This window comes from Vibrio sp. 10N.247.310.23 (assembly GCF_041467155.1).
Classification (GTDB): Bacteria; Pseudomonadota; Gammaproteobacteria; order Enterobacterales; family Vibrionaceae; genus Vibrio; species Vibrio crassostreae_C.
Genome location: NZ_JBFSTZ010000015.1, coordinates 1 through 115,343 on the forward strand (window position 1 = coordinate 1; position 115,343 = coordinate 115,343).

Sequence of the window (115,343 nt, forward strand, 5' to 3'; positions counted from 1 at the left end):
GTGCGGTACAGACTAGGTTTTGAAGCCCCAAAACAGAAAAAGCCACTCTTCAGTGGCTTTTTAATTACATAGGCTGTTACGCCCTATAAGCGAGAATTACGCCTGTGGACGCATTGCCGGGAACAAGATCACGTCACGGATTGTGTGCGTGTTTGTAAATAGCATTGCTAGACGGTCGATACCGATACCTTGACCCGCTGTTGGCGGTAGGCCGTGCTCTAGTGCAGTAATGTAGTCTGCATCGTAGTACATCGCTTCGTCATCACCCGCGTCTTTCGCGTTAACTTGCGCTTTGAAACGCTCGTCTTGGTCTTGTGCATCGTTAAGCTCAGAGAAACCATTCGCAACTTCACGGCCACCGATGAAGAACTCAAAACGGTCTGTGAAGAACGGGTTGTCATCGCTACGACGAGCTAGAGGAGAGATGTCCGCTGGGTAGCCAGTGATGAACGTTGGTTGAATTAGCTGAGGCTCAGCCGTTTCACCAAAGATCTCTTCTAGAAGCTGACCACATGTCCAGAACGTTTCTACGTCTACGTGTACAGATTTTGCGATAGCAACCATCTTTTCACGGTCTTGTAGGTCTGCTTCTGTTAGCGCTTGAATCTCAGCGTGCTCAGGGTTGTAGTGTTTGATTGCATCGAACATGCTCATGCGAGCGTAAGTGCCACCGAACTCAACCGTTTCGTCACCGTAAGGCATAGAAGTAGAACCAAGAACGTCCATTGCTGCCGTGCTTAGCATCTCTTCTGTCAGATCCATAAGGTCTTTGTAGTCAGAGTACGCTTGGTAGAATTCCATCATTGTGAATTCTGGGTTGTGACGTGGAGATAGACCTTCGTTACGGAAGTTACGGTTGATCTCGAATACACGGTCAAAACCACCCACCACTAGACGCTTAAGGTAAAGCTCTGGTGCAACACGTAGGTACATGTCGATGTCTAGTGCATTGTGATGAGTGATGAACGGACGTGCAGTTGCGCCACCCGGGATCACGTGCATCATTGGCGTTTCAACTTCTAGGTAGCCTTTCGCGCTCATGAAGTTACGGATTGAAGATACAAGCTTAGAACGCACGATGAATGCATTACGAGAATCTTCGTTCACGATTAGGTCAACGTAACGCTGACGGTAACGCATCTCTTGGTCAGTTAGACCGTGGAACTTCTCTGGTAGAGGACGAAGTGCTTTAGTCAGCAATTCAAACTCTTCCATGTTCACGTAAAGGTCGCCTTTACCTGATTTGTGAAGCGCACCTTTAACACCGATGATGTCACCGATATCTAGGCCTTGGTACTTCTCTTTCAGTACTTTTTGAACGTCTTTCGCTGCGTATGCTTGGATACGACCAGAAGTTTCTTGAATCGCAAGGAATGGACCACGCTTCGCCATAACACGACCAGCGATCGCAACGATGTGGTTAAGCTCTTCTAGCTCTTCCTTAGTCTTCTCACCGAATTCCGCTTGAAGATCGCCAGCTAGGTGCTCACGACGGAAGTCATTTGGGTGACCGTTAGCTTTGCAGTTTTGGCGGATGTGATCCAGCTTGCTGCGGCGCTCAGCGATTAGTTTGTTCTCTTCAGGTGAAGAAGCTTCTTGTGCGTTTTCGTTTTGAACAGCATCAGTCATTAGAGATGTACCCTGCTTTTAAAATTTGGACCGCTATATTTTTGCAAATATAGGCATTTTTACCAATATTATTGGTAAAGCTTAATAGTTGATAAAGCTTACAGACCTGATTTCAGGCTAGCTTCAATAAACTTGTCTAAGTCACCGTCAAGAACCGCTTGAGTATTACGGTTTTCGATGCCGGTGCGTAAATCTTTGATACGAGAATCATCCAGCACGTAAGAGCGGATTTGACTGCCCCAACCGATGTCTGATTTCGTCTCTTCGCTCGCTTGTTTTTCAGCATTTTGTTTTTGAATCTCAAGTTCAAAAAGCTTAGCACGTAGCTGCTTCATCGCTTGATCTTTGTTCTTATGCTGCGAACGGTCATTCTGACACTGAACCACAGTGTTAGTCGGAACGTGAGTAATACGTACCGCTGATTCCGTGGTGTTTACGTGCTGACCACCAGCGCCAGAGGCACGGTATACGTCAATACGTAGGTCAGAAGGATTAATGTCGATCGTAATGTTGTCATCAATCTCAGGATAGATAAACGCAGATGCAAATGAAGTATGACGACGACCACTTGAATCAAATGGTGACTTACGAACTAGACGGTGAACACCAGTCTCTGTGCGTAACCAACCGTAAGCATACTCACCAGAAATACGTACCGTTGCGCCTTTAAGGCCAGCAACATCGCCATCCGACACTTCGATAACTTCAGTCTTGAAGCCTTTCGAATCTGCCCAACGTAAGTACATGCGCAACATCATTGAAGTCCAGTCTTGAGCTTCTGTACCGCCCGAACCTGACTGTAAATCGATGTAGCAATCTGATGCATCGTGATCACCAGAGAACATACGACGGAATTCCAGCTTCTCTAGCTTAGCTTCAAGCTCGGCCAGTTCTGGTTCAATTTCATCGAACGTTTCTTGATCTTCTTCTTCAACCGCAAGCTCTAATAGGCCATCAACATCCTCAACACCTTGGTCAAGTTGGTCGATCGTTTCTACTACCGCTTCCAATGCAGAACGTTCTTTACCTAGCGCTTGAGCACGCTCAGGTTCGTTCCATACATCCGGTTGTTCTAATTCTGCGTTTACTTCTTCTAGACGCTCTTTCTTAGCGTCATAGTCAAAGATACCCCCTCAGGATATTTGTGCGCTCAGACACATCCTGCAGACGGTTTTTTATAGGATTGATTTCAAACATTTTAGCTCATCATTTATGAGTAGAATTTAACCGAAGAATTGTACTCAAAAGTGTGACGGAGATACAGAATTTTTTAGAGTGGTGAACCAAGATTCAACAACTTAATGGGATATAAAATTGACAGGCATAAAAAACACGTAAATTTTGTAAGGGCAGGAAGGAAAACAAGCCCTGTTTTTGAACAGAGCTTGTTGAATTTGGCACTATATGATGAGCATTATTGAGCCCAAAATCACTATTTGGCTTCGATATGATCAATCATCAGCTGCAACGATTGGTTGCCGCGAAATTCGTTGATATCGAGCTTAAATGCAAGATGAACGGTTTTTACTGATGCATCAGGCCAGCGACGTAGGTCGACGTTAAAGGCAATACCGTCAATCATCACATTGGTTGGGTGGCCTTTGTAGAGCGGCTCAAGCATCAGCTTAAGGTGCTTTTCACCCACCAGCTTTTGGTGCAGCACTTTAAACTCACCATCGAAGATTGGCTCAGGGAAAGCTTGTCCCCACGGGCCACCTGAACGCAGCGTTTCAGCGGTGTGCATCGAGAACTCTTCTGGTAACAGCTCACCATCAGACAAGATAATGCCCTTCAGTGCTGTTTCTCCAAGTTCATTCTTCACCACATCATTGAACAGCTTGCTGAAGCGTTCAAAGTCCTTTTCCATGATGGTTAAACCAGCCGCCATTGCGTGGCCACCAAATTTAAGAATCAAGCCAGGGTTTTGAGTATCAATTCGGTCCAATGCATCACGCATGTGCAGACCAGGAATTGAACGACATGAACCTTTGATACTGCCTTCGCCGCCATCTGCAAACGCAATCACTGGGCGGTGGTATTTGTCTTTGATACGCGAAGCCAAAATACCAATCACACCTTGGTGCCAATCACGTTGGAATAGTGCCAAGCCAGAAGGTAGGTCGTCTTTACCAAATTCAAGGCGCTCACAAAAAGCCATCGCTTCTTGCTTCATACCCTCTTCGATCTCTTTACGTGTTTGGTTCAAGCCATCTAACTCACTCGCCATTCGACGAGCCGCATGGATGTTGTTACTCATTAGCAGCTCAACACCAAAAGACATGTCGTCTAATCGACCAGCTGCATTGATACGAGGACCAAGAGCAAAGCCAAAGTCAGACGCCACCAAACGCTTAGCGTCTCGCTTAGCAATTTCGATCAAGGCTTGAATGCCCGGACGAGCTTTACCCGCACGAATACGTTGCAAACCTTGATGAACTAAAATTCGGTTGTTTTCATCGAGTGGAACCACGTCGGCAACCGTACCCAGCGCCACAAGGTCAATCAGTTCCATCAACTTAGGTTCTGTCATGCCGCGCTCTGCAAACCAACCCAATTTACGCATGTGAACACACAATGCCATCATCAGGTAAAAAGCGACACCAACCCCCGCTAGGGCTTTCGAAGGAAAAGCACAACTTTCAAGGTTTGGGTTAACCATAGCATCGACCATTGGCAGTTCATTGCCCGGCAAGTGATGATCGGTAACCAGAACCTCTAGCCCTTTCTCTTTAGCAAAGCGAACACCTTCAATTGAAGATACACCGTTGTCGACCGTCATGATCACTTCAGCACCAAGCTCGATTGCCTGTTCAACAACCTCAGGGCTCAAGCCATAACCATCTTCAAAACGGTTTGGTACCAGATAGTCGACGTTAGAGCTGCCGAGCATACGTAACGCTAAAACAGACAGCGCCGAGCTGGTCGCGCCATCGGCATCAAAGTCACCAACAATGATGATGCGTTTTTGCTGCTGAATAGCTTTGAACAACAGCTCAACCGCAGCATCAATGCCGCCCAGTTTTTGATAAGAGTGCAAGCCTTTCGCTGCTGTCTCTAGTTGGTCGGCACTGTCGATTCCACGACTCACATAAATGCGCTTTAACAAGTCAGGTAAGTGAGCAGGTAAGACTGAAATGTCGACCTCAGGACGGCGTTGGATCTCTATCATATAAAAATGGGCCCGATATCAATCAGGCCACTCCTTAAATCAAAAACATGGGGGATAAATTGGCAATACAGAAAACGAGATTATTGCTCTAAACGTTGAAGAAGTTGTGCTGGCGGTAAGTAACCACTCACCAACTCACCACTTGCTAGCACGATAGCCGGTGTGCCATTGATGCCAAGCTCACGACCTAATTGGTACTGTTTAGAAATGATCTGCTTTTGCTCTGCTAGATCTTTACCAGACGCTGGCATTTGACGATTTACTTTAGCGTCATGCATCGCTGTTTTTGGATCATCTGAAGCCCAGATTGCTGCCATTTGATCGGCAACTTGCCCTGTCGCACCTTGGCGTGGGTAAGCCATGTAACGAACGGTAATACCCAGATCGTTGTAGCCCTGCATTTGGCTGTGCAGACGAACACAGTAGCCACACGTAATGTCAGTAAATACCGTCACAACATACTTTTCGTTATCGGCTTTGTATTCAATAACCGTATCCGACATCGCCGCGACTTTTTCAGCATTCAGCGGAGCTTGACGCTCAGCCAAAACATCACTGAACTTTCCGTTTTCATCCAAAGAGTAAAGAGTGCCGGCTAGAAAGTGATCGCCCTCTGGAGAAGAAAAGATAATGCCGCTGTTGGTTTGAACTTCTAAAAGACCATCGATATCCGAAGGCACAATCTTATCGACCTTAATACCGATTTTTTCAAAACGCTTAGTTAACGCAGCTGTATCAATAGCTTGAGCTGGAGCAGCTTCTACGGCTGTTGATGTTGTTTCTACTTTCGCTTCTGATGCATTACATGCAGTAATCATAAGAGGAAGCGCTAGTAGAGGAAGACGGCGTAATACGCTCATTAAGTTCACCTTAAAAATAAATGGATTTAAGCACGTGGGTGATGCTGCGCGTGAATTTGCTTCAGCCTTTCAGTCGCCACGTGAGTATAAATTTGGGTTGTCGATAAGTCACTATGCCCAAGTAACATCTGTACGACCCTGAGATCTGCGCCATAGTTCAGTAAATGCGTCGCAAAAGCGTGTCTCAATACGTGTGGTGACAACAGCTCTGTATCGATCCCAGCGACGACCGAGTAGTGCTTAATACGATACCAGAACGTCTGACGGGTCATTTGCTTGGCGCGTTTACTCGGAAAAACCACATCAGAACTGTTTTCGCCAAGTAGATGTGGACGACCTTGTTCAATAAAAGTCTCTATCCAATCCACCGCATTTTCGCCCATTGGTACTAAGCGCTCTTTGCCACCCTTACCAATAACACGCACCACGCCCTGTCTTAGGCTGATGTTTTCCATCGTCAAGCTAACCAGTTCTGTCACACGCAAACCGGTTGCATAGAGTAACTCAAGCATCGCCTTATCGCGAAGCTCAATCGGATCGTTCGGATCTGGCGCATCGAGCAAAGCATCAACCTGCTCTTCGCTCAAATCTTTCGGCAAGCGTTGCGGCAGCTTCGGGCTGATCAACAAGGCACTTGGATCATCGCCTCTGATTTTCTCGCGGTGCAAATATTGGAACAAGCGACGAATCGCCGACAACATACGGGCACGAGAGGTCTGCTTAAAATCGGCGTCGGCTAACCAGCCTTGATAATCCTGTAAACCTGAAAGGCTAATGAAGTCGAGGCGGTAATTGTTCTTTTCCATCCACGCTAATAACTTGGACAAATCGGTACGGTACGAGACAAGCGTATTCTCCGATAATCCTCGCTCCATCCACATAGCATCTAAAAACTGCTCAACGAGACCGTGGTCTGCGCTCTGCCCTTGAGGCGACTGCATAGTGTTACTCACAATATTGGAAACTGTTTTGAGAGTATGCCAGAGCAAATATGAATGCCATAAAAATTACGACTTGAGCGGATAATCGCTGCAATCGAAGTCGATTTATGGTTAGAATTCGCCATCTGAAATTAAAATCGAACGTTTGCTATGAAAATTGGATTATTTTACGGCTCAACCACCTGCTACACAGAAATGGCAGCAGAGAAAATTCGCGGCATTATTGGTGAAGACCTAGTTGATATCCATAACGTGAAAGAAAGCCCTCTTTCATTGATGGCGGACTACGACCTTTTATTGCTGGGCATCTCGACTTGGGACTTCGGTGAAATCCAAGAAGATTGGAATGAACTGTGGGAAGACATCGCAACCACGCCTATGAAAGGCAAGGTTGTGGCTCTGTTTGGTTTGGGTGACCAAGAAGGCTACGGCGAATGGTTCCTAGATGCGATGGGTCTATTGCATGATGAACTGAAAACCGCGGGTGCAGAGTTTGTTGGCTTCTGGCCAAACGATGACAGCTACGAGTTCGAAGCGTCTAAAGCGTTAACCGAAGACAAATCTCAATTCGTTGGTTTGGCGCTTGATGAAGATTCACAATACGAGCTAAGCGACGACCGTATCGCAAGCTGGGTTGAGCAAGTACTGGTTGAGTACAGCGAAAAGCTATAACCAAACAGAAGTACTCCCGGCTAAGTAGCTAACCAAGTAACTAGCTGGATATAAAAAGACCACAGAATACAAAAAGGCCTCATTACTGCGAAGTAATGAGGCCTTTTCTATTTCATCTCGAAGGACAATCTAATCTCAACGGAAGATTAAACAGTCTCTTCAGCCATCTCTTGTTCTGTTGACTTGCCAACAAAGAACATACAGATGATTGCAGCCGTTGTTGGAAGCAACCAACCCATACCGATCTCAAACAGTGGCAGCATCTTAAGTGCAGACACGTCTACACCCGCTACTTTAGCGCCATCAATAAGAGCAAACAGCAGTGACACTAATACCACTACGCGGTAAGCCGCTTTTGGATTAGGGAAACGGCTACGTAAGAATGTCAGAGCAACCAACGCGATAGCGACTGGGTACAGTGCAAACAGTACTGGAACAGACAGAGAAATCAGTTGAGAAAGACCAACGTTCGCAACGGTTGCACAAGCTACACCATTGATGATTACCCAAGTCTTGTAAGACAGAGGCGTTAGCGAGCTGAAGTAATCAGAACATGCTGACACAAGGCCAATCGCCGTAGTTAGACATGCTAATAGTACGATCACAGAAAGCACTAGCTGACCAGAAGGACCAAACAACGATTGAACGTATAGGCTTAAAATAGCACCGCCATTGTCTGCACCAGCTGCGACTGTTGCACTTGTTGCGCCTAGGAAAAATAGAGAGATGTAAACAAACGCCAGACCCGCTGCGGCAATACAACCCGCGCTAATTAGGTACTTAGTCGTCGCTGCACGGTCAGTAATGCCCTTGCTACGAATCGCATCAACAATCAGCATACCAAACATCAAAGAAGCAAAAGTATCCATGGTGTTGTAGCCTTCAAGGAAACCTTTGGTTAGTGGTTGAGTGATGTACTCACCGTGAGCCGCAAGAATATCGCCTTGAGGGTTAACGAATACAGCAATCGCCAGCACAACCAAACCAACGAACAGTGCAGGTGTTAGCACCTTACCAATGACGTCAATAAGCTTACCTTGCGACCATGAGAAGAACATCGCTACTGCAAAAAATGCAATCGAAAAGAGAGTTAGGTGAGCTTGAGAGGCATCGATGAAGAACGGTTTCACCGCCATCTCATAGGCAACAAGGCCAGTACGCGGTGCAGCAAATGCAGGACCGATAATGATAAAGATCAGTACAGCCATGATGGTTGCTGCTTTCTTAGGAAGATCTTTAGTTAAGTGACCCCAAGAGCCACCAGCCACTGCGACCGCGACGATAGTGATTAACGGCAGACCAACGGCAGTCAGCAGAAAACCAGACATCGCTGGAAGGAAGTGATCACCGGCTAATTGGCCAGCTAGAGGTGGGAAGATGATGTTACCCGCACCCAAGAAAAACGCAAAAAGCATAAAGCCCAATGCCATTATATCTGTTAGTTTTAGACTCTGTTTCACAGATAATCCTTAATTATATTTATGAATTTATGTTGTGCTTACATGAATGTTACAGCTCAAAGCTGCCAATCAATCTATAAAATAGTCGCGCATAATGACGAAACAACTGGCTAGCTGCAAGTCACCACACAAAAACACCATATAAATTTGCATATGAGAACAAAAAGCAGTGGATTCCACTAGCTATAGAAAAATAGCCACAATTATAAACTAACCATAATGCACAACAATATTCTTCCAAGCAGAACATTGATTCATACAAGCGGTTAACATTAGAGCTAATCACTTAAAATATCTCGATACTCAGAACATTAATGAAAGACAAAACAGTGCAAACTAAAAGCTTTAATTTTAAGCAATTCTCAATTTACGGCGGGAAAAGCGGTATGCCAGTCAGTACCGATGGCGTATTACTTGGCGCTTGGGTAAGCCTGCCACAAAGATCATGTGTACTCGATATTGGAACCGGGACAGGTCTGCTGGCTTTGATGGCTGCGCAGCGTTTTGAAGATGCTTCAATCTCTGCGATAGATATTGATCAACACGCTATTGATGCTGCCACTGTCAATATTGAGCAGTCGCCTTGGCAAAATCGTATCTCCCTTGATCACGGCAGCGTGTTAACAACCGACTTTCCACAAAGGTTTGATGCGATCATCTGTAACCCGCCCTACTTCAACTCTGGAGAACAGGCGCAGCAAAGCCAAAGAGCCACCGCCAGGCACACCGACAGCTTGGATCATTTAGCGCTTGCCCAGCGTTGTTTCGAGATAACAACCGACGCCGCGACTGCCAGTTTCATCCTACCGACGCCTGAGGGGGAAGGTTTTATCAAGCTTGCCGAGCAATGTGGTTGGTATCTAGCAAAACACCTTGATGTAAAAACAACAGATAAAAAGCCAGCTAGCCGAATTTTATTCGAGTTATCTAAAGATCCTGCTTGCGAGCAAGATTTGCAGCGCGAATCGCTTACAATTCACCATCAAGGTGGTTATAGCGAAGCATTTATTGCGCTCACTAAAGATTTTTATCTCAAGATGTAGCAAATACCATGTGATCCTAATCACTAATGCTTCTATAATGTCCGACTACTCTTTTTTATCGTCTGCTTTTTGAGGCAGAAACATTTATTGCTTGTGGAGAAACAACAGTGATCAGAACCTTTGCAGAACTCGATCTAAACCAAGAGCTGCTTAAAGCAATTGACGAAATGGGCTACGAACGTCCAACACAGATACAAGCTGAAGCAATCCCACAAGCGTTAGATGGAAGAGACGTTTTGGCTTCTGCGCCAACAGGTACTGGTAAAACAGCATCATTTGTATTGCCAGCACTGCAATACCTACTGGATTTCCCACGTAAGAAATCTGGCCCTGCACGTATGCTTATCCTGACGCCAACGCGTGAGCTAGCAATGCAGATCACCGAACAAGCACGTGAGCTTGCTAAATACACCAGCCTAAATATCTTCACGATCACGGGCGGTGTGATGTACCAAGAGCACGCAGATATCTTAAGTACCACTCAAGATATCGTAGTAGCAACACCTGGCCGTTTGATGGAATACATTGAAGGCGAGCGTTTTGACTGTCGTGCGATTGAATGGCTGGTTCTAGATGAAGCCGACCGCATGCTAGACATGGGCTTTGGTCCTGTTGTTGACCGTCTGTCTGCAGAGTGTCGCTGGCGTAAACAAACTTTACTGTTCTCAGCAACGCTAGAAGGTAAAGGCATTGAAGGCTTCACTGAAGATCTACTGAAAAACCCAGCGGAGATCGATGCGAAATCATCACTTCGTGAGCGTAAGAAGATCACTCAGTGGTACCACCGTGCAGACACAGCAGAGCACAAGCTGAACATCCTAAAGCACGTCATCACAGAGCAAGCTGAGCGCAGCATCGTATTCTTGAAGACGCGTGATCGTCTAGGTGATCTACGAGCTCAACTTGAAAGCGCGCAAATTCCATGTGCGTGGATCCAAGGTGAAATGCCTCAAGATCGTCGTAACAACGCGATTGCTCGTTTCCGTGACGGCTCTGTAAACGTACTACTAGCGACTGACGTTGCTGCTCGTGGTATCGACCTTCCAGACGTAAGCCACGTAATCAACTACGACATGCCACGTACTGCTGACGTATACCTACACCGTATTGGCCGTACTGCTCGTGCTGGTAAAAAAGGTAACGCGGTTTCTATCATTGAAGCGCACGATCAACTAATGATTGAGCGTGTGGCTCGTTACACAGACGAACCAATCAAAGAACGCTTTATTGAAGGCATGCGCCCTACGCATAAGAAAGCGGCCGTGACTAAGAAGAAGAAGCCGAAGAAAGAAGATAAGAAAGCGGTAGAGAAACAAAAAATCGCGAAGAAGAAAAAAATCGCGAAGAAAAAGAAAGCAGCAAAGAAGAAGTAATCTACCAGCTTCAACGATTCAATAAAAAAGCCCCATGCAGTTCGCTGCATGGGGCTTTTCTCTATCTGGCCTGTCTCGGTCTCTAATATTAACTACAGGCTAAAACCGAGAGCTACTCGTTAGCCAAGGACTACTAGTTTTGCTCTTCGCGCTTAAAGACAAGCTCTTTCGCGTTCGACTCTTCTTCAACGAAGTAGTAGCCCGCCGTATCAAACTGGGTCAGCGCCTCAACCGAGTCGATCTTGTTCTCGATGATGTAGCGAGCCATCATGCCACGCGCTTTCTTCGCGTAGAAACTGATCACCTTGTACTGACCGTTCTTGCAGTCTTTGAATACAGGGGTAATCACTTGGCCATCCAAGTTCTTCGGCTTCACGGCTTTAAAGTATTCGTTCGACGCTAGATTGATCAACACATTGTCGCCTTGAGCATTCAACGCTTCATTGAGCTTGTCTGTGATGATGTTGCCCCAGAACTGGTACAAGTTAGTACCACGAGCATTGGCTAAGCGTGTACCCATCTCTAGGCGGTATGGCTGCATCAAATCCAACGGCTTAAGCAAGCCATATAACCCAGAAAGCATGCGCAGGTGGTCTTGTGCGTAGTCAAAATCTTCATCCGATAGCGTTTCAGCGTCTAGGCCAGTGTATACATCGCCTTTAAAGGCTAGGATTGCTTGGCGTGCGTTGTCTTGGGTAAAGGTCTCGCTCCACTGCTCAAAGCGCGCTACGTTCAACCCTGCGATTTTATCGCTGACTTTCATCAGTGCAGAAATATCTACTGGCGTCAGTTTGCGGCACTCTTCAATCAGCTCAGCAGAGTGTTCAACAAACTCAGGCTGACTAAAGCGTTCCGTCGCTAATGGTGATTCGTAATCAAGTGTTTTGGCTGGAGAAACGACAACTAACATAACTTTACCCTAATCGGTTATCTAACTGGATGCTGCTAGAGTATAGAAAAAACATCAACTTGTCTTTATGACTGTTCCTATTACTTCGATAGGGAGAATGAGCTTCGATAGACAGAATGAGACAAATGACAGGCAAACAAAAAGGCTAAGGTCGAAACCTTAGCCTTTCTAATCACTTTAGGATGAGCCGTTTATCGCTCCAACAAGATTACTTCTTGTTGTTGTCCCAAATACCGTCTTCCAGCTGAGACTTAAGCTCTGGGAAGTCATTCGAATCGAATGTTGGTACTTTACCCGCGTCTAGTTGGCGGTTGTAGTCTTTCGCTAGCTTAATCACGATACCTGATAGCAGGATAATCGCCACCAAGTTAACAATCGCCATTAGGCCCATCGATACGTCAGCCAGTGCCCATACCGTTGGTAACGTCGCTAGAGAACCGAACATAACCATACCCAGAACAACGATACGGAACAGCACTAGGCCCTTCTTGTTGTTGTGCTCAAGGAAGATAAGGTTCGTTTCAGCGTACGAGTAGTTTGCAATGATTGAAGTGAAAGCGAAGAAGAAAATCGCTACCGCTACAAAAATGCCGCCCCATTCGCCCACTTGTGCTGTTAGTGCACGTTGCGTTAGTTCGATACCCGTTACTTCACCGTGTGGTACATACTCACCAGACATCAGGATGATTGCGACTGTTGCTGAACAGATAACAATGGTATCCATGAACACGCCTAGCATTTGCACGTAACCTTGTGATGCTGGGTGCGGTGGGTAAGGCGTAGCAGAAGCTGCTGCGTTTGGCGCAGAACCCATACCCGCTTCGTTCGAGAACAAACCACGTTTGATGCCGTTAATCATCGCTTGTGCGATTGCGTAACCTAGGCCACCCGCTGCTGCTTCTTGCAGACCGAATGCACTCTTGAAGATAAGAGCCAGTACTTCAGGTACTTTCTCGATGTTCGCGAACATCACGTACATAGCGATCGCTAGGTAAGCCAATGCCATGATTGGAACGATGATTTCTGCTGTGCGTGCAATCTTACGGATACCACCGAAGATAACGAACGCAGAGATGATTACGATACCAACACCAACGTAGCTACGCTCAAGGTCGAATGCCGTATTCATTGCGCTTGCAATCGCGTTCGCTTGAACCGCGTTGAATACAAGACCAAATGCAATGATGAGGAAGATAGAGAATAGAACCCCCATCCAACGCATGCCTAGGCCTTTCTCCATGTAGTATGCAGGGCCGCCGCGGTAGTTACCGTCGTTATCACGCGTTTTGTATAGCTGTGCCAGTGTGCTTTCTGCAAACGATGTTGCCATACCTAGCATTGCGATTAGCCACATCCAGAAGATAGCACCAGGGCCACCAGCGGTTAGTGCTACAGCAACACCTGCCATGTTACCCGTACCTACACGAGCAGCGAGACTAGTACAAAGAGCTTGGAAAGAAGAGATACCAGCACTGTCTGCTTTACGGCTGTTTCTAAGAACAGAGAACATGTGGCCGAAATGGCGGAATTGAATGAAGCCTAGTCGTACAGTGAAGTAGATACCCACACCAACCAGTAAGTAAACTAAGATAGATCCCCAAAGGAGATCGTTCATCAAATTGATTAAGTCTGTCACGTGAACCTCGTAATTGAGTTTAAGCACCGATCATGCTTCCTAGCCTTCCTCTTAATCGCCTATGCCTCTGTCAATGTTGTGTCGGCACTCTTGTTATATTCTTGCGGCGATTGAGACTGTAAATGTCGCTTCATGCATCCATTTTACGTATCAGTGTATTTTTTGACGGGCGGATAATGCAGCGAGACGGCCTAAAAATCAATATGCAAATACACTTATATTAAAATGACATTTCACTAATAACACACCTTTTGTTAACACAACTTTGAACAATGCAGCCCAATAAAAGTCACATTATCGGGACATAATATCAACAACAGCCACGGCACTACCCCAACAAGAACACCATCCTATAAAAATGACGTCAGCCTAGGTTTTACAAGGTATAGTGAAGATCTTCGTTTTTTTCTAGGCCAATGAGATCCCTATACCGCACGGTACCATGTGCACTTCAATGCATTGTAGTCAAAACGCTATTCCATTCGCACAATGAATTAACATTCAATAACCCCCAATTTAATCGTTTACTTAGGTTTGTTTGCCTGTTTTTTATACATAATAATTCTCACAATGTGTGAGCATGCATAAGAAAATAGAACAAAAGCTTCATGGATTTGAAACAAATGAGAAACAAATCAAAGTTATTGTGAACCTAAATATGATATTTATTGGTTCGTAAGAACTAGTCCCACGGAAGGAGATATGGCTTATGGATAGCTTTCAATTCGATGAAGTATCAGAACTAGAAATGCCTCGTGTAACTCAAAAATCACGCTCGAAACCACTCAAGCGTAAGTGGCGTGAAATCGAAGCCATCAACGATCGTAGGCAGCTTGAGAAAGAGCTGAGAGAGATGAACCTAGGTCTTGATTTTAGCCTTGACGATATAAAACTTTAATCAGCACGATAAGAAATCAGATAGCAAAAGGCACCTATATAGGTGCCTTTTTTATTTTTTGAGGTAGTTAATCCGCTCAAAGCGCCATTTGGAAACCAACCCTCTAATATAGAGGACACCAAAAATAGGTGCACCTCAACATTACAACGGGCTAAACACACTCTTGTTCATTTTGTCGAACCCGAGCCGCGAGTTGGCGATATTGATCGGCGATGGTCTCTCCAAAAACAGGGTCATCTTCCGGTTGAAGCCATTGAGACTCCACTTCTTGCCAATCTTTCACCGTGAACGCCTCAACAATCATGGGTAGCACATGCTTCTCTTCATATTCCATGTGCTTTCGCTGAGCCTTAACAAACGCTTCAAGCTGCTCAATAAAGACTTGCTGAGGAACCACCGCATCTTGAAGGATCATATCGACCAAACCTAAAAAGTCCGCCGTTTTCTCAGAAAGCAATTGATGCTCTAACTCCAAGTCTTCAATCGCTTGCTCGCTGCCATATTGCTTAAGATAGTAGCGATAAATGACGTCTTCTTTAGGGTGATGCACTTTGTCTGAATGGTTCATAAGGTAATGAACCACCTCTGCGATCAGGCTATAGTTTATTTCTCGCTCCTGTTTCAGAAACTCTAACTTACTGTTGAGTATCGCGAGTAAACGAGCCATATAGCCATGCTCTCGTCTTATCCTTTCAATCATCATAGTATTGCACTCCATTACACCTACTATTTATAAGTGTATACGAATATGCTGATTTATGATTTGACCCTGCTCAGAAAACCACCAACCTACACTTCTGTTGGTAAACGCCAGTCAATAGGTTGTTGATCCATAGAAGAAAGCAGCTTGTTGGTTGTAGAGAAATGCTGACAACCGAAGAATCCACGGCGTGCCGATAATGGCGATGGGTGAGGTGCAACCAACACATGATGCTTGTCGTCATCAATCGCTTGACCTTTCTTCTGGGCGTGTGCGCCCCACAACAAAAAGATGATCGGTTCAGAGCGCTGATTGAGCTCAGCAATAATGGCATCGGTAAAGGTTTCCCAGCCACACTTAGCATGTGAGTGTGCTTTTGCCTCTTCGACTGTAAGGACTGTGTTCAACATCAACACCCCTTGCGATGCCCAAGAATCGAGATAACCATGACTAGGAATCTCAAAGCCCTCTATATCTTGTGCAAGCTCTTTGTACATATTGCGTAGAGAAGGTGGGATTTTCACACCAGGAAGCACTGAGAATGCTAAGCCGTGAGCTTGGTTAGCACCGTGATAAGGATCTTGCCCTAAGATAACCACTCGCACGGATTCGAAAGGCGTCATATCAAAGGCACTGAACACCTGTTCTTGTGGCGGGTAGACGGTTTTACCACTATTACGTTGCTGTTCAACAAACGCGAGGACACTCTGAAAGTACTCTTTATCACGTTCATCATTAATAATGGATTCCCAAGTCTTTGGTGCGGTCATCGTTTTACTTCCCAATCATCAAGGTTTCTAGCGGCTTTCGCCAGACAAAAAAATAGCTGTATCGGCTAACTGTCCTAAATAAGGCTCTAGTTATACCTCATACAGCTATCAATAAACATGATGTGTAGGGTTCACTTGTTGATGAATCATAATAATCAGTTCAAGTTGTGCTTATCTCGATTAACCACTTTTCTGCTGTGTACGATGGTGGCCGTGGTTATGCACGTGACGGTTTGGTGTAGGTAAACGGCGTGCGACAGCAATAGTTGAAGTTTGGGTGATTGAATACATAAAGGCACCTCCTCTAAGACATCGTGAACTACATATTCACTTTAATACTATGAAAGAAAGGTGCCAATTTTTAGAAATAGACGGAAATAAATTTCCCCCTCTATTATTACGCTTGTTCGCTCGCTAGCGTTGCTGAGCGATGAAACATTCTAAGTTGTTGAATTTCCTCTTTCCAGATCGTCGAATCAATGGTTTCCAAGATAAGAGGGATACCATTAAAGCGAGAATCAGAGGCAATATACTCAAAACAATCCCAGCCAATTTCGCCTTTTCCTAAAGAATGGTGTCGATCGACTCGGCTCGCGAACTCAGCTTTTGAATCATTGATGTGCATTGCTCTTAGATAGTGCATACCCACGATGCGGTCGAACTCAGCAAAAGTATGCTCACACGCCTCTTTTGTACGTAAGTCATAGCCAGCAGTAAACGTATGGCAGGTGTCTAAGCACACACCAACACGTGACTTATCTTCTACCTGTTCGATAATCTCTGCTAGATGTTCAAACTTCCAACCCAGATTAGTGCCCTGCCCAGACGTATTCTCGATCACTGCGATTACGTCAGGTACCGCTTGATGAGCTAGGTTGATCGATTCAGCGATCTTCGCCAAACATTCGCTTTCTGAGATTTTCTTTAAATGACTCCCAGGATGAAAATTCAAAAGCGTTAGTCCAAGTTGATTACAACGCTCCATTTCATCAATAAAAGCCGCGCGTGATTTCTCTAGCTTCTCTTCTTCTGGCGCTCCTAGGTTAATAAGGTAGGAGTCATGAGGAAGAATGTGCTCAGCACCGTAGCCCAACATTTTGCAATTGGCTTTAAAGGCACTAATGGTTTTCGCTTCTAGTGGTTTTGCCGCCCACTGTCTCTGGTTCTTGGTAAACAGTGCAAACGCATTGGCACCTATTTCACGTGCACGCATAGGCGCCTGATCAACACCACCAGCAGCCGACACATGAGCGCCAATAAACTTAATATTTGTTTCCGGTTTTGAGGATGAATTATTGTTTGTCATTAAATCACTTTACACTTTCAGAATGCTTAATAAATAAAGGGTCGTATCGGTTGTAGTTCAATAAAAACACAACAAATGTAGTAAACTTACAACAAATATGGCTGTTAAATATTTTTTATACTTTAAAATATTTTGTAATTACTTTGTTTTCAAAGGTTTTATTGATTTACCTCAATATAATCACCTTTGTAAAAATATGGTTTTTGGTTGTTTTTTGACTTAAATCAATGTTAACCTTACTAATATTAGGTATACATTACCCAGCTCAATAAAAATCGAAAGTTAACACCATAATCAAACCACATTCAGTGGACTAGGAGATAGTTATGATCCAAGGTATTCAAATTACTAAAGCAGCAAACGATGACCTACTAAACTCAATCTGGCTACTAGATAGCGAGAAGAATGAAGCTCGTTGTGTTGTTGCTACTGCAGGTTTCGAAGCTGACCAAGTTATCTCAGCTGCAGACCTAGGCGAGTACGAAAGCCGTGAAGTTGCAATCGAAGCAGCACCACGCATCGAAGGTGGCCAACACCTAAACGTTAACGTTCTTAAGCGTGAAACGCTAGAAGATGCAGTTGCTCACCCAGAGAACTACCCACAGCTAACTATCCGTGTATCGGGTTACGCTGTACGTTTCAACTCTCTAACAACTGAACAGCAACGTGACGTTATCGCACGTACGTTCACTGAGTCTCTATAATTTTTAGAGCTTAAATTAGAATACAAAAACGGCGCTCATTGAGCGCCGTTTTTATTTGTTCGAAAAACAAATGGACGTTACGGTTGAACTCGACGAAGCACAGCTTTTAGCGCTTCAAAATCGTTATCAAGATCTTCAGACAACAATTCCATCGCCGCGTGTTTTGCTAGCGGGCCAGGCAGTTCGATATCAGAACCTAGGATGTCATCAACCACTTCTTTGAATTTCGCTGGGTGTGCTGTACACAGGAACAAGCCAGTTTCGTTCTCTTGCAGTTGCTCTTCCAGTAGACGGTAAGCAATCGCACCATGTGGTTCACATAGGTAACCTTGTGCTTTTAGGTCGCGAACTGACTCAGCGCTCTGCTCGTCAGATACTTTACCTTTGCCTAGTGTATCTAAGCCCCAACCTTTCAGTTGGCAAAGCTCTTCGATACGAGGCCAGTTGTTTGGTTGGCTTACGTCCATCGCGTTCGATGTTGTCGCAACAGTCGGTTTTGGATCCCATTGACCTGTTTCTAGGTAACGAGGAACAGTGTCATTTTCGTTAGTTGCTGCGATAAAACGCTTAACAGGTAGACCTAGCGCTTTAGCCAATAGACCAGCCGTTAGGTTACCAAAGTTACCACTTGGTACAGAGATAACGAGGTTTTCACGTTGCTCTTTAGTCAGCTGAGAAGCCGCCTCAAAGTAGTAACAGATCTGAGCCATTAAACGGCTGATGTTGATCGAGTTTGCCGAATTAAGACCGATCTCTTTACGCAGTTCAGCGTCATCAAATGAGTCTTTAACTAGAGCCTGACACGCATCAAAGTCACCATCAATCGCCACAGTGTGGATGTTCTTGCCAAGCGTACAGAACAGCTTCTCTTGCAGTGGGCTGATCTTGCCTTTCGGGTAAAGAATCACAACATTGATGTCTTCCATGCCGTAGAAAGCATGCGCAACCGCCGCACCAGTATCACCTGATGTTGCCGTTAAGATAGTGATTTGACCACCATCAGAAACAGCTGCTAAAGATTGAGCCATAAAGCGGCCACCGAAATCTTTAAACGCCAGTGTTGGACCGTGGAAAAGCTCAAGCGCGTAAACGCCGTCTTTTACTTGGTTGATTGGTGCAGGGAATTGGAACGCTGCATCCACCATTTGGTCGATCTGTTCTTTTGGTAATTCATCACCAATCAATGCTGACAGAATCTTTGAGCTACGAGGGACAAAGTCCTCTGCTAGCAGAGCATCGATATCATCAAACTTTGGCAGTTCAGATGGGAAAAATAGACCTTGATTACGGCCTAAGCCTTGACGAACGGCTTGGCCAAAAGAGACTTGTTCATCATTTTCTTTGATGTTGTACAGTTTCATAACTCACTTCCTGTAACGATCGAACCCTGCTTATCTAGGCGACAAACGTGAACGAATCCTTCTTCATTTTGTACGTAATTTTGTTCTAACCAGCGTGCAACACGCTCGGCGACATCTTGTTCTTTGCAAATGCTAAATAGAGTTGGACCACTACCAGAAATACCAGTAGCCAGTGCCCCAGCTGACAGCGCGTATTTACGAGCATCAGCAAACCCTGGAAGCAGTTTCTCACGATATGGTTCAGCGATCACGTCTTTGATCATCTTCGCCGCCAGTTCAGGTTGACCTGAATGACACGCGTGGATAAAGCCCGCTAAGTGACGACCATGAGCAATAATATCCTGACGACGATATTGAGATGGTAGGATCTCTCTCGCTTCAGCCGTTGAAACCTTAATACCCGGATAAGCCATTACCCAGTACCAGTCGTCAAAACACGGTACTTCTTGGCTGATGATGCCTAGCTCTTCAAGCATGAGCTGCACACCACCAAGGTAACATGGCGCAACGTTATCGTAGTGGATACCACCTGAAATCTTGCCTTCCATTTCACCCATCAGAGCAAGCAGTTCAGTTTCATTCAGGGGCTGACCGTGAAAACGGTTTAGCGCATCCAGTGCCGCGACGATTGAACATGCACTAGAACCCAAACCTGAACCGATAGGCATGTTCTTTTCTAGTGTCATTTCTAAAGGCTTTAGCGTAACGCCTTTTTTATCAAGCTCTCTCGAGAACACCACCCAGCAGTCGTAAACGATGTTTTCTTTTGCTTCAGTTGGCAGCTTAGAAACAAAGCTGCCTGCAGTTTTAAGTGAGAATGGTTCATCACCGGCTTTAACCATAACTCGGTCACCTAGCAGCGTGCCATCCACTGGAGACACAGCGGCCCCCAGCACATCAAACCCTACACTGACATTACCGATTGATGCAGGAGCATAAACGACAACATCCATATCACTTGAACTCATTCTTAAACTCCTAATTTCCAACCAAGAGTACGCATCACATCAGAGAATACGCCAGCAGCTGTTACTTCAGTACCCGCGCCGTAGCCACGCAGTACTAGAGGGATTGGTTGGTAGTAACGGCTGTAGAATGCTAATGCGTTCTCGCCATCTTTAATCTTGAACATTGGGTCGTCGCCATCAACAGCAGCGATACGAACCTTACACTTACCTTCAGCGATTTCACCCACATAACGAAGTACTTTACCTTCTTCTGCTGCGATAGCTGACTGCTCTTTGAAGTAAGCATCCGCTTCTGGTAGGCGAGCCATGAACTCTTCAACCGTACCTGAATCATCAAAACCCGGTGGCAGAGCTTGGTCTACTTCAACATCTTCAAGTTCAAGCGCCATGCCTGCTTCACGAGCAAGAATAAGCAACTTACGCGCCACATCCATACCAGATAGATCATCTCGAGGATCCGGTTCAGTGAAGCCGTTATCTTTTGCAATATTGGTTGCCTGGCTCAGTGTCATACCTTCATCAAGCTTGCCGAAGATGTAAGACAGTGAACCTGAAAGAATGCCGTTGAACTTCTCAAGTTCATCACCTGCAGAGATAAGGTTCTGTAGGTTTTCGATGACCGGTAGACCTGCACCTACTGTTGTCTCGTACATCAGCTTACGACGTGAGTTGCGTGCAACTTCACGAAGCTGATGGTAGTAAGCCATGCTTGCGGTGTTTGCTTTCTTGTTTGGTGTTACTACGTGGAAACCAGCCGCTAGGAAATCAGCGTACTGCGCCGCAATACCTTCGCTAGACGTACAATCAACCAATACTGGGTTGATGATGTGGTTACGTTGAACCAAAGCCGCTAAACGCGCTAGGCTGAACTCTTCAGTCGCACTCGACATACGGTCACGCCACTGCTCTAACGGTAGACCATCGCTGTCTAGCAACAAACCTTTACTGTTTGCTAAACCACATACGCGAATCACGATGCCTTTTTCAGCCAGTTTGCCTTGCTGACGTTGGATCTGGTCAACAAGCTCGCCACCAACACCGCCGACACCCACAACGAATACATCTAGGAAGTGCTTAGAGTTAAATAGGTTCTCGTGACACGCTTTGATTGCTTCAGAGATTTTGTCTTCAGGGATAACCGCTGAAATAGCGCGCTCTGAAGAACCTTGAGCAATAGCAACAATGTTGACGTTCACTTCAGCTAAAGAAGAGAAGAACTGAGATGCTACGCCACGTGAAGTGCGCATACCGTCACCCACCAGCGTTACAATCGCAACGTCATCCATGAACTCAACCGGCTCTAACAGGCCATCTTTAAGTTCAAGTTCAAACGCGTCTGACAACACTTGTTTCGCTTTCACCTTATCAGCCGATTCAATACAGAAGCTGATGCTGTACTCAGAAGAAGATTGAGTAATAAGGACAATAGAAACGCCAGCAGAAGACATCGCGCCGAATACACGACTCGCCATACCTACCATGCCCTTCATGCCTGGGCCTGATACGTTAACCATGGTTAGGTCACTTAGCGTCGTAATACCTTTGATTGCTAGGTTATCTTCGCCAGTGTCTTGGCCAATCAAAGTACCTGCGCCTTGTGGGTTGAAGCTGTTTTTGATCAGACAAGGAATGTGGAATTGCGCAATAGGAGCAATGGTTTTCGGGTGTAGAACCGAAGCACCAAAGTAAGAAAGCTCCATCGCCTCTTGGTAGCTAAGAGACTTGAGCAGACGAGCATCATCAACTAAGCGTGGGTCACAGTTGTAAACGCCATCGACATCAGTCCAGATTTCACAGCAATCAGCACGTAGACACGCCGCTAACACAGCCGCTGAGTAGTCAGAACCATTACGACCTAGTGTGACTAGCTCACCTTTTTCATTACCCGCAGTAAAGCCAGGCATGATGTTAACGTGACCTTTAGGAAGTGGAGATTGTTGGAAGTTCTGAGTAGAGACATCCACATCGACCATAGCTTCAAGGTGATCGCCTTTAGCGTATAGGTATTGGACAGGGTCAATCAGGCTTGCTGGTTGGCCTTTCGCTTCCAGTACCGCTTTCATTAACTGGATAGAGATTCGCTCACCTTTACTGATGATGCGAGCATTAACGTGGTTCGGGCACATACCAAGTAGGTTGATGCCATTCACGAACTGCTTTAGCTGAGCAAGAGAGGTATCCACCTGCTCTTGAAACGCGGCACCATCGATAGAAGGCACGACCGCTTTGATCTCTGCAAACAGTGTGTTAAATGAAGATTCGATCTCTGTAATCTGTGCGTCAGCTTCACCATTTTTCAGTGCAGCTTCAATAACAGCGACCAACTTATTGGTTGTTTTTCCTGGAGCCGATAGTACAACGGCTAGCTCTTCTTGCTGGGCATTATTAGCGATGATATCAGCCGCTCGTAAAAAACGATCTGCATCAGCTAATGATGAACCTCCAAACTTTAAAACGCGCATCCCTTTCTCCATAAGTCATAAAAATGGTACAAAAAAAGGCCTGTATCTTGTTGGATACAGGCCTTTTTTTTAAAATCCGTTACTTAGCAGCCTGCCCCAACAATGTTAATGTCGGTAATAATAATGGTTGTGGTCATTACTAGGTGGCTTACGTGCTGCATATCAAATTCTCTGCTTGTGCTTTACTCTACGTGTATCAATTTTTACCACTGGACGTCAATGAAAAGTTGCGTTTTTTTTACATTCGCACCGTTTTTCAGAGCAAACCGTCATTTAAGGGATAAAACACCCTGTATAAACCTTCACTTAAGATACTGGATTTGCTCATTGAACAGGCAAGAGTGATCAATTGCATATATAGTCATAACAAAATGCTATATCGATTGTGCAGCGAACGTACAAGTTCTGTGCTTTAATTGAACGATAACGTTCGAAGAACAATAATAATGACATCAGGAGTGGGAAATGAAGAGATTACTTATTCTTTTGGCTTTTGCTATGCCTGTTGTTTGTTCAGCGAATAGCTTGCCTCTACTACCCAGCCAGATCGATAGTTCTTCTCATAAATTCTTTATCTCCACACAAAACGCGTCGAGTGAAAGCTTCGATACTTGGAAGATAGACAGTGGCTACTCTTATAGCTTGTTTTCAGATGTGGATCTTTACGTCGGTACACGTATCAATAGTGCGGCACTGAAACAGGAAAGTGGATTCTTGAGTGGTGTCAGTTATCAGTTCTCAGAAAGAGTCTCTTTTAACAGTTCTCTACACACCTATAAAGACGAGACCGAAGACAATGAGAAATCGGTAGCCGCAGAGGTTTCCAGCCGAGTGCAACTAACAGATAACCTAGATTTGCATGCCACCCTTGATTATGAAGAGTGGCAGCAAGGTGTTGAAGTGGGACTAGGGTTTCGCTTTTAGTCTCTTTAGCTTGTTCTTTATTAACAGATTAGTGCGGATTGAGATCCAAACTTTTAGTACATCACAAACCATTCCCCGTTCTAATCTATCAACGGCATTCAATTTGAGTCAGTTACGATTCAATTAACAGCTCAGATGAAATTAACACGCCATTCCAATCGGCATAAATATAGTCACCAGGCTGAATCAGTTGATTATGTATAGAGAGTGTCACATTCACTTGGCCGACACCGCGTTTCTCTGTTTTGAATGGCGATGCACCTAACGCCTGAACGCCAAGGTCCATTTGCGACATCATGCCTACATCACGCACCGCACCGTTTACAATCACGCCTTCCCAACCGTTTTCTATCGCGAGAATAGCGAGTTGATCGCCAAGCAGCGCCTTCTGGCATGAGCCATTTCCGTCAACGACAAGCACTTTGCCACAGCCGTCGGTCTCTAAAACCTCGCGAACCTTGGAATTATCGTGATAACAACGAACTGTTACAATTTTTCCAAAGAACGCACCACGTTGGCCGAAGTTCTGCAATGGCATGTTCAGTAGGGTGACTTCGCTTTCAAACTCATCACACAAGTCGGGTGTTATATCGTGCATATATCCTCCGTGAGTAAGGCGTTACCGGTTATGTCAGGCTAGCCTCTATGCTTTTATATGTTATTAAAATTAATCCTTTGTTTTCATTGTTCTATGCTCAATTTATTACTCAATAAAAGTTGATTGAGCATATTTATCTACTAGACTCTTAAGACAGCTTTCAGCTTCCTTGGTTCATAATCCGGTCTTTAGCAGGCAAGATGTGCGAAGCATCTCGAATAATCATTCTTGTTTTGGTGCTAAATAGTCACCATAACATTGGTTAAGTTGTAGCCATACTATTAAAGTTTGTTGCGATACGGCAATTGATGTAAATCAACAAAGTGAATGGAATTAACATTCTCGCGTTGTTAGCATGCTGTTAACATTATAGAATCCACTCCAATCACTAAAAGAATGATTGAAAGGCGTACTGGATCTACGTTATTGGGCAATACTTCAAGGAAGGCAGATAGCTGGAAGTAAGTGTTTTTTTGAAAACTTTAAGTTATCATCAAAAATACATTACCTGTATGTTATGTTTTTGCCTAGAATTTATTCTATTAGCACAGTTTCGTCACAAATTTAGGTACCGCCAAATGCAAACCCCGCAGATTCTTATCGTTGAAGATGAGCAAGTAACTCGTAACACTCTAAAGAGTATTTTTGAAGCAGAGGGATATGCTGTTTTTGAGGCTAGCGACGGTGAAGAGATGCACCAAGTGCTATCTGACAACCAAGTTAACCTTGTAATTATGGACATCAACCTTCCAGGTAAGAATGGCCTACTACTTGCGCGTGAACTACGTGAGCAAGCAAATGTAGCGCTTATGTTCTTAACGGGTCGTGATAATGAAGTTGATAAGATCCTTGGCCTAGAGATCGGCGCTGATGACTACATCACTAAGCCTTTCAACCCTCGTGAACTGACTATCCGTGCACGCAACCTTCTTAACCGTTCAATGAGCACAAGCTCTGTTCAAGAAGAAAAGCGTAGCGTTGAGAAGTACGAGTTCAATGGTTGGGTACTAGACATCAACAGTCGTTCTCTGGTTAGCCCAGATGGCGAAGGCTACAAGCTACCTCGTTCAGAGTTCCGTGCTCTACTTCACTTCTGTGAGAACCCAGGTAAGATCCAAACACGTGCAGACCTTCTTAAGAAGATGACTGGCCGTGAGCTTAAGCCACACGATCGTACTGTAGACGTAACAATCCGTCGTATTCGTAAGCACTTTGAATCTGTTTCTGGTACGCCAGAAATCATCGCAACGATTCACGGTGAAGGCTACCGCTTTTGTGGTGACCTAGAAGACTAATTCGATTCGCGCCTCTTACCATTTAGCACTACTCACCAGTAAGTGTTTTGAACACTAGAAGCGTCATCAATAGTTATTAAAAAGGGAGAATGCCAACGCATTCTCCCTTTTTTATTGTTCTTAATTGGATAAGATTTTAGTAAACCGTATCCACCTTAACGTCTTTCTCTACTAACCACTTCACGGTTTCGCCATCTTTAAGTTCCACCGCCACATCAACAGGCTTGTCACTGTCGATTTCTAGCTGCCATACAAACGCGACTTCCCATTGAGTTTCACTGTGTGTTCTTAAATCAAGATCGTCAGCCGTTACCAACAAGGTGTCTGCACCCTGTTTAACCGTAACACTTTCAACCGCAAGCGTTGCTGGCAGTTGTGAGTCTGACTCTAGGTAGATAGCACCATGTAGGGTCTTATCTTGAGTCTCGCCAATCGTTGGCATCTTGTTGTGCCAAAGGTTGCTTTTCATGGTAACTGTTGCTGCAGATACTTCGACTTGATTATCTTGCTGCCATTCTACTTGTGGCGCAGAACAACCCGCTAATGCCACTACACATGCGGCGAATGCTAATTTTTTCATTATTCTTCTACCTTTGATTTAACCAACTCTTTAAAACTTCAATGTCATTCTGGTATTCGTTATTTATCTCATCAACCCAATCTGAAATGTTCTCCCACCACGCAGGCAAATCTGGAGATTGAGCTTTCTGGGCAACTTGTTGGATGCGTTTCAGACCAATAGAACCTGCAGCACCTTTAATCTTATGTGCCTCAGAAACGATACTGGCTTTATCTTTCGCGACCATGTTGGAGTTCAATATTTCCATATACTCCGGCATCATATCTTCGAACATCGCGATGCTATCCAAAACCGGTTTCGGTCCAACAATATCAACATAAGACTCTAGCATATCAATATCAAGCAAAGTGGTATCAATTTCTGAAAGAACAGGCTTACTCGCGTCGACTTTATCAATGCTCTCAACCTTATCGGTGCCCGCTACCTTCTCAATTACCTCTGGTGCATCTTCGATAAGTTCACTGATGACATCTTGGATAGCTCGAACCGACAAAGGTTTACTGATCGCTTCGTCCATGCCTTTCTGGAAGTACTCTTGCTTGTTGTTTAATACGTTCGCAGTTAACGCCACCAAAGGCGGTAGCTGGCTGTATTTCTCGCGGTAGTATTGAGCAATATCGAAACCCGTCATATCTGGCAGTTGGATATCCAACAACACCAAATCATAGTCTTCAGGATTGAAAGCAATTTGCGCCTCTTTACCCGTCATCACGACTGTCACTTCATGGCCAAGGCTTTCAAGTAGAGAGCGAGCCACTGTGATATTGAGTTCAATGTCTTCGACCATAAAGATCTTAAGATTCGACTGTTTTCTTGGCGTTTTGATCAGAGCCTGAGTATCGTGATTCACTGGAACTCGAATCGAAACCGTAAAGGTACTGCCAAAGCCCTCTTCACTGATGACTTCAATGTGGCCATCCATCATATTAATCAGCTGTTGAGAGACAGCGAGACCAATACCCGTGCCGACAGCGTGCAAGTTGTCCGTGCCCGATTTCACCTGATAGTACATCGCGAAGATCTTCTCGATTTCACTTTCAGGGATACCAATACCAGTATCTTCCACTTCCATCGTAATGTTGGCAAAGTCACCATCAATGTCGGCGCTGACTGTCATCACCACTCCACCATCTTTGGTGAACTTCATCGCGTTACTAACAAGGTTCCACAGTACCTGTCTAAGACGAGTACCATCCACCTCAACAGCAGCTGGAAGATCAGACAATCTTTCTAGATCGAACCTTAACCCTTTCTGCTCAGCCATCAACGCAGAGATACTTTCGATCTCGACAACGAAATCTTCAAAGTTAATAGGCGTAGGGAAGAGTTCAAGCTTACGGCGGTCGAACTTATCCATATCAATAATATCGTTGAAGATATTACCCAGTGTCACCGCGCTCACCTTGATGGTTTGCATCTGCTTGCGCTGTTCGGTGGTCAGTTGGCTATCAAGCAGCATGCGGCTCAAGCCAATGATGCCGTTGAGCGGCGTTCTTAACTCGTGGCTAATAGTTGAGATAAAGGTGGTCTTATCGCGGCTGGCTTTTTCTAACGACTCTTGATGCTCTTTACGTTCAGTAATATCGCGGCCAAAACCAACCAAGCCCAAGTGACGACCATCTTTGCTGTAGAAAGGCACTTTACGCAGTTCGAAGTAACTCTTGCGGCCATCTGGGTATTCAAGCCATTGGTCATAAGTCAGTGCTTGGTTGTCAGCAAATACTTTCTTATCGGTTTCAACAACTTGCTGAGCGACCTCTTTACTGTAAACATCCCAAGGAGTTAAACCAACTAGCTCTTTTTCTGTTTTACCAGTGAGCTCTTCAACCGCACGGTTACAACCAGAGAACACACCATCTTCATTACGGTAGTAAATAAGGTCAGGCGAGGCATCGATAAACGAGCGTAACAGTGCAGTACGTTCTGCGAGTTCAAGCTGAGTACGCTCGCGCTGGAACACCTCGTTTTCGAGATCTTGCATTGCTTCTGCGCGCGCTTCTTCCGCTTTTTCACGCTCTTCAATTTCTTGATTAAGCTTCTCGATATTGAGCTGCATTTTATTGTTGAGTTCTTGGTCTCGCTCACGCATGTCGCCAAGTTTAGAGACCAATTTCGCTAACCTTTGACGTGATTCTTCCAACTGGTCCACGACCACTGACAGAAAATAAACCGCCCAAGGCGTGATCACTAAACCGAAGAAAACTGAACGGACAATGTCGATGTCATCAACATTGCCTTTGAGTGCAAGGGTGATACCGACTTGCACAACAACAGCGAGGGCAACAAGCGCTAGGGCGAGTAAGATAGAAAAGCGGACAATCCCCAGTTTTACGAGTAGATCCACGTAATACTGGGCAAGATTTTTCATGGGTTTCATTTAGCGCTCCATGCGATAAGACTAGCAACATTCTACCCTGTTTGAAGATGGGAGGTAAGCTAGCTACATCACACGCAGCAAGTGTTCAGCGGTAATTTCGAAGGTTAATTAACCAATACAAATACTAACTAAGCAAAAATAGCCGGGGATAATCAAATTGCCAATTTTATAGCGTTAGCGAATTGAGTATGGATGCACCATTGAACGGTTGCGACCGTCTGATTTCGCTTGATACAACGCACTATCAGCCAAGGCAACAGCCGATTCCATTTCATCATCAGGTGTAGGAATGTAAGAGATAATACCAATACTCACCGTGATGAATTCAGAGACTGTCGACTTCTCATGCGCAAGTTCCAATTTTAGGACTTCATCATGAATACGCTGCGCCACCAGCTGAGCACCTTCGGTCGTTGTATTTGGCAGAATAAAGCCGAACTCTTCACCACCATAACGAGCCACACAATCAGATGAACGATTCAACACCTGCTTAAATGCCTGAGAAACCTGAATCAAAGCATCATCGCCTTGTTGGTGTCCGTAAAAGTCGTTGTAGCCTTTAAAGAAGTCGATATCACATAGCATGATCGTCAGTGGCAGCTTCTCACGCACATGATAATGCCACAGTGTAGAGAGCTGTTCATCGAAACGACGTCGGTTAGACACTTTAGTCAGGCTATCCATAAAGCTGAGGCGTTCAAGTTCAAGGTTGGCTTCTTCAAGCTTTTGTTCTGCTAGATAACGCTCTGTAATATCACGCGCCATGATCAACACACCATTAGTGCTCGATGCTGGATCTCTAAACGGTGATTTGACTACATCATACCAAGTAAATGTTCCATCACTTGAGACCACTTTGTCGATATAACGCAGTGATTTACTTTGATGAAGCACTTGATGATCGGTTTCTGATATTCGCGTATAGATGCTATGTGGCACCACATCTTGTAAACGTTTACCGATCAAGTCACTGACTTCAGAGATACCCAGCGCAGCCACAAATGGTTTATTACACGCTTGATAAACCATGTTTTCATTAAAGATACCAATCGAGTCTGGGCTGGCCTCCAGGAGGTTTTGCAAGATGGTGTCACGCTGCGCAAGTGCCACTTCGGTATCTTTTCGCTTCTCCATCTCGCCACGCAGTTTCTGCTGCATGTCATGCCAATCGGTCACATCATGACTAATAGAGAGCGTGCCGATGGTTTCTCCATCTTGGGAAAGCAGCACACTTTGGTAGGTTTCAAGCAAGCAGCTTTTTCCATCTTGATCTGTAGTCCAAGAGCGTTCACTTACACGACCTTTTAATACTCCACCAGAAACACTCAGGGTGCCCTCTTCAGCACGACCATGCCAAAACTTTTTAAACGAGCGATTACTCGTCACTAACTGACCTTTCTGATCTTTCACGTAGATCAGCTCAGACAAAGAATCCAAAGCGGTACGAGCAACATTCAGTTCTCGAACTTCTTGGGACAGTTCTTCGTTAGTGTTTTTATAAGGTGAGGCGTGAATCATCCAAGCCTGCTTATTTCTAAAATGGATCTTACGACCGATCAAGTTGATCTTGAACGACTCAAATTCAGAAAGCGCCCACAGGGAGACCTGCTCGAAGGCTCGAGAGTTGATGTGGTTGGTTAAGTAGTGACGAAAGCTGTTCTCGCTTTCCACAGTAGGAAAGCGAAAATTAACACCGATTTGGCGGATACCAAGCAACTGCATGGCTTGGCGATTGGCATAGAGTATTTCGCCACTTCGAACATCAACAAAGTAGAGTGGCGACGGGGTAGCAAGTAGAAGCGTTTCGATATGCGACTGATAACGAGAATAGAGATGCCAGCAGATGAGAGCAATCAGCAATACAACAACGATATAAATACCGTAGCCATACGCCCTGTCCCACAACCAAGTCATTACCAGTTCCATTTACTCTCAATCTATACCATAAAATCTGCTAGGGAAATGTTACCACTATTTATTGGTTTTATCTGCTGTTACCTACAGTCACCCATTTCTATTAATTGGCCGCGTTTAAAACAGGCAACGTGTACTCGAATGCAGAGCCCGTTTTGATGCCTTGAGCACCGGTTTTATCCAACGAACGACCTATTTCAGTCATCGCTAACCAGCGGTTCTCACACCATAAAGGAGAAAGTAAGGTTGGGCGTCTCGCCGCTGAAGAAACACGGTGATAAACCACGTCCGCAGGCGTGCGTTGAATGATCTCACTCGCGATATCGATGTACTCTTCAAGGCTTGGGGCTTCTAGCTTTCCGGCCTTCCACGCCTTAGCCATGGTACTGCCCTCTACTATATGAAGGCCGTGCAGCTTAATACCATCGGTGCCAACGGCTAATACCTTGTCTAAGGTTTCAAGGTTATCCGCTTTGGTTTCTTTTGGTAGGCCAACAATCAGATGAGTACACACCTTGATACCTAAAGCGCGTGCGCGTTGGGTGATCGTTTCATACACTGCAAAATCGTGGCCGCGGTTAATTCGCTTGAGGGTTTTATCATTGGCGGTTTGCAGGCCAAGCTCGAGCCAAATCTCATAGCCTTGTTTAACGTAGCCCGCTAACAGATCCAACACCGCATCAGGCACACAGTCTGGTCGCGTACCAACACAAAGGCCGACGATCTCTGCACCGGGTGCTTTTAGCGCCTCTTCATACATATTCTTGAGCACTTGCACCTCAGCATAAGTGCTGGTGTACGCCTGAAAGTAAGCCAGGTACTTCTTGGCACGAGCAATCTCACCCGCACGATCTTTTAGCTGGTCAGCAATACTTTGAATTTGAGTTTGTTCATCGGCAAAGGAAGCCACGTTACAAAACGTGCAACCTCCACGGCCAATTGTCCCGTCTCGGTTTGGGCAGCTGAAACCACCATGAAGCGTCAGCTTGTGAACCTTCTCGCCATAACGGCGTTGAAGGTCTTGGCCGATAGTATTGACCAACTCGTGTAATTGCATATTTTCAAAGCACTCAAGTAAATAAGAATGAATATCAGTCTTTTTTTGAAAAAAAATTACATCCCTGCAAAATTCGACCAATTAGTTTACTCAAGGCTTTTTGCGAGCAACCTAACAAATATCAATAAACATGCAAAAAATCGGCTCTATTTGCCTAATGTTGCACATTTGTTAGGCATTAAATTCAAAATAAAACGAAAAAAATGGTCTACATGGGTCAACTTTCATTGCAATTCGCCTAGACAAAATTGTAGGATACTTACACATATTGGCTATTTTTGAGTATTTACTTACAACGAAAACTTGCTAATAAGTCGGTGATATCTAACTCCCACCTATATAAACCACTAGTTTGTGGTTAAAAATAAACAGGTATCACCAAGGATTGTTTTTCTCGCAATACTTTTCCTGCGAGATACGGAAAGGATTCAAACCGCCAGCATAGGCAGGTTTAGACCCATAAATATAAAAGGACAAGGCTGACTTTATACAAATAAGTTGCGCCTAGATTTAACTGGAAGGATGTATCTATGGTAGATCAAGAGCAGAACTCACAGGGTCTGTATACTCCTGAATTGGAGCATGACGCTTGTGGTATCGGTTTTGTTGCGCATCTAAAGAATCGCAAATCTCATGATGTAGTAACTCAAGCACTCGATATGCTTGCACGTATGGAACACCGTGGCGGCCAAGGCTGCGATCCGTGTTCTGGTGATGGTGCAGGTATCCTGCTACAGAAGCCGCACGAATTCTTACTAGAAGAAGCCGTAAAGCTTGGAATTAAGCTGCCATCTTTTGAAAAATATGGTGTTGGTGTTGTACTTTTCCCTAAAGATGAACACAAACGTGCACAGTGTCGTGACATTCTAGAACGCAATGCACAACGCCTTGAGTTAGAAGTTATCGGTTACCGTGAACTTCCAACGGACAATTCAATGATTGGTGCTGACCCACTAAGCACTGAACCTCAATTTGAACACGTATTTATTTCTGGCGGCCCTGGTATCACACCAGAAGAGCTTGAGCGTAAACTGTATGTTCTACGTAACTACACGGTTCGTGTATGCCTAGAAAGCGTTTCAAATATCGGTGATGACTTCTACATCAACTCTATGTCTTACAAGACATTGGTGTACAAAGGTCAGCTAACAACTGAACAAGTTCCTCAGTACTTCCTAGATCTGCAAAACCCAACCATGGTGACAGCTCTAGCACTAGTACACTCTCGCTTCTCTACCAATACATTCCCACGTTGGCGTCTAGCTCAGCCTTTCCGTTACATCGCGCACAATGGCGAAATCAATACGGTTCGCGGCAACCTGAACTGGATGAAAGCACGTGAAGCAATCCTAGAATCGGATCTGTTTACACAAGCTGAAATCGACATGCTGCTTCCTATCTGTCAGGAAGGTAGTTCGGATTCATCAAACTTCGATATGGCACTTGAGCTACTTGTTCTTTCAGGTCGTACTCTGCCACACGCGTTGATGATGATGATCCCGGAAGCATGGCAAGAAAACAAAAACATGGATCCAACTCGTCGTGCGTTCTACCAGTACCACGCGAACGTAATGGAACCATGGGATGGCCCAGCATCAGTATGTTTCACCGATGGTGTTCAAGTAGGTGCAACACTTGACCGTAACGGTCTGCGTCCTTCTCGCTACACAGTAACTAAAGACGACTTCCTAGTAATGGCGTCTGAGTCTGGTGTTGTTGAGATTGCACCTGAAAACGTTGAGTACCGTGGTCGTCTACAACCAGGTCGTATCTTCGTTGCTGACCTTGAGCAAGGCCGCATCATTTCTGATGAAGAAGTGAAAGACAGCATTGCTAAAGCACAACCTTACGAAAAGTGGGTTGAAGAGAACCTTCTGAGCCTGAAAAAGCTACCGGATGCGAGCAACGAATTTAGCCAACCTTCTCCAGAGAAACTACTACACAAACAACAATCGTTTGGCGTGAGTTCTGAAGAAGTAAACGAAATCATTCTACCTCTTGCGAAAACAGGCTACGAGCCACTTTCTGCAATGGGTGCTGACTGGCCGCTAGCGATTCTTTCTCACCAATCGCAGCACCTTTCAAACTACTTCAAACAGTTGTTTGCACAAGTAACTAACCCGCCGATCGACCCGATTCGTGAGCGCATGGTTATGTCTCTGAACACTTACCTAGGTAAAGACCAGAACTTACTTGCTGAAACACCTGAGCACTGTCAAAAAGTAGAACTTGAGTCTCCAGTACTGTCTAACTCTGAGTTAGAAAAACTGCGTGCAATCGATAACGAGCACCTTCAGGCGAAGACGCTGGATATCGTATTCCAAGCAAATGGCGACCAAGGTAAGTTAGAGCGCGCACTTAAGCGTATCTGCCAATACGCAGAAGACGCAGTGATTGATGGCTACTCTATCATCCTACTGACAGACCGTGCGGTTAACTCTAACCATGCCGCTATTCCAGCAATGCTGGCGGTTGGCGCGGTTCACCACCACCTAATCCGTAAAGGTCTACGTGCTAAGTGTGACATCGTTGTTGAAACGGGCGACGCTCGTGAGACACACCACTTTGCAACGCTTATCGGTTATGGTGCAAACGCAGTTAACCCATACCTAGTTATTGAAACGATTGTTGAACTGCAACGTACTAAGAAGCTAGATCCAAACGTACACCCACGTGAGTTATTCGATAACTACCGTAAAGGTGTTAACGGCGGTCTACTTAAGATCTTCTCTAAGATGGGGATCTCTACGCTGCAGTCTTACCACGGTGCACAAATCTTTGAAGCACTTGGTGTTAGCAAATCAGTGGTTGAAAAATACTTCACAGGTACTGTTTCTCGTATCCAAGGTCTAACGATCGACGATATCGCGCGAGAAGTATTGGTTCGTCACCGTGTTGGTTACCCAGCTCGTGAAATTCCAGCTCAGATCCTTGATGTTGGTGGTGTTTACCAGTGGAAACAACGTGGTGAGAAACACTTATTCAACCCAGAAACGATTTCTCTACTTCAAGAATCGACGCGTAACAAAGATTACGGTCAGTTCAAGAAGTACGCAAAAGCAGTTGATGACCAAGGCGACAACGCAGCAACGCTACGTAGCCAACTGGACTTCATCAAGAACCCTGCAGGCTCTATTCCTCTAGCAGAAGTAGAACCAATCGAGAACATTCTTAAGCGTTTCGCAACCGGCGCAATGAGCTTTGGTTCAATCTCGCATGAGGCTCACTCAACACTGGCTGTTGCGATGAACCGCATTGGCGCGAAATCAAACTCAGGTGAAGGTGGTGAAGATCCAGCACGTTTCGAACGTAAAGAAAACGGCGACTGGGAACGTTCAGCAATCAAACAGGTGGCTTCTGGTCGCTTTGGTGTAACGTCTTACTACCTATCTAACGCTGATGAGCTACAAATCAAGATGGCTCAAGGTGCGAAACCGGGCGAAGGTGGTCAACTACCTGGTGATAAGGTTGATGACTGGATCGGCGCAACGCGTCACTCGACTCCGGGCGTAGGTCTTATCTCGCCACCGCCACACCACGATATCTACTCAATCGAAGATTTGGCTCAGCTGATCTACGATCTGAAAAACGCGAACCGTAACGGTCGTGTCAACGTGAAGCTAGTATCAGAAGCTGGCGTAGGTACGATTGCATCGGGTGTAGCGAAAGCGAAAGCTGACGTGGTACTTATCGCAGGTTTTGATGGTGGTACGGGTGCATCTCCGATGTCTTCTATCCGTCATACCGGTCTGCCTTGGGAGCTGGGTCTAGCGGAAACGCACCAAACACTACTGAAAAACGGCCTACGTAACCGTATCGTTGTTCAATCTGATGGTCAGATGAAAACACCACGTGATCTTGCAGTAGCAACGTTACTTGGCGCTGAAGAATGGGGCGTAGCAACAGCAGCTCTAGTGGTTGAAGGCTGTATCATGATGCGTAAGTGTCACAAGAATACATGTCCTGTTGGTATCGCTACACAGAACAAGACTCTGCGTGAACGTTTCGACGGCCGCGTAGAAGACGTAGTCACTTTCTTCCAATACATGGCTGAAGGTCTGCGTGAAGTAATGGCTGAACTTGGCTTCCGCTCTATCGATGAGATGGTTGGTCAATCGCACAAACTTAAAGTTCGTGATGACATCGGCCACTGGAAGTACAAGAACCTAGATCTAACACCTGTACTGCACATTGAGCAGGCACGTGAAGAAGATGGTATCTACAACCAGACGCAACAAAACCACAACCTAGAAGACGTTCTAGACCGCAAGTTGATTCAAGCTGCGATTCCAGCTCTTGAGAAAGGCGAAGCCGTGAATGCGAGCTTCCCTATCATCAACACGGACCGCTCTGCTGGTACCATGCTGTCGAACGAAATCTCGAAGGTTTACAAAGACCAAGGTTTACCACAACCAATGAACGTTAAGTTCCACGGTAGTGCTGGCCAATCTTTCGGTGCGTTCCTTGCGAAAGGCGTTAAGTTCGAAGTAGAAGGCGACGCGAACGATTACTGGGGTAAAGGTCTGTCTGGCGGTACTTTGGTACTGTACCCAGATGCGAAATCTTCTATCGTTGCTGAAGATAACATCGTGGTTGGTAACGTATGTTTCTACGGTGCGACCTCAGGTGAATCTTTCATTCGCGGTATGGCAGGCGAACGTTTCTGTGTTCGTAACTCAGGTGCGAAGGTTGTTGTTGAGGGCGTTGGTGACCACGGTTGTGAATACATGACTGGTGGTGTTGCCATTATCCTTGGTTCAACAGGTCGTAACTTTGCTGCGGGCATGAGTGGCGGTGTTGCTTATGTTTGGGACAAAGCGGGTGACTTCGAAACCAAGCTCAACCCTGAACTTGTAGACCTAGATCCAATTGAACAAGAAGATAAAGATCTTCTACTGGATATGCTAACTAAGCATGTTGAATTCACAGGAAGTGAAGTTGCTCAATCTTTCCTAGACAACTTTGAAGCAAGTGTTGCATCGCTAGTTAAAGTAATGCCACGCGACTACAAAGCTGTTCTTGAAAAGCGTAAAGCTGAAGCACAACAGGCACAAACGGAAGAAGTGGAGGCAGTATAATGGGTAAGCCTACTGGATTTTTAGAACACGGTCGTGAGCTTCCAAAGAAGCTCGACCCGTCAGTTCGAATTGAAAACAACAAAGAGTTCGTACTTAACGAAGAGTTTGGTGAAAAGATCAATACTCAAGCCTCTCGTTGTATGGACTGTGGCGTACCTTTCTGTCACAACGGCTGTCCGATTGGTAACATCATCCCAGAATTCAATGATGCGGTTTACCGTGACAGCTGGGAAGAGGCTTGGAACATCCTAAGCTCTACCAACAACTTCCCTGAGTTTACCGGTCGTGTTTGTCCTGCTCCTTGTGAAAGTGCCTGTGTTCTTGGTATCAACCAAGACCCAATCACTATCTGTAATATCGAGAAAACGATTGTTGAAACTGCGTACCGTGAAGGGTACGCAAAACCTAAAACACCACGCTCTCGCACAGGTAAAACTGTCGCAGTTATCGGTTCAGGTCCTGCTGGCTTAGCCGCAGCGGAGCAGCTAAACAGCGCTGGTCACTCGGTAACGGTATTTGAACGTGACGAGAAAGTCGGTGGTCTACTTCGCTTCGGTATCCCAGATTTCAAACTGGGTATGGACGTGATTGATCGTAAGATCAACCTAATGGCTGAAGCGGGCGTTGAGTTTAAAGTTAACCAACACATCGGTGTTGATGTTAACGCTCAGCAGCTACGCCAAGAGTTTGATGTGGTATTGCTAACGGGTGGTTCTACGGTTCCACGTGACTTGCCAATCCCTGGTCGTGAGTTGAAAGGCGTTCACTTTGCCATGGAATTCCTTGGTCAAAACAACCGCCGTGCTAACAACCTAGATCTTAAAACAGAAGAGATTCACGCTAAAGATAAGCACGTTGTGGTTATCGGTGGTGGTGATACTGGTTCTGACTGTGTGGGCACATCAAACCGTCATAAGGCAGCGAGCATTACTCAGGTTGAGATCATGCCGATCCCACCAGAGAAGCGCCCTGCAAACATGCCTTGGCCTCAATACCCAATGATCATGAAAACCACCACTTCTCACGAAGAAGGTTGTGAACGTCACTGGAACATCTTAACCAAAGAGTTCATCGGTAACGAGCAAGGTCAAGTGACGGGTCTACGTATTGCTGACATCGTTTGGCAAGATGCGAAACCAGGTGAGCGTCCAGGCTTTGATGAAGTCGCGAACTCTGAACGTGTTATTCCTTGTGACATGGCATTCCTAGCAATGGGCTTCTTACACCCGGAGCCAACCGGCGTGCTTGCTCAACTAGACATTAAACTGGACGAGCGCGGTAACGTCGCTTCTGAAGGTTTTGCAACGAACCAGAAAGGCGTTTTCGCTGCTGGTGATATGCGTACTGGTCAATCTCTAGTTGTACGTTGTATTAATGAAGGTCGTGAATGTGCAATTGCCATTGATGACTTCTTAATGGGTAACTCAAACTTAGAAGCGAAAGCTGATTCACTCATGCTTTCCGCATAATATTTCTCGGGCTAACGTCAATTACGTTAGCCTAGAGGAAAAGCAATACCCTTCCTAACTTTTATATTTGGCTAGCACTCGATGCTAGCCTTTTTTCTATCTGGCATTTGTCGTTTTCAAAATCACCCTGTTGTATATGTTAAATCTCGTTAACATTCACCTTATATATCTCATTGATATCCATCGACTATTTTAGATTATTAAGTGGCTAATCGCGTTTATGCATGATAATTAACCATGAACTTGACCTTAAACACAATTAGCTATACGTTGTAAAGCTGATGAAAATAAAATCAATCGGTTTTGTTAACACAACCAATAACGTTTTAACTGGCTAAAGCAAACTATCAGTTTATAAAAAACAACAAGTATATGAATAGTTAGTCATTTACTGTCTGGATGACAGAGAAGCAAAAGGGAGAATTGCAATGGCTCTATATGATCCTAGTCTTGAAAAAGACAACTGTGGATTTGGTTTAATAGCGCAAATGGAAGGCCAACCTAGTCATAAGTTGGTAAGAACTGCTATTTCAGCCCTCGATCGCATGACACACCGTGGTGGTATCGCTGCGGATGGTAAAACCGGGGATGGCTGTGGCTTATTACTACAGAAGCCTGACTCTTATCTCAGAATTATTGCTGAAGAGAATAACTTCAAGCTCGGCAAGCAATACGCTGTCGGCATGATTTTCTTCAGCCAAGATCCAATCAAAGCGCAATCCGCGCAAGACATCGTCAATAAAGAGCTCGCTCAAGAGACCTTAACGGTTGCAGGTTGGCGCGTAGTACCGACCAACACCGACGTATTAGGTCCGATTGCCAAAGATTCAGTTCCCAATATTCAGCAAGTGTTTATCTCGGCCCCCGCGGGTTGGCGTGAACGCGATATTGAACGACGCCTTTATATTGCTCGTCGCAGAATTGAAAAACAGATCACCGAAGACAAAGATTTCTATATTTGTAGCCTTTCGACACAAGTCATGGTTTACAAAGGTCTGTGTATGCCGGCCGATCTTCCGCGATTTTACCTCGATCTTGCAGACTTACGCATGGAATCGGCGATATGTCTGTTCCACCAGCGTTTCTCAACCAATACTCAGCCACGTTGGCCACTGGCTCAACCATTCCGCTATTTAGCGCACAATGGTGAGATCAATACCATTGAAGGTAACCGACAATGGGCTAAGGCTCGTGCCTATAAATTCTCTTCGCCGTTGCTGCCAGATTTACAAACCGCCGCACCCTTTGTGAATGAGACAGGCTCAGATTCATCAAGCCTAGATAACATGCTCGACCTGTTCCTTGCCGGTGGTATGGATGTGTTCCGAGCGATGCGCATGCTTGTGCCGCCCGCTTGGCAAAACCACCCAGATATGGACCCAGATCTACGTGCATTCTACGACTTCAACTCCAAGCACATGGAACCGTGGGATGGCCCTGCAGGTATCGTACTTTCTGATGGTCGTTACGCTGCGTGTAACCTCGATAGAAATGGCCTGCGTCCTGCGCGTTATGTCATCACCAAAGACAACCTGATCACCTTGGCATCTGAGGTCGGTATCTGGAACTACGCGCCAGATGAAGTGGCAGAGAAAGGGCGTGTCGGCCCAGGTGAATTGCTCGTCATAGATACGCGCCGCGGTAAATTGTGGCAATCTAACGAGATCGACAATGACCTTAAAGGTCGCCATCCTTATAAAGAGTGGATGGAAAAGAACGTTCACAAGTTAACGCCATTTTCTGCGCTGCAAGATGACCAAGTGGGTAAGCGTAGCTTTGACGATGATACGCTCAAGACCTACCAAAAACAGTTTGCGATGAGCAACGAAGAGTCCGACCAAGTGCTGCGTGTGCTTGGTGATATGGGGCAAGAAGCAGTAGGCTCAATGGGCGACGACACGCCAATGGCTGTGCTCTCTTCAAAAGAACGCTTGGTCACTGATTACTTCCGTCAAAAGTTTGCACAAGTCACCAACCCACCGATTGATCCATTGCGTGAAAAACACGTGATGTCTTTGGCGACCAGTATTGGTAAAGAGATGAACGTGTTCTGTGAAACAGACGGTCACGCCTATCGTGTCACGTTTGATTCACCAGTACTGCTTTACTCAGACATGCAGCAGCTTCTGCAGTTGAGTCAAAAACATTATCGTCATGTCATTCTCAGCATGCACTACGACCCGAATAACCAAGATCTAGAACAAGCAATCAAAGCAGTATGTGATAGCGCCGAACAAGAAGTCAGCGAAGGTGCGGTTTTAGTTGTGCTGTCGGACAAAGGTTTAGAGAAAGGAAAACTACCGATCCCTGCAGCCATGTTGGTTGGTGCGGTGCAAACAAGGCTTGCTGATACCAACCTGCGTTGTGATGCCAACATCGTTGTTGAGACAGCAACTGCGCGCGACCCACACCAATTTGCTGTGCTGCTTGGCTTCGGTGCAACCGCGGTTTACCCATACCTCGCTTATGAAGCGTTAGGTAAAATGTTGGATGATGGCTCTTTAGATAAAGATTATCGTGCCGCAATGCAAAATTACCAAAACGGCATCAACAAAGGTCTGTACAAGATCATGTCGAAGATGGGAATTTCAACCATTGCCTCTTATCGCTGTTCACAGCTTTTCGAAGCCGTTGGCCTTCATTCCGATGTTGTTGAGCTCTGTTTCCGCGGAGTTACCACTCGAATCCAAGGCGCAAGCTTTAGCGATTTCCAGCAAGATATCTATAACTTATCTCGTAAAGCCTGGACTAAGCGTAAGCCAATCGAGCACGGTGGTTTACTCAAATACGTACACGGCGGCGAATATCACGCCTATAACCCTGATGTGGTTGGCACTCTGCAAACTGCAGTAAAAACAGGTGAGACATCGGATTATCTCTCTTTTGCTAAGCAAGTAAATGCTCGTCCAGCTGCGATGTTACGCGACTTAATGAGCCTCAAAAAAGCCGATCAGCCTCTACCACTAGAGCAAGTCGAGCCTAACAGCGATCTGTTTAAACGCTTCGACTCTGCGGCAATGTCGATCGGTGCTTTGAGCCCAGAAGCGCATGAAGCATTAGCAATGGCGATGAACCGCTTGGGTGGTTACTCAAACTCTGGTGAAGGTGGTGAAGACCCTCGACGCTTTGGTACTGACCGTAACTCTCGTATCAAGCAGATAGCTTCCGGTCGTTTTGGTGTGACGCCACATTACTTAACCAATGCGGATGTTTTGCAGATCAAGGTCGCGCAAGGTGCGAAGCCTGGAGAAGGTGGTCAACTGCCCGGCCATAAAGTTACCGCAGAAATCGCTAAGCTGAGATATTCAGTTCAAGGGGTGACACTGATCTCCCCTCCTCCACATCACGATATTTATTCTATCGAGGATCTAGCGCAGCTGATTTTCGACCTTAAACAAGTGAACCCTAAAGCCTTGGTTTCAGTAAAGTTAGTATCGGAACCGGGTGTAGGCACGATTGCAACTGGTGTAGCGAAAGCCTATGCCGATCTGATCACCATTTCTGGCTACGATGGCGGTACCGCGGCAAGCCCTCTAACCTCGGTAAAATACGCAGGTTGCCCTTGGGAGCTTGGCTTAGCAGAAACTCAACAAGCACTGGTTGCTAACGGGCTTCGTCATAAGATCCGCCTGCAAGTCGATGGTGGTTTAAAAACTGGCCTTGATGTGATTAAAGGTGCGATTCTCGGTGCAGAAAGCTTTGGTTTTGGTACCGCGCCAATGGTCGCAATGGGTTGTAAGTTCTTACGAATTTGTCACCTAAACAACTGTGCGACGGGTGTTGCGACTCAAGATGAAACACTACGCCGCGAATACTTCAAAGGCCTGCCAGACATGGTGGTGAACTACTTTACAGGCCTAGCCGATGAAGTTCGCCAATACCTTGCAGAACTCGGCGTAGAAAAACTAACGGACCTGATTGGTCGTACTGACTTACTTGAAGCCGTTCAAGGCCTCACCGCGAAACAGAACAAGCTCGATCTCTCTTCAATAATCGAAGCTCCGGTATCTCCAGAAGGTCACCCACTGTTTTGGACCGAGCCAAACGCACCATTTGATAAAGCTCAGCTCAACCAGCAGATTCTGGATGATGCATTCGATGCAATTGAGAAACGTCAATCCACCAGCCTTTACTACAACGTGATCAACACAGACCGCTCGATTGGTGCTCGTATCTCTGGTGAAATTGCTAAGCGATACGGCAACCAAGGGATGGCAGGTTCACCAATCAAGTTATATCTCGACGGTACAGCAGGCCAATCTTTTGCGGTTTGGAACGCAGGCGGCGTTGAGCTTTACCTAACAGGCGATGCCAATGACTATGTTGGCAAAGGCATGGCTGGCGGCAAAGTGGTTATCAAGCCTCACCAAGGCACCGCATTTACTTGTAACGAAGCGACCATCATAGGCAACACCTGTCTGTATGGCGCAACTGGAGGCAAGCTGTTTGCAGCTGGTACGGCTGGCGAACGATTTGGCGTACGTAACTCAGGTACGGTTGCTGTGATTGAAGGCGCTGGTGACAACGCCTGTGAATACATGACCGGCGGTATTGTTGCCATTCTTGGCGCAACTGGCGTCAACTTCGGTGCGGGTATGACAGGTGGCTTCGCTTATGTCATGGATAAGAACGAAGACTTCCAAGGTCGAGTAAATAACGAGTCGGTCGAGGCACTTTCTCTGTCTGACTTATTTATCCACCAAGAACATCTGCGTGGCTTAATTGCAGAGCACTTAGAAGAGACTGGCTCAGTACACGCTGAAGCTATTCTGGCGAACTTTGATGAATGGATTCCAAAGTTCTACCTAGTGAAGCCAAAGACGGCGGATCTGAACACCTTGCTCGGCCACCAAAGCCGCAGCTCAGCTGAACTTCGTGTTCAAGCGCAATAATTGGAAGGAGTCAATAATGAGCCAGAATGTATACCAATTTATTGATGTGAATCGCGTAGACCCAGCGAAGAAACCAATCAAGATACGTAAGATTGAGTTTGTAGAGATCTACGAACCTTTCACTAAACAGCAAGCGAAAGCGCAAGCAGACCGTTGTTTAGACTGTGGTAACCCATACTGTGAATGGAAATGTCCTGTTCACAACTACATCCCTCAGTGGCTTAAGCTTGCCAATGAAGGGCGCATTATCGAAGCCGCTGAACTGTCTCACCAAACCAACAGCCTGCCTGAGGTTTGCGGTCGAGTTTGCCCTCAAGACCGCTTGTGTGAGGGCTCTTGTACCCTCAATGACGATTTCGGTGCCGTAACCATTGGCAATATTGAAAAGTACATTACCGACAAAGCCTTTGAGATGGGTTGGAAGCCTGACATGTCTCACGTTGAGTGGACTGATAAAAAGGTCGCGATCATCGGTGCGGGACCAGCTGGTCTAGCGGCGGCTGACATCCTAGTTCGTAATGGCGTAAAAGCCGTTGTGTTTGACCGCTATCCGGAGATCGGTGGCCTACTGACGTTTGGTATTCCATCGTTCAAGCTTGAGAAAGGCATCATGGAAAATCGTCGCCGTATCTTTAGCGAGATGGGCGTCGAGTTCCAAATGAATACCGAAGTCGGCAAAGATGTACAACTTCAGCAACTCGTCGATGACTACGACGCTGTTTTCCTTGGTGTCGGCACCTATAAAAACATGCGTGCGGGTTTAGACAACGAAGATGCACCGGGCGTTTATGATGCTCTGCCATTCTTGATTTCTAATACCTATAAGGTCATGGAACTGGAAAACCCAACCCCATTTATCGATATGCAAGGTAAGAAAGTCGTCGTGCTTGGTGGTGGTGATACGGCGATGGACTGCGTTCGAACCTCTATTCGTCAGAATGTGGCAGATGTGGTGTGTGCTTACCGCCGAGATGAAGCCAACATGCCAGGTTCTCGCCGTGAGGTAAAAAATGCACGTGAAGAGGGGGTGAAGTTCAAGTTCAACCTACAACCTATCGGCTTAGAGCTTAACAGCGCTGGTCATGTGGTTGGTGTGAAATTCGTGAAAACCGCTTTGGGTGAGCCTGATGAAGCAGGCCGTCGTCGTCCAGAACCTGTCGAAGGCAGTGAGCATGTTCTTGAGGCTGATGCCGTAATTATGGCATTTGGTTTCCAACCTCATACGATGGAATGGCTAGAACCTTTCGGTGTGGAGCTCGATCAGTGGGGTCGCATCAAGGCTCCTAACAAACAAGAGTTTCAATACCAAACCACCAACAGCAAGATATTTGCAGGTGGCGATGCGGTTCGAGGATCTGACTTAGTGGTGACCGCTATCGATGAAGGCCGTAAAGCCGCAGAAGGGATCTTGGACTACCTAGAAGTGTGACCAGGGCGTGTTGATCTTTCGAGCTGATTTTTGCAGCGAGTTGCTGGGCATTTATACAAGGCAGAGGCGTCGATGTGTAGCTAGCCTACATGAGAAGCCGATAACGTAGTAGAAATGACCAGCAAACGCTGCCCGAAGGGTTCGGCTAAAAGCGTTTTACTCTTTGTTGAGGGAGATTTGCTTAGAGTGACTAGGCTACTTCCCCCTCGCCGCGATTAAAACGCTTTTATCTCGAACAAAATTTAACCACGAAAGGTCAACACGCCCTAGTATAAGGTTTCCTTTATTACTCAGGCCGTTACTATAAAAAAGGGATCCAATGATGGATCCTTTTTTGAATTAGATACGTTTATCACAAGCATATCGAAAAATACGTAAAACAATCGCAAACAAGCCAATACCTATAACTAAAATTAAAACAACGCCATAGGAAACATTATGAAAAAAGCAGCTCTCCTCTCGTTATCACTTTTAACGTTAACCGCTTGCAGCCAAGGAATCACGGACATGAAAGACAGAACTTCATCACCTTGTGGAGACAAACCAAACTGCGTATCAACTCAAGATGATCGTGAGCAACATGCATTGGCCGCGTTAGAGTTGTCAGATTCAGCGAGCTTAGATGCGATTGAGCAGGTTGCGCTAACCTTACCGGGATCAAAAACCGCGAGTAAAACAGAAGATTATCTGCGTGTTGAATGTACTTCGCGCATCATGCGTTTTGTCGATGACTTAGAACTTAAAATCACGGATGGCAAACTGATCGTGCGTTCAGAGTCTCGTACTGGCCATTCTGATTTTGGCGTAAACCGAAAACGAGCTGAACAACTTCGTGCTAGCTTGAAAAGCGAAGGCCTAATCAAATAGATAAAAGAATACGCAGATAAATCGCTACTATTCGGATGAGAAGTGCCTCTGGGCAGTCGCTCGACACTTCTTATCCATGCTACAATTTCGCTCTACTGTTTAAATATTATTTATTAAGAGACTACACATGAAAATCGGCATCATTGGCGCAATGGAGCAAGAAGTTGCGATCCTAAAAGCAGCAATTTCAGACATTACTGAAGTTAATAAAGGCGGTTGTACCTTTTTCTCTGGTCAGCTAAATGGTGTTGACGTTGTTTTGCTTCAATCTGGCATTGGTAAAGTAGCAGCGGCTGTTGGTACTTCAATCCTACTAAGCGAATACCAACCAGATGTCGTTCTTAACACGGGCTCTGCTGGCGGTTTTGATTCAACACTGTACCTTGGCGATGTGGTTATCTCAACTGAAGTTCGACACCACGATGCAGACGTTACAGCTTTCGGTTACGAAATCGGCCAAATGGCAGGTCAACCTGCAGCGTTCAAAGCTGACGACAAACTGATGGCTGTTGCTGAACAAGCACTAGCACAAATGGAAGACAAGCATGCCGTTCGCGGTCTTATCTGTACTGGCGACGCATTTGTTTGCACAGCAGAACGCCAAGAGTTCATCCGCAAGCACTTCCCATCTGTTGTTGCTGTAGAGATGGAAGCATCGGCTATCGCTCAAGCTTGTCACCAATTCCAAGTACCATTCGTGGTTGTTCGTGCAATCTCTGATGTTGCAGACAAAGAATCACCAATGAGCTTCGAAGAGTTCCTGCCACTAGCAGCGCAAAGCTCTTCTGAAATGGTTATCAAGATGGTTGCCCTACTAAAGTAAGCGACTAGACATGCAAACACTGTTTGATCAGGTATTTGCAAATGGCGTGCTCCTTGTGATGTGGGGAGCACTGCTTTTTCATTTAATTTTACCTATCCCCCATGCCGCACACCCCACGACCTTATGGCACAAGTTTGCTGAGCTTTTAGCAAGCAAGGTTAATAACAACCACAACTATTCCCAAAGTTTAATCTCAGGCACATTAGCCTGGGGGTTAATGGTACTGCCAACTCTGGTTATTCTATTGGCACTGCAACCATTGGTTTGGCAATCTCAACTGTTTGAATTGGCACTGTTATTACTCGCGATTGATTGGCGCAATAATGAAAAGCTGGCTAACCAACTGATCAAAGTACTTGGCCGAGAAGATAAAGCGGCCGCTCGTCAGTTACTGGCTCCGATTGTCAACCGTCAAACCGAATCACTTTCGTCACTTGGCCTCGGCAAAGCCGCCACAGAAACCATAATCATGGGTTACGCTCGTAACGTAGTTTGTGTGTTGTTCTGGTACGCCATTGGTGGTGGAATCGCTGCGTTAATGTATCGCCTTGTGGTCGAGTTAGCTCGAGCTTGGTCGCCAAGTCGCAAGCAGTTTTCTCCTTTCGGCTCAACGGCAATCAAGATCGTCGCTATCCTAGAACTTATACCAATGCGCTTATTTGCCTTGATGATCGTCTTTGGTGATAAAGCAACGCACACATTTAAGATGATGCTAGTCCAAAGTCGCTCTTGGCCACTACCCGGCCCAGCCTGGTTAATCACGGCTGTTGGCAACAAGCTGGAGTTATCATTAGGTGGCCCTGCGATTTACGACAACACTAAAGCCATTCGCGCGAAATTAGGCGGAAGAATCGCACCGTCAGCTCTGCATCTATCTCAGGTTCAGAAACTACTCTTTGGTCGCATCGCTATCTGGATATTTTTACAAAGCCTAGCCTTACTATTTATTCACCAAGGGATTTAGAGTGAAACCTTCAGCACTTGTTACAAGCCTTACTATTTTGTCTTCCAGCTTATGGCTGCCTTTATCATTTGCAGAAGAAGCACCACGGACTCAAGAACAAGTACAGCCGGCTCAACGCGTAGTCAGCCTTGCTCCTCATGCCACTGAACTCGCGTACAGCGCTGGTTTAGGCAACAACCTTGTTGCCGTAAGTGAACGAAGTGATTACCCACCACAAGCCGATAAGCTTGAAAAAGTGGCAAACTATCAAGGTATCAAGGTTGAGAAGATCATCGCACTTCAGCCTGATTTGATTCTTGCGTGGCCAGCGGGAAACCCGCCCAGAGAGCTCGCGAAACTAGAGCAATTTGGTTTTAATATTTACTACTCCAAGACCAAAAGCCTAGACAGTATCGCAACCAATATTGAACAACTGAGCGAATACGCTAGCGATCCAAGCATTGGCGAAAATAACGCTCAGCAATACAGAGAGCAGCTCAACGCGTTGAGACTAGAATACAAAGATGCCGAGCCAGTAAACTACTTCTACCAGCTCAGTGAAAAGCCGATCATCACTGTTGCTCAAGGACACTGGCCAAGTGAGGTGTTTGAGTTTTGTGGTGGACACAATATTTTTGAAGACAGCGCCTCGCCATATCCGCAAGTTGGTATTGAACAAGTTGTATTAAGAAAACCGCAAGTGATTTTCACTTCTCAGCACGCGATTGAGAATGGAACCATGTGGCAAACATGGGAAGATGAAATCCCAGCAGTCGCTCAAAATCAGATTTGGTCCCTCAATTCTGACTGGATTAATCGCCCGACAACGAGAACTTTGAAAGCGATCCAACAAGTGTGCGATTTCTTCGATAGAGCTAGGCAAAATCACTAACTATTTGCTGCGTTTTTTCGTACAATTCGCCACCGACCTGTCCCTACAATTTTAACTATAAGAGCACCAGTATCATGGACTCCATGCTGCTTTATATTATCGATTTATTTGGCACTGCCATCTTTGCCGTCTCAGGCGTATTTGTCGCTGGCCGTCTTAAGATGGATCCCTTTGGCGTCGCCGTTCTAGGCAGTGTAACCGCGATTGGCGGCGGCACAATTCGTGACATGGCATTGGGTGCAACTCCCGTGTTTTGGATCACCGATACCACCTACCTTTGGGTCATCATCATCACCTGTTTGCTGACCATGATTATTGTAAGACGCCCGAAACGTCTGGCTTGGTGGATATTGCCGGTATGTGATGCGATTGGCCTAGCGGTGTTTGTTGGCATTGGTGTAGAAAAAGCACTTATCTATCAAGATTCAGCACTAGTGGCGATCATCATGGGTGTCATCACCGGCTGCGGTGGCGGTATTATCCGCGACGTGCTTGCCCGTGAAGTGCCAATGATTCTAAGAAGTGAAGTCTACGCGACCGCTTGTATCATTGGTGGCGCTTTCCATACCGTGGCGATCAGCATGGGGCACGACTCAGAAACTGCATTTCTGGCCGGCGTGTTCTCAACACTATTGATCAGGCTTGGCGCTATTCGTTGGCATTTATCATTGCCGACCTTCGCCATCAAATAAGCTATCGTTACAAAGTGAAAGGCTCCGTAAAGGAGCCTTTCTTAATTTGAGCTCCCCAACACAATTATTATGCTCTCGCGCTACACGTGCGAGCATAGCTAAAAATACCTAACTTGGTTCAAAGCTTTAGTTTCAAGACTAGAGAATGAATGTTGTTTGAGGTAAGTTGAAACAATCATTCCCAACTTTCATGAATATAACCCAATGCTACTCGAAGGAATCGAAACTCTACTGGTATTGAGTAAAGCAAAGACCATGAGCCGCACAGGCAGTTTGCTTTATATCAGCCAATCAGCGGTCAGCAAACGGATTGCGAATTTAGAAAAAAAGCTAGGTAAAAAGCTCATTGAACCGAGTGGCCGACAGATAAAACTCACGCCAGATGCGATAGCATTAATCGAGAGTATTGGCCCGACATTCAATGAACTTCGTGGGCTTATTTATGAACAGCAAGAGTTGGAAGATACCACTCTCATCACCCTAGACAGCTCTAAGTCTCTGATAGCCGGTTATTTAGGTGAGATGATGGGCCAATTTATCCAGCAAGATAAGTACATCACCATTACCACCAACCACACGCCGAGAATTATCGAACGGGTGCAGTCCGGCAAGGCGACCTTGGGGTTGTGTGCTGGCTTACTGCCACCACATCATGGGTTGATGACCTTCCATCTTTTTGATGAACCGTTTTACATAGTGAGTAAGTCGCCGCTAACGGATCTCCCTCCAATGGTCATCACTAACGACATGACCAATCCAGCCAATTCTTATCAACTTTCTGTATTAGAAAAATTTGGTATCAAACCCTTGATGGAGATGGATGCCTACACCGCAGCGGCGCAACTTGCATTGGGCGGGACTGGGCCAGCGTTGATCCCGCTCTCTATCGTAAAAACACTCAATATTGAGTCTCAATATCTGTATAGCTTCACCGAATTAGCAGGCTTAATTCGGCCGATTCATATCTGTGTCAGACCGAATAGCTATCAGTCTCCACGAGTTAAAACACTGATAGAATCGATTGTTGATGCTGTTCCCAAAGCAGTTTAGACGCCATTAGCATCGACATCACGATCACAAGAGGGCGAATCCATTTTTGCCCTTTTGTCACCACCACTTTAGCGCCAAGCTGAGCGCCCATAAATCCACCGACCGCCATAACTAATCCCAACTCCCAAATAGGCAAGCCAGCCAAAATAAAGAAAATCAAGGCAGCGATATTCGAGGTAAAGTTAAGTACTTTAGTACGCGCCGTAGCATCGACTAACGAGAAGTGACCAATAGCAACAAAGCAGACGGTGAAGATAGAACCTGTTCCTGGGCCAAAAAAGCCATCATAGAAACCCACGCCGCCACCAATACACAGAGCAAACATCGCCTCAGAGATCTTCTGTTTTCCTTCAGACGCTCTAGTTTGGGGTGCCAACAGGAAATAGAGAGAGATAGCGATAAGCAGCAGTGGGATAACACTGGTCAGTAGGCTCGCATCAATGTGCTGGACTAACTCAGCGCCAATTGCAGAGCCAATAAAGGTACAAAAGATAGCAAGGCGCATCTCTTTGATGCTGACGATACCGTTGCGCACGAAATACCAACTCGCAGAGAAGCTGCCAAATGAGCTTTGGAGTTTGTTAGTTGCCAATGCCTGCGTCGGTGGAACTCCAGCCGCTAGCAATGCAGGTAGAGTCAGTAACCCACCGCCGCCAGCCATTGCATCAATAAAGCCTGCTGCCGTTGCAACAACAAACAAGATAGCCAATATTTCTAGAGTGATTTCCATATACCCAACGCCTTAAAGTCCTGTGTAGCGACAAGTTACCACTCACGGCAGACGAGCAATAACGAAACACAAGATTCTAACCTATTCCAAATATTCATCATTAAGTTACCGCGGAATAACAGACATAAAAAAGCCCACTCCGAAGAGTGGGCTTTGAGCATTTATATCCGCTTATCAGCGATACACTTTAGGCGATTAAGCTTGAGAAGCTTTAACCTGAGCGTGTAGCTCTTGAACTGAAGTTACTGACGTTTTCGCGTCTGCAGTGTGCGCCATACAAGTCGCGAATGCAGCATTTAGCGTAGTCGTGTAGTTAACTTTCTCAGCAAGTGCACCACGACGAAGAACTTTAGAATCTTCAATCGCTTGACGGCCAGCTGCAGTGTTCACGATGTACGTATACTCGTTGTTCTTGATACGGTCAAGAATGTGAGGACGACCTTCGTGTACCTTGTTTACTAGACGTGGGTTGATGCCCGCTTCGCCAAGGATAACCGCAGTACCGTGAGTTGCGTCTAGCTGGTAACCAAGCTTAGATAGTTTAGATGCTAGGTCAACAACACGCTCTTTGTCGCCTTCGCGAACAGAAAGAAGTGCACGACCGCCTTCTGGGTAGATGTTACCACAACCCAATTCAGCTTTAGAGTATGCTTCTGCGAACGTCGCACCAACACCCATAACTTCACCAGTAGAGCGCATTTCTGGGCCTAACAGTGGGTCAACACCAGGGAACTTGTTGAATGGAAGTACAACTTCTTTCACTGAGTAGTAAGGTGGGATGATTTCTTTCGTAAAGCCTTGAGACTCTAGAGATTGACCCGCCATTACACGAGCGGCAATCTTAGCGATTGGCGCACCAGTTGCTTTAGATACGAATGGAACCGTACGTGCTGCACGAGGGTTAACCTCGATTAGGTACACTTCATTGTTCTTAACAGCAAACTGCGTGTTCATCAGACCACGAACACCCAACTCGAACGCTAGCTTTTCAACTTGCTCGCGCATTACGTCTTGGATTTCTTGGCTTAGCGTGTATGCAGGAAGAGAACATGCTGAGTCACCAGAGTGAACACCCGCTTGCTCGATGTGCTCCATAATACCGCCGATTACAACGCGCTCACCGTCACAAATCGCATCTACGTCTACTTCAACAGCGTCATCTAGGAAGCTATCAAGTAGTACTGGAGATTCGTTTGATACGCTAACTGCTTCGTTGAAGTAGCGACGTAGGTCTTGCTCGTCGTATACGATTTCCATCGCACGACCACCAAGTACGTAAGAAGGACGTACAACAAGTGGGAAGCCGATTTCACGAGATTTCTCTACCGCTTGCTCCATTGTTGTTACTGTCGCGTTTTCTGGTTGAAGTAGGCCTAGACGGTCTACAGCAACTTGGAAACGCTCACGGTCTTCTGCACGGTCGATTGCGTCTGGGCTAGTACCGATGATTGGTACGCCAGCAGCTTCAAGAGCACGTGCCAGTTTAAGTGGCGTTTGACCACCGTACTGAACGATAACGCCTTTTGGCTTCTCAACACGAGCGATTGCTAGTACGTCTTCCAGAGTTACTGGTTCGAAGTACAGACGGTCAGACGTATCGTAGTCTGTAGAAACTGTCTCAGGGTTACAGTTAACCATGATAGTTTCGTAGCCATCTTCACGTAGCGCTAGTGATGCGTGTACACAACAGTAGTCAAATTCAATGCCTTGGCCGATACGGTTTGGACCGCCGCCTAGAATCATGATTTTTTCTTTGTCTGTTGGGTTTGCTTCACACTCGTCATCGTAAGATGAGTACATGTAAGCCGTATCTGAAGAGAACTCAGCTGCACACGTATCTACACGCTTGTATACCGGGTGGATATCGTATTGGTCACGTAGACGACGGATTTCGCTTTCCGCTACACCTAGAATCTTAGATAGGCGCGCATCAGCAAAACCTTTACGCTTAAGCTTGTTTAGCTCGTCTTTATTTAGACCAGCAAAGCCTTTCGCTTTAAGTTCTTGCTCTAGCTTAACGATGTCTTCGATTTGAACTAGGAACCAACGGTCGATTTGCGTTAGGTTGAATACACCATCTACCGACATACCAGCACGGAATGCGTCAGCGATGTACCAAATACGCTCTGCGCCAGCTTCTTTAAGTTCGTGACGGATAGTCGTTAGAGCATCTGGTGCGTCTAGGTCTACCATTTCGTCAAAACCAGTCGCGCCAACTTCTAGGCCGCGAAGTGCTTTTTGTAGAGATTCTTGTTGGTTACGGCCGATAGCCATAACTTCACCAACCGACTTCATTTGCGTCGTTAGGCGGTCGTTAGCACCTGCAAACTTCTCGAAGTTAAAACGAGGAATCTTAGTTACTACGTAGTCGATTGTTGGTTCGAATGATGCTGGAGTTGCGCCGCCAGTGATGTCATTCATTAGCTCGTCTAGCGTGAAACCAACAGCCAGTTTCGCTGCAATCTTAGCGATTGGGAAACCTGTTGCTTTAGATGCTAGTGCAGAAGAGCGAGATACACGTGGGTTCATTTCGATGATAACCATACGACCATCTTTCGGGTTGATACCAAACTGTACGTTTGAACCACCTGTTTCAACACCAATCTCACGCAGTACTGCTAGAGATGCGTTACGCATTAGTTGGTATTCTTTATCTGTCAGCGTTTGAGCTGGAGCCACAGTGATTGAGTCACCTGTGTGAATACCCATTGGGTCGAAGTTTTCAATCGCACATACGATGATGCAGTTGTCGTTTTTGTCACGAACCACTTCCATCTCGTACTCTTTCCAACCGATAAGTGATTCATCGATAAGAAGTTCATTAGTTGGAGATAGATCCAAACCACGACGACAGATTTCTTCAAATTCTTCTTTGTTGTAAGCGATACCGCCACCAGTACCACCCATCGTGAACGATGGACGAATGATACAAGGGAAGCCAACCATGTCTAAAACTTTGTAAGCTTCTTCCATCGTTTTCGCTGTATCAGCAGTTGGACACTCAAGGCCAATTGCTTTCATTGCTTTATCGAAGCGTGAACGGTCTTCTGCTTTATCGATAGCGTCAGCCGTTGCACCAATCATTTCAACACCGAACTCATCAAGAACGCCGTGCTTTTCTAGGTCTAGAGCACAGTTCAATGCAGTTTGGCCACCCATAGTAGGTAGAACTGCATCAGGCTTCTCTTTAGCGATGATGTTACGCACAACTTCCCATTGGATAGGCTCGATGTAAGTTGCATCTGCCATGTCTGGGTCAGTCATGATTGTCGCTGGGTTCGAGTTTACAAGAATAACTCGGTAACCTTCTTCGCGAAGCGCTTTACAAGCTTGAGCACCAGAGTAATCGAACTCACATGCTTGGCCGATAACGATCGGGCCAGCACCTAGAATAAGAATACTTTTAATGTCAGTACGTTTTGGCATTGTCTACTACTCCGAATTACGCTGTGTGCTGTTTGATTAGTTCAATAAAGTGGTCGAATAACGGCGCTGCGTCTTCTGGACCTGGGCTTGCTTCAGGGTGACCTTGGAAGCTGAATGCTGGTTTGTCTGTACGGTGAATACCTTGTAGAGAACCATCAAATAGTGATTTGTGCGTTGCACGTAGTGTCTCTGGAAGGGTTTCTTCGTCAGCAGCAAAGCCGTGGTTTTGCGAAGTAATCATCACAACATCACGATCTAAATCTTTAACCGGGTGGTTTGCGCCGTGGTGACCAAACTTCATCTTCACTGTCTTAGCGCCTGACGCAAGAGCAAGAATCTGGTGACCTAGACAGATACCGAAGATTGGTAAGCCTTTTTCTAGGAACACTTTTGTCGCTTCAATTGCGTAAGTACATGGTTCTGGGTCACCAGGGCCATTTGAAAGGAAAACACCGTCTGGGTTCAGAGCAAGTACTTCTTCAGCTGAAGTCTCAGCAGGAACAACCGTTAGGCGGCAGCCGCGGTCAACAAGCATTCGTAGGATGTTTCGTTTTGCACCGAAGTCATAAGCAACAACGTGGTATGGCAATTCTGAGTCTGCTTTCGCTTCAGGAAGTCCACCCGTAAGCGTCCACGAACCTTGTTTCCATTGATACGCTTCTTTTGTTGTAACTTCTTTCGCAAGGTCCATACCTTTCAGGCCAGGGAATTCTTTTGCTTTAGCTAGAGCCAAAGCTTCGTCTAGGTTTCCGTCGTTTACTGAAGAGCCAGCTACAATACAACCGTTCTGTGCGCCTTTTTCACGAAGAATACGCGTCAACTTACGAGTATCAATATCAGCGATACCAACAACGTTTTGCGACTTAAGGTAATCAGAAAGGGATTGTTCATTACGGAAGTTAGAAGCGATTAGAGGGAGATCGCGAATCACAAGGCCTTGAGCGTGGATTGAAGAAGATTCTTCGTCTTCGGAATTGGTTCCGGTATTGCCAATGTGAGGGTAAGTAAGGGTAACGATTTGTTGAGAATAGGAAGGATCAGTGAGGATTTCTTGGTACCCCGTCATCGAGGTATTAAAAACGACTTCACCAACTGCAGAACCTACAGCGCCAATGGCTTCACCGTGAAATACTGTCCCATCTTCTAGGACGAGTAGTGCTGACTTCTTCAAGACAACCTCCAGAAATAAAAATGCATTAAAATTGATTTAATTTGCAAATCTACCTTCCTGCAACACCAAAAACTGCGTGTTTATGGAAATTAGACAAATTGGCGGTATTTTAGTGATCTGCGTGATACGTGTCAACATTTAACTCAAAAGAAATTAAACATTTGTAAGGACTAATTCAATTTACCCCCTCAAAGCTCCAAAAGTTCAACTTTCATACGCATTTAGCTCGAATATTACGATTTTCTAATTTTCACCCCTCATTTTAGCCAACCATAGAGTGATAAAAATATCAGCAACAAAACGCAATCGATAAATACCAAGAGAAAACATGACAATTTAAAGATCTAAAACAAAAAACATACTAAAGACCACATAAACAGCATAGAAATGGAGTCAAAAAGGCGATAAGAAGAAAGTAGAAGGAAGATCGGAGAAGTGAGATTACTAAGGAAAAGGCACCAAATAAAGAAAGCGCCGGCAATTGCCAGCGCATAAATATCTATTTATAGGTCATTCAAACCAAGCACATCCGTCATGGTATAAAAGCCTGCTGGTTTATCATTTAACCAAACCGCGGCCTTGATTGCGCCATTAGCAAAGGTCATTCGATCAGTGGCTTTATGGGTAATTTCCACTCGTTCACCGATATCAGCAAACATAGCGGTGTGTTCACCAATAATGTCACCGGCACGAATCGTCGCGAAACCAATCTCATCTTTAGTGCGCTCGCCAGTAATACCCTCGCGTGACCATACAGCTACATCGTTCAGCTCGTTGCCCATAGCACCCGCAATAGCTTCGCCCATACCAATCGCAGTACCTGACGGTGCATCGACTTTATGACGGTGATGAGCCTCAACGATCTCGACATCACAGTAATCGCCCATCACTTTAGCGGCCTTCTCTAGCAGCTTAAAGACCAGGTTCACACCAACGCTGTAGTTAGGTGCCATTACGATAGCCATCTCTTTTGAAGCAGCATCAATCACCTGCTTCTCTTCTTCAGAGAAGCCCGTTGTACCGATGATCAGTTTTTTACCGTGACGTTTACAAAGTTCAATATTCGCTAATGTGCTAACAGGGGCAGTAAAATCGACAATCACATCAAACTCTTCGATGGCTTTAGACAAATCATCGACTAAAGCAACATCAAAACGACCTTCACCGCATAACTCGCCGACATCTACGCCGACCAAAGATGACTCTGGACGCTCTGAACCAGCTCCAACACTTGCTTCTGAATTATGATGAGCGGCTTTCACCAAGTTGCGGCCCATGCGGCCCGCTGCTCCTGCAATTGCAATTCTTACCACTGCGAATATCTCCATTGTTTTGGTTACCGTTGCCACTTATCTCTTGCAGCAACGTTCAATCGATTAATCTCTTTAAACTAACAACAATCTCAAACTCAGGCTAGCAATTACGAAAACTCTTTTATTACTCGCTCTAAAATTGGCACATTTGCCTCTGGGAAGGCGTATTGATTCAATGATTCTAGGCTTACCCATTCACCTTGCTGACCTTCTTTACCATAAGGCTGCTCTTCAAAATCAGTCACGAGAATGAAATCGAACTTAAGTGACTTATCCGTGTAATCAAATTCAAGATGCTCAAACAGAGACTGCTCGGTCACCTTGATACCGACCTCTTCATCAAGCTCGCGAGTCATCGCTTGCTCAATAGTTTCGCCCTCTTCAACCTTGCCACCTGGAAATTCCCAGAAGCCACCTTTGTGCTTGTCATCTGGACGCTTAGTGATAAAGACCTGTGACTTATCTTGATTGAAGATAATACCCGCTACGATATGGATTCTTTTCATTGATGGTGTTCCTTAATAAAACGCTGAACTCACATAGTCCCTAAATACGTCATCCTCAAGAAAGAGGAACGACTGAGTTGGGGATCTAAAACTACGCGAGCCTAACTAAACAAGATTCCCTACTACGCTCACTCCTCGCTATAGGGAATGACAACTTCCTTGCGTAACAAAGTAAGCCATGAAATTTACATACAAAAAGAGCCGCCTAAGCGACTCTTTATATTCTATTTGTCAGTTTTATGAAGCTAAGTTGTAGTGTATGAGAGCAAGGCGGTGGCACGGAGCTTACGACTGTAAGTGAGTACCACCAACGCAGCTATCATGCGCTACAGCAACGATTCATTAAACTTACGCGATTTTACCGTGACACTGCTTGTACTTCTTACCGCTACCACATGGGCATGGCTCGTTACGGCCAACTTTACGCTCGTCACGCACTACCGTTTGTGGAGATGCCGCTTCAGCTTCATCGTCAGCTAGCTGGTTTTCAGCTGTTGCATGTTGCGCTTGTGCACGACGCGCCGCTTCTTCAGCTTGAGCTTGACGTTGAGCTTCCATCTTTTCAACTTCTTCTTGTTGCTGAACGCGCACTTTAGAAAGGATGGTAACAACGTCTGTTTTCAGTACATCTAGTAGGCCTTCAAACAGTTCAAACGACTCGCGCTTGTACTCTTGTTTCGGGTTCTTCTGAGCATAACCACGTAAGTGGATACCTTGACGAAGGTGATCCATCGCAGCCAAGTGCTCTTTCCAAAGGCCGTCTAGCGTTTGTAGCATCACAGATTTCTCGAAGTTACGCAGTACTTGAGCACCAACCACTTCTTCTTTCTGTTTGTACGAATCAACCGCCATAGCAAGAATACGCTCACGCAATGCTTCTTCATAAAGCTTGTCGTCTTCGTCTAACCAACCTTGAATATCAAAGTCTAGATCGAAGTCATTCTTCAGACGATCTTGCAGACCCGCGATATCCCACATATCTTCAAGAGACTGAGGTGCGATGTATTCATCAATCACTGATGCCAATACATCTTCACGGTTGTGTTCGATCATCTCGCTGATATCGTCAGAGCTCATCAGTTCATCACGAAGCTCATAAACCACTTTACGTTGGTCATTGGCTACATCATCGTACTCAAGAAGCTGCTTACGAATATCGAAGTTACGACCTTCAACTTTACGTTGTGCTTTTTCAATTGAGCGAGAAAGCATCTTAGATTCGATCGCTTCGCCTTCGTCCATACCACTTTGGATAAGACCAGCCATACGATCCGATGTGAAGATACGTAGCAGAGAATCTTCCATTGATAGGTAGAAACGAGAAGAACCCGCATCACCTTGACGACCAGAACGACCACGTAGCTGGTTGTCGATACGGCGAGATTCATGACGCTCAGTACCAATGATGTGCAGACCACCTGACTCAAGCACTTTATCGTGGATTACTCTCCAGTCAGCTTTGATCTTCTCGATCTGCTCTTTGGTTGGATTCTCTAGCTTCTCAACTTGTGCCTGCCAGCTACCACCTAATACGATATCGGTACCACGACCAGCCATGTTAGTTGCGATAGTTACCGCACTCGGCATACCAGCTTGTGCAACGATCTCTGCTTCCATTTCGTGGAATTTAGCATTTAGAACGCTGTGCTTAATTTTTGCTTTTTTCAGTGCGTTAGACAGTAGTTCAGACTTCTCGATAGAAACCGTACCAACCAATGATGGCTGACCAGCAGCTACACGGTCTTTGATGTCTTCAATGATCGCATTGAACTTGTCTTCTTCGGTACGATAAACCACATCTGGCATATCGTTACGAACCATAGGCTTGTTGGTTGGGATAACCACTGTTTCTAGGCCGTAGATAGACTGAAATTCGAAAGCTTCTGTATCGGCTGTACCTGTCATACCTGACAGTTTTTCGTATAGACGGAAGAAGTTCTGGAATGTAATCGATGCTAGCGTCTGGTTTTCATTCTGAATCTTCACACCTTCTTTAGCTTCAACAGCTTGGTGTAAACCTTCAGACCAACGACGACCTGGCATAGTACGACCAGTATGTTCATCAACGATAACCACTTCGCCTTCTTCAGTAACGATGTAGTCGACGTCTTTCTCAAACAGTACGTGTGCACGCAGCGCTGCATTAACATGGTGCAATAGGCTGATATTAGTTGGAGAGTAAAGCGTGTCACCCTCTTCCATCAGGCCGTTTTTGACCATTAGCTCTTCTACAAATTCTTGACCGTTTTCAGTCAGGTGAACCTGTTTCGATTTCTCGTCCATGGTGTAGTGACCTTCACCACGGTACTCTTCAGAATCTTCTTTATCTTGGCGCTCAAGGTTAGGGATCAACGTGTTAATACGCGTGTAAAGATCTGAACTATCTTCAGCTGGGCCAGAGATAATAAGTGGAGTACGAGCTTCATCGATTAAGATTGAGTCAACCTCATCGACAACAGCAAAGAAGCGCTCACGTTGAACACGATCTTCAGCACGGAAAGCCATGTTGTCACGTAGGTAATCGAAGCCAAACTCGTTGTTTGTTCCGTATAGGATATCCGCTTGGTACGCTTCTTTCTTCTCTGGTGGAGCCATGTTTGGCACGTTTACGCCAACAGTCATACCAAGGAATTCAAATAATGGGCGGTTTGTTTCCGCATCACGCTTCGCTAGGTAGTCGTTCACCGTTACTACGTGAACACCTTTGCTAGGTAGGGCGTTAAGATAAGCTGGTAGGGTTGCTGTAAGAGTCTTACCTTCACCAGTACGCATTTCTGCAATTTGGCCAGCATTTAGAACCATGCCACCAATCATTTGCACGTCAAAGTGACGCATGCCGTAAACACGCTTAGACGCTTCACGTACCGTAGCAAATGCTTCAGGTAGAAGTTGGTCTAGCGATTCACCTTTATCTAAGCGCTCACGAAACTCAACCGTTTTTGCTTTTAGCTCTTCGTCTGAAAGAGCTTCAAACGTTGGTTCGTAGTTATTAATTTCTTTTACAATTTTTCTAAGGCGGCGCAGTGTTCTGTCATTGCGACTGCCAATTACCTTTGTCAGCAGCTTAGTAATCATGTGCTTGGAATCTCTTCGTTCTCAGATCGTCCGCGATCTATTTTAAATGCCGTCAGTGTCTCTACTAGCTATGAACTAGTCTTCAGTTACTAACCAAGGATACTGAGATAAATCTAGTATCTTTGATATTGTACTTGAGAGTAGAGTTTTCAAGGCTTGAGTTAAAATTAATGCCCTTTAGTGTAAGTAATTTTCACATCAACAACCATTTATAACCCCATTTGTTTGATGTGCTTGGAACTTTTCTTTCTAATTGCTGATGGATTAGCCAGACTGCAGCTCATTGGGAGACAACTTTCGGATGTTGACGACACTGTATCTGGAAAATAGATACAAAAAAACCAGGTCAATGACCTGGTTTTCGAAATCTTATATTGCTGTAAACAACAATTACGCTAGAACCATTCCTGGCTCAGCAAATGCAACAGGAGAGCCTACTTCTTCTTCGAATGTTGCCCATTCCCAAGCTTCTGCGTCAGCAAGTACTGCACGTAGTAGTTGGTTGTTTAGGCCGTGACCTGATTTGTATGCACGGAACTCACCAATAATAGCGTGTCCACACATGTACAAGTCACCAATCGCGTCTAGTACTTTATGAGTTACGAACTCATTGTCAAAACGTAGACCTTCTTCATTAAGAATTCGGTATTCGTCCAGTACGATAGCATTATCAAAGCTACCGCCAAGTACTAGGTTTTGAGATTGTAGATACTCAATGTCGCGCATGAAGCCGAAAGTACGAGCGCGAGAAATTTCTTTCACAAAACCTTGTGAAGAGAAATCAAACAACAAACGTTGCTCATCAGATTCAATAGCTGGGTGGTTAAAGTCGATCTCAAAGTCCATACGGAAGCCGTTAAATGGAACAAATTCTGCCCACTTATCGCCATCTTCAAAACGGATAGGCTTTTTGATACGAATAAAACGCTTCGCTGCATTCAGTGTTTCTACACCCGCTTGCTGTAGCAAGTATACGAATGGGCTTGCGCTACCATCCATAATTGGGATCTCAGGTGCATCTACTTCAACAATAATGTTGTCGATGCCCATACCCGCTAAAGCTGCGTTAAGGTGTTCCACTGTAGAGATACGTACGCCTTCGTCATTAACAAGAGCTGTACATAGCATAGTGTCACGAACTGACGCTGGATCAGCTGGGAAATCTACAGGTGGATTTACATCTGTACGACGATAAACAATACCTGTATTTGCAGCTGCCGGGCGAAGAGTAAGTGTGACTTTACGACCAGAGTGGAGACCCACACCAGTTGTTTTCACAATTTCTTTCAGAGTACGTTGTCTGATCATCTGCTTGCCTCGTTATCAGTGCTACAAATCACGGTCAGTATTTACCGACCGCGAATTTTACCATTAATTCGACGATAGTCAAATTTTGGGTATTTGTTAATCAGCCTGACGTCGTAAGAATGCTGGAATATCTAAGTATCCACTCTCTTTCTCAGCCTTAGGTGCTGCACTTTGGCTAGCGCCTGTACCTGAAGAAACAGGTGACGTTGTTGGCTGCGGCTTAACTTGAGGTTTAACCTCAGTTTTTTCTTGCAATGGTTGTGCCACTTTCTCTTCCACTTTTGGTGCAGTTTGAGCCGCTACCTGTGGTTGAGGAGTTGGTGCAACCTTAGCTTTACCACCAGCAACTAATGTAATGTCTGGTTTTTTCTCTGTGCCGATACCTGTTGCTACAACAGTTACACGGATTTCATCCGTCATATCAGGGTCTAGAGAAGTACCAATCACAACTGTTGCGTTATCAGATGCGAATGCCTTAACTGTATTACCTACTGTTTCGAATTCATCTAGACGCATATCTAGGCCTGCTGTGATGTTCACAAGAACGCCACGTGCGCCAGCTAGGTCGATGTCTTCTAGTAGTGGGCTAGAAATTGCCGTTTCAGCAGCTTCTTCAGCACGGTCTTCACCTTTTGCGATACCGCTACCCATCATTGCATGACCCATCTCAGACATTACGGTGCGAACATCCGCGAAATCGACGTTAATCATACCAGGGCGAGTAATTAGCTCAGCGATACCTTGTACAGCGTTTTTAAGTACATCATTGGCACTTGCGAAAGCTTCTAGCAGAGTTACGCCGCGGCCAAGTACTTTAAGTAGCTTCTCATTTGGAATCGTAATTAAAGAATCCACATGTTTAGAAAGCTCTTCAATACCTTGCTCAGCAAACGCTAAACGTTTTTTGCCTTCAAAGCTAAATGGCTTAGTTACAACAGCAACCGTTAGCACACCCAACTCTTTCGCAACTTCAGCAATAACTGGAGCAGCACCTGTACCAGTACCACCGCCCATACCAGCTGCGATAAATACCATATCGGCGCCAGTTAGAACTTCTTTAATTCTTTCTCGATCTTCGAGAGCTGCATCACGGCCTACTTGTGGGTTTGCACCAGCGCCCAAACCTTTAGTGATATCACCACCAATTTGGATCACGCTGCTCACGCTTGTTTTACGAAGTGCTTGTGCATCAGTGTTAACACTGATGAATTCTACGCCTTCGATTGATTCACGTACCATGTGCTCAACAGCGTTACCGCCACCGCCACCAACTCCAACGACTTTAATTACTGCATCGTCAGACATTTCCATCATCGGTTCAAACATGTGTTATCTCCGTTTTTTCCTGCAACTCAGGTTAAAACTCTTTTTGTATCCAATTACGCAATTTGCCAAATAAACCAGACATAGAAGGTGCTGAACGCTTAGGTTCGCTGTAATCACCTTCATCACTGATCTGACAATCTCTTGCGTAATGAAGTAAACCAACCGCCGTAGAATGATACGGCTCTTTAACATAGTCAGTTAAGCCACTAACTTCTAACGGCTTACCAACTCGAACTTGATTGCGGAAAACACGTTCCGCACACTCTACCAATCCGTCAATTTGTGCCGCTCCACCAGTGAGAACGACGCCAGCTGCAAGGTGGTGTTTAATACCTTCATCTCGTAGCTGTAATTGAACCGTATCAATAGTTTGGTTAACGAGACCCATAAGTTCAGTGTAACGTGGTTCAATCACTTCCGACAAAGTTTGTCGTTGCAAACTTCTCGATGGGCGACCACCAACACTTGGGACGTTAACAGAATCATCCTTGCTTACGAGTTCACTCAGAGCGCAACCATGGTTTACTTTTATCTCTTCAGCATCGCTCACTGGCGTGCCGAAAGCGAAGGCAATATCACTGGTTACTGCATTTCCTGCGTAGGAAAAGACTTCTGTGTGTCGAAGTGCGCCGCCAGTCCAAATGGAAATATCCATTGTACCCGCACCGATATCGACAACACATACTCCAAGCTCTCTCTCGTCTTCAGTAATTACCGCATTGCTTGAGGCAAGTCCTGAAAACACGATTTGTTCTACTGTGAGACCACATCGTTCAACAGCTTTAATAATGTTTCTCGCCATGTCGCTGTGGCAAGAAATTAGATGAACACTGACTTCCATTCGAACACCAGATAAACCAAGTGGATTCTTGATCCCCTCTTGATAATCGATGGTAAATTCTTGTGGAATCACGTGCAGAATTCTCTGCTCATCACCTATTTTAATTGATTTCGCGGTATGGATCGCTCGATCCATATCGTCTTGAGACACCTCTTCATCAGAAATAGTGCCCATGCCTTTTTCAATTCGGCTCGCGATATGTTTGCCCGATAGCGAGATAAACACATTGCTGATTTGGCATTCCGCCATCAACTCTGCTTGATCAATGGCTCGCTGAACTGACTTCACTACCGACTCTAGGTCGTTTACACCACCTTTATCCATACCTCTGGATGGGCTTTGCCCTGAACCAATGATATTGATTTGACCATCAGGCAATATTTCACCAACTAGAGCTGATATGGTCGCAGTGCCTATATCAAGACCAACGATTATGTTGTCATCTGCGGTCTTAGTCATCTGTGCTCTCTTCTAACTCTTGCTCTGGAAACCAACCTACAGCGGCTCCCGTATCATACCTGAGGTCGATGTAGCTCACTTGATTCGCTTTACTACCAAGTTCGTTGTAAAGCGAAATGAAGCGTTCAACACGCTCATCTAAAGAATCTTTACCTAGTTCTAAACGGATACCGTTATCTAGGATTATTTGCCAAGCGCGACGCTCATTGAGAACGAGCGAGGTAACGGTTAACCCTAGATTGTTAATCAAAGGAGTTATTTGTCGCCACTTTTCTATCACTTTTTGGCTGGTGCCGTCTGGGCCGTAAAGCTTGACTCTATCGCCCTTCAAAAGACCGATATCACCATTAAACACCTGACCATCGTCATTCAGCAGCATGTTACCGTTCCAGATTGCTGCCGCATGGTACTCAGTCAAAAATACTTTTATTGTGTCTGGCCACTGCTTACGAATGGACACCACTGAAACCCAAGGTAACGCTTCTAAACTGTCTTGCAACACACCGATGTCTTGCGACATGAACGTTCCAATATGCTCTAGCTCGCCAAAGGCATGTTGAACATCACCAGCAGTTACGTAAGTTAAGTCGCCTTGAAGTACTATTTTGGAGAGAGGCAATCGCTGATCGTCCCACATCCAAGTCAGTGTGGTATAGAAAAGAAATCCAATGAATAGCAGTACCATGACAAAAAAAGACCCGCCTACAGCGTGTTTCTTTAGCGATGGTAAACTGAATAGGTGGCGGTTTTCGCTAAAAGTACTTTCTACCAAAGCCCGCATTCCCTGTCGTTGGTTCGCAATTCTATTCCCTATCTTCGTAATAGAGGTAAAAGCACTTACTTTAACCTATGAATTATACTGAGCAAAATCAAACTATCAAACGTTGATAATAAGATTTTTGGTCAATTTTAGGTCAATCGCAAGAAGTGAGCGATCAACCACAGTCTGTATACAGTATTCTGCTACGCGTTTTGCATCTTATTAATTTCTAATTGTAGCGATTCAAGTTGCTTCGCTACACGACCAACATCACCAGCACCCTGTGTTAAAACAAGGTCTCCGCCTTGAATAACGTTGGCTAAAACCGACGGCAGCGTGTTGATATCAGCAACAAAGATGGGATCAATCTTACCACGCCCACGAATAGTTCGACTTAACGAGCGTCCGTCAGCCCCTGCAATAGGTTTCTCACCTGCAGAATAAACATCTAACAGAATAAGCACATCAACCTGCTCAAGAACGTTCGCGAAGTCATCATACAGATCGCGAGTGCGGCTATAACGGTGCGGTTGGAAGATCATCACAAGACGTTTATCAGTCCAACCACTTCGTGCAGCTTGAATGGTGACATCAACTTCGGTTGGGTGATGGCCGTAATCATCGACCAGCATTGCAACACCCTTACCCGTTTCATATTCACCAAGGTGATCGAAACGACGGCCAGTGCCTTCCGTTCCAGCCATCGCTTTTAGAATCGCTTCATCGCTGATGTCATCTTCCGTCGCAACCGCAATCGCCGCTGATGCGTTCAGTGCGTTATGGCGACCAGGAATGTTCAACGTAATATCGAGATTGGCTTTACCTTTACGAACAACCGTAAACTTGCCTTGCTGACCTTGTTGTACATAGTTTTCAATGCGGATATCAGCGTCTTCAGAGAAGCCGTAAGTAATCACTTGGCGGCTCACCTGAGGGATAAGTTCACGTACAACAGGATCATCTACACACATCACAGCCTGGCCGTAGAACGGCAGGTTGTGTAGGAAATCGATAAATGTCTGCTTTAGCGTTTCGAAATCGCCGCCGTAGGTATCCATATGATCCGCTTCAATGTTAGTTACGATACTAACCATAGGTTGCAGATGTAAAAATGAAGCATCACTCTCATCGGCTTCAGCGATAAGAATACGGCTTGAACCTAAACGTGCGTTAGTGCCAGCACTTTTAACCAAACCACCGTTTACGAAGGTTGGATCTAGGCCGGCTTCCGAGTAAATCTGTGTCACTAGCGCAGTCGTGGTTGTTTTACCGTGCGTACCTGCCACAGCAATACCGTGACGAAAACGCATCAGCTCAGCCAGCATTTCTGCACGACGAACGATCGGTGTGCGCGCTTCACGAGCTGCAATAATTTCTGGGTTTTCTTCGTTGATAGCGGTTGAAACAACCACCACACTTGCGTCGGCAACGTTACTCGCTTGGTGACCGATATAAACGGTCGCACCCTTGCTAACTAAACGATCAGTCACTGGGTTTTGAGCAATATCAGAACCCGTGATCTGGTAGCCTTCATTTAGCAAGACTTCAGCAATCCCGCTCATTCCGGCACCACCAATACCAATGAAGTGGATAGATTTAACACGGCGCATCTCTGGCACCATTGCACGGATTTGCGCTAAGTCTTGGGTATGTTCAATCGTCATCAATTCAATCTCATTATTTTGCTAAAGCTTTAATCGCTTCAGCGACGGTCACATCAGCATCAAGCTTGGCGGCTTGACGAGCTTTTGTTGCCATCATTTTTAATTCATTTCTATCAAGCTGCGCGATAGTGTTCGCTAGCTTATCAGCCGTTAGTTGAGGCTGTTCAATCATTAACGCTGCGCCACATTCAACTAAATGGTCGGCATTCAACGCTTGTTGTCTGTCTTTGTGCATAAACGGAACGAAGATAGAACCGACACCTGCCGCAGACACTTCTGATACGGTTAATGCACCTGAGCGACACACTAATAGATCTGCCCACTCATAAGCTTGCGCCACATCATCAATAAATTCAGTCACTTGAACATTACCAACAGAATGTGATTTGTATTGCTCAATAACTTGTTGTTGATTGTTCTTACCCGCTTGGTGCATCACAGTGAAGCCTTCACCAAGCTGCGCCATCGTTACTGGCAAGGTATCGTTTAGGATTTTTGCGCCCTGACTGCCGCCCATAACCAAGATGCGGATGTCACCATCACGCTCAGCCATGCGTTGCTCGGGTTCAGCTAAGGCAACCACATCTTCGCGTACTGGGTTACCCACCACTTCTGCAGTAGGAAACGCACCAGGGAAAGCTTGGAAAACCTTTTTAGCAATCTTAGACAGCCATTGGTTGGTTAAACCTGCCACTGCATTTTGTTCATGGAGAACCACTGGAATGCCAGACAACCATGCCGCGATACCACCCGGGCCACTCACGTAGCCACCCATACCAAGTACCACATCAGGCTGCCATGCTTTGATGTGTTGCCTTGCTTGAAGTATGGCATTAATAATCTGGAACGGCGCTTTAATTAACTTGCTAATGCCTTGACCACGCAGGCCTTTCACTTTGATGAAGTCGATTTCAATGCCATGCTTTGGCACTAAATCCGCTTCCATTCTGTCTGCTGTGCCTAACCAGCGAATTTCCCAACCTTGTTGCTGAAGCTTTTTCGCTACTGCTAACCCTGGGAAAACGTGACCGCCAGTACCACCAGCCATCACTAAAAGTTTTTTGTTTTGTTTCATCACGTTAGATTCTTATTCTACTAATTCGTTTTGACTATCAGCTTGTTCTTTTTGTTGCATTCGGCATTCGTGGTCAATGCGCAGCAGCATTGATACCGCCACAGACATAACAATTAAACTCGAACCACCATAACTGATTAGCGGTAGGGTTAGACCTTTGGTCGGAACGATGCCAGATGCAGCACCTACGTTAACAAGCGTCTGAAACGCAAACCAAATACCAATACCAAAAGCCAGATAGCCGCTGAACACTTGATCGTGTTCAAAGGCTTTTTTACCTATCAGAATGGCTTTTAACACCAAGCTGAAGATCAACATTAATACTAAGGTAACACCGACAAAGCCAAGCTCTTCAGCCAACACAGCAAATACAAAATCGGTATGCGCTTCTGGTAAGTATTCGAGTTTTTGAATCGAGTTACCAAGCCCTTGCCCCATCCAATCACCACGGCCAAACGCCATCAATGACTGAGTTAACTGGTAACCACTGCCGAACGGGTCGTTCCAAGGTTCCCAGAATGAGGTAACACGTCGAACACGATAAGGTTCTATAACAATCAAACCGACGACCGCGGCAATACCTGCCACCATCAAGGCGATAAACTGTGAAAGCTTGGCACCAGCAATGAATAGCATGCCGAACAGGGTCACTAGCATTACGACCACAGTACCTAAATCGGGCTGGCCTAGCAGCAGCACGGCAAAAGCGCCGAATACCATGATCGGTTTACCAAAACCACCGAAGAAGGTTTTTCTCACTTCATCTTGCTTCCGAACCAAGTAGCCCGCCATAAAGATAAACAGCGATAACTTGGCGACTTCAGCGGGTTGTAAGTTAAATAGCCCTAATGGGATCCAACGCGATGCGCCGTTAACCGACTTACCGACGGCTAATACCACAATCAGCAAGAAGAAGGACAAGCCCAGTAGATACATACTGTATTGAAACCAGCGTTGCATCGGGATTTGCAATATGACGCTAGAGACACCTAACGCCAATACAAGGAAGATGGCATGACGGAACATAAAGTGAAACGGCTGATCGGTTAAACGAGCACTGATGGGGAACGAAGCAGACGTCACCATCACCAAACCTGTCAGCATTAGCCCAAGAGCAATCCACACCAATTGACGATCGTAAAGCGCCTCGGGAGTAGCACGGTTTAGCCACTGCCAGATGGATTGATTAATCTCTTTGACTCTTTGCACTGAATGTTAGTCCTTCAACACGTTAAGCATACTCATGAGCAAGCTCAGTGAACGCATCACCTCTTGCCATGAAATTATTAAATTGATCGAAGCTTGCGCACGCCGGAGACAGCATCACCATATCTCCAGCCACCAGCTGTGGCGAGATAGATTCGATTATCTGCTGCATGGTATCGAACTTTTGTGCCGATGGGTGCAGAGGCATGAATTGATCTGCATCTTCACCGAAACAACACAGCTGAACACGCTCAAGTTGCGCCAATACTGGTTCAAGCTCACTAAAGTCAGCACCTTTACCAACGCCGCCAACCAAAAGATATAACGTACCTTGATACTCCAACCCAGACAGGGCTGCCAATGTGCTGGCTACATTCGTTGCTTTGGAGTCATTAATCCATTTGATTTCGCGCTTGTCAGCCACGACTTGGCAACGATGCGTCAAACCGTTATAGGCCTTCAAAGCATCAAGACTTTTGCTGTAGTCGATACCAACTTGCTTCAATAGTGCAAGTGAGACTAACGCATTCGCCACATTGTGACGTCCAACCAATGTTAAATCTTGGGTAGCAAGGACAGGTTTACCGTTGTCCATTAGCCATTCGGTACCATCAACTGTCGCGACACCAAACTCTTGATCGTCGAGTCCGAATGTTACTAATGACATGTTGTGGTCTGGATACGTCTCTTTGTCGTCGCGGTTAACAGTCGCACACTGCGCGTTATTAAAGATTCTTAACTTGGCCTCACGGTAATCAGCCATGCCTTGATAGCGATCCATATGATCTTCAGACAGATTTAAGAATGCCGCAGCGGCAAGTTTTAAATTCGATGTAGTTTCTAACTGAAAACTTGAAAGTTCAAGGACATATAAATCCGCATCAAGTTCTAGAAGGTCTAGGGCAGGAATGCCAATATTGCCGCCAACGCCAACATTAAGCCCAGCAGCCTTAGCAAGCACACCAGTCAGATCAGTCACGGTACTCTTACCGTTTGAACCAGTAATCGCCACAACAGGCTTATCTACAGCCCAACCAAACAGCTCGATGTCGCCAACGACAGGCGTACCCGCTTGAAGCACATCTTGAATTTCAGGTGTCGCTAAAGCAATGCCTGGGTTAGCAACCACCAGATCAGCCTCAGCTAGCCATTGGCTATTCCAGCTTCCAGAATGCAGCTCAACCGACTCAGGCAAAGATTCCTTTCCTGGTGGTAGCTCTCGCGTATCAATTACCTTTACGCAAGTATGGGGCTGATATTTTACGAGATGTTTAACGACAGAGAGCCCGGTAATACCGAGCCCCACAACCACTACATTTTGAATATTTTGCCAACGTTCCATTTAAACAAGATGCTCTTAATAGTTTTAAAGAGCCCCTATTCAGAGGCTCATACAGGATTAACGAACTTTCAGTGTCGCTAGGCCAACCAGTACTAATACCATTGAGATTATCCAAAAACGCACGATAACACGCGGCTCTGGCCAACCTTTAAGTTCATAGTGGTGGTGAATCGGTGCCATGCGGAAAATACGCTGACCACGCAATTTGTAAGAGCCCACCTGCAGAATCACTGACAGAGTCTCCATTACAAACACACCACCCATGATCACTAGTACCAACTCTTGACGAACGAGTACCGCAATCACACCTAACGCACCACCCAGTGCTAGAGAGCCAACATCGCCCATGAATACTTGTGCTGGGTAAGTGTTAAACCATAGGAAGCCAAGGCCTGCACCAACGATAGCAGTACATACCACCACCAGTTCAGAGGTGTATGGGATGTATGGAATGTGTAGGTATGCTGCAAAGTTAACGTTACCTGTCGCCCAAGCGATAACAGCAAAACCCGCAGCAACCATAACCGTTGGCATAATCGCCAAGCCATCTAGGCCATCAGTTAGGTTTACCGCGTTACTGGTACCCACAATAACAAAGTAAGTTAGAACAATGTACAGTAAACCAAGTTGTGGCATCACATCTTTAAAGAAAGGCACCACTAATTGTGTCGCAGCAGTGTCTTGCCCATGAGCATACAGAGCAAACGCCACAACCAATGCAATAGCCGATTGCCAGAAGTACTTCCAACGCGCAATCAAGCCATCAGTGTTCTTACGAACGACTTTACGATAATCATCAACAAAACCAACTGCACCGTAACCGCCTAGCACGACAAGTACGGCCCAAACGTAAGGGTTTGATAAGTCAGCCCAAAGTAAGACCGTAATGATGATCGCAGCAAGGATCATCACACCACCCATGGTTGGTGTACCACGCTTACTGAAGTGAGATTCTGGGCCGTCATTACGAACAACTTGGCCAATTTGCAGCATTTGCAGACGCTCAATTAAACGAGGTCCCATCCACAGCGACAGACATAAAGCCGTCAAAATGCTCGCGATTGCACGAAACGATAAGTATTCGAACAAACGGAAAAAAGAAAAGTGTGGCTGTAGTAGCTCTGCAAGCCAAATTATCATGAAAAGTTCTCCTTTAAAGCAGCGGCTATTTTACTCATTCCTGCACTATTGGCGCCTTTTACCAACAAGGTATGTGGCGCGTTTTCTGGCAAGCTCAAGTGCTGCTCTATGTGCGCGATCATCGCTTCATGCGTTGCAAAGTGAGTGCCGTTACACACTTCACTAATCACCTTGGTATCATCACCGTAAGTGAGTACATGCTCAAAAGCGAATGGGGCAGCATATTCACCGACTTGACGGTGAAGTGCAAGGCTTTCATCGCCTAACTCAGCCATATTGCCTAAAATCAACCAACGCTGACCTTTGAAGCTCGACAACAATTTAGCTGCAGCCTTCATTGCCGGTACACTGGCGTTGTAACTGTCATCTATCAGCTTGATATTCTGACTTAATTGTTGAACCTCAACTCGGCCTTTAACTGAGATAAGATTCGCTAAACCGCTTTTAATTTCTGCAAGCGTGGCACCGAATTGAATGCTCAGTGCTGCTGCGGCTAATGCGTTGGCTACATTGTGCTGACCAATAATGCCAAGTTCGACATCGATAGCGCCTTGCGGGGTCTGCATATCAAAGCAAGCTTCACCCTGCTCGTTGATGCGAATATTCGTCGAAAAGTAATCCGCCGTGTCATCACTTTCAGAAAAGGTCAGTACGTTTTTGTCTGCAAGCACATCTTTCCAGAAGTCACCACCATTGCTCTCTAGGTTAACAATAGCAGTATCACCAGCAGCAAGCCCCTGAAAAATTTCGCCTTTCGCTTGTTTAACACCATCAATTGAGCCAAAGCCCTCTAGATGCGCGGCAGCAACGTTATTCACTAAGGCCACCTGTGGTTTCACAAGCTGCGTGGTATAGGCAATTTCACCAATGTGGTTCGCGCCCAGTTCTATCACGGCATAGTCGTCATTGGGTTCACTGCGCAGCAAGGTTAGTGGTACTCCAATATCATTATTGAAGTTACCCGCTGTAAACAGCACTTTGCCACGTTGTTGTAGAATACTCGCGACCATCTCTTTGACGGTCGTTTTGCCACAGCTTCCTGTTATCGCCATGATTGGCACGTTACATTGTTTGTGGATCCAAGCACTTAGCTGACCTAAAGCAAGTTTAGTGTCTTCAACAACAACTTGAGTAATATTTAGGTCAAGTTTTCGTTGAACTAATAACGCACTCGCATTGGCCTCAACAGCCTGACCACAAAAATCATGCGCATCAAAACGTTCACCTACAAGAGCAACAAACAGTGCACCTTCTTCAACGGTGCGAGTATCGGTAGAAACCGCATTGATCAAACTATTGCTCGATTTGCCAGCCTCTATCAGCTGACCGTACACCGCTGAGCAGATCTGCTCGAGTGATACATCAATCATTATGAAATACCTAAAAGTTGTAGTGCTGACTCTCGATCCGAATAGTGGATCGTTTTGTCTTTCAATACTTGGTAATCCTCATGGCCTTTACCTGCCAGAAGAATAATGTCGTTATTACCCGCCTGCTCTAGAGCAAACTTAACCGCCTGAAAGCGATCGTGTTCAACAAAGGCGACTTCAGGCTCACTTAAACCTGCCAGCATGTCTTTAACAATCAATGCCGGGTCTTCACTGCGAGGGTTGTCATCTGAAATAATAATGTTATCGGCGAACTGCTCTGCGGTAACCGCCATCATAGGGCGCTTGCCTGTATCTCGATCACCACCGCAGCCAAAGATTGCCCATAGCTTTCCAGAGCAATGTACACGTAGTGCTGCCAATGCTTTCTCTAATGCGTCAGGTGTATGCGCGTAGTCGACAACCACTTTCGCTTTGTTCGGCACTTGGAACAATTCCATACGGCCAATCACAGGTTGCAATTGAGGTGCTGTGTCGATCAAGGTTTGCTTGTCGATGCCTAGTACAAGTAGGGTCGCGAAAGCAACCAATACATTTGATGCGTTGAACTGGCCAATTAAAGGAACAGACAGTTGTCCCTGCCCCCAGCTACCATCAAAAGCGAGTTTGATACCCGTCTCTGCATAAGCAACATCCGATGCCCATACTGACTGCTGGTAGCCCGATAACGGAAGCAATGACACAGCTACTGCATTGGACAGATCAGCCATCCAAGCTTTACCGACTTCATCATCAACATTAATCACAGCGTGCTTACACTTATGCTGAGTAAACAAGCTCTTCTTAGCCAGAGCGTACTCTTGCATCGTGCCGTGGTAATCCAAGTGGTCACGGCTCAAGTTAGTAAATACACCAGCCTCAAAATCCAATGCCTTAACTCGGCCTTGAACCAAACCATGAGACGAGATTTCCATCGCGGTATAAACAGCGTTTTCTTCAGCCAACTCACTCAGCGTACGTTGTATTTCAATCGCACTACCGGTCGTATTCGCCGCCGTTTTAAGGTTGTCTAGAAAACCGTTACCCGTGGTGCCCATTACCGCAGAGCGTTGGCCGACTAAATCTAGCCACTGAGCAATCAATTGGGTGATAGTGGTTTTGCCATTGGTGCCGGTAACACCAATCAGCTTAGTCGCCTGAGACGAGTAAACACGACCGGCCAACTCAGATAACACCAAGTTAAGGTCTTTAATGTAAACAACCGGAACAGCATCCAACCACTCAATCAGACCATGGGCCTTTTCAGCATCAGCTTGTGCGATAACGGCATTGGCTCCCTGTGAGACCGCTTTGTCAATGAAACGACGGCCATCAACAGCATGCCCAACTACAGCAACAAAAATATCGCCGTCTTTGATGGCACGACTATCCAACTCCAACTGTTCAACGGCAATCGCATCCAGCTCAGGTGAACTAAAGTCACTCCAAGGAGAAAGTAAAGATGACAGCGTGAGGCTATTACTCATATTGAATCCTGATTGGCTCTATTCTTGAAACTTGTTTTCATCAGCAGGGACATTCAGTATTTGCAATGCACCCTTCATGATTTCAGAAAAAACGGGGGCAGCAACTGAACCGCCATAGTAAAGGTCACCTTGAGGCTCATTGACCACAACAACCAGCGCGACTCTTGGGTCACTAACCGGGGCAAAACCTGCAGTAATCGCAATGTATTCGTCGCTGTATCCGCCAGCTTCAGCCTTACGAGAAGTACCCGTTTTTGCTGCAACTCGGTAACCAGGAACGGCCGCTCTTGTTGCTGTGCCGCCTTTTTGAGTCACCCCTTCGAGCATATTCAAAACCAGTTCAGCGTTCTCGCGCTTGATGATCTGCTTAGAAAAGTCTTGGTCGTTACTCTTAATAATATGAATCGGTTCATACATGCCTTTGTTGGCTAGCGTCGCATACGCATGGGCCAACTGCATCGGTGTAACAGACAAACCGTAACCGAATGATAGTGTTGCAATTTCAAACTTAGACCAGCGACGACGATTCGGGAAAATACCGCTCGTTTCACCGATTAAGTTCAGCCCAGACATTTCGCCCAGACCAACAGAACTGTACATCCCTAGCAGAGCTTCTAAAGGCATGTTAAGTGCCAACTTCGCCACACCGATGTTACTCGACTTCTTGAGGATCAGCGCTAAATCAGCCTTACCGACTTTAGACGAGTCTCGCACACGACTGCCACCGATCTGCATGATGCCGTTGCCAGTATCAATAACGATATCTGGATCAGCTGTACCGTTCTCTAGCGCTGCTAAAACCACAAAAGGTTTCACGGTAGAACCGGGCTCCATCGCATCGGTAAGTACGCGGTTACGCATCTTAAAGCTTTGTAAGTCAGCACGATTGTTTGGGTTATAAGAAGGCGCATTAACCATCGCCAACACAGCGCCGGTTTTTACATCCAACAAAATCGCTGAGCCAGAAGTCGCCTTATGATCGGCCACCGCCTGTTTAATCGCTCGGTAGGCGATCGCTTGTAATCGTTGATCGATCGTTAGCTCGAGTGGTTTGCCTTCTTCACGCTCTTCTAAAGCAATGTTTTCAACAACACGTCCGTAGCGGTCTTTACGAATCGTACGTTTACCTGCTTCACCCGTGAGCCACTTATCGTAGCTGCGCTCGACACCTTCTAGGCCGCGTCCATCAATTCCGGTCACACCAATAAGATGCGCGCTGACTTCACCGGCTGGGTAATAACGACGTGATTCTGCTTTAAGACCAATACCCACCAGCTTTAAGTCGCGGATGTATTTCGCCATTGCTGGGCTAACTTGTCTTTGTAGGTAGATAAAACGACGAGATTTGTCGCTGGAGATCTTGTTGATCATCGATTGTCGATCTAAGCCAAGTACATCAGCTAGCGCATACCAACGATCAATTTGGGCCATGCCATTTTTATCGAAGATGGTTTTCGGGTCAGCCCATACCGCTTCAACAGGAACACTGACAGCAAGTGGCTCACCATTGCGATCAGAAATAATGCCACGAGCAGAAGGAATAGCCTTAACACGCACCGAACGAAGGTCGCCCTGACGAATTAAGTTATCTGGTTCAATGATTTGTATATAAGCCACACGACCAACAAGTGCAGCAAAGGCAAGAAACACGAAAGCAATAACGACGTTAAAACGCCATTTTATCAGAACTGGATCCGAATCCTTTTCGCTCTTCACACGCTTTTTCGTTGATTTATTAACGGTTTTCGCGGGTGATTTTTCCTTTTTACCGGTCATTTCAGTGTGATCACAACTTCTTTATCAGAGTCTGGACGTTTCATGTCTAACTCTCGTTTTGCCGATGCTTGAACGCGACTGTGTTCAGCCAAAGCTGTCTCTTCAAGCATTAAATTTCGCCACTCATCATCTAGCTGCTCTCGTTCGACTAATGCCATGTCTTTTTGCGTAATCGCCTGACGTGACATATGTGTCGTAAGAACGACCCCCATCGCGCTCGCGAAGATACAGATAAGCAGCACCAATGGGACTTTACCCACGGAGATCAAATCAAAAAATATTATCTTGGCTAAGTTAGGTTTGGAGGTCTTCATTGACTATAGCTTTTCTGCGATTCGTAATACTGAGCTACGCGAACGAGTATTCTCATCCACTTCATCTTTAGAAGGCTTGATCGCTTTACCAACAGGCTTAAGATCAGCACTGCCTAGCGCTTTGATCTGCTCTTCTGTTAGTGGCAGGCCATGTGGTACTTGCGGACCTTGGCTCTCTTTACGGATAAAGCGCTTCACCATGCGGTCTTCAAGAGAGTGAAAGCTAATAACAGACAAACGGCCTTCAGGAGCAAGAATGCTTGCTGCGCCTTTCAGGGCTGTATCGATCTCTTCAAGTTCACTGTTGATGTAGATACGGAAGGCTTGGAAAGCACGTGTTGCTGGGTGCTTTTTCTCTTTGAAGCTTTTTGGAGCTACATCCGAGATAAGCTTAGCCAACTGACCAGTGCGCGTTAGAGGTTCGTTCTCTTCATTCTCTTGATAAGCGATGATGCCTTTCGCGATACGACGAGCGTGTTTGTCTTCACCGAACTCACGGATAACCCATGTGATGTCATCAAGATCGGCTTCAACTAACCACTGAGAGACAGGAATACCGGTTGTTGGGTCCATACGCATATCAAGCGGACCGTCTTTCATGAAGCTAAAGCCACGCTCAGCGTCATCTAGCTGTGGTGAAGAAACACCTAGATCCAGTAACACACCATCCACTTGACCGACTAAGTCATAACGCTCCGCATATTCAGCCATACCTGAGAACGGGCCGTGAATAATCGTAAAACGAGGGTCATCAATCTTTTGCGCTTCTGCAATCGCTTGTGGATCGCGGTCAATACTAAAGAGTCGTCCATTCTCGCCCAGTTTAGACAGGATTGTACGGCTGTGACCACCACGGCCAAAAGTACCATCGATGTAGGTACCGTCAGGTTTGATCGCAAGTCCGTCAATAGATTCGTTAAGCAATACTGAAATATGTTTGAATGCTTCTGTCATAGTCTTCTCAGTGAGTGGATTGAGCCATTAGTTCGGCAATAATTTGTTCTATTAACGTTTTAGTGTACTGATTTCACGCCGTATCTCCACCATATTGTGTATAGGCTTTGGGAATTTTTGACCCAAGCTCATATCAGGGTGAAGGATTCTAAGGAAATCTAAATAATTTACGTCAATATAAAGCAAAAAACCCATCACTACCGTTAAGTAATGATGGGTTCTTTATATAGGTGGAGTTGACACATACGCCGGGTTCTGTTCCGCTTGCGCGGCGGTAACCATTCGTCTAGGCCTGCAATCGCTCACAGGCTCAAGCAATCTACCCGCCCCCATACGCGAGCAACGCAATGTGAGGGCCTATTTGATCTTGCTCCGGGTGGAGTTTACCTTGCTACGAACTGTTGCCAGTCGCACGGTGCGCTCTTACCGCACCCTTTCAGCCTTACCTGTGCCCCTTCCGAAGAAATGAGGCCATCGGCGGTCTTCTCTCTGCTGCACTTGTCGTGGGCTCGCGCCCCCCAGACGTTATCTGGCACCCTGCTCTATGGAGCCCGGACGTTCCTCCCCTCTGCCAGTCTCCCGAAGGACTTCAACGTCAGTTTCCCGAAGGACCTCAACGTCAGTCTCCCGAAGGACATCAGCAAAGCAGCGATTACCCGTTCAACTCCGAGGGCGGATTGTATAGAGATTAGGGTGCAGTGTCTAGCGAGATCACAAATATGGTGCAAACCTCTAAGCAACTGCGTGAATTTCACACAATTCAAACAAAAAAAGAGGAATGACGGCAATACCATCATTCCTCACAAGCTTTTCAATACAGGTTAGCTACTCTATAAAGAGGTTTCTAGTTGTCTAGATGCTCTAGGCCCCATTTGTATAAAGCGTTCTTTTTCAGATTGTAGATTTCTGCCGTCATTGCCGCCGCTTTTTTAAGAGGCAGCTCTTTGGTTAGAATGCCTAGTGTGCGAGTCGCTTCGTCTGGCAATTCTGTGCTCGCTTCTTCACGGTGGCCGTGAATCAGTAACACCATCTCACCGCGTTTACGGTTCGCGTCTTCTTCAATCCACTCAATAAGTTCACCCAGTGGCAGCCCTTGGATGGTTTCGAAGGTTTTAGTTAGCTCACGCGCCAATACAACCTCACGGTCAGGGCCAAGAATCTCAAGCATGTCTTGCAAAGAGTCTGAAATACGGTGTGGTGATTCATAGAAGATGCAGGTGCGCTCTGCCTTTGCGATCTCTAAGAACTTGTCTTTACGACCTTTGCTTTTGGGCGGTAAGAAGCCTTCAAAGCTGAAACGATCTGACGGTAAACCAGAAGCACTTAACGCGGTAATCACAGCACAAGCACCAGGAAGTGGCACAACTCTCACACCCGCTTGACGACATTGTGAGACAAGATGGTAACCTGGGTCACTAATTAAAGGAGTACCCGCATCAGAGACTAATGCGATAGACTGACCTTCTAATAACCTTTCGACTAGAACTTGCGCTTTAGTTTGTTCATTATGATCATGTAAAGCGAACGTTCTGGTTGATATATTGAAGTGAGCAAGCAGCTTACCCGTGTGGCGTGTGTCTTCGGCTGCAATAACATCGACACTTGATAAAATTTCAATTGCTCTTTGAGTGATATCTCCCAAATTTCCGATTGGGGTTGGCACAATGTAGAGAGTTGGGCTCTCTGTGAGCAAGGTTTTGTTATCTGTCATTTGTTTACCATCACTTCAACGATTAATATAGATACAAATTTATACGGAATTTAAAGAACTCATGGCAACGATGAACCATAAGAGACTCAGTGTACCACGCTTACTAACTCCAATTGCATTAGCAATTACATTGGCGGCTTGTTCTTCAGGTCCTCAAGCACCAACGAGCGTTGATATTACACTAGATCCAGCGCAATCAACTGAAAGTTACATGATGCAAGCGGATAGTAGCAAAGGAAGTCTACAAAACGACTGGTTAATCATGGCGCTTAAGGCTTCTGTGCAAGCTGGAAAAACCGATCAAGCAACTCTGCTTATTAAACGCTTAGCAAAACAAGAGCTGAGCGAAACGCAACAAGCGGAATGGCAATTAGCTCGCGCTCAACTGTTGGTGAATAACTCGCAGCCTGAACAAGCTTATAGCCAACTGAACTTCCAGCCTTGGTGGAAACTTCCGAACGAGCAGTGGAAAGATTATCACGAGCTACGCGCGAACATTTCTGAAATGCAAAGCGAGTATTTTGAAGCAAGCCGTGAGTTAGTTCTTTATTCAGAATATCTAGACGCTGACGACGAGCTCCAACAGCAAGCTGCTGACCGTATTTGGCAGAACCTAAATAGCTACTCTCAATATGAGATTCTGGAGCTTAAGACGTCGCCTACAGAAGACGTTCTCGCAGGTTGGTTACAGCTGGCGATTTACATGAAGACGCTGAACTCAAACCTTCCAAACCTGCAGGAAACCTTGTCGGATTGGCTAGCAGAGAATCCTCAGCACCCAGCAGCGACATACACACCTCAGGCGATCACTGACGTCTTGGCACTAGAGATCAGCAAGCCAACCAGCACTGCACTATTACTGCCTCTAACCGGTAAGTACGGCAAGCAAGCACAACTTGTGCGTGACGGTTTCATCTTTGCGATGATGAATGACAAAGAGCGCGAAGAAGATGCAACGCTGACGGTAATGGATACCAACGTGCAAAGTGCCGCTGAGATTAAAGCGACACTGGAAGAGAACAACGTTGATTTCATCGTTGGCCCGCTGATTAAGAGCAACATAACTAAACTTCAGCAAGCGCAGAAAAACCACGAGAACTCGATTCCAGCTTTAGCTCTGAACATTCCAACGCAACTAGAACCAGATACTAACATTTGTTATCTCGCTCTATCGCCAGAGCAAGAAGTCGCTCAGGCAGCGAAGCACCTATTTGCTCAAGGCTACAAGTACCCGCTTATCCTTGCGCCAAGAGGACGTTTAGGTGAGCGAGTTGAGCAAGCGTTTAAAGAAGAGTGGAAAAAATACAGCAGCAACGATGTTGCTATCAGCTTGTTCTCTGACAAACGCCAACTGCAACGTAATGTGAATCAGGTATTCGGCTTGCAAGAGAGCCAACAGCGTATCGCTCAAATGGACGGATTACTGAACCTAGACCTAGAAACCGAGCCACGCAGCCGTCGTGATATCGATTCTGTCTACATTGTGGCTAAGAACTCAGAGCTAACACTAATCAAACCCTTCATTGAAGTTGCAATTAACCCAGATGCGAGCCAACCCGCTCTGTTCTCAAACTCACGCAGCAACAGCGGTGATAAGCAGTATGAAGACCTAACCGGTGTGTTCTACAGCGATATCCCACTATTAGTTGAGAATAAAAACGAGCTTAATAAAGAGCTCAACGACCTATGGCCTGCGCACTCAAACGGCCAAAAGCGTCTGCAAGCACTAGGAATGGATGCATACTATCTAATGGATGCACTGCCACAGATGAAAGCCGTGCAAGGTTACAGCATTCCAGGTGAAACGGGTGTGCTAACCATCGATAACAACTGTGTGGTTCAACGTGAAATCAGCTGGGCAGAGCATGGGGCTTTTTAGCCGAAAGTTCCTATCCAAACCAACCATCACCCACAAACAAGTGGGTGATAAATACGAGGCCGTGGCAAAATCTTATCTGATTAACCACGGTTTATCGTTAATAGAAGAAAACTTCATAGCAAAATGTGGCGAGATTGATCTTATAATGCGCCATAACAATACGGTTGTGTTTGCTGAGGTAAAATACCGCAAGCAAACCCGCTACGGACATGCCGCTGAAATGGTGACTGCCAAGAAGTCACAGAAACTGCTCAAAACAGCCAATGTTTGGCTTATGCAGCAAGGCTTGTCGGTGCACTCTACAGATTTCAGGTTTGATATTGTTGCCATTGAAGGGCCGAATGACACTATCGACTGGATTCAAAACGCGATTACCCAAGGATAAACATGCTAGACAGCATTAAAGAAAGTTTCACAGAAAGTATTCAAATCCAAATTGCGGCTGCAGAAGCTCTGCCTGACGCAATCACGCATGCCGCTCAAGCAATGGTTGCGACCTTGCTTAACGGAAACAAAATTCTTTGTTGTGGTAATGGTGGTTCGGCGTCGAATGCTCAGCAATTTGTATCGTGCCTACTCAACCGATTTGAAACAGAGCGCCCTAGCCTTCCAGCGATGGCACTCACAGCAGATAACACCACGCTAACGGCTGTGGCTAACGACTACCACTATGAAGAGATCTTCTCTAAGCAGGTACGTGCGTTTGGTCAAACTGGCGATATTCTGTTGGCTATCTCGACTAGTGGTAACAGCAAGAACATCATCAAGGCAATGGAAGCGGCGGTAACTCGCGACATGACAATTATCGCCTTTACCGGTAAAGATGGTGGTGAGATGGCAGGTTTGCTTGGTGAACACGATGTAGAGATTCGTATCCCTTCACACCGTACAGCGCGCATTCATGAAGTACACATGGTGACACTACACTGCCTATGTGACCTAATCGATCAAGTACTCTTCCCTGCTCACGAAGAGTGATATACGGAGCATCACAATGAAATCATTAACCTCTATGAGGCTGTTTAAGCTGATTAGTGTTTCGCTACTTACACTGTCTCTGTCTGGTTGTGCTGGCATTTTCATTGCTGGTGCTGCAACCACTGCAAACCTAGTCACGGATACGCGAACAACCAAAGAGATTTGGAACGACAACAACATCGAATTTGAAGTCGCAGCGATTACCAATAAACAACCATTCCGTGGCAACGTACGTGTCACCGCAAGCTCGTACCGAGGTTCGGTGGTATTGATGGGACAAGCAACCACAGATTCAGAACGTCGCGCTTTTGAAAACCAAGCCAAAGAAGTGGCTGGCGTTGAGAGCATCCACAATCAGGTTCGAGTGAAAGAACCTTTGTCTGTAAGTGCTATTAGTAAAGACAGCTGGATTACCACTAAAGTGAAATCAGCTCTGCTTGCGAATGCTGAGCTTAACGGCATCAAAGTAAAAGTGATTACTGAGGATTCAGAAGTATTCCTGCTTGGACTCGTGACTCGAGAGCATGCCGATATCGCAACAGAAGTTGCTCGTAACATCTCTGGCGTAAAACAGGTCATTCGAGCGTTTGAATATGGTGAAGAAGAGACGGCTGTTAACTAGCCTTAAGCCAGTCAATTGAATGCTATATAGCAGAAAAGAAAAAGCAGCGACGAGTCGCTGCTTTTTTATTTGGTTCGTTATCTAATACCAATCGTAGTAAATAATCTATCATTCTAGCTTGTTAAAAATCTCGATAACTGCGTTAGAATTTTTGATTGTAGAATAACTACTTATCAAAAAATTCCGCCTTGCTCTCAAGCTTTTTTCCTGCGCTATTTCTGATCACTTACTTACTGTGATTGGTATAACTAACGTTATTTGATAACACGAAGGCTTGGGCGACCTTTCGCTGGACGAGGTGGCTCAAGATCTGAGTCTGGCTCTTCAGCATCTACGTCTGCCGTTGCTACGCTCAAAGATGGGCCTTTTTCTGGTTCTTCAAAAGGACTTTCTTCAATCCCTTCTTCAAACGCTTCCATGTAAGCCTCTTCAGGTTCAAACATGGTACCAGCACCATTTTCACGAGCATAAATCGCTTGTACTGCGTAAAGCGGAACGATCACAGAGTGTGGACGACCACTAAAGCGAGCACTAAACGTCACAGCTTCGTTACCCAGTTCAAGTTGTCCAACCGCACGAGGCGCGATGTTCAGAATGATCTGACCATCTTGAACAAACTCTTCTGGAACTCGCACACCCGGTAATGTTGCTTCAACAACAAGGTGTGGAGTTAGTTCGTTATCAACCAGCCACTCATAAAATGCGCGAAGCATGTATGGTCGGCGTGGAGTCATATTAGAAATATCCATAAACGCTTAGCGAACGAGTCTCATCTCACGCTCAGCTTCAGTTAGAGAAGCTAGGAATGAATCACGTTCGAATACGCGGTTCATGTAAATCTTAAGCTCTTTAGAACCAGGACCAATTAGTTCGATACCAAGCTCAGGTAAACGCCATAATAGCGGAGCTAGGTAACAATCAATTAGGCTAAACTCTTCGCTCATGAAGTATTCATACTCAGCGAAGATAGGAGCAAGAGTCAGTAGGTCGTTGCGCAGTTTAACGCGAGCTGCTTCAGATTCTTCAGCGTTGCCTTTAACGATCTTCTCTGCAACTGAATACCAGTTACGCTCAATGCGGTACATCATTAGACGGCTGTTACCACGAGCAACCGGGTATACAGGCATCAACGGTGGGTGAGGGAAACGCTCATCTAGGTATTCCATGATGATCTTCGAGTCATATAGAGCAAGCTCACGATCAACAAGAGTAGGTACTGATTTGTACGGGTTCAGTTCAACAAGCTCTGCTGGTAGATTTTTTTCATCAACCAACTCAACTTCAACACTTACGCCTTTTTCAGCAAGAACGATGCGCACCTGATGGCTATACATATCAGAAGCACTTGAGAAAAGAGTCATTACAGAACGTTTATTGGCAGCTACAGCCATGGAGCCCTCCAGTACACTTTAAATAAAAACAATGGAGGCCTAAAGCCTCCATTGAACATTAACATAATTTGGGAATTAGCACGGTATTATAGCACAATTAGTGCACATCACGCCAATACTCTTTCTTCAGCAAAATCACGATGATAGTGAAGATTACTAAGAAGGCCATTACCCACCAACCCATAGCGTGACGCTCAAGTTGAACTGGGTCGCCCGAGTAAACCAAAAAGTTAACAAGGTCACGAACTGCTTCGTCGTATTCACCAGCACTTAATTCGCCAGAGCCGTCAGTCTCAGTGCCAACAACAACCGTCACTTCCTCGCCATCTACCATATGAGTATCGTAGATTGGTGTTGGGATACCTTGCAGTTCTTCAAGAACGTGCGGCATACCAACGCTTGGGAAAACAATGTTGTTCACGCCAAATGGACGAGACGGATCTTCATAGAAAGTACGAAGGTAAGTGTACAGCCAGTCTGCGCCACGAACACGAGCAACCAATGTTAGGTCTGGTGGCGGAGCACCAAACCAACTTGCCGCTTGATCAGAAGGCATAGCATTAACCATCAAGTCACCGATTTTCGCTTCAGGGTCGAAAATCAGATTTTCCTTCATAAGATCAACGGGGATCTCTAAATCATTCGCAACACGTTCATAGCGCTGGTACTGCGTTGAGTGACAAGCGAAACAGTAGTTCATGAACATCTTAGCGCCATTTTGCAATGAAGCTTTGTCTGTTAAATCATTGTTCGCTTTGTCTAATGGTACGTTTGCACCCGCTGCCATCACCAGTGACGGCAACATAGCAAATAAAATTACAATCCACTTTTTCATTTGAATGTCACCCTTTCTGGTAATGGTTTCGTCGCTTCATTTTTACTGTAGAACCACAGTAGAACGAAGAACATGAAGTAACCTAAGCTAAAGATTTGAGCCAGTAGCGTGTATGTTGGCGTTGCTGGAAGCGCACCAAGTACACCAAGCGCAATAAAGCTTATTGTGAATTGGATGATGTTAATCAAATGCAGTTTGCTACGGTAACGGTAAGAACGCACTTTACAACGGTCGAACCATGGTAGTAGGAATAGCACAACAATAGATGCGCCCATTGCTACAACACCTAGCAACTTATCAGGAACAGCACGCAGAATTGCGTAAAACGGCGTGAAGTACCATACCGGAGCGATGTGCTCTGGTGTTTTCAGTGGGTTAGCAGCTTCAAAGTTTGGCGGCTCAAGGAAGAATCCACCCATCTCTGGGTTAAAGAACAGCACATAACAGAAGAAGAATAGGAAACCGGCCACACCAACCATATCTTTCACGGTCCCGTATGGGTGGAAAGGAATAGAGTCAATGATGTCGTATTTCTTAGTGTAATCCTTGTGGAATGGGAACTGCGTTTTGTAGTCGTCGCCCATTGTGCCTTTAGGAAGTTTCGTCTCAATACCGTCTGGGTTGTTCGAACCCACTTCGTGCAGTGCTAGTACGTGAAGTACGATAAGCAGCAGAAGTACAATTGGTAGAGCGATAACGTGCAGTGCGAAGAAACGGTTCAGCGTTGCACCAGAGATGATGTAGTCACCACGGATCCAAAGCGTTAGGTCATCACCGATAACAGGGATCGCACCAAACAGAGAAATGATTACCTGAGCACCCCAGTAAGACATTTGACCCCATGGTAGTAGGTAACCCATGAAAGCCTCAGCCATAAGCACTAAGAAGATCAACATACCGAAGATCCAAAGTAGCTCACGAGGCTTTTGGTAAGAACCATAGATTAGGCCACGGAACATGTGCAGGTAGATAACAACGAAGAATGCCGAAGCACCTGTTGAGTGCATGTAACGTAGTAGCCAACCGTATTCCACATCACGCATGATGTATTCAACAGAAGCAAATGCACCCTCACCTGACGGTACGTAGTTCATTGTTAGCCAAATACCCGTAAGGATTTGGTTAACCAATACCAACATTGCCAAAGAACCGAAAAGGTACCAAAAGTTAAAGTTCTTAGGCATTGGGTATTCAGATAAATGCTTTTTATACGCATTCATCGCGGGTAGACGTTTCTCTACCCAATCAAGCAATCCTTGCATTACGCGTCTCCCTCGTCCACACCGATCATGATCTTAGTGTCACTCAAATACATATGCTTTGGTACAACAAGATTCAATGGAGCTGGTACGCCTTGGAATACTCGACCTGCCATATCAAACTTTGAACCATGACAAGGACAGAAGAAACCAGACTTAACACCCTGAACTTGTTCTGCAAAAGAATCCGGCAGGTAAGTTGGAGAACAACCTAAGTGCGTACAGAAACCAACAGCAACGAAGAATTCCGGCTTAATTGAACGGAACTCGTTCTGTGCGTATTCTGGTTGTTGTTCAGCTTCAGATTGAGGGTCACGAAGTTGACCACCGATCGATTTTAGGTTTTCTAGTACCGACTCAGCACGGCGTACAACCCATACAGGTTTACCTTGCCACTCGACACGAACCATTTGTCCCGGTTCTAACTTACTGACTTCCACTTCCACCGGCGCGCCCGCAGCTTTCGCCTTGGCACTCGGATTCCATGATTTAATAAAAGGCACGGCTACAGCAGCTGCTCCTAAACCACCAACAACGGCTGTTGTTGCGGTTAAGAAACGCCTGCGACCGTTATTTAAAGGCGCGTTGCTCATCCAAACATTCTCCCATTTGCTCCTTGTGGATTGAAATAATTCCGATTAAAGAGCATGGCTAACAAAATATGTATTTAGTTCTATTTATTGACGGCAAATGATAAATAAAACCCTACTTTTTGACAAGATAAAGCTACCTTTTTGTAACAATCATGAGGCAAAGCGCACATTGGGTTACAAAAGCTTTCAAAATATAAGAATTTGGAAATAAAACGAGGAAGGGAAAGCGTTTAGAGGGGGTATAAAAACAAAAAGCCCGGCATATAGCCGAGCTTTGAACCACAATTCCAGTCGTAAAACTGGGGGCGTGTACTTTTTCGTAAAGAAAAATTAACGCTTAGAGAATTGAGGTTTACGACGTGCTTTACGTAGACCAACTTTCTTACGTTCAACGCAACGAGCGTCACGAGTAACGTAGCCAGCTGCACGTAGAGCAGGACGTAGAGTTTCATCGTACTCCATAAGAGCGCGAGTGATACCGTGGCGGATTGCGCCAGCTTGACCAGAAATACCACCACCAGAAACAGTGATGTAAAGGTCAAGTTTCTCAGTTAGTTCAACTAGCTCAAGAGGTTGCTTAACAACCATACGAGAAGTTGGACGACCGAAGTAAACATCAAGGCTACGCTTGTTGATTACGATCTCACCAGAGCCTGGTTTGATGAAAACACGAGCTGCTGAGCTTTTGCGACGACCAGTGCCGTAGTATTGATTCTCTGCCATTTTCATAATCCCCTTAGATGTCTAGTACTTGTGGCTGTTGAGCAACATGGTTGTGCTCAGTACCAGCGTACACTTTAAGCTTACGGTACATCGCGCGGCCTAGAGGACCACGTGGAAGCATACCTTTAACTGCTAGTTCTAGAACCATTTCTGGTTTCTTAGCAATTAGCTTTTCAAAAGTGATAGTTTTAAGACCACCTGGGAACTCTGAGTGACGGTAGTAAACCTTACCCTTAGCTTTGTTACCAGTTACAGCAACTTTCTCAGCGTTAACAACGATGATGTAATCACCAGTGTCTACGTGAGGAGTGTATTCTGCTTTGTGCTTGCCGCGTAGGCGAGAAGCGATTTCACTTGCTAGACGGCCAAGAGTTTTGCCTTCAGCGTCTACAACATACCAGTCGCGTTTTACAGTTTCTGGTTTAGCAACGAAAGTTTTCATGCTAATAATTACCTATTTAAAAAATTTACACTTAAGGAATACTCGCGTATTCCCACTGTCTAAGAGTTACCATTCATCACCCCTTCGAGTGTTGGAAAACTCTTGGCATAACGTGATTTTACTCATCGCTAGAGGCCCGCAGTAACGGTAGGTCGCAGGATTATAGAGAAGAGCGAAGAAAAAATCACCTCTTTTTGAACAAAATCACGATTTTTTTAATTCTATTTCTTATTCGAGATAATCAAAGCTAACTTAAGTGTTCTTTTGCCAAATATTCATGGCTCTGCATTTCAATTAAACGCGACTGACAACGTTTAAATTCAAACTCTAGCTGACCATGGGTGTATAGCTTTTCTAGCTCCACTTCCGCTGAAATAATCAGCTTCACATTGCGCTCGTAGAACTCATCAACTAATGCAATGAAGCGCCTCGCAGCGTCATCTGAAGTCGCGCCCATTTGCAATACATCCGCCAATAGAACTGTGTGATAAACCCGAGACAACTCAATATAGTCGTTCTGGCTACGAGCCGACTGACAAAGCTGAGCAAAGGTACCATGCAGTACGCCATCACTCGCTTCGACTACATCTAATTGACGGTGGTTAACCTCTATCTGCTTAAGCTTCTCTTTATCTTCACCAACGAGCTGAGCGTAATACTTTTCGAGATTAATATTCGCTTGGCTATCTAGCGGGTAATGGTAAATCTCAGCCTGTTCTAAGGTACGTAGACGATAGTCAATACCACTATCGACATTAAGGATATGACAGTTGTCTTGAATGAGCTTGATGGCAGGTAAGAAACGCGCTCGCTGTAACCCGTTGCGATACAGATCCGCAGGTGGAATATTAGAGGTCGCAACCAAGATAGCGTTTCGAGCGAATAACTCTTGGAACAAGGTTCCTAGGATCATCGCATCGGTGATGTCTGAAACAAAGAATTCGTCGAAACAGATAATGTCCGCTTCTTCCTTCAACTTGTCTGCGACTAAAGGCAATGGATCACTCACATTACCTAGCGCCTTTAGCTCATCATGAACTCGATACATAAAGCGGTGAAAGTGAACACGCATTTTTTTAGTGGTCGGTAAGGCATCATAGAACGTATCCATTAGGTACGTTTTTCCTCGCCCTACGCCACCCCAAAAATAGAGACCTTTCGGTGGTTGTGGCAGTTCTGGCTTTTTGCCTAGTAATTTCTGGAAGCGAGTCAGTTGAGGAATGGGCGTATTCATGTAATCTTGAAATTGATGAAAGAGTTCATCTAAAGATTTTACGGCTTGCTCTTGTGCTGGATCTCTTTGAAATCCATGTTCTTTTATATCTTGTTCGTATTTTTTAATGGGATTCATGACGACATTTCCACAATGAAAGCAATATCAGACAACAACTAAAAATGAGCCCAAACAGTACGAGGAATAACGTGATGTGGTGAATAATTCAGCATCAAACTGCTAACTAGCGCACACGCATTTCTCTTTATACTGCGGCTTTCTCATAGTACCATGGAGCCGTATCACGTGTAACTAAGCAGTAACAAACATGTTAAAAAACAATAATAAGGAGCTGTTATGCCTTGGATGTATGCCGTTGCCGGTTTACTAGTCGGAGTTATTTTAGGGGTCGCTATTTCTCGTCTCATGACACCTGAATACAAAAAACAAAAGAACGTACAGAAAGAATTGGATAGCGCAAAGTTTGCCCTTGAGCAGCAGCGACAAGAGCTGGCTGATCACTTTGCGAAATCAGCAGAAATGTTGGACACATTAGGTAAAGACTACACAAAACTGTACCAACACATGGAAAAAACAAGCTCAGAGCTGATTCCTAACCTGCCAGAGCAAGATAACCCGTTTGTGAAAACAGCCGCTGCCCATTCGGACAAGCCACAAGAGAAGCCTTCAGTAAAAGAGGCGACACTTGAGGAACAACCGAAAGATTACGCTAATGGCGCAACCGGTTTATTTACAGAGCAGAAGAAAGAAATCATGAATGCTCCCGATGTTGTTACAGCAAAAGCATCGTAAACATTTAACACTTCTGTGAACTTTACAAAGGTTTTTGAGTCATAACTTTCACTCAGGTCATTTGAAACTTATCATACTTATTAAACGTATAAGAGGGTTAAGACCTTAACTAGAGAGGAGTTTATGATGAAAAAACCTTTGCTTGCTTTATCAGTGCTAACTTTAAGCTTAAGTTCAATCATCACCCCCATTAAAGCAACAGCCGCACTGCCATTAAGTGTGGGTAATGAACAATTACCGAGCCTTGCTCCTATGCTTGAACAAGTGACCCCCGCTGTGGTTAGTATTGCCGTAGAAGGCAAACAGGTACAACGTCAGCAAATCCCTGAACAATTTCAATTCTTTTTTGGTCCAGAACAAACACGAGAGCGTCCCTTCCGCGGATTAGGCTCTGGTGTCATCATTGACGCCGAGAAAGGTCATATCGTGACCAATTACCATGTCATTAATGGTGCGGACGATATCAAAGTAAAACTGCATGATGGTCGAGAGTACGATGCTGAGCTAATCGGCGGCGACCAGATGTCTGATATCGCACTGCTAAAATTAGAAGAAGCCAAAAACCTGACCCAGATAAAAGTCGCAGACTCAGACAAACTAAGAGTTGGTGATTTTAGTGTCGCGATCGGTAACCCATTCGGACTTGGGCAAACCGTGACATCCGGTATTGTTTCTGCACTCGGCCGTAGCGGCCTGAATCTAGAAAACTTTGAAAACTTCATTCAAACCGATGCAGCAATCAACAGCGGCAACTCTGGTGGTGCGCTAGTGAACCTTAACGGTGAGCTAATTGGTATCAACACCGCCATTCTTGGCCCTAACGGAGGTAATGTCGGTATCGGCTTTGCAATCCCTTCTAATATGATGACAAACCTGACAGAACAAATTCTCGACTTCGGTGAAGTAAAACGCGGCATGCTTGGCGTTCAAGGCGGAGAAGTGACCTCTGAATTGGCAGAAGCACTCGGTTATGAATCAAGCAAGGGCGCCTTTGTTAGCCAAATCGTCCCTGACAGCGCAGCCGATAAAGCAGGACTGAAAGCGGGCGATATTATTGTCTCTATTAATGGCAAACGCATTGATACCTTCAGCGAGTTAAGAGCTAAGGTCGCAACACTCGGCGCTGGTAAGCAGATTGAACTGGGTGTGGTTCGTGACGGTAAGAGCAAAACCTTTGATGTGACGCTTGGTGAATCCACCAATAATAAAACACAAGCTGAGAAGCTCCATGAAGGACTAGCTGGTGCTGAGTTAACCAACACAACAGAGAGTGACTCTGCAACGGGCGTCAAGGTATCGAATGTTGCTCAAGGTTCACCAGCCGAAGCCTATCAACTCCTGAAAGATGACATCATCATCGGAGTAAACCGCCAGCCCGTTAAGAACCTTGCTGAGTTTAGAGAGATTCTTGAAAAACAACCTGGTGTACTGGCGCTTAATATCCAGCGAGGCGACCGAACTATCTATCTTGTGATTCGATAGTCTTACGTCAGCGCAATTACAGGGAGGCTCAGTAAGTTTGCTTTAAACTTACTCAGTCTCCCTTTTCTTTAGATCAATCAAAATGCTATGCTTCACTTGTAATCAAATCAGTCATCCATTGATGGAGGCTTCACACCTTACTTGTTGAAGAGGGAAACATGCTGTCCTTTCTATTTCGTTCTATTTCCCTTGGACTCGTTTCAGCGGCGCTTATTCTTCTCGCCTTCCCGAGCTTAAGACCAGCGATTGTCGCTGACGTCACTAGCCCTAAAGTCGATAATATTGGCTCTCTTCAGATTTCATTTAACCAAGCAGTTCGCCGCGCGGCGCCTGCAGTGGTTAACATTTATAGCCGTAAATACGCTGAAAGCGATCGAAACAAACTGCTCACACAAGGTTTGGGCTCAGGGGTGATTGTTAGCGAGAAAGGCTACATCATTACCAACTTCCATGTGGTGGCTCAAGCAGACCAAATAGTTGTGGCACTTCAAGATGGCCGAGTAGCAGCTGCGCAACTTGTCGGTTCAGACAAACGCACCGATATCGCGATACTTAGAGTCAGCGGTGATAATCTACCGGTGATCCCACTCAATCCTAATTACAAAGCCAATGTCGGTGATGTTGTACTGGCTATCGGTAACCCATACAACCTAGGTCAAACAACAACCTTTGGTATCATCTCTGCAACCGGCCGTTCTTCGATCAGTGCCGATGGCCATCAAGCCTTTATCCAGACCGATGCGGCAATCAATGAAGGTAACTCAGGTGGCGCACTGGTGAACTCACAAGGTGAGCTAGTCGGTATCAATACCGCCTCTTTCCAGCAAGCTACCGACATGGAAACCTATGGGATCTCATTCGCTATCCCCTATCCGCTTGCTAATAAAATCATGGAAAAGATCATCGCCGATGGTCGTGTGATTCGTGGCTATATTGGTATCGATGGACAAGACATCAACTCAGTCACCTCACGCATGTTGGGTACTAAGAATATCGGCGGGATCGTTGTGTTGGGGATAGACCCTAATGGTCCGGCTGCCGATGCGGGTTTTGAAGCTCAAGACATTATTGTCAGTATCAACGATAACCAAGTAAATGGTCGCCAGAGTGTAATGGACATCGTTACCGACCTGCGACCTGGTACAGTTATCGATGTGGGTATATTGCGCCAAGGTGAAAGCAAAACCTTAAAGGTGACCATCGCCGAAGATACTCGCCTGTAGAGCAAACTCTGTAAGCAATGATTCAAGCTGCTAATACACAAGTACAAAAAACCCAGCTCATAGGCTGGGTTTTCTTTTATCTAAAGATTGTTTCAAGTATCTCTACGATTCACTTTGCTCTTCGATATCGATGCGAGTCACTCGCTGTAGTCCTCTAGGCAGTAGACCACCACGACGACCACGTTCACCACGGAAGTTTTCAAGATCCGCAGGTTTCAAACCAAGCTTACGTTTACCGGCGTAGATAGTCAGCGTCGCATTCTCTGGGATAGCCATAAGATGTGAGACAAACTCTTCACGCTCTTTTGCTTTCGCAGAAGGGATGTTGATGATCTTGTTGCCTTTACCTTTGCTCAGCTGAGGGAGATCTTTAATCGGGAACAACAACATACGACCTTGGTTAGTAATCGCCAGAATCTGATTACTGTCCAAGTCAGCAATAGGGCTTGGCATCATCACTTCAGAAGCTTGTGGCAAGTTAACCAAGGCTTTACCGCTCTTGTTCTTGGACAGCAGATCGCTACCCTTACAAACAAAACCATAACCTGCATCAGAACCGACTAACCATAATTGTTCATTCTCTCCCATCACCACTTGGCGAATAGAAGTACCTGGGCTGACGTTCAAGCGGCCTGTAATTGGCTCACCTTGGCTTCGCGCCGACGGTAATGAATGTGACTCAAGGGAGTAGCTTCGACCATCACTGCCGAGGAACACCGCTTGCTGGTTACTCTTACCCTTAGCACTCGCTAAGAATTTATCACCCGATTTGTAGTTCAAACCTTCAGCGTCAACTTCATGCCCCTTGGCATGACGAATCCAACCTTTCTCAGACAACACAACCGTGATTGGTTCGCTTGGTACTAAGTCGCGCTCTGTTAGCGCTTTCGCTTCAGCGCGCTCAATCAGAGGTGAACGACGATCATCGCCGTATTTATCCGCATCTGCTTGGATTTCTTTCTTGATCAGCGTATTCAAGCGACGCTCTGAACCGAGTAGCTTTTCAAGCTTCTCACGTTCAGCTTCAAGCTCTTCTTGTTCCGCTCGGATTTTAAACTCTTCTAACTTAGCTAAGTTACGAAGTTTAATATCAAGAATCGCATTGGCTTGAATTTCAGAAATGTTGAAACGGCTCATTAGGACAGGACATGGTTCGTCTTCTGTACGAATGATCTCAATCACTTCATCGATATTAAGATAAGCAGCAAGCAAACCTTCTAAGATGTGCAAGCGTGCCAGTACTTTATCTAAACGGTACTGCAAACGACGGCGAACCGTTGTGCGACGGAACTCGATCCACTCTTTCAGGATTTGAACTAAGCCTTTAACTTGAGGACGATTATCTAAACCAATCATGTTCAAGTTAACGCGGAAGTTTTTCTCTAGATCCGTCGACGCGAACAGGTGACTCATCAATTGGTCACAGTCGATACGATTCGAACGAGGAACGACAACGATACGCGTTGGGTTCTCGTGATCCGATTCATCTCGCAAGTCGTCAACCATTGGCAGCTTCTTAGCGCGCATCTGGTTAGCGATTTGCTCAAGTAACTTCGCACCTGACACTTGATGAGGTAAAGCCGTGATAACAATATCAGAGCCTTCCTTGTGCCAAACCGCGCGCATCTTGATGCTGCCACGTCCAGTACGGTAGATCTTTTCGATGTCCGATTTCGGGGAGATAATCTCAGCTTCAGTCGGGTAATCTGGACCTTGAATGAAACCCATCACGTCTGAAAGCTCAGACTTAGGCGTATCAATTAGGTGAATGGCTGCATTAGCGACTTCACGCACGTTGTGTGGTGGAATATCGGTCGCCATACCTACCGCGATACCTGTAATACCGTTAAGTAGGATGTGAGGTAGGCGAGCAGGCAACATTTGAGGCTCTTTCATCGTGCCATCAAAGTTTGGTTGCCAATCAACAGTGCCTTGACCTAGTTCACCTAGAAGAACCTCAGCAAACTTAGATAATTTCGCTTCGGTATAACGCATCGCAGCGAACGATTTCGGATCATCAGGTGCACCCCAGTTACCTTGACCATCTACCAATGGGTAGCGGTAAGAGAAAGGCTGCGCCATCAATACCATCGCTTCGTAACAAGCAGAGTCACCATGTGGGTGATACTTACCTAATACGTCACCAACGGTACGTGCTGATTTTTTGTATTTCGATGCAGCCGATAAGCCTAGCTCAGACATCGCGTAGATAATACGACGCTGTACTGGCTTCAAGCCATCACCGATATACGGCAATGCACGATCCATGATCACGTACATTGAGTAATTTAAGTAGGCATCTTCGGTGAACTTGCGCATTGGCAGCTGTTCAACGCCATCATATGTAATTTCGTTAGACATCCATTATACCTCGGCCATATCACCGTTAGTCTGTAGCCATGTACGGCGATCATCTGCACGTTTCTTACCAAGCAGCATGTCCATCATCTCGTTGGTTGCTTCGCTGTCATCAATCGTTAACTGCACAAGGCGACGAGTGTTTGGATCCATGGTGGTTTCACGCAACTGAAGTGGGTTCATTTCACCCAGACCTTTGAATCGTTGCACGTTGATCTTGGCTTTCTTCTGCGATAGTCGCTCAAGCACACCGTCTTTCTCTGCGTCATCGAGTGCGTAGAACACTTCTTTACCGCAATCGATACGATACAGAGGAGGCATTGCCACATAGATATGACCCGCTTCAACTAATGCATGGAAATGGCGAGTAAACAAAGCACACAGCAGTGTCGCGATATGAAGACCATCCGAGTCCGCATCGGCAAGGATACAGATCTTACCGTAACGCAGGCCGGATAAATCATCGTTGTCCGGGTCGATGCCTAGAGCCACCGAGATGTCGTGCACTTCTTGCGAAGCCAATACTTGGTCTGCTGACACTTCCCATGTATTTAGGATCTTACCGCGAAGTGGCATAACTGCTTGGAACTCACGATCACGTGCTTGTTTAGCAGAACCACCCGCCGAGTCCCCTTCCACGAAGAAGATTTCGGTACGGCTTAAGTCTTGAACTGAACAGTCAGTTAGCTTACCCGGCAGTGCTGGGCCTGAAGCGATTTTCTTACGCACAACCTTTTTGCTTGCGCGCATACGGCGGTGGGCATTCGCAATACAAGCTTCTGCTAGCTGTTCTGCCAGTTGTGGCTTTTCGTTCAACCACAGGCTAAACGCATCTTTTACCACACCAGACACAAACGCAGCAGTTTGACGTGAAGACAAGCGCTCTTTTGTTTGACCAGCAAACTGCGGATCTTGCATCTTCACCGACAGTACGTACGAACAGCGATCGAAGATATCGTCGCCCGTTAGCTTAACGCCACGCGGCAGCAAATTACGGAATTCACAGAACTCACGCATTGCATCAAGAAGACCTTGGCGAAGACCGTTTACGTGTGTACCACCTTGTTTAGTCGGTACTAAGTTCACGTAACTTTCGGTGATCATGTCGCCGCCTTCTGGCTGCCAGATGATCGCCCAGTTTGCCATTTCTGTTTCAGCAACGAATTCGCCAACATACGGTTCTTCAGGCAGCAAGGTGTAACCTTTCACGCCTTCGGCAAGGTAGTCTTTTAGACCATCTTCATAGAACCATTTATGCTCTTCACCACCGACTTTGTCGATAAAGGTAATTTCTAAACCTGGGCAAAGCACTGCTTTTGCACGTAGGTTGTTAATCAGACGAAGTGTCGAGAATTTAGGGCTATCGAAGTACTTAGGATCAGGCCAGAAATGTACTGATGTACCACTGTTACGATGACCACAAGTGCCCGTCACAGTAAGCTCTGTTACTGCATGACCGCCTTCAAGTGCGATCTCGTGAACCTGACCTTCTCGGCGTACGGTCACTTCAACACGTTTTGACAGCGCGTTTACAACCGAGATACCTACACCGTGCAGACCACCAGAGAACTTATAGTTGTTATTCGAGAATTTACCGCCAGAGTGGAGCTTAGTTAAAATCAGCTCAACACCTGAGATCCCTTTTTCAGGGTGGATATCGACAGGCATACCACGGCCGTCATCGGTAACTTCTAACGATTGGTCTGCATGAAGTACCACTTTGATCTTCTTAGCGTGTCCCGCTAGTGCTTCATCGACCGAGTTATCAATGACTTCTTGGGCAAGGTGGTTAGGTCTTTCTGTCTCGGTATACATTCCCGGGCGGTGTCGCACAGGGTCGAGACCTTCAAGTACCTCGAGGTCTTTTGCATTATATTGTTCAGTCATAATACGGAGTTTACTCAAAAAGTTTGCGTCAGTTCGCTGGCTCCAGTTTCACTAAAGCAGAATCATTACTATGAACCGTCATAGTAGAGCGAACGAGCGAAGTATTGGGGAATATAGTCTGGAAGCTGAGTAATGATGTCAAGCTAGTTCAAAAACTAAGACATCAAACTATGATATTTCACCATTGATAGATGAAATAACAGGCAAACAAGAGAAAATCACTTGGTTGGTGGAACAGATTAAAGATTTAGAAAGGTGATGATTTGTTGTGGGTAGCGTTCAAAATCAACAAAGCTATGATCCCCGCCCTCTTCTACTGTCTGTGTTGCACCTTGGTACTTCTCTACCGCTTGTCGGTAATCCAGAACTTCGTCTTCCGTTTGCTGAAGTAACCAGAAGTCGCTCGGCTTAGCGATAGCCGAAACCTCTAACGCCTTCAGTTCATCAATATGTTTTGTTTCCAGTACATATCGTTCATCTGTGTATGGGTTTACTTGTTCACCTAAATAGTCAGCAAGAAGCTCATACGGCTTCACTGCTGGGTTTACAACCACCGCTTTAAAACCATAGTGGCTATTCAGCCATGTTGAAAGATAGCCACCCAGCGAGCTACCGACCAACGCTATTTGATATTGCTCTTTGTATTGCTCCACCAGATGTTGCAGATGAAGTGCCGCTTGCTGAGGGAAACTCGGCAGTTGAGGAGTGACGACTTTAATATCAGCCCGATGCTCCGCACAGTAATTAGCCATCACATTCGCTTTATGAGAACGAGATGAACTGTTAAACCCATGAATATAGAGAAGCAATGATGGCTTAGCGACTTGCTGATTAGAACCGGACATTAATAGCCTCCTACAACAATAATCACTAACATCAATAACCACCCGCTTCAAAATCAGGTAAGAACTGCCCATTAGGCAAGCGGCGCACTTGAGTGCTTACTGTGCCATCTTGATGTAATTCAATCTCTCTCCAACCCGGAGACAATGTATCAACGGCAAAGTCATCTGAATTAGGTTTGAATTGCACACAAGTCGACGGGGTTGCCATGACTTGCACACCATGATGATCTCGATTCATGTCTTGATGAACGTGGCCACACAGTACCGCTTTGACATTGGTATGCTGCTGAACCACATCCCAAAATTGATCCGCATCTTTTAGGTTATGTTGATCCAGCCATGCGCTGCCCACTAATAACGGGTGGTGGTGCAGTAAAACCAAGGTATTACGCTCAGGGAGTTCGATCAATTTTTGTTCTAACAGATCAAGTTGTTGATCGCTTAGACGCCCATGAGGCACACCAACCACTTGCGAGTCCAGCATCACCATCTGCCAGTTATCACCCAGTAAGACATGGTCAACGCACTGTATTTGAGGTGATGGTAAGACACTGCCCATATTAGGCTTGAAATCATGATTTCCTGGCAACCAATAACATGGCTTTTCCAGAGGTTGAATACCTGATTCAAATTTTTGATACGACTCAGCACTGTGATCTTGAGAGATATCACCCGTCGCCAAGATCGCCTCATAATCGAAGCCTTGGTTAACAATGCCATCAACTACAGCACGAAAGCTATCTTGAGTATTGATGCTTAATAAGCTGCCATTGCTCGGCGCAAACAAATGCGTGTCCGTTAGCTGTACAAGCTTAATAGTGCTCTCATCAAATTTTGAAGTGTGTGATAATTCCAAAATACCAAATCCAGATACGTTACTGTTTAAACTTTAAAGTGTTTTTACAATGGGGCTCAATTAAAAAGGAATTGGCGAACGGCTGATACCCGTTTTTAAACAAAACGTTAACCATTCTCCAAGAAATTTGTTCAACTGAAATTTCTCATCCTTTTGCAGAAGCTTAGTGTTGGGATAGTCATATTTCGCTTTGACTCGTGAAAAATCCCCGCTAGCGCACACTTCTGCAACTCGAGCGTCGTGATATAGCCTGACAGACATTTTTGGCAAAGGAAACACTGGCGTCTCGTCACTCTGACATATGTCTATTAATGTGGTGTATTTTGTGACCTCATTCACTGTCAATTGATACACCATATTAACGGCTTGGTAACAGCGAACATCACCAACCTCATGCCCTACCGGCAACAGAGCGTTAAGCTTGGCATAGTTAGTCTCGTAAACTCGCATCAATTCAGCAAGATCAACATGATACGGTTTTTTGACCGCGATATTTGGCATGACGTTAATCTATCCACTCTGACTGTAATTCTTGGTAGTTCAATTGTAGCCACTGTAGCGCAATGATCGTGGCTCCATTTTCAAATACACCATCTTTTACCAACTGATAAGCAGCTTCGCGACTCATCACTTGTACACGAATGTCTTCACCTTCGTAGTCCAATCCGTGTACCCCTTTGGCTGTCGTTGCATCAACACAGCCAACAAAGACGTCGAGCTTTTCAGAGCAACCACCAGATGAAGGATAATACGAAGTAATAGGCAATACAGATCCGACTTCGACTCCGGCTTCTTCCATTGCTTCACGACGAGCGACGTCTTGTGGCGATTCGTCCGTATCAATGATCCCAGCAACAATTTCGTATTGCCATGGGTTCTCATGCTCTAGGGCTCCGACACGGATCTGTTCGACGATCACCACTTCATCACGCACAGGATCATAAGGTAGCAAAGCGGCAGCATGTCCACGCTCAAACATCTCACGCTCTATTGGTTGGCTCCAGCCTCCCTCAAATAGTCTATGTTTAAATGTGTACTTGACCATTTTGAAAAAACCACGAAACAGCGTCTCTTTTGAGACTATTTCCACATCTTGCGGAGTAAACTCATGTCGTTGATTGTCATACTGTTGCATTTGGTACCTCACTAAGTGATCTTTATAGTTTACTCATTGTCCGAGTTAACTACCAAGGATAAGGTTCAACTTTTTATATAAAATTTATAATTAAAGTTAAGCTTTAAAAAATAAATATTGCACAAGTGGACAGTTAACTGTAAAAAAGTGCAAAGTTTCGAGTAAATTACCACCAAACTGGGTTAAACTCTTCTAAAGAAAATTCCATAAAAGGCAGGAATAGGAAAATGAAAAAACTGCTTCCACTATTTATCAGTGCAGCAATTGGCAGCCTGAGTTCGTCAGCTTTCGCTGATACGCTAGCTGAAGTTTACGACCAAGCAAAACAGAACGATCCACAACTTCTTCGTTCAGCAGCGCAGCGCGATGCCGCTTTTGAAGCAGTAACGTCAAGCCGTAGTGATTTGCTACCACAAATTAACCTAACAGCGAACTACGACATTAACCGTGGTGACAGAGATACTTCTGGTTCAGGTAGCTCAAGTATTGATAATAACACTTGGGGAGCAGCGATCGGCTTCACTCAAGAACTTTATCAACGCTCTTCATGGATCTCGTTAGATACAGCAGAGAAAACCGCTCGTCAGGCTGATTCAGCGTATGCAGCAGAGCAACAAGCTTTGATCCTGCGTGTAGCAACAGCATACTTCGAAGTACTGCGTGCTCAAGATAACCTAGAGTTCGTTCGTGCAGAAAAAGCAGCGGTTGCTCGCCAACTAGAGCAAACAAAACAGCGCTTTGAAGTAGGTCTTTCAGCAATCACCGATGTACATGATGCGCAAGCTCAATACGATGCTGTTTTAGCTGATGAAGTTTTAGCAGAGAACACTCTGATTAATAACTACGAAGGTCTACGTGAGATTACAGGTCAAGAACACTCTAACCTAAGCATCCTAGACACTGACCGTTTCTCAGCAAGCAAATCTTCTGAGTCTGCGATTGCACTGGTTGAACAAGCAGAGCAAAAGAACCTTAGTCTACTTGCTGCTCGTATCTCTCAAGACGTAGCAAAAGATAACATCTCTCTAGCAAGCTCTGGTCATCTACCTAGCCTAACTCTTGATGGTAGTTACGCTCTTACAGATCAATCAAACAGCTCAACTGATTATGATCAAGATAACCTAAACCTAGGCTTGAACTTAGTGGTACCTCTATATACGGGTGGTAGCACAACTTCTTTGACTAAACAGGCTGAATACAACTACGTTGCAGCAAGTGAAGATCTAGAAGCAACTTACCGTAGCGTTGTAAAAGACGTACGTGCCTTCAACAACAACATCACAGCTTCTATTGGTGCTCTACGCGCTTACGAACAGTCTGTTGTTTCAGCTCAGTCTGCTCTAGAAGCAACAGAAGCTGGTTTTGATGTAGGTACTCGTACTATCGTTGACGTACTAGATTCGACTCGTCGTCTATATGATGCGAACAAAAACCTTTCAGATGCTCGTTACAACTACATCCTAAGTGTACTTCAGCTTCGTCAAGCAGTTGGTACGCTAAGCGAACAAGACATTGTTGATGTAAACGCAGGTCTAAAAGTAGCAAGTAAGTAATTATTAATTACTTAAGTTACCCCTACAAAAATGCCGCTCATTGAGCGGCATTTTTATTATCTATTGAAAGCTAATTCTCAACCTAGCTCAAAGTTAAGCCTTGAGACTAGAAAACGGGAAGGCTAAGAGTTAGCCTCGACCACCTTTAATCGCTTTAATGATTTCAGTCGTAGAGCAACCATCTTCAAAGTTAAGTACTTTAACTTCACCACCAGCAGCAATCACTTCCGCACCACCAGCGATATCTTCAGGTTTGTAATCACCACCTTTCACAAGAATACTTGGCAATACCTCAGAGATTAAACGTTGAGGTGTATCTTCAGAGAATGGGACAACCCAATCAACTGCACCTAAGCCAGCCAATACCGCCATACGACGATCAGTTGGGTTCACAGGGCGACCAGGGCCTTTCAAGCGCTTCACTGATTCGTCCGTATTAACCGCAACGATCAAACGATCGCCCAACTCAGCCGCATGGTTCATGTAAGAAACATGACCAGCATGTAGAATATCAAAGCAGCCATTGGTCATAACTACCTTCTCGCCTTTCGCACGAGCACGCTTCACCGCTTCAACCAGTGCCGCTTCAGAGATAACGCCGTAGTCTGTGTCTTGACTACCGTGAATTGCTTCCGCTAACTCAATCGTAGATAGAGTAGATGTACCAAGCTTACCCACTACCACACCCGCAGCAGCGTTCGCCAGTGCACACGCCTCATCCAGTGGCTTACCAGCAGCAACGGAAGCTGCCAGTACCGAGATAACTGTATCACCCGCACCCGTCACGTCATACACTTCTTTCGCTTGAGTCGGCAAGTGGAATGGTGCCTGACCTTTACGTAATAAAGTCATACCATTTTCACTGCGAGTCACCAATAGAGCTTCAAAGTCATACTTCTCGATCAAGGCAATACCCTTCTCGATAAGATCTTCTTCTGATTTCACTTTACCTGCAACCAGCTCAAACTCTGCCATGTTTGGTGTAAGTAATGTCGCACCACGGTAGCGCTCTAAATCCGCACCTTTCGGGTCGATAAATACCGGAACCTTTGCCGCACGAGCTTTTTGAATAAAACTTTGCACATGCTCTAATGCACCTTTCGCGTAATCTGACAAGATAACCGAACGTACATTTGGTAGGGCTTGCTCCATGCGAGACAGAATAAGCTCTGGGTTGGTGTTTTCGAATTTGTCTTCAAAATCCAAGCGAATCAACTGCTGACCACGGCTCATCACTCGTAGTTTGGTGATGGTTGGATAGTCTTCTAACTCAACGAAATCACACTTAACCTTCAGAGCACCTAAAGTGCTTTTCAACACCTCAGCAGGCTCATCTTTACCAGTCAAACCAACAACATGAGCATGCCCACCAAGAGAGGCAATGTTCATTGCTACGTTGGCAGCACCACCAGGACGCTCTTCGTTATTTTCTACTTTCACAACGGGGACTGGTGCTTCTGGTGAAATACGGCCAGTTGGGCCATACCAGTAACGGTCAAGCATTACGTCACCGACAATAAGAACACCTGATTGGCTGTAGTCAGGTAGAATTGGTTTCATTGTTGAGCTCCAAAAATCGAATCTGGCTAGAGTCTAGCACACTGATTACAGTGGCTAAACTACAGATAAATGAGTAAAAGCCTATCAAGATAAACATAGCACTCGCTACGCTATGACTGAATTATGCTTCCATCCACTGCTTCCATGCCTGAACAACATGTTCTCTTTCCATTTCGAACTTTTCAATCGCCACATCCGCATCAAGGTTAAGTAGATTACGGTGGTGGATTTCATCCCTTAATGTGGTGTACGCATTGGTCAATGCCATACCTTGTTGCTCGTCCATTATCCCTTGCGACAACAAGCTTTCAAAGATTCTCACATTGTCACACCAACGAGTAAGCTTAGGTTTCTCGTTGCTGTATCTCAGCACTAAGTATTGCGCCAAGAACTCAATATCAGTAATACCGCCCGCATCTTGTTTAAGCATGAATCGATCGGCTTTTTTACCGCCTAAATGGCCACGCATTTTTTCACGCATATCCACAACTGACTTTTTGAGTGTTGCCTCATCTCGTGGCAAGCACAAAACCTCATGCCTAGTTTTGTTAAACGCAGATACCAATAAGTCATCACCGTAAATCATACGAGCACGAGTGAGGGCCTGGTGCTCCCATGTCCACGCGTCATTGTGCTGATACTCGTCAAAGGCATCGGTTGGACTCACCAATAGACCAGATGCACCAGAAGGGCGTAGGCGAGTATCGACTTCGTACAAAATGCCAGAAGCAGTTCTGGTCGAGAAAATATGAATAATACGCTGCGCTAATCTTAAGTAGAATTGGCGTCCATCGATCTCTTTCTTTCCATCAGTATAGATGTGTACCGGGCAGTCGTGCATGAACACGATATCAAGATCGGAGTTATAACCAAGCTCCCAACCACCGACTTTGCCATAACCAACGACAGCAAAACCGCGACCTTCGCGATCTTTAACATGGGTCGGTTCACCAAACTTGGCGGATACTTGTAACCAAGCTTGATTGACCCCCGCCTCCACAATGGCTTCTGCTAAGTAGGTCAGGTGATCACTGACCTTCATGACAGGTAGAGCACCCGCAATATCCGCGGCTGCAATTCTCAATATACAGGTCTGCTTAAACTGACGCAGACCTTCCATCTGTTGCTCCATATCATCTTCAGGGATACGGGCTAGATAATCACGCAACTCGGTCTTGTAAGACTCTAAAGGCACGGGATTGTAGAGTTGCTGAGGGTCGATAAGTTCATCTAACAGAATTGGATAACGACCCAACTGCTCCGAAATCATCGGGCTTGCCGTACACAGGCGAACTAGCTGAGTCAACGCGGCAGGGTGTTCATCTAGTAGTTCAAGGTAAGTGGTACGCGTAACGATTTTATGCAGCAGATGCAGTACTCGCGACAAACCAAACTCGGCATCCTTAGCGGTGTACAGCGCTTGAAACACTTTCGGCATCAGTCGATTGAGGACTTCCCGCCCACGAGGGCCAAGAGTCTTTTTAGCCAAATCGGCTTTAAACTGAATGATCGTTTTCGCCGCATCAGGCGGGCTCGCGACCGCAATGTCGTGTTCCAACACGTGCTCAATTACATCGGGTTTATGGGCCATATCCCACAACTCGCTAAAGTGGCTCGCGATCGGATTAGCGTCATCTTCATCAACGCCAATTAGGTCTTCGAACACGGTATGTACATTCGCCATATGGGCGCGAGTTGCCACAATCAAGCTATCCCAATCGGAAAATTGCATGGCAACCGCAAGCTGCAGTTGTTCGAATTCACCGTCAGGTAAGGTTTGAGTTTGCTTATCAGCCATGGCTTGTAACAGGTTCTCAAGGCGACGCAAAAACAGATAAGCTTCACGTAGGTGCCCCACCTCTTCAGACTCTAGCAGATGAAGGGATTCAATCGCACTTAAGGTTTCGAGTAACCCTCGACCGCGTAAGCTAGGCTCGCGTCCACCACGAATCAATTGGAAGACTTGTGCGATAAACTCAACTTCACGAATACCACCAGAGCCAAGCTTGATGTTGTTCGAGAGACCACGACGACGCACTTCGCTGCTGATCATAGACTTCATTCGGCGCAGAGATTGAATCGCACTAAAATCAATATAACGGCGGAACACAAACGGGCGTAGCATTTGGCGAAGCTCTTGATACTCAGGGTACATCTCACTGCCCATCACACGCGCTTTGACCATAGCGTAGCGTTCCCAATCGCGACCTTGTTCTTGATAGTAATCTTCTAGCGCAGCGTAACTCATGACCAGTGGACCACTCTCACCGAATGGACGCAGGCGCATGTCTACTCGATAACAGAATCCATCGAAGGTTTGCTGATCAAGCGCCTTAATAATACGTTGCCCGAGACGTGTAAAGAACTGCGCATTGGCAATGCTGCGTCTTGCACCTTGGGTTTCACCATTCTCTGGGTAGGTGAAGATCAGATCGATATCGGAAGAGAAGTTAAGCTCACCGCCCCCTAGCTTGCCCATACCAATGATCAACATCGGCTGTGCTTCGCCTTGTTCATTACAAGGTGTGCCCCACTCTTTACAACAAATATCGTACTGCCATTGGTAGGTTTCGAAGATCATCGCCTCAGCCAACATCGATAGATGATTTAGGCTCTGCTCTAGCTCCCACGAACCCATAAAATCACGCCAAGCAATGTAGGTCATTTCTCGATTTCGGAATTGACGCAGCACGCGCTGACCGCTCATTTCATCGGTGCAACTAGAAAGTAATTCAGCCAAGCGTTCTCGGTATCCTTCAGCGCGTTCTTCGCATGCCAACATATTAGGTAAGTCACCACATAAAACCGTATCACGCTGCAGGCAATCACCAATAAAACAGCTTAAACCGAGTACACGTTTAAGATCTTCAGTCAGTGGCTCAGACCAAGTATTGATGGCTTCACTTTGATGCTCTAATAATTGCTCAAAAGCAGACTGGGAGTGAGTGATGAGTTGAGAAGGCAATGGCATGTTTCTTCCTTGTATAAGCTGCGCGCCGAACAATCGGTTTATCGATTCAGTTCTTCAATAACGAGTTTTCATAACTAAAGATAAGTTATACCAAAGTTACGCCAATAAAAAACGCCCACATTAGCAATGTGGGCGTTTTATCGATTAACTTATCTGGTTGAGCTTACAACCGAGAAACAGTCTCTGGGAATTAGCCTTTGACGGATGAAGATTGGGTGCTGAGGACTAAACCTTAAATTGCTTAATCTTACCGTCGAGTTCTTGCGCGTTACTTTCCATAAGCTGAGAGGTCTCGAGCAGTTCACCAACCACCACAACTGAAGCTTCAACAAGCTCGCGTACATTGGTCAGGTTGACGCTCATCTCTTCAGCAACACTGCTCTGTTGGCCTGCAGCGGTCGCGATCTGGAAGTTCATATCATTGATTTGATTGACTTGGCTTACAATGCCGTCAAGCTCACTTCCCGCGTTAGTCACCAGATCAACACCTTCAGCCGCTTCAACAACACTCTTCTCCATCAGTTCTACCGCAGAGTTAGCGCTGCTTTGTAGATGACTGATCATGTCTTGAATCTCTACCGTCGCTTGCTGAGTGCGCTGTGCAAGGTTACGAACCTCATCAGCAACAACCGCAAAACCACGACCCGCTTCACCGGCACGTGCCGCTTCAATTGCAGCGTTCAATGCTAGTAGGTTTGTCTGTTCTGAAATGCCTTGGATAGTACCAACCACACTGCCAATTGAGTCAACGCGTTCTTCTACTTGGTTTACCGCTGCTGCAGATGCTGCGATATCTGAAGATAGCTCACTCATCTTAGACACTGATCCTTGAACGAACTTCTGACCAGTAAGAGCTTGGCCTGATGCCTGTTCAGTCAATGACGAAGCGCTTTGTGCATGCTCAGCGACAGTTTGCACCGTCGACGTCATCTCACTCATTGCTGTTGCCAGTTGATCGATCTCGTTGAACTCTTCTTGAGCTGACTCTTTGGTTTCAGACATGCTGATGGTCATCACTTCCGTCAGAGCAAACAGCTCATCAGAAGAGGCCACCTGAGTTTTGATCATGTCGTTCAGTTGGACGCGAGTTTTTTCAAGTTCGCGTGCCACATCGCCGTATTCATCTTTACAATCCATTTGAATCGGCACTGATAAGTTCTTATCTGCCATGGTTTTAATGGCGTCATTAAGGTATTGAGTCTGGCGCAGCATAACGCGCGCCGCTGCTAACAGAAGAACCACAAACACAATGATCATCAAGGCTGTTTGCCAAGCCACTTGAACTAGGTAAGTCTCGTAATGCTGTTGTGCGACTTGCGCATTGTTCGTTACAGCAAGCAATGAATCGTAAAACGTACTTGCGTCCCATAGCTGCTTCGAAATGATCAAGATAGTGCTGAATATCATCAACATGACCATTTTTGGAACGAGACGAACGTCAGAGATTATCCTTTCCCACGGCTTGAATGACAGTTTAGTCATTGTCAGTTCTCCATTAATTCTTATATATTGATGGCTTCTATATCCGCGAGGTGGCTATGTCAGTCAAAGTTCGCGATTTATTTTGAGCCTCGTATGAATGTTGAATAATACCAAAGACGCCACCAAGCCGATGAGCTTATTGTCACTGATTCTCTCTTTCTTAGCGTTATTTGTGATCTCAGGCTTATTGTTCGTACCGATCGATAAAGAATCGAAACAAGTCCTTATCGGCCTCGATTTTATAATCTGTAGTGTTTTTCTTTTTCAGCTCACAATTGATCTATTTAGATCACAAAACAAAAAAGAATTTCTAAAAGTACACTGGATCGATTTCTTAGCAAGTATCCCAATGATCGAGCCTCTTCGTTTCGCCCGTATTTTTCAAATTCTGCGAGTCATCTTAGTTCTGCGTTCAAGTAAACGTATTTTCAGAGAGTTATTTCGTAATAGGAAAGAGACCACTTTCGCTTCCATCATTCTGCTTTTGGTGATCTTACTGACTATCGGTGCTGGCACGATCCTGCTATTGGAACACAAAGATCCGAACGCCAACATCACTACAGGTCATGATGCTTTATGGTGGGCGTTTGTGACCATCAGTACTGTGGGTTATGGCGACCATTACCCAGTGACAACTTCCGGTCAGTTAGTGGCTTCAATGGTGATCATCTGTGGTGTCGGTGTGTTTGGTATGATTTCAGGCTTGATTACTTCTTTGATCACCTCCCCAACTCATCATGAGAATCAACGAGCGGAAAACAAAGAGAAACACCTTGAGAAGATCATCGAGCAGCAACAGAAAATCTTAGAGCGACTCGAAAAACTTGAGCAACAAACAAAAAAATAGGGCCCGAGCCCTATTTTCAAATTCATACTTCTATTGATACAGGTATCGAGTTTAGTCTTGCCAGTATGGCTCAACCTCAACACTGATTTGGCGTGTCTGTTCCATCGCATGCAGAATGGACACTTCTTGACGAGCTAACCAACGCTCTAGCTGAAGCTTCTCATCGCCTTCCAGCTTCTCAGTCAAAGGCTCTAATGTTTTAAGTGCCAGCAAGTCATCAATGCCTTGCACCATATCGGCCCATGGCAAGCGGAAGCTGTTTCGTTCATCGTCATCATACAAACTCGCGAAACCAACGCCAGAATACAGATTACGCATCAAACGGTATTGCTGATCAATATACGCTTGGCTAGTCATCACTCGCTCTGGCGGGAAAGCTTCCATCAAATCGGCCCATGTGCGATCGAGTTGCTGCACGGAAAACCATTCGATACCACGAGCCATTTGCTCACGTGCTTTTTCATCTAAGAAAGGTTGCCAGCCACGAGACAAGATCCAACGGCTCAGATCTAATAATAAACCGGTGTATCGAGCAGAACTCAGCAAGGTCAGCAGGTCTTCACGATCTGGCAGTTGCTCTTGCATCTCTTTAAGCTCAGCGACCAAGAACTTACGTGCATCGAGCTTACGCAGCACGTGGCCTTTATCTTCGAGCAAATCTTCGAAGTGGTCATAACTTTTTAGCCAATCAAGTTCTTGCTCAAGCCACTTAAGTTCTTGGCGTAAAATAGCACTCGCGCGTCTTGGAACAATGTCACCATAGATAGTGAAGGTTTGACGAATAAAACTTAACGAATGGCTTATCTCATGTAACGCTTCAATCGATTGACGCTCAGTAAAAATCTGCTCGTGAGAGTGCCAATGAGCGAGAGCATGCTCTAAAGATTGAATGAAACATGATTCAACAGTATCACTTTTGTCAGTATCAACTAAGGTCAAAGGAGTGACTTCATCTCCTTGATAACCTTGAGCAAGACGGTAACCCTTAGCTGCTTTACTTAGGTTACCCAAACGCATGCCACCTTGTTCGCAGAATTGGCGAGACAATGTAAATAGCGCATCCGTTTGACCGGATTTAAGTTCCAATTCGACTTCGCAAATCGGTTCTTGCAGGTCGCCTGATTCAACAAAGCCTTGATCGAATGCGACCTCGACTTGGCTACCATCAGGCATACCAATCAACCACTGCTCACGCGTGAAGTTGGTAGAGAACAGAGGAGTCAGCTCAGCTTGCAACGTTTCGATGTCTTTACCTGCTGGCCAGATATCCTCTGGGTGCAGGGCTAACTTAGGTTCGTTGCTGTCGTGTTCTGCATTGTATTCAGGCCTTTGATGCAGGCCAGCAACCACACGACCAGCAGTCTTTACGGTTTGTACAAATACGTCATCAAAGCGTCGAATGCGTAAGCCTGTATCGTGCTTACGTAGCCAGTTGTCAGCGGTGTCAAAGTAGATGTTACCTAGCTCACGACAACTGTGCTGAAGTACTTTAGTTTCAGCAATTTTATTGCGTAAAGTCTCTGAAAATTCAGGAGAAACAAAAAACTTCAGTTCTATCTCGGTTTCCATAGTTATACCTTTCTGTGAAGATAGGGACAGGATATTGCCAATTTGAAAAGTCGGCAAGTCAGAAATATCGCCCTTATGATGATCTAAAACAGTTTTAATGAGAGATTGATTAGGTTAACATGCGCGACTTTGTAGCCATCGCTTAACATTTCACCATGAATATGGTGTATGTTGTTTTAAGGTTATTATTTATTAGGTTGGATGACCATGCCAGTAAATACAATTATGGGGTTATTTGCAAAGTCCCCAATTAAACCTTTGCAGCGTCACGTAGTATGCGTGAACGAATGTTGTTCTCACCTAGTTAATTTCTTTGAAGTTTCTTCAAAAGGTGACTGGGAAAAAGCATCAGAAATTCGAGCTCAAATTTCTCACCTTGAGAAAGAAGCTGACGTACTAAAACGTGAAATTCGCCTTAAACTTCCTCGTGGTTTGTTTATGCCAGTTGATCGCACCGATATGTTGGAGCTATTAACTCAACAAGACAAACTCGCAAACCTAGCGAAAGACATTGCTGGCCGTGTATATGGTCGTCAACTTGTCATTCCTGCTCCTATGCAAGAAAACTTCATCGCTTACGTTAAACGTTGTCTAGATGCAGCGAACCAAGCACAAAACGTAATCAATGAATTAGACGAATTACTTGAGACTGGCTTTAAAGGCCGTGAAGTAACACTCGTTGCCGAAATGATTCATCAATTAGATGTAATTGAAGATGACACGGATGCGATGCAGATCGAACTACGCCAACAACTAATGGCAATTGAAGGCGATCTGAATCCAGTTGATATCATGTTCTTATACAAAATTCTTGAATGGGTTGGTGGTATTGCAGATCAAGCACAGCGTGTAGGCGCTCGTCTTGAAGTAATGCTTTCTCGATCTTAAATCATACGTTAACCATATAACGAAGAGCATTTTTTGAACAAACCACTTATGCGCTGAGTATTCCTCTCGCTGAGCGGTTTTTTGCGTCTAAATTTGTTCCGCTTGTTATCAAACAACTAGGTATTACGATGGATATCCTTGCTAACTACGGCACTGTCCTGATTATTGTTGCAGCAGCTTTCGGTTTCTTGATGGCTATTGGTATTGGTGCAAATGACGTTGCGAACGCAATGGGCACCTCAGTAGGCTCTAAAGCTTTAACCGTTAAACAAGCGATCATTATCGCAATGATCTTTGAATTCGCAGGTGCTTACCTTGCGGGCGGCGAAGTAACAGACACGATCCGTAAAGGTGTTATCGAAACGTCTCTATTCGCTCATCAACCAGATGTACTTGTGTACGGCATGATGTCAGCACTTCTTGCTGCGGGTACATGGCTACTTCTCGCTTCTTACATGGGCTGGCCGGTTTCTACGACTCACTCAATCATCGGTGCAATCATCGGTTTTGCGTGTATTTCTGTAGGTACTGAAGCTGTAGACTGGAACAGTGTTCAAGGTATTGTGGGTAGTTGGATTATCACACCCGTTATTTCCGGTTTCTTCGCTTACGTCATATTTGTAAGTGCTCAACGACTGATTTTTGATACAGAGAACCCGCTATTTAACGCGAAACGCTTTGTACCGGTATACATGTTCATTACAACAATGGTAATTGCACTTGTAACCATCAAGAAAGGCCTTAAGCACGTTGGTCTTCACCTAAGCAACACTGAAGCATGGGTTTGGGCTGCTGGCGTTTCTGCGCTTGTAATGATCGGCGGTTACCTATACATCCAGAAGAAATTCGCTAACCGCGAAGAAGACCACGGCTTTGCAGGTGTTGAAGGCATCTTCTCTGTACTCATGGTTATCACAGCTTGTGCGATGGCATTTGCACACGGTTCAAACGACGTTGCGAACGCGATTGGTCCACTGTCTGCTGTTGTATCAACCGTTGAGCACATGGGTGAAATCACAGGTAAGAGTACTATCGCATGGTGGATTCTTCCTCTAGGTGGATTCGGTATCGTTGTTGGTCTTGCAACAATGGGTCATAAAGTAATGGCAACCGTTGGTACTGGTATTACAGAACTAACACCAAGCCGTGGCTTTGCTGCACAACTTGCAACTGCATGTACGGTTGTACTAGCTTCAGGTACTGGCCTTCCAATCTCTACTACACAAACACTCGTTGGTGCTGTTTTAGGTGTTGGTTTTGCTCGTGGTATCGCAGCACTAAACTTAGGCGTTGTACGTAATATCGTGGCTTCTTGGATTGTGACACTACCTGCAGGTGCTCTACTTGCTGTTGTGTTCTTCTACGGAATTCAAGCTGCGTTTACTATGTAATCGCGACTGCGTTAGTGAATACTAGCGTCAGAACAGTGTGAGCTTCAGTAACGATATGTAAATGCCATGTCATTATTGACTCAAACGCACAGAAAGGGAGGCTTTGCCTCCCTTCTTTGTTGCACCGCATAAAGAAACTAAATATTATTTGCTGATTGAGGCTGACTCATACGCCTACCCAATTTGAATCGTTAAGGGATTTACTGTGAAAAAACTGATTAGCTTAGTTTTGTTCGCAATGCTTGCGGCTCCAGCTGCCTTTGCACAAGACCGTTATATTGCTGACAAACTATTTACTTATATGCATTCTGGCCCAAACAACACATTCCGTATCATCGGTAGTGTTGATGCTGGTGAAAAGATTACATTCCTACAAACTAACAAGAGTACGGGTTACACCCAAATTCAAGACAACCGTGGCCGTAAAGGTTGGGTTGAAAGCAAGTTTGTAAGCACTCAAGAAAGCATGGCACTGCGTATGCCTAAGCTAGAGAAAGAGCTGACGGAAGTTAAAGGCAAGCTAGCGAATGCTCGTCAGAGTGCTGACAGCGAAAAAGCTGGCCTAGCAAGCTCTCTAGATTCTCGTAACAAGCAGATTGCTGAACTAGAACAGAACTACAGTGAAATTAGCCAACAGCTAACGAGTTCTCAAACAGAGAACCGTGAACTGCGCGCTAAGCTAGACACTCAAAAAGACGACCTACTATTGAAGTACTTCATGTACGGTGGTGGTGTTGCGGGTATTGGTCTACTTCTAGGCCTTGTTCTGCCACACATCATGCCTCGTCGCAGAAAATCACCAAACGGTTGGGCGTAGACGTAACGCTTGTATCAGGTACAGTAAATTCAGTATCGAAGATCAAAAAGGAGCACCGAGGTGCTCCTTTTTATTTGTCTGTTATCTAAATACGTATAGAAATCGCTAACCTTTCCACTCGTACAGAGCCGGGATTTCTATCTTCTGTTGATTGAACTCTATGATCACTGATTGTGGCTTAATCTCTAGTAATTGAATGTCTTGTCCAATCCAATCTCCTTGCGCCACTTCTTGGCCGTTCACTTTTACCCAACGTTTGGTCTCGCTGCTCGAGTACATATGGGTTTGTAGGTCTAACTTAGGAAGGACGCCTGATAAGCTATTGGTGTGCGTTTCCAGCTCAATGACCTGAGAACCCCTTTGCCCTGAGGGTCTAGAATCCATCGGCTCAGGAGCGCTTTGTTGCTCCCCCATAATGGATTCAAGCTTCAATGCCAAATCAGGTGGCAACTCACTGAGGTCTAGCCCTTGCAGCAGATCACTGTCCGATTGTAAGTCACTATTTGATTGCTGATCAGTGCTTGATTGCAGAGCAGTCGTTTCATCACTCGCGCCTGGCTGAACGGATGACGATTCAGAACTGGCTGTCATTTGAGTGTTGTTATCAGCATTAGCGAAGATCACTGCTGAGCCACCAGCGGTGTTTGCACGATTAGCGCCAGAATCAATCTGTGCATACATCTCTTGGCGTGGCAATGCTTTCAACGGTTGGCTCGCCGGTGCAGGGCGAACGGTGAACAAGGCATCTTCTTCCTCAGACACGGCATCCATGCTTGCTATATCAGCATCCGCAATTTCAGGCTCAATGTCTGATTCAGTTTTAAATTCTGGCAGAGCGACATTGGCAGCTTGGTTCACGGCTTCTTGTTGTTGGATATACGATTGATAAGCCAAGACGCCACCCACCAACAAAGAAGGAACCAAGATTAAGAGTAGCCCCATCGCTAACGATGAACCTCGCTTGTTGCTCATCCCTTTTGCAGAATTAGGAACATGATGATTCTGGTAGCCTTTGAAGCTTGGTTTGCTAAGAGAGTGCTGATTAATAGAAGATGGCTTGTGAGACGGCTGTTTAAGTTCGTGCATAATACGTGACATTAGCTTTCGCCCCCTTCTAGTGACATCAGCTTAGGCGAATCGAGTTGAGCTAATCTCTGCAATCTTGCTAAGGTGCGCTTACCTGCAATGCCATCAACAGACATACCTTGCCACGTTTGAAATGCTTCGATTTTCATTTTTAACTCATAATCAAATACATCACTACCGGAAACAACCTCTCCTAATACTTCAGAAAGCAGTAGATCAAGCAAAGCAACCGCTTCACCTTGATAGCCCTCTTTAAGGGTCTCTCGCAGCGGCTGCTTCCAAATAGCGACGTAATCGCCTTGCCAGATTTGCTCTAAGGATTGCTTCGGCATCACCAACAGCTTTTCATTAACCAGTAGCTCGACAGAATCCTTAGACACGCCATACAGCACAGCAAACACTGGTTTTTGGTCTATGTCGAGATTAAGTACCACAGGAACACCAAGTTCTAACAAGGTATCCAAACTGGCCTGCTGCTGCTCACACACAAAAACACTTTGTGGCTCACTTAAGCACAATCCATCACGCAGTGAAGATTGATATCCCCACAGCGTATACAAGTCTTTGATAGCGAGAGAACGATTGGTCCCCTGCATCAAATGTTGTTGAATATCTTGTGGCAAAGCAAACTTGGCAGGTTTTGGCTCAGCAACCAACTGAGGTTCATTCGCCACCAAAGAGCGCTGAGCCTGTGCAGACACTTCCGTCTTTGCTCCATTTGATGTATCCGTAGGCAACCAAGCATTGATATAGCTTGGAGCGAAGTTAAAGGTCGCTATTGCAAGACCAACGCTTAACGTCGCAATCCCTGCGTATTGGAATAACTTAGGCGCGACACGAGAAGTTAGAGCTTTCTCGACGTGATACACATCGGCCTGAAAGGACATAACCTGCTGACACGCTCGGTTAACCGTTTCATTGCTCGGTAGCTGCTCACCGTCATGAAAAGCCAACTGCAGTGCTTTATCACACACCAAGTTAATGAGCCTTGGAATACCATGCGTATATTGAGCAATCAGCTTGATAGAACGGTTCGAAAACAACATCTGCTCGCCACCCGCCGTCTCCAAACGAAACGCGATGTACTTGCCCGTTTCTTCGGTATTAAGAGGCAGTAAGTGATAACGACCAGTAATGCGCTGTGCTAGCTGACGTAGCTGCGTGGTTTGTAAGTGCTGTTGTAATTCCGGCTGGCCGACCAACAGTACTTTTAACAGCTTACGATTGTCGGTTTCCAAGTTTGTTAGAAGGCGTAACTGCTCCAACACATCGGCAGCGAGGTGTTGGGCTTCATCGATCACCAATAGGGTTTGAATGCCTTCGGCATGGCTATCAAGTAGAAAATAATGAATAGCCTGACTGAGCTGTTTCAACGATGCTTGTTCTGGGTACTCGACCTCAAACTCATCGCAGATAGCTTCTAGTAAATCCGTATTTGAAAACGTAGGGTTAAGTATAAGGCCAGCCTGAGTATGACTATCCAATGAAGACAACATCGCCTTAGCGACCGTTGTTTTCCCTGTACCAACCTCACCAGTAAGCATCGCAAAGCCCCCACCCTCGCCTAAACCGGCTTGTAGGTTCTGCATCGCTTCTTGATGGCGCTGACTCAAAAACAAGTAGCGAGAATTTGGTACAATCGAAAATGGCATCTCAACGAAGCCAAAATATTCCTTATACATGTGCTGCCCTATAATTACGATTAATGGAAAGTACCATTGCTTGCAGTAAAGTCCAGCAGTGATAAAACATTTCGAGGTGATAAGTTGCAAATATACGATAGCCTACCAAAAGACAATGGGCTACAGCGCTACCTAGTCGGTGGAGCGGTGCGCGATAAGCTGCTCAACATTGATAGCTATGATAGAGATTGGGTTGTGGTAGGGAGTACCCCTCAAGAGATGGAAAACCTTGGCTTTACTGCAGTGGGCAAAGACTTCCCCGTATTCTTG

General features: G+C 45.6%; 90 protein-coding genes, 1 other RNA gene, 1 pseudogene and 1 other annotated feature (1 of these 93 running past the window's edge). Of the genes and pseudogenes, 31 read left to right on the forward strand and 61 right to left on the reverse strand.

The window, feature by feature from the left end; translation table 11 throughout:
- Positions 1-96: 96 nt before the first annotated feature.
- The 5 genes from lysS to xerD all read right to left on the reverse strand — a co-directional run bounded on the left by lysS (position 97) and on the right by xerD (position 6,599).
- A complete protein-coding gene (lysS, locus tag AB6D93_RS12925) occupies positions 97-1,629 on the reverse strand; it encodes a lysine--tRNA ligase (RefSeq protein WP_017059330.1) in 1,533 nt (510 codons plus the stop codon).
- A gap of 98 nt (positions 1,630-1,727) precedes the next feature.
- Positions 1,728-2,826 (reverse strand): peptide chain release factor 2 gene (prfB, locus tag AB6D93_RS12930; protein WP_100208942.1). Its coding sequence is split into 2 segments (ribosomal slippage): positions 1,728-2,750 and positions 2,752-2,826, totalling 1,098 coding nucleotides; the frame shifts between segments, so codons are not numbered across the junction.
- 235 nt (positions 2,827-3,061) lie between these two features.
- Positions 3,062-4,798, reverse strand: coding sequence for a single-stranded-DNA-specific exonuclease RecJ (recJ, locus tag AB6D93_RS12935; protein WP_017059329.1), 1,737 nt, complete (start codon positions 4,796-4,798; stop codon positions 3,062-3,064).
- Positions 4,799-4,878: 80 nt separating this feature from the next.
- Positions 4,879-5,658 carry a thioredoxin fold domain-containing protein gene (locus AB6D93_RS12940; protein ID WP_017067617.1) on the reverse strand — a complete coding sequence of 260 codons (780 nt, stop codon included), beginning with the start codon at positions 5,656-5,658 and terminating at the stop codon, positions 4,879-4,881.
- A 26-nt stretch (positions 5,659-5,684) separates the two neighbouring features.
- A complete protein-coding gene (gene xerD / locus AB6D93_RS12945; protein ID WP_017059327.1) occupies positions 5,685-6,599 on the reverse strand; it encodes a site-specific tyrosine recombinase XerD in 915 nt (304 codons plus the stop codon).
- 150 nt (positions 6,600-6,749) lie between these two features.
- On the opposite strand from xerD, the gene fldB reads away from it, so the two are divergent.
- The gene (fldB, locus tag AB6D93_RS12950; RefSeq protein ID WP_017062875.1) at positions 6,750-7,271 is read left to right on the forward strand and encodes a flavodoxin FldB; all 522 of its coding nucleotides are present in this window, start codon (positions 6,750-6,752) and stop codon (positions 7,269-7,271) included.
- 146 nt (positions 7,272-7,417) lie between these two features.
- On the opposite strand, the gene brnQ is transcribed toward fldB, so the two are convergent.
- Complete coding sequence (gene brnQ / locus AB6D93_RS12955; protein ID WP_017059325.1) at positions 7,418-8,731, reverse strand: branched-chain amino acid transport system II carrier protein; 1,314 nt, start codon at positions 8,729-8,731, stop codon at positions 7,418-7,420.
- A 314-nt stretch (positions 8,732-9,045) separates the two neighbouring features.
- On the opposite strand from brnQ, the gene AB6D93_RS12960 reads away from it, so the two are divergent.
- Entirely contained in the window at positions 9,046-9,774 is a 729-nt protein-coding gene (locus tag AB6D93_RS12960) for a tRNA1(Val) (adenine(37)-N6)-methyltransferase (RefSeq protein WP_102332781.1), read from the forward strand.
- A gap of 107 nt (positions 9,775-9,881) precedes the next feature.
- Positions 9,882-11,147, forward strand: a complete 1,266-nt coding sequence (gene srmB / locus AB6D93_RS12965; protein ID WP_017059323.1) for an ATP-dependent RNA helicase SrmB — start codon at positions 9,882-9,884, stop codon at positions 11,145-11,147.
- A 133-nt stretch (positions 11,148-11,280) separates the two neighbouring features.
- Here the strand turns inward: srmB and yaaA are convergent, their stop codons facing one another.
- Together yaaA and AB6D93_RS12975 are read right to left on the reverse strand one after the other, a co-directional pair.
- On the reverse strand, positions 11,281-12,057 hold the full coding sequence (gene yaaA / locus AB6D93_RS12970) for a peroxide stress protein YaaA (protein WP_017059322.1): 777 nt from the start codon (positions 12,055-12,057) through the stop codon (positions 11,281-11,283).
- A gap of 208 nt (positions 12,058-12,265) precedes the next feature.
- Positions 12,266-13,693: a sodium:alanine symporter family protein gene (locus AB6D93_RS12975; protein ID WP_032545312.1), complete on the reverse strand. Its 1,428-nt coding sequence runs from the start codon at positions 13,691-13,693 to the stop codon at positions 12,266-12,268.
- Positions 13,694-14,402: 709 nt separating this feature from the next.
- On the opposite strand from AB6D93_RS12975, the gene AB6D93_RS12980 reads away from it, so the two are divergent.
- Entirely contained in the window at positions 14,403-14,591 is a 189-nt protein-coding gene (locus AB6D93_RS12980; protein ID WP_017059319.1) for a DUF3545 family protein, read from the forward strand.
- Positions 14,592-14,742: 151 nt separating this feature from the next.
- Here the strand turns inward: AB6D93_RS12980 and AB6D93_RS12985 are convergent, their stop codons facing one another.
- The 3 genes from AB6D93_RS12985 to nfo all read right to left on the reverse strand — a co-directional run bounded on the left by AB6D93_RS12985 (position 14,743) and on the right by nfo (position 17,367).
- Entirely contained in the window at positions 14,743-15,294 is a 552-nt protein-coding gene (locus tag AB6D93_RS12985) for a hemerythrin domain-containing protein (protein WP_017070073.1), read from the reverse strand.
- Between the two features lie 86 nt (positions 15,295-15,380).
- Positions 15,381-16,061, reverse strand: a complete 681-nt coding sequence (gene ung, locus AB6D93_RS12990) for a uracil-DNA glycosylase (RefSeq protein WP_017059317.1) — start codon at positions 16,059-16,061, stop codon at positions 15,381-15,383.
- A 397-nt stretch (positions 16,062-16,458) separates the two neighbouring features.
- Positions 16,459-17,367 carry a deoxyribonuclease IV gene (gene nfo, locus AB6D93_RS12995; protein ID WP_102319761.1) on the reverse strand — a complete coding sequence of 303 codons (909 nt, stop codon included), beginning with the start codon at positions 17,365-17,367 and terminating at the stop codon, positions 16,459-16,461.
- Positions 17,368-17,693: 326 nt separating this feature from the next.
- Between nfo and grcA the strand changes: the two genes are divergently transcribed.
- Positions 17,694-18,071 carry an autonomous glycyl radical cofactor GrcA gene (gene grcA, locus AB6D93_RS13000; RefSeq protein ID WP_017059315.1) on the forward strand — a complete coding sequence of 126 codons (378 nt, stop codon included), beginning with the start codon at positions 17,694-17,696 and terminating at the stop codon, positions 18,069-18,071.
- 77 nt (positions 18,072-18,148) lie between these two features.
- On the opposite strand, the gene thrC is transcribed toward grcA, so the two are convergent.
- The 3 genes from thrC to thrA are packed head-to-tail and all read right to left on the reverse strand — an operon-like array spanning position 18,149 to position 22,862.
- Positions 18,149-19,432: a threonine synthase gene (gene thrC / locus AB6D93_RS13005; protein ID WP_017059314.1), complete on the reverse strand. Its 1,284-nt coding sequence runs from the start codon at positions 19,430-19,432 to the stop codon at positions 18,149-18,151.
- A complete protein-coding gene (thrB, locus tag AB6D93_RS13010; protein ID WP_032545653.1) occupies positions 19,429-20,385 on the reverse strand; it encodes a homoserine kinase in 957 nt (318 codons plus the stop codon). The genes thrC and thrB overlap by 4 nt, the downstream gene beginning before the upstream one ends.
- Before the next feature lie 17 nt (positions 20,386-20,402).
- The gene (gene thrA, locus AB6D93_RS13015; protein WP_017059312.1) at positions 20,403-22,862 is read right to left on the reverse strand and encodes a bifunctional aspartate kinase/homoserine dehydrogenase I; all 2,460 of its coding nucleotides are present in this window, start codon (positions 22,860-22,862) and stop codon (positions 20,403-20,405) included.
- 29 nt (positions 22,863-22,891) lie between these two features.
- Positions 22,892-23,010: a sequence feature (Thr leader region), on the reverse strand.
- 317 nt (positions 23,011-23,327) lie between these two features.
- Between thrA and AB6D93_RS13020 the strand changes: the two genes are divergently transcribed.
- On the forward strand, positions 23,328-23,786 hold the full coding sequence (locus tag AB6D93_RS13020; protein ID WP_017070076.1) for a hypothetical protein: 459 nt from the start codon (positions 23,328-23,330) through the stop codon (positions 23,784-23,786).
- A 112-nt stretch (positions 23,787-23,898) separates the two neighbouring features.
- On the opposite strand, the gene AB6D93_RS13025 is transcribed toward AB6D93_RS13020, so the two are convergent.
- A complete protein-coding gene (locus AB6D93_RS13025; RefSeq protein ID WP_017059310.1) occupies positions 23,899-24,384 on the reverse strand; it encodes a putative 4-hydroxy-4-methyl-2-oxoglutarate aldolase in 486 nt (161 codons plus the stop codon).
- 47 nt (positions 24,385-24,431) lie between these two features.
- On the opposite strand from AB6D93_RS13025, the pseudogene AB6D93_RS13030 reads away from it, so the two are divergent.
- Positions 24,432-24,533, forward strand: a pseudogene (locus tag AB6D93_RS13030) (ribonuclease activity regulator protein RraA); the annotation flags it as partial.
- A gap of 429 nt (positions 24,534-24,962) precedes the next feature.
- Positions 24,963-25,679 carry a two-component system response regulator ArcA gene (arcA, locus tag AB6D93_RS13035; protein ID WP_004741534.1) on the forward strand — a complete coding sequence of 239 codons (717 nt, stop codon included), beginning with the start codon at positions 24,963-24,965 and terminating at the stop codon, positions 25,677-25,679.
- 136 nt (positions 25,680-25,815) lie between these two features.
- Here arcA and AB6D93_RS13040 read toward each other — a convergent pair whose 3' ends face one another.
- The 4 genes from AB6D93_RS13040 to AB6D93_RS13055 form a co-directional block, all read right to left on the reverse strand.
- Positions 25,816-26,259: a hypothetical protein gene (locus AB6D93_RS13040; RefSeq protein ID WP_017062884.1), complete on the reverse strand. Its 444-nt coding sequence runs from the start codon at positions 26,257-26,259 to the stop codon at positions 25,816-25,818.
- Positions 26,260-26,266: 7 nt separating this feature from the next.
- Complete coding sequence (gene arcB / locus AB6D93_RS13045; protein ID WP_017062885.1) at positions 26,267-28,636, reverse strand: aerobic respiration two-component sensor histidine kinase ArcB; 2,370 nt, start codon at positions 28,634-28,636, stop codon at positions 26,267-26,269.
- 174 nt (positions 28,637-28,810) lie between these two features.
- On the reverse strand, positions 28,811-30,562 hold the full coding sequence (locus tag AB6D93_RS13050) for a diguanylate cyclase domain-containing protein (protein ID WP_017059307.1): 1,752 nt from the start codon (positions 30,560-30,562) through the stop codon (positions 28,811-28,813).
- Between the two features lie 91 nt (positions 30,563-30,653).
- Positions 30,654-31,607 (reverse strand): TIGR01212 family radical SAM protein, encoded by a 954-nt coding sequence (locus AB6D93_RS13055; protein ID WP_017059306.1) that lies wholly within the window; start codon positions 31,605-31,607, stop codon positions 30,654-30,656.
- A gap of 530 nt (positions 31,608-32,137) precedes the next feature.
- Here AB6D93_RS13055 and gltB (AB6D93_RS13060) point away from each other — a divergent pair.
- The 10 genes from gltB (AB6D93_RS13060) (at position 32,138) to AB6D93_RS13105 (ending at position 49,742) form a co-directional block, all read left to right on the forward strand.
- Positions 32,138-36,685, forward strand: coding sequence for a glutamate synthase large subunit (gltB, locus tag AB6D93_RS13060; protein WP_017059305.1), 4,548 nt, complete (start codon positions 32,138-32,140; stop codon positions 36,683-36,685).
- Positions 36,685-38,154 (forward strand): glutamate synthase subunit beta, encoded by a 1,470-nt coding sequence (locus AB6D93_RS13065; protein ID WP_017062889.1) that lies wholly within the window; start codon positions 36,685-36,687, stop codon positions 38,152-38,154. The genes gltB (AB6D93_RS13060) and AB6D93_RS13065 overlap by 1 nt, the downstream gene beginning before the upstream one ends.
- 428 nt (positions 38,155-38,582) lie before the next feature.
- Positions 38,583-43,046, forward strand: coding sequence for a glutamate synthase large subunit (gltB, locus tag AB6D93_RS13070; protein WP_102332780.1), 4,464 nt, complete (start codon positions 38,583-38,585; stop codon positions 43,044-43,046).
- Positions 43,047-43,062: 16 nt separating this feature from the next.
- Entirely contained in the window at positions 43,063-44,475 is a 1,413-nt protein-coding gene (locus tag AB6D93_RS13075) for an FAD-dependent oxidoreductase (protein WP_102332779.1), read from the forward strand.
- Positions 44,476-44,913: 438 nt separating this feature from the next.
- Positions 44,914-45,342 carry a DUF1499 domain-containing protein gene (locus AB6D93_RS13080; RefSeq protein ID WP_102332778.1) on the forward strand — a complete coding sequence of 143 codons (429 nt, stop codon included), beginning with the start codon at positions 44,914-44,916 and terminating at the stop codon, positions 45,340-45,342.
- A gap of 127 nt (positions 45,343-45,469) precedes the next feature.
- Positions 45,470-46,165, forward strand: a complete 696-nt coding sequence (gene mtnN / locus AB6D93_RS13085; protein WP_017066514.1) for a 5'-methylthioadenosine/S-adenosylhomocysteine nucleosidase — start codon at positions 45,470-45,472, stop codon at positions 46,163-46,165.
- 10 nt (positions 46,166-46,175) lie between these two features.
- Positions 46,176-47,129, forward strand: coding sequence for a cobalamin biosynthesis family protein (locus AB6D93_RS13090; RefSeq protein ID WP_102332777.1), 954 nt, complete (start codon positions 46,176-46,178; stop codon positions 47,127-47,129).
- A 1-nt stretch (position 47,130) separates the two neighbouring features.
- On the forward strand, positions 47,131-48,000 hold the full coding sequence (gene btuF, locus AB6D93_RS13095; RefSeq protein ID WP_017066512.1) for a vitamin B12 ABC transporter substrate-binding protein BtuF: 870 nt from the start codon (positions 47,131-47,133) through the stop codon (positions 47,998-48,000).
- A gap of 74 nt (positions 48,001-48,074) precedes the next feature.
- Positions 48,075-48,692: a TRIC cation channel family protein gene (locus AB6D93_RS13100; RefSeq protein ID WP_017070823.1), complete on the forward strand. Its 618-nt coding sequence runs from the start codon at positions 48,075-48,077 to the stop codon at positions 48,690-48,692.
- 204 nt (positions 48,693-48,896) lie between these two features.
- The gene (locus AB6D93_RS13105) at positions 48,897-49,742 is read left to right on the forward strand and encodes a LysR family transcriptional regulator (RefSeq protein ID WP_102332776.1); all 846 of its coding nucleotides are present in this window, start codon (positions 48,897-48,899) and stop codon (positions 49,740-49,742) included.
- Here AB6D93_RS13105 and AB6D93_RS13110 read toward each other — a convergent pair.
- From AB6D93_RS13110 to rsmI, 22 genes are all read right to left on the reverse strand, one after another.
- Complete coding sequence (locus AB6D93_RS13110) at positions 49,693-50,472, reverse strand: TSUP family transporter (protein ID WP_017059295.1); 780 nt, start codon at positions 50,470-50,472, stop codon at positions 49,693-49,695. The genes AB6D93_RS13105 and AB6D93_RS13110 overlap by 50 nt on opposite strands.
- Positions 50,473-50,667: 195 nt before the next feature.
- On the reverse strand, positions 50,668-53,898 hold the full coding sequence (gene carB, locus AB6D93_RS13115) for a carbamoyl-phosphate synthase large subunit (RefSeq protein WP_102332775.1): 3,231 nt from the start codon (positions 53,896-53,898) through the stop codon (positions 50,668-50,670).
- 16 nt (positions 53,899-53,914) lie between these two features.
- On the reverse strand, positions 53,915-55,069 hold the full coding sequence (carA, locus tag AB6D93_RS13120; protein WP_010434758.1) for a glutamine-hydrolyzing carbamoyl-phosphate synthase small subunit: 1,155 nt from the start codon (positions 55,067-55,069) through the stop codon (positions 53,915-53,917).
- A 503-nt stretch (positions 55,070-55,572) separates the two neighbouring features.
- Positions 55,573-56,397: a 4-hydroxy-tetrahydrodipicolinate reductase gene (gene dapB / locus AB6D93_RS13125; protein WP_020628676.1), complete on the reverse strand. Its 825-nt coding sequence runs from the start codon at positions 56,395-56,397 to the stop codon at positions 55,573-55,575.
- Between the two features lie 92 nt (positions 56,398-56,489).
- Positions 56,490-56,888 (reverse strand): 8-oxo-dGTP diphosphatase MutT, encoded by a 399-nt coding sequence (gene mutT, locus AB6D93_RS13130; protein WP_017062897.1) that lies wholly within the window; start codon positions 56,886-56,888, stop codon positions 56,490-56,492.
- Between the two features lie 348 nt (positions 56,889-57,236).
- Entirely contained in the window at positions 57,237-59,963 is a 2,727-nt protein-coding gene (secA, locus tag AB6D93_RS13135) for a preprotein translocase subunit SecA (RefSeq protein ID WP_017066234.1), read from the reverse strand.
- A 390-nt stretch (positions 59,964-60,353) separates the two neighbouring features.
- Positions 60,354-61,271, reverse strand: a complete 918-nt coding sequence (gene lpxC, locus AB6D93_RS13140; RefSeq protein WP_010434751.1) for a UDP-3-O-acyl-N-acetylglucosamine deacetylase — start codon at positions 61,269-61,271, stop codon at positions 60,354-60,356.
- A gap of 96 nt (positions 61,272-61,367) precedes the next feature.
- Positions 61,368-62,597: a cell division protein FtsZ gene (gene ftsZ / locus AB6D93_RS13145; protein ID WP_017059291.1), complete on the reverse strand. Its 1,230-nt coding sequence runs from the start codon at positions 62,595-62,597 to the stop codon at positions 61,368-61,370.
- A gap of 31 nt (positions 62,598-62,628) precedes the next feature.
- Entirely contained in the window at positions 62,629-63,897 is a 1,269-nt protein-coding gene (ftsA, locus tag AB6D93_RS13150; protein WP_010434747.1) for a cell division protein FtsA, read from the reverse strand.
- Positions 63,890-64,582, reverse strand: coding sequence for a cell division protein FtsQ/DivIB (locus tag AB6D93_RS13155; RefSeq protein ID WP_372050049.1), 693 nt, complete (start codon positions 64,580-64,582; stop codon positions 63,890-63,892). Before AB6D93_RS13155 ends, ftsA begins: the two co-directional genes overlap by 8 nt.
- A gap of 278 nt (positions 64,583-64,860) precedes the next feature.
- On the reverse strand, positions 64,861-66,321 hold the full coding sequence (gene murC / locus AB6D93_RS13160) for a UDP-N-acetylmuramate--L-alanine ligase (RefSeq protein WP_102332773.1): 1,461 nt from the start codon (positions 66,319-66,321) through the stop codon (positions 64,861-64,863).
- Between the two features lie 13 nt (positions 66,322-66,334).
- Positions 66,335-67,396: an undecaprenyldiphospho-muramoylpentapeptide beta-N-acetylglucosaminyltransferase gene (murG, locus tag AB6D93_RS13165; RefSeq protein ID WP_017062898.1), complete on the reverse strand. Its 1,062-nt coding sequence runs from the start codon at positions 67,394-67,396 to the stop codon at positions 66,335-66,337.
- Positions 67,397-67,408: 12 nt separating this feature from the next.
- Complete coding sequence (gene ftsW, locus AB6D93_RS13170; protein WP_065584711.1) at positions 67,409-68,605, reverse strand: cell division protein FtsW; 1,197 nt, start codon at positions 68,603-68,605, stop codon at positions 67,409-67,411.
- Between the two features lie 22 nt (positions 68,606-68,627).
- Positions 68,628-69,944, reverse strand: coding sequence for a UDP-N-acetylmuramoyl-L-alanine--D-glutamate ligase (gene murD, locus AB6D93_RS13175; RefSeq protein ID WP_102332772.1), 1,317 nt, complete (start codon positions 69,942-69,944; stop codon positions 68,628-68,630).
- A 57-nt stretch (positions 69,945-70,001) separates the two neighbouring features.
- Positions 70,002-71,084, reverse strand: coding sequence for a phospho-N-acetylmuramoyl-pentapeptide-transferase (mraY, locus tag AB6D93_RS13180; RefSeq protein ID WP_017059284.1), 1,083 nt, complete (start codon positions 71,082-71,084; stop codon positions 70,002-70,004).
- Entirely contained in the window at positions 71,081-72,454 is a 1,374-nt protein-coding gene (murF, locus tag AB6D93_RS13185) for a UDP-N-acetylmuramoyl-tripeptide--D-alanyl-D-alanine ligase (RefSeq protein WP_102332771.1), read from the reverse strand. Before murF ends, mraY begins: the two co-directional genes overlap by 4 nt.
- Positions 72,454-73,938: a UDP-N-acetylmuramoyl-L-alanyl-D-glutamate--2,6-diaminopimelate ligase gene (gene murE / locus AB6D93_RS13190; protein WP_102332770.1), complete on the reverse strand. Its 1,485-nt coding sequence runs from the start codon at positions 73,936-73,938 to the stop codon at positions 72,454-72,456. Before murE ends, murF begins: the two co-directional genes overlap by 1 nt.
- An 18-nt stretch (positions 73,939-73,956) precedes the next feature.
- Positions 73,957-75,714, reverse strand: a complete 1,758-nt coding sequence (locus AB6D93_RS13195; RefSeq protein ID WP_102332769.1) for a penicillin-binding transpeptidase domain-containing protein — start codon at positions 75,712-75,714, stop codon at positions 73,957-73,959.
- Positions 75,711-76,028 (reverse strand): cell division protein FtsL, encoded by a 318-nt coding sequence (gene ftsL / locus AB6D93_RS13200; protein ID WP_048662657.1) that lies wholly within the window; start codon positions 76,026-76,028, stop codon positions 75,711-75,713. The genes AB6D93_RS13195 and ftsL overlap by 4 nt, the downstream gene beginning before the upstream one ends.
- Positions 76,029-76,031: 3 nt before the next feature.
- The gene (gene rsmH, locus AB6D93_RS13205) at positions 76,032-76,982 is read right to left on the reverse strand and encodes a 16S rRNA (cytosine(1402)-N(4))-methyltransferase RsmH (protein ID WP_017066240.1); all 951 of its coding nucleotides are present in this window, start codon (positions 76,980-76,982) and stop codon (positions 76,032-76,034) included.
- Between the two features lie 228 nt (positions 76,983-77,210).
- An RNA gene (gene rnpB, locus AB6D93_RS13210) (RNase P RNA component class A) lies at positions 77,211-77,650 on the reverse strand.
- 176 nt (positions 77,651-77,826) lie between these two features.
- Positions 77,827-78,693, reverse strand: a complete 867-nt coding sequence (gene rsmI, locus AB6D93_RS13215; RefSeq protein ID WP_019824587.1) for a 16S rRNA (cytidine(1402)-2'-O)-methyltransferase — start codon at positions 78,691-78,693, stop codon at positions 77,827-77,829.
- Between the two features lie 61 nt (positions 78,694-78,754).
- Between rsmI and AB6D93_RS13220 the strand changes: the two genes are divergently transcribed.
- From AB6D93_RS13220 to AB6D93_RS13235, 4 genes are read left to right on the forward strand one after another with little or no spacing between them, the layout of a single operon-like run.
- Entirely contained in the window at positions 78,755-80,572 is a 1,818-nt protein-coding gene (locus AB6D93_RS13220) for a penicillin-binding protein activator (RefSeq protein ID WP_017069550.1), read from the forward strand.
- Positions 80,559-80,957, forward strand: a complete 399-nt coding sequence (locus AB6D93_RS13225; RefSeq protein ID WP_017059277.1) for a YraN family protein — start codon at positions 80,559-80,561, stop codon at positions 80,955-80,957. The genes AB6D93_RS13220 and AB6D93_RS13225 overlap by 14 nt, the downstream gene beginning before the upstream one ends.
- 2 nt (positions 80,958-80,959) lie before the next feature.
- On the forward strand, positions 80,960-81,550 hold the full coding sequence (locus tag AB6D93_RS13230) for a phosphoheptose isomerase (RefSeq protein ID WP_004729817.1): 591 nt from the start codon (positions 80,960-80,962) through the stop codon (positions 81,548-81,550).
- Positions 81,551-81,566: 16 nt separating this feature from the next.
- Entirely contained in the window at positions 81,567-82,172 is a 606-nt protein-coding gene (locus tag AB6D93_RS13235; RefSeq protein ID WP_017059276.1) for a BON domain-containing protein, read from the forward strand.
- Between the two features lie 254 nt (positions 82,173-82,426).
- Here the strand turns inward: AB6D93_RS13235 and sspB are convergent, their stop codons facing one another.
- From sspB to zapE, 8 genes are all read right to left on the reverse strand, one after another.
- The gene (gene sspB / locus AB6D93_RS13240; RefSeq protein WP_276605699.1) at positions 82,427-82,921 is read right to left on the reverse strand and encodes a ClpXP protease specificity-enhancing factor; all 495 of its coding nucleotides are present in this window, start codon (positions 82,919-82,921) and stop codon (positions 82,427-82,429) included.
- Positions 82,922-82,927: 6 nt separating this feature from the next.
- The gene (gene sspA, locus AB6D93_RS13245; protein WP_009848943.1) at positions 82,928-83,563 is read right to left on the reverse strand and encodes a stringent starvation protein SspA; all 636 of its coding nucleotides are present in this window, start codon (positions 83,561-83,563) and stop codon (positions 82,928-82,930) included.
- A 97-nt stretch (positions 83,564-83,660) separates the two neighbouring features.
- Positions 83,661-84,398, reverse strand: coding sequence for a cytochrome c1 (locus AB6D93_RS13250; RefSeq protein ID WP_017061436.1), 738 nt, complete (start codon positions 84,396-84,398; stop codon positions 83,661-83,663).
- On the reverse strand, positions 84,395-85,660 hold the full coding sequence (locus AB6D93_RS13255; protein ID WP_017061435.1) for a cytochrome bc complex cytochrome b subunit: 1,266 nt from the start codon (positions 85,658-85,660) through the stop codon (positions 84,395-84,397). Before AB6D93_RS13255 ends, AB6D93_RS13250 begins: the two co-directional genes overlap by 4 nt.
- A complete protein-coding gene (gene petA, locus AB6D93_RS13260) occupies positions 85,660-86,250 on the reverse strand; it encodes a ubiquinol-cytochrome c reductase iron-sulfur subunit (RefSeq protein ID WP_017061434.1) in 591 nt (196 codons plus the stop codon). The genes AB6D93_RS13255 and petA overlap by 1 nt, the downstream gene beginning before the upstream one ends.
- 330 nt (positions 86,251-86,580) lie before the next feature.
- Positions 86,581-86,973: a 30S ribosomal protein S9 gene (rpsI, locus tag AB6D93_RS13265; protein WP_004740758.1), complete on the reverse strand. Its 393-nt coding sequence runs from the start codon at positions 86,971-86,973 to the stop codon at positions 86,581-86,583.
- A gap of 13 nt (positions 86,974-86,986) precedes the next feature.
- The gene (rplM, locus tag AB6D93_RS13270; protein ID WP_010434689.1) at positions 86,987-87,415 is read right to left on the reverse strand and encodes a 50S ribosomal protein L13; all 429 of its coding nucleotides are present in this window, start codon (positions 87,413-87,415) and stop codon (positions 86,987-86,989) included.
- 247 nt (positions 87,416-87,662) lie between these two features.
- Complete coding sequence (gene zapE, locus AB6D93_RS13275) at positions 87,663-88,766, reverse strand: cell division protein ZapE (RefSeq protein WP_017061433.1); 1,104 nt, start codon at positions 88,764-88,766, stop codon at positions 87,663-87,665.
- Between the two features lie 219 nt (positions 88,767-88,985).
- Here zapE and zapG point away from each other — a divergent pair, with 219 nt between their 5' ends.
- The 3 genes from zapG to degS all read left to right on the forward strand — a co-directional run bounded on the left by zapG (position 88,986) and on the right by degS (position 92,146).
- Entirely contained in the window at positions 88,986-89,441 is a 456-nt protein-coding gene (gene zapG / locus AB6D93_RS13280) for a Z-ring associated protein ZapG (protein WP_017061432.1), read from the forward strand.
- Positions 89,442-89,567: 126 nt separating this feature from the next.
- Positions 89,568-90,923, forward strand: coding sequence for a Do family serine endopeptidase (locus AB6D93_RS13285; RefSeq protein ID WP_017061431.1), 1,356 nt, complete (start codon positions 89,568-89,570; stop codon positions 90,921-90,923).
- Between the two features lie 158 nt (positions 90,924-91,081).
- Entirely contained in the window at positions 91,082-92,146 is a 1,065-nt protein-coding gene (degS, locus tag AB6D93_RS13290) for an outer membrane-stress sensor serine endopeptidase DegS (protein ID WP_017061430.1), read from the forward strand.
- Between the two features lie 102 nt (positions 92,147-92,248).
- Here degS and parC read toward each other — a convergent pair whose 3' ends face one another.
- The 6 genes from parC to nudF all read right to left on the reverse strand — a co-directional run bounded on the left by parC (position 92,249) and on the right by nudF (position 99,227).
- The gene (parC, locus tag AB6D93_RS13295) at positions 92,249-94,507 is read right to left on the reverse strand and encodes a DNA topoisomerase IV subunit A (RefSeq protein WP_017067236.1); all 2,259 of its coding nucleotides are present in this window, start codon (positions 94,505-94,507) and stop codon (positions 92,249-92,251) included.
- A 3-nt stretch (positions 94,508-94,510) separates the two neighbouring features.
- Positions 94,511-96,391, reverse strand: coding sequence for a DNA topoisomerase IV subunit B (parE, locus tag AB6D93_RS13300; protein ID WP_017061428.1), 1,881 nt, complete (start codon positions 96,389-96,391; stop codon positions 94,511-94,513).
- A gap of 239 nt (positions 96,392-96,630) precedes the next feature.
- Positions 96,631-97,236 (reverse strand): esterase YqiA, encoded by a 606-nt coding sequence (yqiA, locus tag AB6D93_RS13305; protein WP_102332767.1) that lies wholly within the window; start codon positions 97,234-97,236, stop codon positions 96,631-96,633.
- 31 nt (positions 97,237-97,267) lie between these two features.
- On the reverse strand, positions 97,268-98,092 hold the full coding sequence (gene cpdA / locus AB6D93_RS13310; protein ID WP_102332766.1) for a 3',5'-cyclic-AMP phosphodiesterase: 825 nt from the start codon (positions 98,090-98,092) through the stop codon (positions 97,268-97,270).
- Between the two features lie 60 nt (positions 98,093-98,152).
- Positions 98,153-98,593, reverse strand: a complete 441-nt coding sequence (locus AB6D93_RS13315) for a DUF1249 family protein (RefSeq protein WP_010434670.1) — start codon at positions 98,591-98,593, stop codon at positions 98,153-98,155.
- A 4-nt stretch (positions 98,594-98,597) separates the two neighbouring features.
- Positions 98,598-99,227, reverse strand: a complete 630-nt coding sequence (gene nudF, locus AB6D93_RS13320; RefSeq protein ID WP_017061425.1) for an ADP-ribose diphosphatase — start codon at positions 99,225-99,227, stop codon at positions 98,598-98,600.
- 227 nt (positions 99,228-99,454) lie between these two features.
- Between nudF and tolC the strand changes: the two genes are divergently transcribed.
- The gene (gene tolC / locus AB6D93_RS13325) at positions 99,455-100,780 is read left to right on the forward strand and encodes an outer membrane channel protein TolC (protein WP_017062911.1); all 1,326 of its coding nucleotides are present in this window, start codon (positions 99,455-99,457) and stop codon (positions 100,778-100,780) included.
- A 129-nt stretch (positions 100,781-100,909) separates the two neighbouring features.
- Here the strand turns inward: tolC and hldE are convergent, their stop codons facing one another.
- The 3 genes from hldE to AB6D93_RS13340 all read right to left on the reverse strand — a co-directional run bounded on the left by hldE (position 100,910) and on the right by AB6D93_RS13340 (position 106,793).
- Entirely contained in the window at positions 100,910-102,340 is a 1,431-nt protein-coding gene (gene hldE, locus AB6D93_RS13330; protein WP_102332765.1) for a bifunctional D-glycero-beta-D-manno-heptose-7-phosphate kinase/D-glycero-beta-D-manno-heptose 1-phosphate adenylyltransferase HldE, read from the reverse strand.
- A 121-nt stretch (positions 102,341-102,461) separates the two neighbouring features.
- Positions 102,462-105,311, reverse strand: a complete 2,850-nt coding sequence (glnE, locus tag AB6D93_RS13335; RefSeq protein WP_017062913.1) for a bifunctional [glutamate--ammonia ligase]-adenylyl-L-tyrosine phosphorylase/[glutamate--ammonia-ligase] adenylyltransferase — start codon at positions 105,309-105,311, stop codon at positions 102,462-102,464.
- Positions 105,312-105,536: 225 nt separating this feature from the next.
- On the reverse strand, positions 105,537-106,793 hold the full coding sequence (locus AB6D93_RS13340; RefSeq protein ID WP_048658011.1) for a methyl-accepting chemotaxis protein: 1,257 nt from the start codon (positions 106,791-106,793) through the stop codon (positions 105,537-105,539).
- A 97-nt stretch (positions 106,794-106,890) separates the two neighbouring features.
- Here AB6D93_RS13340 and AB6D93_RS13345 point away from each other — a divergent pair, with 97 nt between their 5' ends.
- Positions 106,891-107,640, forward strand: a complete 750-nt coding sequence (locus AB6D93_RS13345; RefSeq protein WP_102321461.1) for a potassium channel family protein — start codon at positions 106,891-106,893, stop codon at positions 107,638-107,640.
- Between the two features lie 51 nt (positions 107,641-107,691).
- Here AB6D93_RS13345 and AB6D93_RS13350 read toward each other — a convergent pair whose 3' ends face one another.
- Positions 107,692-109,209 (reverse strand): inorganic triphosphatase, encoded by a 1,518-nt coding sequence (locus tag AB6D93_RS13350; RefSeq protein WP_017067684.1) that lies wholly within the window; start codon positions 109,207-109,209, stop codon positions 107,692-107,694.
- Positions 109,210-109,416: 207 nt separating this feature from the next.
- Here AB6D93_RS13350 and AB6D93_RS13355 point away from each other — a divergent pair, with 207 nt between their 5' ends.
- The 3 genes from AB6D93_RS13355 to AB6D93_RS13365 all read left to right on the forward strand — a co-directional run bounded on the left by AB6D93_RS13355 (position 109,417) and on the right by AB6D93_RS13365 (position 112,305).
- Complete coding sequence (locus tag AB6D93_RS13355; protein WP_010434644.1) at positions 109,417-110,097, forward strand: TIGR00153 family protein; 681 nt, start codon at positions 109,417-109,419, stop codon at positions 110,095-110,097.
- A gap of 128 nt (positions 110,098-110,225) precedes the next feature.
- Positions 110,226-111,488: an inorganic phosphate transporter gene (locus tag AB6D93_RS13360; RefSeq protein WP_017061418.1), complete on the forward strand. Its 1,263-nt coding sequence runs from the start codon at positions 110,226-110,228 to the stop codon at positions 111,486-111,488.
- 205 nt (positions 111,489-111,693) lie between these two features.
- Positions 111,694-112,305, forward strand: coding sequence for a TIGR04211 family SH3 domain-containing protein (locus AB6D93_RS13365; RefSeq protein ID WP_017062917.1), 612 nt, complete (start codon positions 111,694-111,696; stop codon positions 112,303-112,305).
- A 105-nt stretch (positions 112,306-112,410) separates the two neighbouring features.
- Here the strand turns inward: AB6D93_RS13365 and AB6D93_RS13370 are convergent, their stop codons facing one another.
- Both AB6D93_RS13370 and AB6D93_RS13375 read right to left on the reverse strand, forming a co-directional pair.
- Positions 112,411-113,403, reverse strand: a complete 993-nt coding sequence (locus AB6D93_RS13370) for a general secretion pathway protein GspB (protein ID WP_017061416.1) — start codon at positions 113,401-113,403, stop codon at positions 112,411-112,413.
- Positions 113,403-115,073, reverse strand: a complete 1,671-nt coding sequence (locus tag AB6D93_RS13375; RefSeq protein WP_198599889.1) for an ExeA family protein — start codon at positions 115,071-115,073, stop codon at positions 113,403-113,405. Before AB6D93_RS13375 ends, AB6D93_RS13370 begins: the two co-directional genes overlap by 1 nt.
- Positions 115,074-115,109: 36 nt before the next feature.
- On the opposite strand from AB6D93_RS13375, the gene AB6D93_RS13380 reads away from it, so the two are divergent.
- Positions 115,110-115,343 carry the beginning of a multifunctional CCA addition/repair protein gene (locus AB6D93_RS13380; RefSeq protein WP_102332763.1) on the forward strand. It continues 1,083 nt past the right edge of the window, so only the first 234 of its 1,317 coding nucleotides appear in the window; it begins with the start codon at positions 115,110-115,112; its stop codon lies off the right edge, out of view.

What these genes read in the sequence shown, in the direction of transcription:
- lysS (WP_017059330.1), bottom strand. Translation starts at nt 1,629, where the DNA reads ATGACTGATGCTGTTCAAAACGAAAACGCACAAGAAGCTTCTTCACCT.
- recJ (WP_017059329.1), bottom strand. Translation starts at nt 4,798, where the DNA reads ATGATAGAGATCCAACGCCGTCCTGAGGTCGACATTTCAGTCTTACCT.
- AB6D93_RS12940 (WP_017067617.1), bottom strand. Translation starts at nt 5,658, where the DNA reads ATGAGCGTATTACGCCGTCTTCCTCTACTAGCGCTTCCTCTTATGATT.
- xerD (WP_017059327.1), bottom strand. Translation starts at nt 6,599, where the DNA reads ATGCAGTCGCCTCAAGGGCAGAGCGCAGACCACGGTCTCGTTGAGCAG.
- fldB (WP_017062875.1), top strand. Translation starts at nt 6,750, where the DNA reads ATGAAAATTGGATTATTTTACGGCTCAACCACCTGCTACACAGAAATG.
- AB6D93_RS12960 (WP_102332781.1), top strand. Translation starts at nt 9,046, where the DNA reads ATGAAAGACAAAACAGTGCAAACTAAAAGCTTTAATTTTAAGCAATTC.
- yaaA (WP_017059322.1), bottom strand. Translation starts at nt 12,057, where the DNA reads ATGTTAGTTGTCGTTTCTCCAGCCAAAACACTTGATTACGAATCACCA.
- AB6D93_RS12980 (WP_017059319.1), top strand. Translation starts at nt 14,403, where the DNA reads ATGGATAGCTTTCAATTCGATGAAGTATCAGAACTAGAAATGCCTCGT.
- AB6D93_RS12985 (WP_017070073.1), bottom strand. Translation starts at nt 15,294, where the DNA reads ATGATGATTGAAAGGATAAGACGAGAGCATGGCTATATGGCTCGTTTA.
- ung (WP_017059317.1), bottom strand. Translation starts at nt 16,061, where the DNA reads ATGACCGCACCAAAGACTTGGGAATCCATTATTAATGATGAACGTGAT.
- nfo (WP_102319761.1), bottom strand. Translation starts at nt 17,367, where the DNA reads ATGACAAACAATAATTCATCCTCAAAACCGGAAACAAATATTAAGTTT.
- grcA (WP_017059315.1), top strand. Translation starts at nt 17,694, where the DNA reads ATGATCCAAGGTATTCAAATTACTAAAGCAGCAAACGATGACCTACTA.
- thrC (WP_017059314.1), bottom strand. Translation starts at nt 19,432, where the DNA reads ATGAAACTGTACAACATCAAAGAAAATGATGAACAAGTCTCTTTTGGC.
- thrB (WP_032545653.1), bottom strand. Translation starts at nt 20,385, where the DNA reads ATGGATGTTGTCGTTTATGCTCCTGCATCAATCGGTAATGTCAGTGTA.
- thrA (WP_017059312.1), bottom strand. Translation starts at nt 22,862, where the DNA reads ATGCGCGTTTTAAAGTTTGGAGGTTCATCATTAGCTGATGCAGATCGT.
- AB6D93_RS13020 (WP_017070076.1), top strand. Translation starts at nt 23,328, where the DNA reads ATGAAGAGATTACTTATTCTTTTGGCTTTTGCTATGCCTGTTGTTTGT.
- AB6D93_RS13025 (WP_017059310.1), bottom strand. Translation starts at nt 24,384, where the DNA reads ATGCACGATATAACACCCGACTTGTGTGATGAGTTTGAAAGCGAAGTC.
- arcA (WP_004741534.1), top strand. Translation starts at nt 24,963, where the DNA reads ATGCAAACCCCGCAGATTCTTATCGTTGAAGATGAGCAAGTAACTCGT.
- AB6D93_RS13040 (WP_017062884.1), bottom strand. Translation starts at nt 26,259, where the DNA reads ATGAAAAAATTAGCATTCGCCGCATGTGTAGTGGCATTAGCGGGTTGT.
- arcB (WP_017062885.1), bottom strand. Translation starts at nt 28,636, where the DNA reads ATGAAACCCATGAAAAATCTTGCCCAGTATTACGTGGATCTACTCGTA.
- AB6D93_RS13050 (WP_017059307.1), bottom strand. Translation starts at nt 30,562, where the DNA reads ATGGAACTGGTAATGACTTGGTTGTGGGACAGGGCGTATGGCTACGGT.
- AB6D93_RS13055 (WP_017059306.1), bottom strand. Translation starts at nt 31,607, where the DNA reads ATGCAATTACACGAGTTGGTCAATACTATCGGCCAAGACCTTCAACGC.
- gltB (WP_017059305.1), top strand. Translation starts at nt 32,138, where the DNA reads ATGGTAGATCAAGAGCAGAACTCACAGGGTCTGTATACTCCTGAATTG.
- AB6D93_RS13065 (WP_017062889.1), top strand. Translation starts at nt 36,685, where the DNA reads ATGGGTAAGCCTACTGGATTTTTAGAACACGGTCGTGAGCTTCCAAAG.
- gltB (WP_102332780.1), top strand. Translation starts at nt 38,583, where the DNA reads ATGGCTCTATATGATCCTAGTCTTGAAAAAGACAACTGTGGATTTGGT.
- AB6D93_RS13075 (WP_102332779.1), top strand. Translation starts at nt 43,063, where the DNA reads ATGAGCCAGAATGTATACCAATTTATTGATGTGAATCGCGTAGACCCA.
- AB6D93_RS13080 (WP_102332778.1), top strand. Translation starts at nt 44,914, where the DNA reads ATGAAAAAAGCAGCTCTCCTCTCGTTATCACTTTTAACGTTAACCGCT.
- mtnN (WP_017066514.1), top strand. Translation starts at nt 45,470, where the DNA reads ATGAAAATCGGCATCATTGGCGCAATGGAGCAAGAAGTTGCGATCCTA.
- AB6D93_RS13090 (WP_102332777.1), top strand. Translation starts at nt 46,176, where the DNA reads ATGCAAACACTGTTTGATCAGGTATTTGCAAATGGCGTGCTCCTTGTG.
- AB6D93_RS13100 (WP_017070823.1), top strand. Translation starts at nt 48,075, where the DNA reads ATGGACTCCATGCTGCTTTATATTATCGATTTATTTGGCACTGCCATC.
- AB6D93_RS13105 (WP_102332776.1), top strand. Translation starts at nt 48,897, where the DNA reads ATGCTACTCGAAGGAATCGAAACTCTACTGGTATTGAGTAAAGCAAAG.
- AB6D93_RS13110 (WP_017059295.1), bottom strand. Translation starts at nt 50,472, where the DNA reads ATGGAAATCACTCTAGAAATATTGGCTATCTTGTTTGTTGTTGCAACG.
- carB (WP_102332775.1), bottom strand. Translation starts at nt 53,898, where the DNA reads ATGCCAAAACGTACTGACATTAAAAGTATTCTTATTCTAGGTGCTGGC.
- dapB (WP_020628676.1), bottom strand. Translation starts at nt 56,397, where the DNA reads ATGGAGATATTCGCAGTGGTAAGAATTGCAATTGCAGGAGCAGCGGGC.
- mutT (WP_017062897.1), bottom strand. Translation starts at nt 56,888, where the DNA reads ATGAAAAGAATCCATATCGTAGCGGGTATTATCTTCAATCAAGATAAG.
- secA (WP_017066234.1), bottom strand. Translation starts at nt 59,963, where the DNA reads ATGATTACTAAGCTGCTGACAAAGGTAATTGGCAGTCGCAATGACAGA.
- lpxC (WP_010434751.1), bottom strand. Translation starts at nt 61,271, where the DNA reads ATGATCAGACAACGTACTCTGAAAGAAATTGTGAAAACAACTGGTGTG.
- ftsZ (WP_017059291.1), bottom strand. Translation starts at nt 62,597, where the DNA reads ATGTTTGAACCGATGATGGAAATGTCTGACGATGCAGTAATTAAAGTC.
- ftsA (WP_010434747.1), bottom strand. Translation starts at nt 63,897, where the DNA reads ATGACTAAGACCGCAGATGACAACATAATCGTTGGTCTTGATATAGGC.
- AB6D93_RS13155 (WP_372050049.1), bottom strand. Translation starts at nt 64,582, where the DNA reads ATGGTACTGCTATTCATTGGATTTCTTTTCTATACCACACTGACTTGG.
- murC (WP_102332773.1), bottom strand. Translation starts at nt 66,321, where the DNA reads ATGACGATTGAACATACCCAAGACTTAGCGCAAATCCGTGCAATGGTG.
- murG (WP_017062898.1), bottom strand. Translation starts at nt 67,396, where the DNA reads ATGAAACAAAACAAAAAACTTTTAGTGATGGCTGGTGGTACTGGCGGT.
- murD (WP_102332772.1), bottom strand. Translation starts at nt 69,944, where the DNA reads ATGGAACGTTGGCAAAATATTCAAAATGTAGTGGTTGTGGGGCTCGGT.
- mraY (WP_017059284.1), bottom strand. Translation starts at nt 71,084, where the DNA reads ATGATAATTTGGCTTGCAGAGCTACTACAGCCACACTTTTCTTTTTTC.
- murF (WP_102332771.1), bottom strand. Translation starts at nt 72,454, where the DNA reads ATGATTGATGTATCACTCGAGCAGATCTGCTCAGCGGTGTACGGTCAG.
- murE (WP_102332770.1), bottom strand. Translation starts at nt 73,938, where the DNA reads ATGAGTAATAGCCTCACGCTGTCATCTTTACTTTCTCCTTGGAGTGAC.
- AB6D93_RS13195 (WP_102332769.1), bottom strand. Translation starts at nt 75,714, where the DNA reads ATGACCGGTAAAAAGGAAAAATCACCCGCGAAAACCGTTAATAAATCA.
- ftsL (WP_048662657.1), bottom strand. Translation starts at nt 76,028, where the DNA reads ATGAAGACCTCCAAACCTAACTTAGCCAAGATAATATTTTTTGATTTG.
- rsmH (WP_017066240.1), bottom strand. Translation starts at nt 76,982, where the DNA reads ATGACAGAAGCATTCAAACATATTTCAGTATTGCTTAACGAATCTATT.
- rsmI (WP_019824587.1), bottom strand. Translation starts at nt 78,693, where the DNA reads ATGACAGATAACAAAACCTTGCTCACAGAGAGCCCAACTCTCTACATT.
- AB6D93_RS13220 (WP_017069550.1), top strand. Translation starts at nt 78,755, where the DNA reads ATGGCAACGATGAACCATAAGAGACTCAGTGTACCACGCTTACTAACT.
- AB6D93_RS13225 (WP_017059277.1), top strand. Translation starts at nt 80,559, where the DNA reads ATGGGGCTTTTTAGCCGAAAGTTCCTATCCAAACCAACCATCACCCAC.
- AB6D93_RS13230 (WP_004729817.1), top strand. Translation starts at nt 80,960, where the DNA reads ATGCTAGACAGCATTAAAGAAAGTTTCACAGAAAGTATTCAAATCCAA.
- AB6D93_RS13235 (WP_017059276.1), top strand. Translation starts at nt 81,567, where the DNA reads ATGAAATCATTAACCTCTATGAGGCTGTTTAAGCTGATTAGTGTTTCG.
- sspB (WP_276605699.1), bottom strand. Translation starts at nt 82,921, where the DNA reads ATGGATATTTCTAATATGACTCCACGCCGACCATACATGCTTCGCGCA.
- sspA (WP_009848943.1), bottom strand. Translation starts at nt 83,563, where the DNA reads ATGGCTGTAGCTGCCAATAAACGTTCTGTAATGACTCTTTTCTCAAGT.
- AB6D93_RS13250 (WP_017061436.1), bottom strand. Translation starts at nt 84,398, where the DNA reads ATGAAAAAGTGGATTGTAATTTTATTTGCTATGTTGCCGTCACTGGTG.
- AB6D93_RS13255 (WP_017061435.1), bottom strand. Translation starts at nt 85,660, where the DNA reads ATGCAAGGATTGCTTGATTGGGTAGAGAAACGTCTACCCGCGATGAAT.
- petA (WP_017061434.1), bottom strand. Translation starts at nt 86,250, where the DNA reads ATGAGCAACGCGCCTTTAAATAACGGTCGCAGGCGTTTCTTAACCGCA.
- rpsI (WP_004740758.1), bottom strand. Translation starts at nt 86,973, where the DNA reads ATGGCAGAGAATCAATACTACGGCACTGGTCGTCGCAAAAGCTCAGCA.
- rplM (WP_010434689.1), bottom strand. Translation starts at nt 87,415, where the DNA reads ATGAAAACTTTCGTTGCTAAACCAGAAACTGTAAAACGCGACTGGTAT.
- zapE (WP_017061433.1), bottom strand. Translation starts at nt 88,766, where the DNA reads ATGAATCCCATTAAAAAATACGAACAAGATATAAAAGAACATGGATTT.
- zapG (WP_017061432.1), top strand. Translation starts at nt 88,986, where the DNA reads ATGCCTTGGATGTATGCCGTTGCCGGTTTACTAGTCGGAGTTATTTTA.
- AB6D93_RS13285 (WP_017061431.1), top strand. Translation starts at nt 89,568, where the DNA reads ATGAAAAAACCTTTGCTTGCTTTATCAGTGCTAACTTTAAGCTTAAGT.
- degS (WP_017061430.1), top strand. Translation starts at nt 91,082, where the DNA reads ATGCTGTCCTTTCTATTTCGTTCTATTTCCCTTGGACTCGTTTCAGCG.
- parC (WP_017067236.1), bottom strand. Translation starts at nt 94,507, where the DNA reads ATGTCTAACGAAATTACATATGATGGCGTTGAACAGCTGCCAATGCGC.
- parE (WP_017061428.1), bottom strand. Translation starts at nt 96,391, where the DNA reads ATGACTGAACAATATAATGCAAAAGACCTCGAGGTACTTGAAGGTCTC.
- yqiA (WP_102332767.1), bottom strand. Translation starts at nt 97,236, where the DNA reads ATGTCCGGTTCTAATCAGCAAGTCGCTAAGCCATCATTGCTTCTCTAT.
- AB6D93_RS13315 (WP_010434670.1), bottom strand. Translation starts at nt 98,593, where the DNA reads ATGCCAAATATCGCGGTCAAAAAACCGTATCATGTTGATCTTGCTGAA.
- nudF (WP_017061425.1), bottom strand. Translation starts at nt 99,227, where the DNA reads ATGCAACAGTATGACAATCAACGACATGAGTTTACTCCGCAAGATGTG.
- tolC (WP_017062911.1), top strand. Translation starts at nt 99,455, where the DNA reads ATGAAAAAACTGCTTCCACTATTTATCAGTGCAGCAATTGGCAGCCTG.
- hldE (WP_102332765.1), bottom strand. Translation starts at nt 102,340, where the DNA reads ATGAAACCAATTCTACCTGACTACAGCCAATCAGGTGTTCTTATTGTC.
- glnE (WP_017062913.1), bottom strand. Translation starts at nt 105,311, where the DNA reads ATGCCATTGCCTTCTCAACTCATCACTCACTCCCAGTCTGCTTTTGAG.
- AB6D93_RS13340 (WP_048658011.1), bottom strand. Translation starts at nt 106,793, where the DNA reads ATGACTAAACTGTCATTCAAGCCGTGGGAAAGGATAATCTCTGACGTT.
- AB6D93_RS13345 (WP_102321461.1), top strand. Translation starts at nt 106,891, where the DNA reads ATGTTGAATAATACCAAAGACGCCACCAAGCCGATGAGCTTATTGTCA.
- AB6D93_RS13350 (WP_017067684.1), bottom strand. Translation starts at nt 109,209, where the DNA reads ATGGAAACCGAGATAGAACTGAAGTTTTTTGTTTCTCCTGAATTTTCA.
- AB6D93_RS13355 (WP_010434644.1), top strand. Translation starts at nt 109,417, where the DNA reads ATGCCAGTAAATACAATTATGGGGTTATTTGCAAAGTCCCCAATTAAA.
- AB6D93_RS13360 (WP_017061418.1), top strand. Translation starts at nt 110,226, where the DNA reads ATGGATATCCTTGCTAACTACGGCACTGTCCTGATTATTGTTGCAGCA.
- AB6D93_RS13370 (WP_017061416.1), bottom strand. Translation starts at nt 113,403, where the DNA reads ATGTCACGTATTATGCACGAACTTAAACAGCCGTCTCACAAGCCATCT.
- AB6D93_RS13375 (WP_198599889.1), bottom strand. Translation starts at nt 115,073, where the DNA reads ATGTATAAGGAATATTTTGGCTTCGTTGAGATGCCATTTTCGATTGTA.